Below are 95,175 nucleotides of genomic sequence, written 5' to 3'. Positions count from 1 at the left end.
CAGCAGCATCGCCGCGACGAAGAGGTTCATGTAGGCGAAGAACCGGCGGCGGTCGGCGTCGTGCTCCATGTAGGCGACGGAGTAGACGTGGATCAGCGTGCCGACGAACGTCACCAGCAGCACGAACGTCAGCGACAGCGGGTCGATCCGGAAGCTCGCGTCGAGGTGCAAAGCTCCGGCGTCGATCCAGCGGCCGAGCGACACCGTCGCCGCCCGGGAGTCGCCCGGCACCGAGAGCATGCGCACGAGGAGCACGACGCCGATCCCGAGCGAGGCCAGCGGGGCCAGCACGCCGAGCCAGTGGCCCCAGCGGTCGGAGTGGCGGCCGGCGAGCAGGAGGATCGCCGCCGACAGCAGCGGGATGCCGACGAGCCAGGGGGCGAGCGCCGCGCCGCTCCACGCCGCATCGGTGGGGATGGCGGTGATGAGCATCGGAGTCCCTCAGCTCTTCAGCAGGTTGACGTCGTCGACCGACGCCGAGTGCCTGGTCCGGAAGATCGAGATGATGATCGCGAGCCCGACGACCACCTCGGCAGCGGCCACCACCATGACGAAGAACGCCAGGACCTGGCCGGTGAGGTTGCCGTGCAGGCGGCTGAACGTCACCAGCATGAGGTTGGTGGCGTTGAGCATCAGCTCGACGCCCATGAAGGCCATGATCGCGCTGCGCCGCACCAGCGCCGTCGTCGCGCCGATCGAGAACAGGATCACTGCCAGCACGAGGTAGTTGGTCAGACTCACGACTTCTCCTTCACCCCGTCTCCACCTGGGCCGTCGCCGGGCACCGTCTCGCCGGGCGCTTCGATCGGCGGCTCTTGCAGCGCCGCAGGCTCCTCGGCTCCGGAGGCACGCCTCGTCGATCCGGAGCCGGACAAGACCCGGTCGATGCGCGCGGCGTACTCCCGGGCGTCGGCCTCCTGGCCGCGCACGCGCAGCACACGCGAGACCGACGCCTCGATCGGGCGGCCGTCCGGGCCGAGCGCCGGCACGTCCATCGCGTTGTGCCGGGCGTACACACCGGGTGCCGGCTTGCCGGCCGCGGTGCCGGCCTTCACCCGGGCCTCGGACCGCTCGCGCTGCGTCACGCGCGGCGTCAGCCGGCGGCGGTGCGTCAGCGCGAGCGCGCCGACCGCCGCCGTGATCAGCAGGGCGCCGACGATCTCGAGCGCGAACGCGTAGCTGCCGAACACCAGCCGCGCCAGGGCGACCGGGTTGGAGTCGGCGTTGGCGTCCGTCAGACCCTTCGGCGAGCCGAACTCGGCCCGGACCACGACACCGACAAGCACGATGAGCAGGCCCAGCCCGCCGAGGGCGGCCAGCCAGCGCTGGCCGCGCAACGTCTCGGTGAGCGAGTCCGACGCGTCGACACCGACCAGCATCAGGACGAACAGGAACAGCATCATGACGGCGCCGGTGTAGACGACCACCTGCACCACCCCGAGAAACGGGGCGTCCTGGGCGACGTAGAGGAACGCCAGCCCGATCATGACGACGACCATCGACAGCGCTCCATGGACCGCTTTGCGGGCGAACAACATCCCGAGCGCGGCAGCCACCATGACGATCGCGAGCACCCAGAAGAGGATCGCCTCGCCGGTCGTCGTCGTGCCCGTGCTGGTCAGGGTGCCCAGCAGCGCGAGGAGAAGACCGGTCGGCCGGCTCACAGCCGCTGCCCTTGCTTCGCTGCTCTCCATGGTTCCGAGACCGATTGCCGGCAGCTGGCCTCGTCGAAGCCGGCCGCGTACCTCTGGCTGGCGGTCCAGCCCATGGGCTGCGTCATCAGCGGTCCACGCCTCCCAGCACGGGGTCGATCGAGGCGACGGACGCGACGACGTCGGCGAGGTTCCCGCCCTCGCACATCACCGAGACCGCCTGCAGGTTGTTGAACGAGGGGTCGCGGAAGTGCGCCCGGTACGGGCGCGTGCCGCCGTCGGAGACGAGGTGCACGCCGAGCACGCCGCGCGGGTGCTCCACCTCCTGCCACGCCTGGCCGGCCGGCACCCGGAAGCCCTCGGTCACCAGCTTGAAGTGGTGGATCAGGGCCTCCATCGAGGTGCCCATGATCTCCTTGATGTGCTCCAGGCTGTTGCCCTGGCCGTCGGGGCCGACGGCGAGCTGCGCCGGCCACGCGATCTTCTTGTCGGCCACCATCACCGGGGCGTGCGGGCCGAGCTTCGTCAGCCGGTCGAGGCACTGCTCGACGAGGTGGACCGACTGCCACATCTCCTCGAACCGGATGACCATCCGGTCCCACGCGTCGGCGTTGCTGCCGGTGGGCACGTCGAAGTCGTACGTCTCGTAGCCGGAGTACGGGTTCGACTTGCGCACGTCGTACGGCAGGCCGGCCGAGCGCAGGATCGGGCCCGTCATCCCCAGCGCCATGCAGCCGGCGAGGTTGAGATTCCCGACGCCCTGGTAGCGCAGCTTGAGGATCGGGTTGGCCAGCATCAGCTTCTGCAGGTCACCCGCGAACTTCCGCACGCCGACGAGCGCCTCGCGCACCGCGTCGACACCCCCCGGCGGCAGGTCCTGCACCACCCCGCCCGGGCGGATGTACGCGTGGTTCATCCGCAGGCCGGTGACCAGCTCGAAGATCTGCAGGATGTGCTCGCGGCCCTGGAAGGCCAGCGTCATGATCGTGGTGGCGCCCAGCTCGTTGCCGCCGGTGCCGAGCGCGATGAAGTGGGACGCGATCCGGTTGAGCTCCATCATCAGCACCCGGATGACGGACGCCTTCTCCGGCATGTCGTCGGTGATGCCGAGCAGCTTCTCCACCGCCAGGCAGTAGCCCGCCTCCTGGAACAGCGGCGCGACGTAGTCCATCCGGGTGCAGAACGTCACGCCCTGGGTCCAGGTGCGGAACTCCATGTTCTTCTCGATGCCCGTGTGCAGGTAGCCGATGCCCGCACGGGCCTCGGTCACCGTCTCGCCCTCGATCTCCAGCATCAGCCGGAGCACGCCGTGCGTCGACGGGTGCTGCGGGCCCATGTTGACGACGATGCGCTCCTCGCCGAGGCGTGCCGCCTCCTCGGCGATCGACGACCAGTCGCCGCCGGACGCCTCGAAGCTGGGCACGCCCGCCGCCTCGTCGTCCGCCACCGGCCGGGTGGCGTGGGGAACCGTCATGGGCGCGACCCCCGCTGGTCCGAGGCTGGCGGGCTGCAGGCCCCTGTTTGGCTCGCAACTCGAGCGATCTGCGGATCGAAGGTCTGGCCATCGCTTTGACCGCGACGCCATGGCCGCCGTCGCAGGAGCGAACGACACGAGCAAGCATCACCGCCTGCCGTGCAGTGCCTGGAGGCTGGGCTCACCGCGTCTCCGATCTGCCGTGGGTTTCGGACGTCACCCTTGCGGGTCAGCCACCACGAGCGATCCAGTGTTGGTCCACAGACCTGCGCGGTCTGTGTCCTTCTCATCAAGATTCGATCAAGCGCGCCATTCGGGTGCGTCGATGCATCCGCAGAGCGTTCGAGCATGGCGACACTGAGCGTCATGATCGCTGGGACATTCGTTCGGCGCCGCACGTATGGCGACGCCGTGACCGAGCAGCGGCACGGGAACCACGGCGGATCGGGGATGGGTGGCGGCAGATGATCCGGCCCGCGCGCGCTGGCATCGCAGTCCGTCTCATGATCGCGATGGCACTGGTCCTCATAGCAGCGGCAGCAGCCGCAGGACTGGTCGCTGGGCCAATCGGACCTGCCCTGTTTGACCGGCACATGGCCGCCGACGTGCGGGCTGCCTCTGGAGCCATCGTCGAGCATGCCGAGATGGAATTCGCCGCCGTCAGTGCTCTGACCTTGGCAGTCGCTCTGACGGCCGCGACGTTGACGGCCCTGGCGGTTAGCCTGCTGCTCGCCCGCAGGATGGGCTCCTCGCTGGGCAATCTGTCCCGTGCGGCCAGCGAGGTGGCAGCTGGACGATTCGACCTACACCTGATTCAGCCTCACGTGGGGATCGAGTTCGACAACCTCGCCGAGGCGTTCAACACGATGGCCGAGCAGCTGGAGGAGGACCAGCGGGTACGGCGCCTGCTGACAGCGGACGTCGCCAATGAACTGCGAACACCGGTGGCGACGATCTCGACCTACCTTGACGCGCTCGAGGAAGGCCTGCGGGAGCTGACGCCGACCACACTTGAAGTGCTGCGCGCTCAGGCCTGCCGTCTGACCCGATTGGCCTCGGACCTGGCCGCCGTCACCCAAGCCGAGAGCGGCATCCTTCACCTCGACCAGATCGATCACGACCCAGCGGACCTGCTCGTCGCTGCCGTGCTGGGCGCCCAAGACCGCGCCGACGGGGCCGGCGTTGCCTTGGTACTCCGGATCGCGCCCGGGCTGCCTGACGTCAGAGTCGACCCTGAGCGCTTCGGGCAGGTCTTGGGCAACTTGCTGGACAACGCAATCCGCCACACTCCCGCCGGGGGCAAGGTCACCTTGTCGGCAGCATCGTGCAGCGATGGGGTGCGCATCGTCGTGGCCGACACCGGTGACGGGATCGCGCAGCAGTACCTGCCGCACGTGTTCGAGCGGTTCTACCGGGTGAACACCTCCGGCGATGGTCACGGCGGCGGCTCCGGCCTCGGGTTGGCGATCGCCAAGGCGCTGGTTAGGGCGCACGGTGGCTCGATCAGCGCGCACAGCCCCGGCGTCGGGCAAGGTGCCTGGTTCATCATCGACTTGCCGGTGGCCTGACGCCGATCTTGAGCAAGGCTTCATCGTGTCCGACCCGGAACTTGATCCACGGCCTTGAGGCTGGTGGGTGAGCGGTTGCTACCCACGCCGCTCACCCCGCGGCGAGGAGGGCTCGATGGGCCTGTGGTGCAGCCGGATGACCGTCGGTGGCTGGGTGTTCATGGTCGTCGTTCTGGCGCTCGTGATCGGTCTGGCCGTCTGGGCGGTGTGCCGACTGTTCCCGACACCAGCACAACGGATCCCCGACCCGCGTGCGGCCCTCGACGCTCGCCTCGCCGTGGGCGAGGTCGACCTGACCACCTACATCCAGCTGCGTCAGCAACTCGACGGCGGCCCAGCCGTCGACACGACGGCGCCGGTCCCCGTCAGCACGCCGCCCGGCCGGCAGAGCACACTCAAAGGAGGTGTGTGATGGCGACACCGGACACCATTTCGGTCACCACCCCAGCGGCGGCGAGCCACTGGCCCAAGACCGCGCTGCGGGTGACGTTCGGCCTGATCTGGCTCATCGACGCGATCTTGAAGTGGCTGCCCGGGTTCCGGGCCGCCTACATGGACACCATCATGGAGCAGGCCGAGGGCCAGCCCGGCTGGCTGCAGCCCTGGTTCCGGTTCTGGATCGACCTGCAGCACCCGGACAGCGCGTTCTTCGCCTACCTGGTCGCCGTCGTGGAGACGCTGATCGCCGCCGCGCTGATCGTTGGGTTCGCCCGCAAGATCGCCTACAGCGCCGCGATCGTGTTCAGCCTGCTGATCTGGTCCACCGCCGAGGGCTTCGGCGGCCCGTACACCTCCGGTGCCGCGGACATCGGCACCGCGATCTTGTACGCGCTGGTGTTCGCTGCGCTGCTGACGTTCAGCTACTACCAGGGCACCGCCCGCTACAGCGCCGACGCCTGGCTGGAACGCCGCATCGGCTGGTGGCACCGGGTCGCCGAAGTCGGGCACCACCACCCCGGCGCCGGCACTGGCCAGGCGGTCACCTCCCTGGTGCCCGTGGCGCCCAACCCGCCGCGACGCAAGACCGCCTGACGCCCGTTGTCCCCAACCATCCTTCTGCAGCGATCCCGGAGGTCCCGATGATCACCTTCCTGGCCAACAACTGGTACTGGCTCTTGCTTGTCGGCGCCATGGTCTTCATGCACGCCGGCCACGGCGGGCATGGGGGCCACGGCGGGCACGGCGGCGGGGCAGGCGGGCACGGCGGTGCGGCCGGTGGGCACTGCGGAGGTTCGGCCCACCAGGGCGCGCACCCGCAGGAGTCCACCAGCCACGAGGCGGCCCACCGGCCGTCGGCTGCGGGCGGCCCGCCGACCGGGTCGCCCCCACGATGACCACCCGCCGCCGCCACGTCGGCGCCCGCTCCGCCGGGGACGGGCCGGCCAGCACAACGCCCGGATCGGTCGGCCGTGGCCGGTACGACGGCATCGGGAGGCGAGCATGAGCCAGATCGAGACCTATGACGCAGTCGTGGTCGGTGCCAGCTTCGCCGGACTGGCGGCCGCCGGCCAGCTGTCCGGTGCCGGGCGCGTGCTGCTGGTAGACCGAGAGCCGATCGGGGCCGGCCAGACCTCCGCGTGCGGCACGCTGCTGGCCGTGCTCGAACGCCTCGACGCCGGCGACGCACTCGAGCAGGTCCACCCGAGAGTCGTGCTCAACGTGGCCGGCCGGCGCGTCGGCTTCGACACCACGCACCGCCCCTTCGCGACCTTCGACTACGCCACGCTGTGCCAGGTCCTGGCCAGCCAGCTCGGGGACGTGCAGGTCGCGGTAGCGCCGTTCGGCGGGATCGACCCCGACGGCACGCTGCGGCTGGGTGCCCGCCGGGTCCGCGCAGCAGTGCTGATCGACGCCTCGGGATGGCGGCGGGTCCTGGCCCGCGCCCTGGGGGCCCCGCCCCTGGACCGGGCGCACACCTCCACGGGCGTGGAGACCGGCACCGCTCATGCCGGCTGCGCCCTGGAGTTCTGGTTCCGCCCGCCAGGCCGCCCGGACGGCGTGCACTGGGCCTTCCCCGCCGGCGACCACGTCCGGGAGGGAACGGCCTCCTACCTGGCCCACCCCCACGGCCTCAAACGCGACCTGACTCGCTTCACGCACGTGGACGAGCTGCCCGCCAAGGCGATCCACGGCGGCGCGTTTCCCTCCCGGCTGGCCGAACCGGTCACCGACAAGGTCTTCCTCGTCGGTGACGCAGCCGGCCAGTGCCTGCCGCTGACCGGAGAGGGCATCCGCCCCGCCCTGGTGTTCGGACAAGAAGCCGGCCGACAGGCCCGCGCCGTGCTGCTCGGCCGCCAGGACCTGCCCACAGCACTGGCCCGCTACCGGACGGCCGTGACCAGGACTCGTCCGGCCTACCGGACGCTGGAGCACATGCAGTCCTGGGCCCTGCACCTGCCCCCGAGCGTCGTCGCTCACGCCGTGCGCACCTCGGCCAGCCCCAGGCTTTCGCCCCTGCTGCAGGCCGCCTACTGGCAGGTCGCCAACCCCGACACCCTGCGCGCGGCCCCTGACACCAAGGCGACCCGCACGCTGTCCCGCGTGCCGTGCACGAGCGGGCCCGCCGCTCACCGCGCGGAAGACGCCACGGACCTGGCCGCCTGCGCGGCCAGCTGCGACTGCCCACCAGGCACCCATGCGCCCCAGACGGCGGGCTGCTGCCTGGCGCCGTAGTACCCCCAGCCCTTCCCGGGCCAAGGTCCTGGCACACCACCTTGAGCAAAACGCGTACGGGCCGGGCGGTGCAGCGTCGTATCGTCCGGCCCGTACCCGTCCACCGCACCACCCGGATCAGCCCCGCCACGAACTGGGTGGCAACAGGCCGGCCCGGCCGAAGTCGCCGCGCGGAGCCGCGCGGGCCGGTCTTGACCGCCACCGAGGCGACGGACCGGCAGCACCCCCACCGATCGCGTGACGGCCTGGGCATCCCGACAGGGCCGGGAACGGGTTGACGAGAGTTTCGTCGTTCCCTGATCGACCCTCAGCCCAACAGCCGGCGAGGTGCCCGACGATGCCGATCAGAACATGGGGAGGGCGAAGCCATGAGCAGCAGAGCGTTCGCTGTCGCCGGCCTGGCCTGCGGGACATGCCTGGCGGAGCTGATGGACGCGGTCCGCGCTGTGCCGGGCGTCATCGGCGTCGGCGTGACCTTGGTCCACGGTGCGCCGTCAGCGCTCACGGTGACCGCACTCGGACCGGTGCCCACCGAACAGATCGCCGCCGCGGTCACCAAGGTCGGCTTCACCTTCGCGCCGCTGGACGCACCGGTCCCGGACACACCTGGGGTCGCTGCCACCCGAACCCTGCCGCCCAGCCACTGACCGGTGCCGCCGGCCGCCTGGAGCGACAGGTGCCGGGGGCGCCGACTCGACCTGGAGCACCGAGGTTTCTTTATCGAATCTCTATGGCGACGCAAGCGACGCGCAGCATTCCTCGCCCTACGCTGCAAATACCCCCGCGGGGTATCGGGAAGCGGTGGACCGAAGTGCGACAGGACTGCGGTGGAGCAGCGCGCACCCGGCCCGCGGGGGGCCAGTTGCCGCCGGCCGCCGGTCGGCGCAGGGAAGGAGTGCACGACCATGGATGTCGTCGTCATAGCGGTTGCCGTCGTGCTGACGGGGCTGTTGGGCTGGTACTTCTTCGGGCCGCGCAGTACGCACCGGGCGGCGGTCGAGCAGGGTGTGCAGGTCATGACGGTCGCGGTCAAGGGCGGCTACAGCCCCGATGTGATCGAGGTGGTTCAGGGCACGCCGGTGCGGCTGCTGTTCGACCGGCAGGAGGCCGGGGACTGCTCCTCGCGGGTGGTGTTCGCCGACTTCAAGGTGAACCAGACCTTGCCGGCCTACGCGACCACTTCGGTGGAGTTCACTCCGCAGCAGGTTGGCGAGTTCGGCTTTGCCTGCGGCATGAACATGCTGCATGGCACCCTGAAGGTCGTCTCCGCCGGTGGGCGGGCTGGTGGCGGGACGGCGACCGCGGTGCTGGAGCGCCCGACCACCTCCGGCCTGCCGGCCGGGCACGATCACGGTCACATGCCGGCTGTGCGCGACGAGCTGACCGCACCCGAGCAGCCTGTGGCCGGCGGCCAGTCCTCGCCGTCCGGCGATGCGTCGCCGGACGGCGAGGCGGCCGAGCGGGCCGCCGAGATCGCCGACCTGCGCCGTCGGGTGATCGCTGGCGCGATCTTGACCGCTCCGGTGCTGCTGGCTGTGATGTCCACGTCGCTGTTCGGGGCCACCTGGGTGCCCGACCTGCTGATGCGGACGTGGTTCCAGCTGCTGCTGATCGCCCCGGTGATGGTCTACACCGGTTGGCCGATTCACCGCACCGGCTGGCTGGCGCTAGCCCACCGGACCGCCGACATGAACTCCTTGATCACGTTGGGGTCGATCGCTGCGTTCGGGTTCAGCCTGGTCAGCACGTTTGCCCCGGGCGTTCTGCCTGCGGACTCGCGGGAGGTCTACTACGAGGCGGTCGGGGTCATCTTGACCCTGATCCTGCTGGGTCGGCTGCTGGAGACCAAGGCCAAGGCGGGTACCGGTGAGGCCATTCGGGCCCTGATCGGCCTGCAGCCGCGCATCGCCCGGGTGGTGCGGGGTGGGGAAGAGTTCGAGATCGGCGTCGAAGACGTGGTCGTGGGCGACACCGTCATCATTCGCCCGGGGGAGAAGCTGCCCGTCGACGGCTTGGTCACCGACGGTCGGTCGCCGGTGGACGAGTCGATGGTCACCGGCGAACCCGTTCCGGTGGTCAAGGCCGCCGGGGACAGCGTGATCGGGGCGACGATCAACCAGACCGGGTCGCTGCGGTACACCGCGACCAAGGTTGGCGCGGACACGATGCTGGCTCAGATCATCAAGCTGGTCCGCGAGGCGCAGGGCTCCAAGGCGCCGATCCAGCGGCTGGCGGACAAGGTGTCCGGCTACTTCGTGCCCGCAGTCATCACGATCGCGATCTGGTCGTTCGTCGTGTGGTGGCTGCTGGGACCGTCGCCGGCCGGTGTGTTCGCTCTGGTCGCTGCTGTGGCGGTGCTCATTATCGCCTGCCCGTGCGCGCTGGGCCTGGCTACCCCGCTGTCGATCACGGTCGGCACCGGCAAGGGCGCCACGCACGGCATCCTGATCCGCTCCGCCGAGGCGCTGGAGACCGCGCACAAGCTGACCACCGTCGTGCTGGACAAGACCGGCACCATCACCGCCGGTGCCCCGGCTCTGACCGACGTGCGACCTGCCCACGGGATGGACGGCGATGAGCTGCTGCGACTGGTCGCCGCCGCCGAACGCGACTCCGAGCACCCGCTGGCCGCCGCGATCGTCGCAGGGACGCGTGAGCGTGGACTGGTCGTGCCGACCGCGAGCTCGTTCGAGTCCGTTACCGGTCAGGGTGTGCGCGCTCGGGTCGACGGCGAACAGGTGCTCGTCGGTAACCAGCGGCTGCTGGCGGCCGCCGGGATCGACTCGAGGAGTCTGCTCGGCGACTTCGAGGAGCTCGCGGCCTTCGGCCACACTCCGATGCTGGTGGCCGTCGACGGCTTCCCCGCTGGCGTGATCGGCGTGGCCGATCCGATCAAGGAGAGCTCGGCGGCGGCGATCGCCGACCTGACCGCCCGCGGCATCGATGTCGTCATGATGACCGGCGACAACCGCGGCACCGCGGCGGCCGTCGCCCGGCAGGTCGGCATCGGCCGGGTGGTGGCTGAGGTGCTGCCTGAGCACAAGGCCCGCGAGGTCAAGCGGCTGCAGGCCGAGGGCCGGATCGTGGGGATGGTCGGCGACGGCATCAACGATGCCCCCGCCCTGGCTCAGGCGGACGTCGGCTCGGCGATCGGCACCGGCACCGACGTGGCCATCGAGTCCTCCGACATCACCCTGATCTCCGGCAACCTCGGCGGTCTAGTGACGGCCATCGACCTGTCCCGGGCCACCATGCGCAACATCCGCCAGAACCTCGGCTTCGCGTTCGGCTACAACGCGATCGGCATCCCCATCGCGGCCGGCGCGCTCTACCCCGCCTTCGGGCTGCTGCTCAGCCCGATCATCGCGGCCCTGGCGATGGCGGCCTCGTCGCTGTCGGTGGTCACCAACGCCAACCGGCTGCGCCGCTTCACCCCGCGGCCGTCCACCGCCCACCCGAAGACCTCGACCGTCACCCCGGTGGTCGAGCTGGCAAGCGAGCACGACGAACACGAGGAGGACCCCATGCACCACCACGGCCACACCCCCGACACCAGCGTCACCGAGGTCGTCGACCCGGTCTGCGGCATGAAGGTCGACCCGACGACCGCCACCACGCGCGAGCACGACGGGACCAGGTTCTACTTCTGCTCCCCGGGCTGCGCCGCCGCGTTCGACGCCGACCCGCACCGCTACGGCCACCCGCACGCCACGGCCTGACCGGACCCCAGACCCCACCACCGCGACCGACCAGGCACGAGGAGGGACACGCCATGGCCGCCAGCCAAACCGAACAGGACGCCCTCCTGCTGCGGCTGCACCGGATCGAAGGGCAGGTGCGCGGCATCGCCCGGATGGTCGACGAGCAGGCGTACTGCATCGACGTGCTCACCCAGGTCTCGGCCGCCTCCCGTGCCCTGCAGTCGGTCGCGCTCGTGCTGCTCGACGAGCACCTGCGCCACTGCCTGTCCGAGGCGGCCCAGGTCGGCGGCGAGCTGCACCAGGAGAAGGTGCACGAGGCGTCGGCGGCGATCGCCCGCCTCGTGCGCAGCTAAGCCGGACGCGGTCGGCGTCCTTGTGGACAGGCGCCGACCGCGTCCACCCCCCGGGGCGAACCTCACGCCGGTCACCCAAGCGCCCCGGCGGGCGCACCACCGCTCTTCGTCGCGCTGGACGGGGCGGACCAGGTTCACGTTCCGCACGCCGAGGACGACGCCAGCACCGCCGCGGCGGCTGCCAGCGGCTCGGCGCCTCGCGCACCGCGTGAGGCAGTCATCGGGAAGGTCGTCATGAGCCAGAGCAGGAAACGCCCCCGACCGGCCTCGGGCCAGCACGGGGGTGCCAGACGGCCCAACCAACCCAACCGCTTGCCGGACCAGTCACTCGCCGAGCTGCTCGGACTGGCCGCCGCCCGCACCACGTCACCAGCAACGACTGCCGCCCGCACGACACCCGCCCCCGCCGCCCCGCCGCGGCCACCTGCCCGGCCAGCCCCCGTCCCGGCGGCGCCAATCGCGGTACCCACCCTGGCCAAGATCGCCGGTTCACCGAACCCGGCCACCGGGCTGGAGTTCGTCACCACCCCGTTCCGCGCCCTGGCCGACCTGGAACCCCAGGCTGTCGCGGTCAGCTACTGGTTCACTCCACCGGCCGGCCCCAACCCCTACCAGGTCGCCATCCGCTTCACCGGCCACCGCCTGGACGTGGCCGGGCCCCGCACACCAGCCGACGACTTCGTGCTCACCAGCGAGGTGTCGGATGTGGCACCTGCCAGCGGCCCGATCGTGGTGACCCAGCGGACCGCGGGCACGGCAGCCGGACGCTGGTCGGTCACGGCCGAGGCGCAGGCCAACCCCCAGCGCGCGGCCGGGTCGACGCCGGTGCGCCTGCCGCCAGCCGCCGGCACAGGCCAGTCGGTGTACGCACCGATCGCCGCGATGCGGGCCCCCGGCGTGCTGATCGGCTCCTGGCCGGCCATGGTCGCCTTGGGATTCCTGCTCGGCCTGCTCGTGCAAGGTCTGCTCGCCAGGGTCCACACCCTGCCCACCGGCCCAGTGCTGACGCTGTCGCTGCTGGCCGGTGCGCTCGGGCTGGCCGGAGCCAAGACCTACTACCGGCTCACTCACCGACACGAGCCACGCACGACCTGGCTGGCTGGACTGAGCGTACAAGGCTTCGTCGTGGCCGCCACGGCAGTCTTCATCCTGGGCGGCTGGTGGTGGGGCGTGCCGATCGGGCACCTGCTGGACGCCTCCATCCCGGCCCTGCTGACCGGACAAGCGGTCGGACGCCTGGGCTGCCTGTTCGCCGGCTGCTGCAACGGGCTGCCAACACGCTCACGCTGGGCGATCTGGTCCTCCGACCGACGCGTCGGCACCCGCCGCATCCCGGTCCAGCTCCTGGAGTCCAGCTCCGCGGCGTTGCTGGCCCTCCTTACCGGACTGATCGCCTGGCGCACACCACCCCAGCAGGCCGGCTACCTGTTCCTCGGCGGGCTGGCGGCCTACGTCATCGTCCGCCAGGTCCTGTTCCCGCTGCGCGGGCTGGCCCGAGTGACACGCCACGGGCGGGCGGTGATGCTCGTCCTGGCCCCGCTCGCCCTGGCAGCCGCCGTCCTCGTGCCCGCACTCACCTAACCGCCAACATACCCCCATGGGGTATGTTGGCCTACGTCATCGCCCACCCGAGTTGCCCGACGAGAGCAGGGAGGACTGGATGCCTCACCACCACAACCGTCCCACCGACGACACCCGGGTGGTCGATCCGGTCTGTCGGATGAAGGTCGATCCGGCCACCGCCCCAGCCAGCCGCCGGCACGAGGCGACCATCTTCTACTTCTGCTCGACCGGGTGCGCGGCCGCCTTCGAGGTCGATCCCCGCCGGTACGTCCACCAACTGCCAGCCTGACCGACCGAAGCGCTGCCGCGGACCGGATTTCGGCCCGAGCGATCGCCTCGCCTAGTGACAAAGAAGGGGCCTACTGATGCCTGAACAGACCGTGGTGCTGGACGTCTCCGGCCTGCACTGGGCCACCTCGGGTGCCGTCGTTGCCCGCCAGCTGCGTCGGCGGCCCGGTGTGCTGGACGTCGAACCGAACGCCGTAGCCCAGACCGCAACCGTCAGCTACGACCCGACGGTCACAACGGTCGCCGACCTGACCGGCTGGGTGCGCCAGTGCGGTTACCACTGCACGGGCCAGTCGGTGCCGCAGCACGTGTGCGACCCAGCCGCCGAGCCGGCCGCCGCCAGCCGCATGCACAGCGGCCATGAGCAGCACACCGGCCATGAGCAGCACGACGATCACGGCGGCCACGGCGACGCGACGGTCGACATGGTCCACGAGAAGCCCGCGGCCGGCGCCGGCGAGATGGCGATGTCCGGCCATGAGGCGATGGGGCACGGCGGTCATCACGCTGGGGCGTCGATGGCGGCGATGGTCGCCGACATGCGCAACCGCTTCCTGGTGGCGTTGGCCGCGTCGGTGGTCGTCTTGCTGTGGTCGCCGATCGGCCGTGACGTGTTCGGGTTCAGCGCCCCGGCCCCGTTCGGGCTGCGCGACGACGTGTTCGCCTTGATCGTGTCGTTGCCGGTGGTCTTCTACTCGGCGTGGATCTTCTTCGACGGGGCGGTGCGTGCCCTGCGCGCCCGGACCCTGGACATGATGGTCCTGGTGGCCGTCGCGGTCGGCGCTGGCTGGCTGTACAGCCTGGTGGTGACCCTCACGGGCGGCGGGGAGGTGTTCTACGAGGCCGCCACGGTGCTGACCACGTTCGTGCTGCTCGGCCACTGGCTGGAGATGCGGGCCCGGGGCGGCGCGAACGACGCGGTGCGCACCCTGCTGCAGCTGGCACCACCCAAGGCGCTGGTGCTGCGCGGCGAGACCCCGGTCGAGGTGCCGACCGACCAGGTGCAGGTCGGCGACCTGCTGCTGATCCGCCCCGGAGCCAAGGTGCCGGTCGACGCGCTGGTCGAGTCGGGGGAGTCCGAGGTCGACGAGTCGATGGTCACCGGGGAGTCCCTGCCGGTGCCCAAGGCTCCCGGCGATGCGCTGATAGGGGCGTCGATCAACACGACCGGCACGCTGCGGGCGCGGGCCAGCAAGGTCGGCGCGGACACCACGCTGGCCCAGATCGTCAAGCTGGTCCAGCAGGCGCAGAACTCCAAGGCGCCGGGGCAGCGTCTGGCCGACCGGGCCGCGTTCTGGCTGGTGTTCGTCGCCCTCGTCGGCGGGGCGGCGACCCTGCTGGTGTGGCTAGCCGCGGGTGCGGGCTTGGCGCAGGCGATGCTGTTCGCCATCACGGTCGTGGTCGTGACCTGCCCCGACGCGCTCGGGCTGGCCACCCCGACGGCGATCATGGTCGGCACCGGGCTGGGCGCCCAGCGCGGTGTGCTGTTCAAGAACGCGACCGCCCTGGAGACCGCCGCCCGCATCGACACCGTCGTGATGGACAAGACCGGCACCTTGACCAAGGGCGAGCCGGAGGTCACCGACGTGCTGAGTGACGGGCGGGACAAGAACGAGATGCTCGCGCTGGCCGCCGCCGTCGAACGCGAGTCCGAGCACCCGCTGGCCCAGGCGGTTGCCGCTCATGCCACCGGCCGCGGGGTCCCCACCCTGCAGGCGACCGGGTTCCGCAACGTGCCTGGGCACGGCGCCATGGCCAGCGTCGACGGCCACCACGTGCTGGTCGGCAACCGTCGCCTGCTGGAGTCCGAAGGCGTCGAGCTCGGAGCCCTGGCGGCCCGCCGCGACGAGCTGGCGGCCGCCGGCCGCACCGCGGTCCTGGTCGCCGTCGACGGCCACGTGGCGGGCGTCATCGCCTTGGCCGACGCGCCCCGCCCGACCGCTGCTGCGGCGGTGGCTGCTTTGCACCAGACTGGCGCCCAGGTGGTCATGCTCACCGGGGACAACCAGGCCACCGCCGACCGGATCGCCGCCCAGCTGGGCATCGACACCGTCATCGCCGAGGTCCTGCCGCAGGACAAGGCCGCCCAGGTCGCCGCGCTGCAGAAGCAGGGGCGCCACGTAGCGATGGTCGGCGACGGCGTCAACGACGCCCCCGCGCTGGCCACTGCGGACCTGGGGATCGCGATCGGAGCCGGCACCGATGTGGCGATCGAGACCGCCGACCTGGTGCTGATGCGCTCCGACCCGCTGGGCGTGCCGACCGCGCTACGGATCGGACGTGGCACCGTGCGCAAGGAGCACCAGAACCTGGCCTGGGCGATCGGCTACAACGCCATCGCGCTGCCGATCGCCGCCGGAGTGTTCTTCACCGCCTTCGGGCTGTGGCTGCGACCGGAGATCGCCGCCCTGACGATGTCGGGCTCCACGCTCATCGTCACCGCCAACGCCCTGCTGCTACGCCGCCTGCACCTACCCCAGACCACGCTCGACGACCAGCCCCAGCCCAACCCGCAGTAGGGCGGCGACAACGACCACCGGACAGCACCCCAGATGAGCACCCTGCTGGCGGCCGGCCGCGTGGCTGCGACCCGAGCATCGGACGCGGCACCGACCGGCAGGTTGTCGCGGCCGGTGAGCCTGCTGCAGGCGGCCGTCGGCGGCCTGGCGACCCAGACCGCGTTCCCCGACCTGTCCTGGTGGCCAACGGCCGGCCTGGGCCTCGCCGTCTTGGTGGTGGCGCTGCACCGGGCGACGGTGCGCTGGGCTGGGCTGGTCGGTCTGATCTGGGGCCTGGGGCTCTTCATTCCGCACCTGTGGTGGGCCGACCAGGCCGCCGGAGCGCTGGCCTGGCTGGCGCTGGCGGTGGTCCAGGCCGCCCTGGTCGGGGTCGGCACCGCCACGTGGGCCATTGCGGCCCGGACGCCCTGGGTCCAGCGCACCTCGTGGGCGGCGGCGCTGACCTTCACCGTCACCTGGGTGGCCGACGAGCAGCTGCGCTCAACCTGGCCGTTCGGCGGGTTCCCCTGGGCCCGGTTGGCGTTCTCCCAGACCGACGGGCCACTGCTCGCGCTGGCGTGGCTTGGTGGCGCGCCCCTGGTGACCGCCGCGGTCGCCCTGGTCGGATTCGTCCTCGCCCGCGCCTGGCTGGCACCGGTGCACCGGCGGCTGTGGCCGGCGCTGGCGGCCGCCGCGACCACCAGCGCGATCATCGCGCTGGCCCTCTCGATCCCGCTGTCGACCGCGGCCCAGGCCGACACGTTGCGGCTGGCCGGCGTGCAAGGCAACGTGCCCGACAGGCGCGCCGTCGTCGCCGACCGATCCCGGGTGGTGCTCGACAACCATGCGGCCGCCACCCGCACCCTGCTGCACGACGCCGCGCCCGGCAGCCTGGACGTCGTCCTGTGGCCGGAGAACGCGACCGACATCGACCCTCGCACCGACGCCGCCGCTGGAGCGACAGTCGAGGGCGCGGCGCAGGCGGTGCGGGCGCCGATCCTGCTGGGAGCCGACCAGCGGCTGCCGGACGGCCGCTACGTGCAGATGCTGCTATGGCAGCCCGGTCGTGGCACGGTGTTCGCCTACTCCAAGCAGAAGGTGGTGCCGTTCGGGGAGTACATCCCCGCCCGCCCCCTGTTCCGCCTGTTCTCTTCCCAGGTCGACCGGGTCGGCACCGACGCCAAGCCCGGCGACCGACCGGCGCTCGTGCCCCTTGATGTGCCGCGGTTAGGCCGGGTCGTGCCGTTGGCGACCGTCATCTGCTTCGAGGTGGCGTTCGACGACGTGGTGCGCACTGCGGTGCGCGACGGCGCGCAGCTGATCGTCGTGGCGACTAACAACGCGTCGTTCGGGTGGACCGGCGAGTCGACCCAGCAGCTGGCGATGACCCGGCTGCGGGCTGTCGAGCACGGCCGGGCCGCGGTTCAGATCTCGACCGTCGGCGTCAGCGCGGTCATCGCCCCGGATGGAACCGTGCAGCAGCGCACTGGGCTGTTCACGCCGGCCACCTTCCGAGCCGAGCTCCCGCTGCGCACCAGCCTGACTCCGGCCGACCGCTTCGGTGCCGCACCCGTAACCGCCGCGGTCGCCCTTGCCCTGGCAGCAGCGCTGGCCGGTGCTGCCAGTCGTGAGGCGGAGTCGACCGACGCCTGGTCGGACGCCGCTCGGCCGGATCGGGTGCGAACCGGCTCGCGATCTGGGCGACGAGCCGGCCACCAGCCGAGCGTCCCGGCCGATCGAAGGGGCACCAGGTGACGCACGGACCGGTTGTGCGCTCCTCGGTGAGGCTGTCCTGGCAGTTGACTGACCGACACAGCCAGCTGACGTGGGCGGCCCTGGGCGGAGGTCTGGCGGCCGTGGCGCTGGCCTTTTGGGGGCTGCCGGCGATCGACCTGCACGGCCCGCTGCATCGTCTAGGGATCATGGATCTGCTGTGTGGAGGAACGCGGGCCGCCTACCTCACCATGACCGGTCGGTGGACGCTGGCGTGGTACTACAACCCGCTGGGGCCGCTGGCCGTGGTCGCCGCGGCCGTCCTGATGCTCCGCGCGGGGGTCGGCCTCCTGACGCGACACTGGCTCACCTTGCGGGTGCGGCTGTCCCGCCGGGTCAGGCGCGTCGCGGTTGTGGCCCTGGCCGTGGTCGTCGTGGTGCTGACGGCCCGTCAGCAGCTGCTGGTCGACGTCCTGAGGTGAGCGGGTCCCACCGTCGCCAGCAGCCCGTTGGGAAGGCGGGCTGGAGGCTTCGCGGGACCTTCATCCAACCTCGACCAGGTCGCAGCCAAAGGTCCGGACGATGGAGGCATGACCGACCAGCTGCAGGCCGTTACTGCGCCGAGCGCGCCGCGTGTGCGGCGTGGGCCGCTGCGCACGGTGTGGACCGCGATCAGCGGGGCGACCGGGGTGGTGGTTGGCCTGGCACCCCATGTGCTGCACCACATCGGCCCGCTGGTCGGCACCGCCCTGGTGGCCGGCGCGGGCGGCACAGTCTTGTTCGGTGTCCTGGGGCTGGCGGCCTCGGTGCCGATGCTCCTGAAGCTGCGCCGCCGGTTCGGCTCGTGGTGGGCCCCGGCCGCGGCTCTGGCCGTGTTCGCGGCGGCCTTTGTCGTGTCGACGACGGTCATCGGCCCGCTGATCCGCGGAGCCGACAACGTCCCGGCACCCTCCCCGAGCCAGGTCCAGATGCCTGTCGGGCATGACCAGCACCACTGACATCGCCGTCGAAAGGACTCACCATGACAACGCCACACGCTCCGGCACCGAAGATCAACATCACCCCGACCGAACGCGTCTCCCGGGTCGTCGTCGGCGTCGCCGGCATCGTCGGCGGTGTGCTGCTGCTGGCCGGCGCCCACACCACCCTCGCCGTCGTGCTCGAGGTGCTGTTGGTCCTGGCCGGGGTGGACCTGCTGGTCACCGGCGCTCGAGGGCACTGCCCGCTGTATGCCAAGCTCGGCTACGTACCGGCCTCCCTGGCCCACCCCCGAGCCGGACGGACTGCGCGATGAAGCAGCAGCAGAACCCGTCGGGCGGGCGAGCGGACCGGCCGCAGAGCCGGACATCGACCACCCCGCGGATGCCCGACCACCACCACGCGCCGGTCGACCAGCCGTCCACGGGCGGTTCGCATCATGGGCACCGGTGGATGATGCTGGCCTGCTGCGTGCCGATGCTCGTGATCGTCGCCGTGCTGCTGGCCACCGGCACGGCCGGCATCGGGGCCGTGATCTTCGCGGTGGCCTGCGTCGGCATCATGACCGTGATGATGCTGGCCATGCCCCGTGGCCACTAGCCAGCTGGCGTCGACCTCTGCCATCACCCCGGTGGTGACGGCGCGACGACCGCATACCGGCCGGATGATCGGGGTCGCCCTGGCGTGGGGGGCGTGCTTCGTCGCGATCAGCTGGGGCCTGCGCGACGCCCCCGTGCTGTGGTTCGCCGCCCTGCGGGCCCTGCTGGCCGGCGCCGCGCTGGTCGCCGTGGCTAGCGCCCAGCACCGCCGGCTGCCACGCGGGCCACGGACCTGGGCGCTGATCGGGCTGCTCGGGCTGGTCAACGCCACCCTTGCCCTGGCTGCGATGTTCGCCGCCGGAGCCGGCGCCGCCAAGGGCGTGGCTGCGGTCCTGGCGAACGCCCAGCCGCTGCTGATCCTGCTGCCGGCGTGGTGGCTGTACGGGCAGCGGCCCACCCGGTCCACCACCATCGCCCTGTTGCTCGGACTGGCCGGGCTGACCGTGGTGGCCTCGGCGTCCGGCGCCGGGGCCGGGGCTGGACTGTCGCTGGCCGCCGCGGCCGCCACCACCGCCGGCACCCTGCTGGCCCGCTGGCTGGCCGGTGTCGACGTGATCGTCGTGGCCGGCTGGCACCTGCTGTTCGGCGGCCTGGCGCTGGCCGTCTGGGCGAGCCTCAGCGAAGGGCAGCCCGACATCGCGTGGACCGGCCGGTTCATGGCCTCCCTGGCGTTCCTCGCGCTGGTCGGCACCGCCGCCACGACCGTCATCTGGTTCACCGAAGCCCAGCACGCCCGCCTGGACCAGCTGACCGGCTGGACCCTGCTCGTGCCGGTCATTGGCGTGCTGCTGGCCGCCCTCGTCCTGGGCGAACGCCCAACCGGCTGGACCCTGCTCGGACTGGGCGGCGTGCTGGCAGCCCTGTGGATCGCCCAACGACCCGACCACACCCCGCCCGCCGGCCATCACGGCCTGCCGCCGACCGCCCCAGCGCCCGCGCCGACCGGCGCACCAAGGACGTGACATGAAGATCCTGCAGCAGCTGGCCGCCGCTGTCGCCACCGTCTCCCTCCTGATCGCCGGCACCGCCGGCTCGGCGTTCGCCGACGACGACCTGTCGCACAAGCGCTCGAGCTTGGAGAACCAGCTGCAGGCCACCGCCAAGCAGCGCGACGACCTGGAGTCCGCGCTGGAGGACCTGTCCGGCGAGCTGGTCCAGACACAAGTCGACCTGCAAGCCGTCCAGGCGCAGATCCCTGCCGCACAGGCCGCGCTCACGCAGGCCACCACGGTGCTGGACGCGGCGATGCGCGACCAGCAGCAGATCGCCGCCCAGTTGGCCGACGCCCGCCAGCAGCAGGCCCAGATCACCGCGCAGGGCGCCCAGGCCGCCGCCGACCAGCAGCGGCTGCGCCAGGAGGTGGCCGCGATGGCCCGGGCGGCGTACCGCGACGGCGGTGGCCTGTCTACGTTGTCCGTGCTGCTGGACGCCAGCAGCAGTCAGGACTTCGTCGACAGCTACACCATGGCGGCCGCCGCCCAACGCGTGCAGGGGCAGGTCTTCGACCAGCTGCGCCAAGCCCAGGCCGACGCCCGCAACCAGGGTGCCCGTCTGGACGCGGTGCAGCAGACGATCAGCTCGCTCAAGCAGCAGGCCGACCAGAAGGTTGCCGAAGCCAACAAGGCGCGGCAGGAGGCCGCCGACGCCAAGGCTCGGCTCGACGACCTGGAACGAGAACAACAGGCCAAGCAGGCTACCGTGCGCAGCCAGATGGCCGAGGCGCAGCGCCAGGTCGACGCGGCCGACGCCTCCACCGCCGCGATGCAGGCCCAGCTGCAGCAGGTCATCGACGCCCAACGTCAGCAGGCCACGGCCAAGAAGTCCAGCACCACCCCCGGGGCGGCGATCGCGGGGGCGCTGTTCGCCAACCCGACCGCCACCAACCCGATGTACGTCACGAGCGAGTACGGGATGCGGCTGCAGCCGGTGTTGGGCATCTACCGGCTGCACGCCGGCATCGACCTGCGCGACCGCTGCAACCAGCCGGTCTACGCCGGCCGGGACGGCACCGTGGTGTGGGCCAAGTACCTGTCCGGGTACGGCAACCAGGTGATGGTCGACCACGGCTGGGTCCAGTCCAAGTCGCTGATGTCCAGCTACAGCCACCTGACCAGCTGGACGGTCGCCCCCGGTCAGCAGGTCAAGGCCGGTCAGGTCGTCGGCTACGCCGGGCAGACCGGTGGGGTGTCCACCGGCTGCCACCTGCACTTCGAGGTCTACGTCAACGGCGCCACCGTCAACCCGCGTGCCTCACTCGGCCTGCCGCCAGCGTAGGGGCACTCGTCGGGTCGGTGGTCACAGCGGGTGCAGCAGTCGGCGCACGAACTGGCGAGTGCGTTCATGTCGTGGGTCGCCGAGCACCTGGCTCGGTGGTCCCAGCTCGGCCACCCTGCCTTGGTCGACGAACGCGACCTGGTGGGCCACGTCCCGGGCGAACTGCAGCTCGTGGGTGACGACCACCATCGTCCAGCCTTCGACCGCCAGGTCGCGCATCAGCGTCAGCACGTCGCCGACCAGCTCGGGGTCGAGGGCGGAGGTCGGCTCGTCGAACAGCAGCAGCCGGGGGTGCAGCGCCAGGGCGCGCAGGATGCCGACGCGCTGCTGCTCGCCGCCGGACAGCTGGGACGGGTAGGCGTCGCGTCGTTCGGCCAGTCCGACCCGGCGCAGCAGCGCCAGCGCCTCCGCCTCGACCTGGGCGCGGGGTCGGCGCTGGACGACCAGCGGACCCTCCGTGATGTTCTGCAACACCGTTCGGTGAGGAAACAGGTTGTGGTGCTGGAACACCATCGCCGAGCGGTCCCGCAGCCGGCCCAGGGCGGTGCGGGACGGACGGCGGGCGAAGTCGACCGCCACCTCCGCGATCTGCACGGTGCCGGCATCGGGGATCTCCAGGCCGTTCAGGCATCGCAGCAGGGTCGTCTTGCCCGAGCCGGACGAGCCGACGACGGCTAGCACCTGGCCGCCGACCACGTCGAGGTCGACCGAGCCCAGCACCTGGCGTGGTCCGAAGCTCTTGGTCAGGCCGCGCACGGTCAGCAGGGGCGGCCCGCTCGTCGGGTCAGTGGGCGACATAACGGTCCAATCGCTTCTCCAGGCGTCCCTGGCCGGCCGACAGCACCAGACAGATCACCCAGTACACGAGGGCTGCCTCCAGGTACAGGAGCATGAACTGCTGGCTGAACGCGGCGACCTGCTGGGCGCGTCGGAACAGCTCGGTGACCAAGATCAGCGAGGCCAGTGAGGTGTCCTTGACCAGGGCGATGAACGTGTTGGACAGCGGCGGGACCGAGACCCGTGCGGCCTGCGGCAGCACGATGCGGGTCAGGGACTGCCGGTGCGACATGCCGATGACGTGGGCGGCCTCCCACTGGCCCTTGGGCACCGACAGGATCGCGGCGCGCACGATCTCGGCGCCGTAGCCGCCGACGTTCAGCGAGAACGCGATGATCGCCGACGGCCACGGGTCGATCACCAGGCCGAGGGACGGCAGGCCGTAGAACACCACGAACAGCTGGACCAGCAGCGGGGTGCCGCGGATCACCGACACGTACGCCCGCCCCGCCCCCGAAAGCACCCGGTGACGCGACAGGCGGGCCAGGGCGACGCCGACCGCCAGCAGCATGCCGCCGGCGAACGAGACGACCGCCAACGGCACGGTGCCGCGCACTGCGCCGAGCGCGATCGGTCCCAGCGATCGGAGCGCCAGGTCCCAGTCCACCGGGGGCATCGGCGCGCCCGCTAGTGGGAGACGTCCTCGCCGAAGAACTCCGTGGAGATCCGGGCGAGGGTGCCGTCAGCGGCTAGCGTGTCCAGCGCCTGGTCGACCGCATCCGTCAGGCTGGTGTCGGACTTGCGGAAGGCGAACGCGGACTGGGACTTCTCGTCGGTCTCGGCGGCGATCTTCAGCCCTGTCGCGCCGGTCTGCTTCTTGTAGTCCAGGAACGTCAGCTTGTCGTTGATGGTGGCGTCCACCCGCTTGGCCTGCAGCAGCGCGACCGCCTGCGCCCACCCTTCGACCCCCTGCACGTTCGCGCCGGAGTTCTGGGCCAGGGTGTACCAGTTGCTGGTCAGCGACTGGGCGGTCGTCTTGCCGGCCAGGGACGCAAACGAGGTGATCGAGTCCTCGTCGTCGCGCACCACGATCACCCCGGTGGATACGGTGTAGGGGGTGGAGAACGAGTAGGTCTGCTGCCGCTGCGGGGTGATGGACACCTGGTTGGCGATCATGTCGAACCGGCTCGCCTCCAGGCCGGCGAAGATCGCGTCCCACTGGGTCTCCTCGAACCGGACGTCGACGCCGAGCTGCTTGCCGACCGCACGCGCGACCTCCACGTCATAGCCGGTCAGGCCACCGGCCCCGTCGGCGTGGTAGGAGAACGGCCGGTACGTGCCCTCGGTGCCGACGACCAGAACGCCGGCAGCTCGGACCTTGGCCAACGACTGGTCGGCTCCGGTGGTGGCGGCGGCGGTCGGAGCCCCGCCCGCCGCCCCGCCGGCGCAGGCAGCCAGCACCAAGGCGGCACCTGCGGCAAGGGCAGCCGAGACGAGCAGACGTCGAGAACTCATGAACGTGCCTTTCAAGCAGAACAGAACGGAAGGGGAGAGGCAGGCGCAGTCGGCACACGCTTCGGCACTCAGGCTTAGGCGAGACGTGCAAAGTGAAGGTGTACGACCCGTCAGCTGCCACCGGAGCGCAACGCTGCGCCCACGGCGGGCCGGGCGGTCAACAGCAGCGCAGACGAAGGCGACGACAACACCGCGTCGCGCTCGCGGCGTTCGCGGGCATCGTCGGGGTGGAGGTCACGCGCACGACGTCCATGCAACCACAACGCTGAGGGGCCCCACGACGCCGCAGCCGTCCACGAGCGGAATCTTGATCCAGTCTTCATCACCACGGTTGCCGGCGGCTTCATCAAACCTTCGTCGCCACCGGCATCGGACCTTCACCCGAGGGCACCAGCATCGAGGGGTGGCCGCAGAACCACTGCAGCACTCGGGCGACGGAGACGACGATGATGGGCTGGCTGGGATGGGGTGTCCCCACGATGTGGATCGGCATGGGCCTGTTCTGGGTCCTGCTGATCGCTGCGATCGTGTGGCTGGTCGTCGAGGTCGACCGGCCCAAGCACTTCCACCAGGCGCCGAACTCGGCGAACGGCTTCGTGCCGGGCGGGCCGATCGGCGGATCGCCGCTGGAGGTCCTCGACCGTCGCCTCGCGACCGGTCAGGTGGACCTGGTCACCTATCAGCAGGTGCGCGCGGCCCTGCTGCAGTCACGCGCCACGCTGTGAGCCATCCGACCACACGGGCAGCCCACCCCGACCGTCGCGGACGCGGACTGCAGGTCGCTGGCCTCGTGACGGCGGTCGCCTTCCTGATGGGCGCCGTCGTCCTGACCATGTCCTGGCGTCCCGACACCCCGACGGGCGCACCCGGCCCGACGTTCGGTCTGGTCCGCGTGCTCGATGACGGCGACGACCAACCGGCCATCGTCCAGGCGCGGCTTCACGCCACCTTCATCGTTCTCCAGCCGGAACTTGACCAAACCCCGGCAGGGTGGACGGAGAAGCGATGGTCAGGCGACGCGGCGCAAGCCGCCCGGGTCCGTCGCCGGGAAGGCGAAGCGATGCACCACTACCCCCCCTCATCGGCACTCGTCGACGGCGCGGCACCCCTGCTGTGCGCCAGCGGGCAGATGGCCTGACCGGGCCCGCACCTTTCGCCGGCGCACATCGCTCGGCGAGAGGACCGCACTGCCTGCTGCTACCGCATGGGACGACACACCGCCACACCGCCGACGCCCGACCAGGGGTGCGCCCGCCATCGACGCGCCGCGCGCCCCGTCCGGCGTCGATTCCCGCTGATCGCGGTGGGCCGCCTCGGCCTGGGGGCCGTCATGCTCGTCACGCTGACGGCGTCGACCCTCAGCAACGGCCCGGCTGGTGCGCAGAGCGCCGCGAATGTGCCCACCCTCAGCACGGTCGAGGCCCTGACGTCGAGTCTCCCGGCGCCGTCCCCCCCTGCTGAGCTCGTCTCGCCGCCACACCATGACGCACAGGACGTCCTGCGGGCGAGCGCCACCTCCGACGAAGTGTCCCGGTCGATGCCGCGCGCCACCTTCCGCACCGACACCGGCGGCACCGTGCAGTGCTCAGGAGTCGTACCCGACATCGGCACCAACGGGCACGTGCCCGACGAGTCACTGTGCGACCTGTGGCAGAAGCCCTACCGCGACCGGGCGGACGCGGTCGTCACGCTCACCAAGCTCAACGACGCCCACACCGCCAAGTTCGGCGAACCCATGTGCCTGACCTCCGGCTACCGAACCTTGGAAGAACAAGCTGCGCTGCGGCGCAAGGAGCCCGGCCTGGCGGCCCCCGCCGGCCTGTCCAACCACGGCTGGGGGCTGGCCGTCGACTTCTGCAAGGAGACCTACACCGGTATTCATGGCACCTGGCTGAGGGCCAACGCTGCCACCTACGACTGGGATAACCCGGCGTGGGCCCGCCGCGGCGGATCCGGCCCGTACGAGCCGTGGCACTGGGAATACGAGACTGGCGTCAACGCGCTCGTCGCCGCCGGACTGGAGAAGTAGCCAGCGTCCCGCGGCTTCGACATGACCGCCAGGGAGGCCACTGCACCACGTGCTCGGATACTCGGCGTGCCTCGACACCCCGACGCGGCGCCGTCAACGCCGAGGCCGTGCGGCGCCCGCTGACCAACGAGGCGCGTCTGCGCGTCAGGTCACCCGGCTACTACGGGCGCCAACCAAGGGCGCTACCAGCACGCCGTCGGCACCGCTTCTAGCCACCCGACCGTCGCTTGGCGATGCGAGGCGACAGTGGATCTAGATTGCATCGTCACGGCGAACCGGCGGCCGCGGCGGCGGGCACAAGCCGGTTGGGGTCGGCAGTCGCCCACAGCGGCGTGGCGGCGGGTGGACCGGGGATCCGCTGGCGGCCGCGGAGCGCCAGCACCAGCAGCACCACGGGGTAGAGCAGGTAGCCGGCGCGGCTCGTCGGGAGCACCAGCATGGCCGCGGTGAGGGCCAGGGCGAGGAACGCGCCGGCCCGGGCCAGCGTCCGGGGCGGGCGGTAGGCGAGCGCCACGAGGAGCGCCAGGACGACGAGCAGCATGAGCGCGTAGCCGGCGAGCTTCGCGGTGGGGCCGCCGTGGGCGAGCAGGACGCCCGGCGTCGGGGAGTCGGCCGGCGACGCGAAGGTGCTGTTCGCCATCGGGAAGCCCGCGGCCTGGGCGAACATCGCGCGAGCGGTGGGCCCGACGAGCACGGGCAGCGAGACGCCGACGACGACCGCGGTGGCGTTGGCGGCGAACCGGCCGGCGTGCCGCCAGCCCCACCGGGCGATGACGAACGCGCCGATCACCGCGACCGCGGGCCATGCGGACGCCTTGAGCGCGCTGGCGACACCGAGGGCTAAGCCGGCCTGCGAGAGGCGGCCGCGGGCGGCGAGGGCCAGCGACAGGGCGAGCAGGCCGACGACCGGCAGGTCATGTCCGCCGACCGAGGCGTGCAGCGCCAGGAACGGGGTAGCCAGGACGGCCCACAGGGCACCTTCGGTGCGCCCGGCGCGGCGCGCCAGGCGGTCGGCGGCGACGAAGCACGCGCAGAAGACGAGCAGGAACCACCAGCGCGGGTCGCCGAGCCCGATGTGCGGGAACACGAGCCGCGGGATGCCGAACAGGGACATCAGCGGCAGGTACGGGTTGACGTCGTAGGTCGTCGTCGGCTGCGCCAGGTAGGGCGACCCGGTGTCGACCAGCAGCCGGGCCGAGCGCTCGACCACGCCGACCTCGGGCTGGGAGATGCCGGCCACGACGAGCACCAGCGTGGGCAGCAGCACCGAGCCGGCGACGGCGATCCGCACCCCGGCGATCGGCCGGCGCGTGCGCAGCGCGGCCACCCCCGCCACCAGGTACCCGGCCGCCGCCAGCAGGCCCCAGATGCGGTGCGCCTGCTGGTCGGTCACCACGGCCATGCCGAGCGCGATGACCGCGCACACGGCGAGCGCGCCCGCCACGCCCAGGTAGGCAGGTGTGCGGTCGAGCCAGGCGACGACCGCTCGTCGTGCCCGGTCAACCGACTGGCTGTACGGCACGGCGATGTCCCCTCCGTTCTGGCTGGTGCGACAAAGGCGACCGTACCGGCATCATCTGAGCGCCCGGGCACGTCCGTTCAAGGGGACGCTGCAGCGCTGGGGTGCCGCATGGCCGGATGTCGTGGCGCACCATCAGCACCGGCGCGCAGTTCGACGCTCGGATGCGGATTGGCGGAGTCCTCCAGGTCTGGATGGTGGGCACGTCGCGAGCGCGACCATGCGCCACGGGAGCACTGGTTCGGCGCGGTTCGCAGCAGGGCTGCGCGCGCCGGGACGGGATTCCACTCGATCCGGCCTGCGAGTTCATCGACCTTGGGTGCACGAGTCGATACCGGTTCGGGGCTGGCGCCGTCGGTGCCCCCCGGACTCTCGCGGGCCGCCGGCCGCTGTCGGAGCGCGGAACGGCAGCAAATCGGCGGATTGCTGCATGTCGCGCACCGGTTGTGCTGGAACGTAGTCCACGGCGCCTGCTGGGGACGTCGCCTATGGCAGCAGCGCCTCGACCGCAGTCGTCAGACCTAGGACGATGACCAGCCCGGTAAGGGCGTAGGTCGTGACCTGGCGGGCCCCTCGCATCCGATACTCGCCGGGAAGCGCCCGGCGTTCCAAGAGGAGCAGGAATCCCAACACGACCGGCAGCAGGATGGCGTTCATGACCTCGACGTCCAATGACAGCGCGACGAGGTTGGGGGCAAGAAGCGCGACGAGAGCACCGGCGAGGATTGCTGCCAATGCGAGGGCGTAGAAGCCCTTGGCCTGCCGTGGTGAGTCGTTCAGGCTGTGTCGCAGGTCCAGCACTTCGGCCATGCCCCACGCTCCGGCGAGGGAGACGACAAGTGCGGCCACGGTGGCAGCGCCGAGCATTCCGAGCCCAAACAGGACAGCCGCACTGCGTTGCCCGAGGAATGGTGTCAGCGCGGCGGCGATCTGACCGATGCTCTCCAGATTCGCACCGGGGCGTGTGGTGCCGATGGTGGCAGCGACGGCGACCAGGACCGCGATCATGACTGCCTGGGTGGCGACGGCGCCCAGCGCGGTGTTCCAGCGGGCCGACCGCAGGACCGTGCGTAGGTCCTTGTCGTGGTCGTCTTTGTCGATGATGGCCTCCTGCTGGTAGAAGACCATCCAGGGCATGATCACGGCGCCGACGTTGGCCGCGAGCAACATGAGGAACTGGCTGTTCGCTTGGACGGGATGGGTCAGACCGCCCCATAGCGCGCTGGGAGCCGGGCGAGCGAGCAAGGCCGCGGGGATGAACAGCAGCTCGAGCGCGCCGATTGCGATGCCGACCGTTTCGATGCGCCGGTATCGCCCGAGCAGGATCAGCGCCGCCAGGGCCATCGCCGGGACCGTGATCGACACCAGTCGTGGCACGCCGACCATGGCGCCGATGCCTGCCAGTCCTGCGAACTCGGTGACCAGGGCGCCCAGGCATGCCAGGAAGAGGGTGCCTGCCGAGAGCAGGGCCCACCGGGCGCCGAAGGTGCGACGGATCAGTGCGCCATGCCCTCGTCCGGTGAGAAGTCCCAGCCGGGCCGTGATCTCTTGCACCAGATAGAGCACGGGGATCAGCACGATCTGCGCCAGGATCAGCTGGTATCCGTAGCGCGCCCCGGACTGAGCCGCAGTGATGAGACTGCCGGCGTCGGTGTCGGCGAGCATGACCATCAGGCCCGGACCGAGCAGCACCCCCATCCAGCGACGACCTGGATGATGCGCGGCCCGCGCCGAGACCGGACGTGCTGCGGATGCGACGTCGAGCGAACGAAGACTCATAGACCGCGCCCGTCTCTTGGCTTAGCTGAGGCTTGCCTTACTGCCCAGCCAGGCCAGGCTGCCAGTCCAGCGCCCGCCCGTTGAGGACTTAGGGCCCGCCGGCCGTGTCGGCCAAGACGTCCGGTTCCGTGGCCTTTCGTGGACGTAGAACCTAGCGGCGGTGGATATCCGCTTGACCCAACTGCCGTGCCGACCAACGAACCGGTCGAGGGGATACCAGCCGGCCGTCCAGGTACGGGACGGGCAGATGATCGCCCTGACGCTAGATGAAGCGTTCGTCGTACCCCGACGGGGAGCCTGCGTCGATCGGGGGACGGGCAGTCGCGCAGTGACGTGCGGGGTGTCAAGTGATGGGTTGCCGCAGACCGCACCTGTTCGACGTGACGGTCTCGATCCGGGTGATGACGGCCGGGCAGGGAGTGCGCTACCTGTTCAGCTCGATAATCGCCGGCGACGGTGACCGTGATGCGACCACGGCTCTGACTCGCTACTACGTCGAGCAGGGCACGCCGCCAGGACGATGGATGGGTCGGGGACTGACGGGCCTGACGGTGACGAGCTCGAGCCCCGTGACCGAGGAGCAGCTTCGTCGCCTCCTCGGCCATGGCCAGGACCCGATGACGGGTGAGCCGTTGGGCCGCCCGTACCGCACGTTCGCTCCCGCGACCGACCGGGTAGCCCGTCGCCTGGCCGCCCTCCCGGGAGACCTGACGGGCGCCGACCATACCCGACAGGTGGCGTGGATCAACGCCGAGGAGGCAGCCAAGGCAATCAGGGTTCCGGTCGCAGGCTTCGACCTGACCTTCTCCGCCCCCAAGTCCCTGTCGAGCCTGTGGGCGGTCGCCGATGGGGGAACCCAGGCGTTGATCGCTCAGGCCCACCATGCCGCGATCGACGACGTGCTGGACCTGATGGAGCGCGAGGTGGCGATGACCCGCGTCGGTGCTGAGGGCATGCGGGGAGCGGTCGCCCAGGTGCAGGTGCGGGGCGTGGTTGCGGCCGCGTTCGACCACTACGACTCCCGGGCGGCGGACCCTCAGCTGCACACGCATGTGGTGGTGGCCAACAGGGTGCAGGCGGTGCGGGACGGCCGGTGGCGGACCCTGGACTCGCGGGCCTTGCACGGGGCGGTGGCGGGGTTGTCGGAGCACTACAACGCGGTGCTGTCCGATCATGTGGCGCGCCTGCTGGGGGTCGGCTGGCAGGCGCGCACCCGGGGGCCGGGGCGGATCACCCGCTGGGAGATCACTGGTGTGCCGCAGGAGCTGATGGACGAGTTCTCCGTCCGCACCCACGACCTGGAGCAGGCCAAGGACCGGCTGGTCAGCGACTACGTGGCCCGCCACGGTCGTGCGCCGTCGCGGGCGGTGCTGTGGCGGATCCGCCAGCAGGCGACCCTGGCGACCCGCCCGCCCAAGGAGACGCATTCGCTGGCCGAGCTGACCGACACCTGGCGCCGGCGGGCCACGACCCTCCTGGGCCGGGACGCGACAGGCTGGGCCAGCCAGGTGCTGGGCGCCGGCACGCAGGAGGCACTGCTGCGCGCCGACGACCTGCCGCTGGAACACTTGCACCAGATCGCGGCCACGGTGCTACAGGAAGTCGGTGACCGCCGCTCGACGTGGCGGCGGTGGAACCTTCATGCCGAAGCGGTGCGGCAGACGATGAGGCTGCGGTTCGGTTCGGCTGGCGACCGGGAGGCGGTGCTGCGGATCATCGTGGAGGCTGCCGAACACGCCTCGCTGCAGCTGACGCCACCCGAGCTGGCGGTCAGCCCGCAGCAGTTTCGCCGCGCGGACGGCTCGAGCGTGTTGCGGCCGAGGGCGTCGATCGTCTACTCCTCGGGCCAGATGCTGGCAGCCGAGGACCGGCTGCGAGCCGCCACCCTGCACCGCACCGCACCGACCGTCTCGGCCGACCTGGTCCAGGACGCCGCCCGACCGTGGGGTCGGCTAGGCGGCGGACTGGCCGGCGACCAGGTCGACGCGATCACCGCGATCGGGGTGTCCGCACGGGTGCTGGACCTGCTGGTCGGACCGGCCGGGACCGGCAAGACGAGGACAATGGCGGCGCTGCGGCGCGCCTGGGAGCAGCGCTACGGCCCGGGGTCGGTGCTCGGGTTGGCGCCGTCGGCCGCCGCCGCCGCCGTGTTGGGCGACGAGCTGGGCATCCCAACGGAGAACACCACCAAGTGGCTGTACGAGCACCGCCGCGGCAACTGGCGGCTGACACCGGGCCAGTTGGTGATCATCGACGAGGCCAGCCTGGCCGGCACCTTCGCACTGGACGCGATCACGACCCACGCCGCCACGGTGGGCGCCAAGGTGCTGCTGGTCGGGGACTGGGCCCAGCTGCAGGCAGTGGACGCCGGCGGAGCGTTCGGCATGCTGGTACGTGAGCGGCCGGACGCCCCACAGCTCGTTGATGTGCGCCGGTTCGGCCACGACTGGGAAAAGCACGCCTCCCTCGGGCTGCGGCTGGGAGACACCGCCGTCATCGACACCTACCTCACCCACAGCCGAGTCCTGGGCGCCGACTACGACACCGTCCTGGACAGCGCCTACCAGGCGTGGCGGGCTGACCAGCGGGCCGGGAAGGTGTCGGTGCTGATCGCCGAGGCGAACCAGACCGTGATCGAGCTCAACCAACGGGCCCGCGCCGACCGGGTCCTGGCCGGCCTGGTCGACGAGGCCGGGGTCCGGCTGCACGACGGCACCCAGGCCGCCCGCGGCGACCTGGTCGTCACCCGCAAGAACGACCGCCGCCTGGCGTTGGGCCGCGGCTGGGTGAAGAACAACGACCGCTGGCAGGTCGTCACCGCCCACACCGACGGGTCCCTGACGGTGCGGCGGGAAGCGTCCCGCTGGCACACCACGCTGCGGCTACCGGCCGACTACGTGGCCAACGACGTCGAGCTCGGCTACGCCATCACCGCCTACCGCGCGCAGGGCGTCACCGTGGACAGCGCCCACACCCTGGTCGCCTCCACCACCATGACCCGCGAGGCCTTCTACGTCGCGATGAGCCGGGGCCGGCAGTCCAACATCGCCTACGTCGCCACCGACGCCCACGACCTGGAGGACCACCAGCGCCGCGACGACCTGGCCATGACCGCCTCGTCGATCCTGTTCGGGATCCTGCAGCACTCCGGTGCCGAGCTGTCCGCCACCGAGACCCTCGTCGCTGAGCAGGACGCCTGGGGGTCGATCCGTCAGCTGGTCGGCGAGTACGACACCATCGCACAGGTCGCCCAGCACGAGCGCTGGCTCGCCCTGCTGCGTGCCGGCGGCCTGGACGAGCCCACCGTGGACGAGCTTGTCACCACCGACTCCTACCCGATCCTGGCCGCCGCGCTACGCCGGCTGGAGGCCGACGGCCACGACGTCGAGCGCCTGCTGCCCCAGGTCGTGCGCGCCGGCGGCCTGGCCGGCGCCCAGGACCTCGGCTCCCTGCTGCGCTACCGGCTCCAGCGGGCCACCAGCCGCTACACCCCGGCTCCACGCCGCCGTCGGCTCATCGCCGGACTGATCCCGCAGGCAACCGGTGTGGCGGACCCGCAACTGCGGGTCGCCCTCGCCCAGCGTGAGCAGCTGATCACCCAACGCGCCGACGCCCTGGCCGCCGCCGCGGCCGCCAACCCCCAGTCCTGGGCGACCCATCTGGGGCCCGTGCCCGCCGACCCGACGGCTGCCGCCCGGTGTCGCCGACAGCTGGCGACGGTGGCCGCCTACCGGGACCGCTGGACCATCACCACCAGCGACCCACTCGGCCCGATCCCCGGCACCGACGCCCAGCGCCTGGACTACGAACGCGCCCGCGCCGCTCTGCGCACCCTCCAGCCGCCCGCCCTCGACGAGGCAGCTGGCCCGTGGCCGGCACCAACCCGCACCACCGCCCGCCCCCCTCTCTAGCGTCAAACCCCGCCAGCCAAGGCCGGCGAGGGTAGTCTGACGGCTGCGGCGGGACGAACAACAGGGCCGAGCCGACCCACACCGGTCGGGCAGAGCAGACCCCCCGCGGGGACCTCACCAGCACAGGACCACGCCGCACCAGGTTCCGTGCCCTGCCATCGTGAGGAAGCCCCAAGATGCTGCTGCGCAGCCTGTGGACCTTGTCCACCCACACCCAGGCGCTCACCGCCCGCCTGCCCTCCAACCGCCTGCTGGCTTTGCTGCGGACCCGCCGCGGCCTGAAGTGGGGCGTGCCCGCCATGAGCGTGGGCCTGGCCTACCTGTACGCCGCCGCGATCTGCACCACGCTCATCGACCGGCACGGCGCACCCGGCTGGCTCTACCTGCCTGCGGCCGTGTTCATCTGGACCGCCTTGAAGTTCCTTCTATTCGGCCCGCTCAGCCTCCTCCTGCTGGCCACCGCCCGATACAGGCAGCACCGCCCCGTGCGCGCCCCCGGGCGCCCCACCAGCGCGGGCGGCCACAGCACGGTGCAGCCCAACCGCTGAGTGCGAAGGCCGCCCGACCGATAGGGCGGGCGTGATCGGCGACATCCCAGGCTGCGTGCCCGCCACCCCGACCTCGCAGGTCCGCTACGGCCACGTCCACGGTCGGCCGGTGCTGGGCCTGCTGGCGTCGGCGACGACGAGCCGACTGTCCGGCACACTGCCGGCGTCCACCGAAGGCATGGCCGGGGCGGCCGAGCAACTGGGACTCGACCCGCTCACCCCCGGCGCCTCGCGTACCCCCCCTGGCAAACACCGCTGTTCCTCACCGTGTCCACCAGGGACGCGCACGTGGAGCTGCACGGGCAGCGACCCTTCACCGTCACCGGACACCGAACCGAGATCGAGCAGATGCTGGCCCGAGGAGACGACACCTCCTGCTCGTCCTCGGCCCGGACCTGCCGCCAGACCGCTCGTTCGCCGGCAGGCCTCGCAAGGCCGCGGCCGCCCGCAGCCACTTCGCCGGCGCCGTCCAGGTCGTCGACCTGAGCGCCGCGGACCCCGACGACGAGCACGACCGGTTCTTCGCCTCCGGGGCGACCAGCAGTCAGACCCACCAACTCATCCCAGCCGCGATCGGCCAGCCGATCGCGGCGATCGTCGACCTGAACGTCCTCATCGCGCTGCGCAAGGCCATCGAAGGCAGCTCCGAGACAGCGCTCGAGACATCCCGTGACCTGGCCGCCACCCTGCGTGGACTCCACGTCATCCCGGGGTTCGCCCTCGCGGAGAGCTTCACCTCGATGACCTCTGAGCCGACCGAGGTTCACCACAAGCCCGTCGCAGCCCTTCACGCGTGGCTGCACGCCCCATCACCGACATGACGTACGCCACGCTGACAGCCCTGTACGAAAACCAACCTGGGCCAGCAGATGCGGGGTGGACCGACTCCCGACGTGCGCAGCGAACAGCTCACCAACCTGAACTCCGCGACGCTCCCTCACCTGGCGCTGACCTTGGAAGACCCGCGCCGCCGGCCGGTTCGACCCCCACCTCACGGCTCCAGGCCTACGCCCGCCACATCGCCCGCTTCAACGCTGCCGGCCGGGGCGTGTCCGCCGACTGCCTGGCGGTCGCCCGCGTCCTGCTCCTGGGCACCAACCAGGACCGCGGCCAGACGGAGAAGCTTCCGTGCCTGAAGAACGCGATGACCGCAGAAGTCCACCGGGCGGCACTGGGTGCCGCCGCATGGGACCTGTCGTACCCCGTCATCACCGACCTCGCCGCCGCCGGCCAGCTCGAAAGCGCCGCCGGCGAGAGCTGCTACCTGGTCACCGGGGACCGGCCACTGGCGCGCCTGGTATCGACCGGCGCACTGGTCGGCACGTTCGCGGTCGGCTACCTCGCCACCGGCATCGTGCGCCTGAAAGACAACTGCGACGCGCAACTGACCGCCACCCACCGAGTACAGATCCGAGGCCTAGAAGCCGACCTGCTCGACGCCGCGATGCTCTGCGGACTGACCCGAACGATCACCGACCCCGACCGCCTCACCTCGACGATCGCCGAGCTCGAGCGCGACCTCACGCAGGCGTTCTCGCTCCCGCGCGCCCGCACCCCTCTTCACCGCGGCGTTCATCGCACGTCGGCGCGGAGTGGCCCACACACGGTCAGCCACCCCGCGCCGATGCTCTGCGCTGCGGCTACTGCTCGGCCCGATCCCGGTCGTCCGTGGTGGGCGGGAGTTCCTCCTCACGCACGTATCCGGTGCGCTGGCGGTGCTGGGCCAGGCGGCGTCCGAACAGCAGGATCCCCCCGGTCGAGGCCGCCACCAGGGCGACCAGTGCGATCGGCAGCCAGTCCCCGGTCCCGGTCTCTGCCAGCCTCAGTGGCGTCGGGCCAAGCGGCGGCGTCGTCGGTGTGCTCGCGGGCACCGGTGGCGTGCTGGTTGGGGTTGGGGTCGGGGTCGTCTGTGCCGGGCTGGTCACATGTGTGGTCTCCCCGGGCTCGCCCAGGACACCCCTGGCCAGGACCTGCCCGTCGCCGGTGTAGAGGGTCTCGACCCAGAACACCTGGCCGGCGCTGGGCACCTGGGTCGGCCCGGAGTCGTAGCGGCCCGGTCCCGTGAGCCGGACCTGGTCGCTGACGTAGAACGGGTCGCCCTCGGTGCCGGCGGCTGGCGGCGTGTCGAACGGCCCATAGGCCTCGAAGACCAGGTAGGCGCCGTCCGGGATGTTGCTGCCGGTGACGACCGCAGTGTCGGAGAAGTCATGGCCGACCAGGGCCTCGTCGCGGGCCCGCGTGCTCACGTGCACGTCCACCCCGGGCGGCGGTGGAGCGGGCACGTAGAACCGCTCGAGCACGTCGGCGGGGCTGGAGGTGAACGGCTGGACCCGGTCGTCGCCGTCGAAGTGGCTGACCAGCACGTAGTAGCCGGGCTGGGTGGGGCGGATCTCGTCGCTGTCGGTGTAGCCGACATGCCAGACCCCATTGCGGGCCGGGGTGGTGATCGACGTCAGCACCGGGGCCGTGGCCAGGTCGAGGGTGTCGGTCAGGTCCGCCTCGGCCAACGGCCCGTACACGGTGTGGGTGATCTGGTCCAGATCGGGTCCCCAGTAGCCGTCCCCGGTGAAGTCGCCGTGGTCGTCGGGCAGCCCGCTGACGGTGATCTCGTCGAACGCCCGCCCGTCGAGATGCACGTTGTACTCGCGCAGCTCGGACGTGACCGACAAGGGGTGCCGGACGCTGGTCGTCTCGACCGGCACGCCGTAGTTGTCGACCCAGGAGTCGGCGAGGTAGTCCCGGTACTGCTCCGGCTGGGCGTTCTGGCAGACCTGCCACACCCAGGTGACGAACCCCGGTTCGGGCAGCACCACCGGGGGAGAGGTATAGGTGCCCGGACCGGTCGCGGTGACCTCCACGGTGCCGATCACGCTCGCCCCGTCCGGGGCGGTCGGGGTCAGGCTGGCGGTCCGGAGCACGGTCGGCATGGGCGTCGAACAGGTCGGGCTCAACGGCAGCTGAGTCGGCGGCAGGTTGTCGGGCACCTGGTAGGCGGTGCCGGTGAAGGCCACCGGGATTGGTGCCTCGTCCAGCTGCAGCCAGGCCCCGTTGCTCGAGGACACCGTGATCGTGTCGCTCACCGCGTCCCCGGGGGTTGCCAGCCGGGTGTCGGCGGTGGAGACGGCGACCGGCTGGAATGGGGTGACGTGGGTCTCGTCGGCTCGGGCGAACCAGTCGGTGAACGATCCGCGCAGGTACCGGGCGTTGCCTCCCTGGATGGTCTTGTCGATGCGCCACACCCACGTGTAGAAGCCCGACGTCGAGGCGGTCAGCGTCCCGGGGGTGGTGTAGCTGCCGACGTGGTCCACCGACAGGGTCTGGTGGCCGGCGACCGGCGCGCCGGCCGGCACGGTCTGCGACTGGGTGGGCGGGGCGTCGAACGGCCCGTACAAGGTGCCGGTCGCGGTCAGCCGCACTGGGGTGCCACCCACCCGGATCCAATCGCCCGTTCCGACCGTTCTGACGGTCAGTCGGTCGACGAAGGCCTCGCCGACAGGTACGTACCGGGGGGTCACCTGGGTGGCGATCGCCGGCTGGAAGTCCAGGTTGATCACCGGCGAGCTCGCGGTGTCGGTCAACGCGGTCTGCGTTCCGGCGGCCAACATCCGCTGCGCCCCGGGCGTGCTGTACAGGTTGACCCGTGGTCCGATCCCCGGCCCGGTGTACGAAGCCGAAGCGGTGACCTGGTACGAGGGCGCGCCCGAGGCGGGGGTGCCGACGATCGGGTACGTGCCGCTGCCGACCGTCTTGGAGGTGGCCCCGTCGGTGAAGCGGGCTCCCGTCAGCGTGACGCTGCCGGTCAGCGACGCCGGGGTCACCGTCAGCGACAGGGTGCCGTTGTACTGGTCGCTCATCGACACCGCGACGTCCACCACCGGGTTCGCGGCGGCGTTGGCGGCCGTCTGGGTGCGGATGGTCGCCAGGTTCGCCAGCACCGCGGCACGGGAATCTTCCGGGACACGGCGGATGTACCAGTCGTCGCCACTCATGCCGTGCGAGGCGTAGGTCACCGGGTCGGCAACCTGCCAGACGAACATCGCCACCGCTGAGGTCACCGTCGGGTCGGAGGAGTCGCCCCACCGGGACAGCGCGTAGTTCAGCTGCGCCAGGTCGTCGTCGCCAAGCTGCCCGCCGGTGTGGGTGGTCAGGCTGGTCGCGGTCGACGGGCCGGAGGTGTACTCCCCGAGCGGGGACGGCGCCCCGGAGTCGATGCAGTAGATCTGGTGACCGTCCGAGTCTGCGACGTAGGCACCGATCGGTCCGGGTCCGATGCTGAACCCCGGACCCAGCGAGGCCGCTGAAGCCGCCGACCCGGGCACCATCACCCCGAGCCCGGCCAGCAACACCGCCACGATCACGGCACCCGCCCGACGCCACATCGGCCGCGTCGACTCGCGACGGCTCGCGTCCGTTCGTGCCTCGCGATCCGGCGGTCCAAGAACACGCATCACTCGCCCCTCCCGTCGACGGGACACCCCAGGCGTCCCGGCCAGCTGACGGACAGCCCGTCACCGGGGCAGGTACGGACCGGGGGCCCGCAAGGATGGTGGAGAGGCACTGGGCGGCCGGGGTGTCCGATGCCAACTGGGCAGCGGTGGACGAAAGCTCAACGCAGCAGGCTGCCTCGATCTCTATGGAGTTCTGCCGAGGAGACACGGTGCGCGCGAGCTCGAGTGCCTCTCACTGCCTAGCACCTCGGACCAAGGCCGTGGGGACCTCCACGGTGTACGCGAAAGGCCGTAGACCACGGCGACGTGGACACGATCGCGACGGCTGAACCGGACTTCTTCTCGATCACGTACTACGCGTCCACCACCGTGACGCACGATGTGGAGTTGGCGGCGGTGCCAGGCGCGTCCCGCCACCTGATCATCGAGTCGAACCGCCTTGCGCCGACGTGGTCATCGCGGCGGTGGCGGTCGGTCGCGCCGGGTTCCGCGCAACACCGCGTCAATGTCGCGGTCCAGGTAGCCCGTCAGCGGAGATTCGCCGCTTCGGCGCGCAGCGCGCCTTCGACGAGCGCCGCAGGGGCCGGCAGCCAACTAGAGGCGGGCGGCGCGTGTGAGCGACGCGATTGGTTGTGGACACTGGCCGCGGGCAAGCGGTTTTCGCTCGTGTCGACCTACTTGGCGACTGGGCCTGTGGACTGCCGGATGACGAGGCGGGGGCTGACGACGGTGCGGTGGATTGCTCGGTTGGGGTGTGTGATGCGTTTGACGAGTAGGTCGACGGCGGCTCGGCCGACGTCGTCGCGGGGCGGGTGCACGGCGGTGAGGGCCGGGCTGAACAGGCCGGCGATCTCGTCGTCGTAGGCGATGATGGACAGGTCGCCGGGGATCGAGACCCCGGCCGCTTGGGCGTGTTGGACCAGTGCGACGGCTTCGGGGTCGGCGTGGACGAGCAGTGCGGTGATGCCGTTGGCGAGCGCGGCGTGCACGATCTCGCCGACGTTCTTGATCGCGCTGGGGTAGGTGTGGCTGAGGCGGTCGGGGATCACGCGTTCGAACCGTTCGTCGGGGGCGAGCTTCAGTTCGGCGCAGGCGGCGCGCCATCCGGCGGCGATGCGTCGGGAGGTGGGCGACTGCAGCAGGACGAGTCCGACTCGGCGGTGGCCGAGGTCGACCAGGTGCTTGACGGCGAGCAGGGCGCCGAGGGCGTGGTCGGAGACGACGGACTCCAGTGCCTCGCCGTGCAGGGACTGTGAGGCGTCGCGCTCGACGAGCACGTGGGGGATTCTCGATGCGCCCAGCCATTGGGCGACGGCCTGCGATCGGGGTCCGATCGGGCTGGGGGCGACGATCAGGCCGAGCAGGTTCTCGGTCTCGACCAGGCGTTCGAGGACGGGGCGCTCGTCGGTCGCCTCGTAGGAGGAGCCCCGCAGCACGATGCGCAGGCCGTGGCTGCGTGCCTCGTCCTCGATGCCGCGCACCACGCCGGGCCAGTAGTAGTCGAGCGAGGGCACGAGCACCCCGAAGGCGCCGTCGCCCAGGACCGGGTCGCGGACCTCGGCTGCGGGCAGCGCGACGGCCCCGCCGTACACCCGGTGCAGCCGTCCTTCTCGTTCGAGCACAACGATGTCGCGCCGCAGGGTCACTGGTGCGACGCCGAGCTCGGCGGAGACCTCTGAGATGCGTACGGCTCCGTCGCGTTCGAGCACCTTGAGCAGGTGGGCTCGTCGCGCGGCGACCAGCAGCGGGCTGTCGGCGCCTTCGGCCATGGTGAATCCGCTCCTTCCTGCCGATGCCTACGGACGTGTGCCCTCAAGACTAGTACGCAATGCAACAAAGTCGATCACTATACGACATGAGTACGTTGACAGTGAGCGAGTGTGACCGTTTCACTCGGCTCTCGTCAGTTCGGTGAGCGCACCGATCGGCCTCGGTGAGGAGGCCGGCGTTTCCGGGCTTCAACGGAGAAGGGCCTGATGGCACACGACGAGCGCACGATGCTGGTGGATGCTGATGGGCACGCGGAGGCGCCCACGTCGCCGCTGACCGGCTGGGATCGTGCGCGGTGGGCGGCGTTCGCGGACCGGCTGCTGCGCTCGGTGCGTCCGTACGCCTCGCCGGGTCACGGGCGCATCACCGTGCCGGGCCCCGAGGGCGGGTACGGCCGTGACATCGACGGCTTGGAGGGGTTTGCCCGCACGTTCCTGGCGGCGGGGTTCCGCTTGGCCGGCGAGCGTGGGCAGGACCCGGACAACCTCGCGGAGTGGTACGCGCAGGGCATCGCGACCGGCACCGACCCGTCGGTGCCGGACCGCTGGGTGCGGCTGTCGGAGCACCCGCAGGCCAAGGTGGAGGCCGCCTCGATCGCGCTGGTCTTGGACATGACCCGGCCGTGGATCTGGGACCGGCTGGACTCGCCGGTGCAGGACCGGGTGGTCGACTACCTGGCCGAGGCGGTCGGGGACCACACTTACCCGCGGATCAACTGGGTCTGGTTCCGGCTGGTCGTCGAGACGTTCCTGAAGTCGGTCGGCGGCCCCTACTCCAGCGACGACATGGCCGACGACCTGGCCACGCACGACTCGTTCTTCCAGGCCGACGGCTGGATCTCCGACGGGTTCGAGCGCGCGTTCGACCACTACGTCGGCTGGGCGCTGCATCTGTACCCCACGCTGTGGGCTCGGATGGACGGCGCGCAGGAGCTGGCCGCACCTCGCCGAGAGCGGGACCGTCAGCTGCTGGACCGCTACCTGCAGGACGCGATCACCCTGGTCGGGGCGGACGGCGGGCCGCTGGTGCAGGGCCGCAGCCTGATCTATCGGTTCGCGGCGGCGGCCCCGTTCTGGGTCGGCGCGATCGCGCAGGTGCCCAGCGTCGCGCCGGGTGTGTTGCGCCGCGCCGCCTCGGGGATCGTCAAGCACTTCGCCGAGCAAGGCGTGCCCGACGAGCGTGGCCTGCTGACGACCGGCTGGTTCGGCTCCTGGCAGGGGTTGGCCCAGGCGTACTCGGGCACCGGGTCGCCGTACTGGGCGAGCAAGGGCCTGCTCGGGCTGTCGCTGCCGGCCGACCACCCGGCGTGGACCGCCGTGGAGCAGCCGTTGCCCGTCGAGCGCGGCGACGTGCTGCGCTCGGTGCGCGGACCGGGCTGGCTGATCGCCGGCACCCTGGGGGACGGCATCGTGCGCATCGTCAACCACGGCACCGACCACGCGGTGGAGGGCGACCGCCGCGGCGACTCCGGGCTGTACGCGCGGATCGGCTACTCGACGGCCACCGCGCCGTGGCTGGACGAGGCGAGCTGGGCCTCACCGGTCGACCAGTCGGCGGTGCTGCTGGACGGCGACGGCAGGGCGACCCACCGCACGGGCCTGACCAGGCTCGCACTGCGCGTCGAGGAGTGCGCCGACGGCACCCGGGTGGGGGTGGGCGGCTCGCGGGCTGCCGCGCACTGGCTGACCCCCGACGTCGAGCAGTGGAACCACGGGTACGGCTGGACCGGCGAGGCCACCGACGCCGGCACGCTGACGGTCGTCTCGCTGGTGCGGGGACCGTGGGAGGTGCGCCTGGTCCGGGTCGACTCCCTGGCGGACGATGCCACGACCGTGCCCACCCGGCTGCGCGTCGGGGGGTGGGCGACGGTGGACGGCGACGGCCTGACCTCGAGCGTGCTGCCGCTGACCGAGGCACTGGCCACCGGCAGCGAGCACCGCACCGGCGCCAGCATCCTCGGCGAGGCGTCCACGACCCCGTGGGCCGACTTCCCGGTCCACGCCGGAGGCTGGTCGGCCGCGTTGGTGGTGCTGGAGGGAACACCGTCCTCGCGCACCGAGCGGCACGAGCCGTCGCTCGACATCGACGCGCGGCACCCGTCCGCGCGTGTGGTGTGGCCGGACGGGGTGACCACCACCACCGACCTGCCCTGAGCCCTGCCTGTGCCGGTCGCCGCCGTGGCGCCGGTTCAACTCAGGCCCGGGCGACCGGGCCCCCGACCTCGAAGGAGAGCGAGGAGATGAAGCGCACAATCCCGGCCGCGATCGCCATGGCCGCCGCGGCGACCCTGGTACTGACAGCGTGCGGTAGCGGAGGCGGTGGCACCGGCGAGACGAGCGGAACCGGCCCGAGCACGAGCGCCAGCGCGGAGCCGACGTTTGACACCCCCATCACGCTGACGATGGCGGCGTGGAGCCTGGCCAGCACGCCGGAGTTCCAGGCGCTGGCGGACGGCTTCCACACCAAGTACCCGAACCTGACGATCAAGCTCGTCGAGTACGACGCCGCGAACTACGACACCCAGCTGACCGCGGACCTGGCGGCCGGCACGGCGCCGGACATCTTCGTCCACAAGAGCCTGAAGACGTTCCCCACCTACCAGTCCGCCGGCATGGCGCTGGACGTCTCGGACGTCGCCGCCTCGCTCGACCCGGCGACCGCCAACGTCGACAAGTACACGGTCGACGGCAAGACGTGGGCGGTGCCGTACCGGCAGGACGCGTGGCTGCTGTTCTACAACAAGGACCTGTTCGACAAGGCGAAGGTCACCTACCCGGACGGCTCGTGGACGTGGGACGACTACGTCACCGCGGCCGAGTCGCTGCAGAAGGGCCTGAAGGCTGCCGGTTCGGACGCCTACGCCGCCTACCAGCACGTGTGGCCGACCAGCGACTGGGGGCTGGCGGCCGGGCAGACGCCCGGCGCCGACATCCTGTCCGGCGACTTCCAGTTCCTGAAGCCGTACTACGAGCGGTCGCTGAAGCTGCAGTCCGAGGGCGCGCAGATCGACTTCGGCACCGCCACGACGAACAGCCTGACCTACCAGGCGCAGTTCGGCACCCAGAAGGCGGCGATGATGAACATCGGGTCGTGGTACATCGCGGCCCTGGCCACCCAGCAGGCGAAGGGTGACGCGGACACGTTCAACTGGGGTGTCGCCCCGGTCCCGCAGTACGACACGTCGACCACGAAGCTGGACAAGGTCCCGGTGTCCTTCGCCGACCCGACCGGGCTGAGCATCAACGCGAAGGTCGACAAGGACAAGGTCGACGCGGCCAAGGCGTTCTTGACGTTCGCGGCCGGCGAGGACGGCGCCAAGGCCGTGGCCGGGATCGGCATCACGCCGGCGCTGATCAACGACGCGGTGAGCGACGTGTTCTTCTCCGCCAAGGGCGTGCCGACCGACGACCTGTCGAAGTTCGCCTGGTCGACCCGTGACGTGCACGTGGAGAACCCGGTGGACACCCGCACCGCCGCGATCGTCAACATCCTCAGCGACATGCACTCGGCGATCATGTCCGGGTCCTCGTCCGTGGACGACGCGATCAGCCAGGCGCAGGACCGGGCCAAGTCCGAGGCCAACGCCGGCTGACCGGCGGGCCCAGAAGGCACGGCCCCGTCCCGCAGCACAGGTTCCGGGGGCGTCCCCGCGAAGGACGCCCCCGGATCCGCCGGCCGCGCGGGTGTGGCCTGCACACCGAACACCGCCTCAGATCCTGGAGCCACCCATGGCCACCGCCGCAATCGCAAGCGCCGGGCGTGCAGCCTCGCCGTCATCGCCCCCGGCACGCCGCGGGCGATCGACCAAGCGCCGCCCCGGCAGCCGGCTCAAGGCGCGTAACACCCTGGTCGGCTGGACCTTCGTCCTGCCGAACTTCATCGGGTTCGCGGTCTTGACGCTCGTGCCGGTGCTCATCTTGTTCTACGTGTCGTTCACCACCTGGAACGTGTTCGGCACCGCGAAGTGGATCGGTATCGCCAACTACACCCGCATGCTGGCCGACCGCAGCTACCACGTCGCCCTGCTCAACACGGTCTACTACGCCGCGGTGCACATCCCGCTGACGCTGGCCTGCTCGCTGGCGCTGGCGCTGCTGCTGAACCGACGACTGCGCGGCATGGCGTTCTTCCGCACCGTCGCCTTCTTCCCCTACATCACCTCGATCGTCGCGATCGCCGTGGTCTGGAACATGCTGTTCAGCCCGCAGTACGGGCCGATCAACCAGTTCCTGCACGCCATCGGCGTCCAGAACGCTCCCGGCTGGACGACGTCGGCCACCTGGTCGATGCCCGCCGTCATCATCGTGGGCACGTGGCGGGAGATGGGCTACTACATGCTCCTGTTCCTGGCCGGCCTGCAGACCGTTCCCGCCGAACTGCACGAAGCGGCCCGGATGGACGGGGCGAACGCGTGGCAGCGGTTCCGCAACGTCACGATGCCGTGCCTGCGGCCCACCACGTTCTTCGTCACCGTGATGCTGACCATCGGCAGCTTCAAGGTGTTCGACCTGATCCTCGTGATGACCAACGGCGGTCCGGGACAGTCGACCCTCGTGCTCAGCCAGTACATCTACCAGAAGGGCTTCGGGGAGAACCAGTTCGGCTACGCCTCGGCGGTCGCCGTCTCGCTGTTCTTGATCTGCATTCTCGTCACGATCTACCAGTTCCTTGTGAACAAGAGGAGGGACCGCTGATGGCCGTCGTCACGGCTGGCGCCCGCGTCACCCGCCGCCGCCCGTGGGGTGTGGCCGGTCGCGTCCTGGGCTACTGCGCCCTGATCGTGGCCGCCGCGGCAGTGCTGCTTCCCTTCGTCTGGATGGTGATCTCCTCCCTGAAGAGCAACAACCAGGTCTTCACCATCCCGCTGCAGTGGATTCCCAACCCAGTGCGGTGGAGCAACTTCATCGACATCTGGACGAAGGCCGACATGGGCACCTGGCTGAAGAACACGCTGGTCTTGTCGGTGGCGGTGACGTTCCTGCAGGTGCTCACCGGAAGCTTCGCCGCATACGGCTTTTCCCGCACCCGCTTTCCGGGTCGGGACGTGCTGTTCCTGGCCTATGTCGGGACCATCGCGGTGCCGTGGCAGTCGTACATGATCCCGCAGTTCATCTTGTTCTCCAAGCTGCACCTGTCGAACACCTTGTGGTCGATCGTCGCGCTGCAGGCGTTCGCCGCCTTCGGTGTGTTCTTGATGAAGCAGTATTTCGAGTCGATCCCCGAGGAGCTGTCCGAGGCAGCCCGCATCGACGGCCTGTCCGAGTACGGCATCTACTGGCGCATCATGCTGCCGCTGTCCGTGCCGGCGATCGCCAGCCTGACGCTGCTGACGTTCACCAACACCTGGAACGACTACCTCGGCCCGCTGATCTACCTGCGCAGCCCGGAGATCTGGACCATCCAGCTCGGCCTGCGCAGCTTCATCTCGCAGTACAACGCCGAGTACGCGCTGATCATGGCCGGCTCGGTGCTGTCGGTGCTGCCGATCGCACTGATCTTCATGCTCGGCCAACGCCACTTCGTCCAGGGCATCGCCACCACGGGGCTGAAGGGCTGATGACGATGGCCACGACCGATACGCGCGCCGGGGTCCGACGCCCGCCGCTGCTCAACCCCGACGCCTATCAGACGGTGCTGAGCACGATCTACCTCGGGCTGGCGACCAACGCCCTGCTCGTCATGGCATGCCTGCCCCTGCTCGCGGTCCTGGTCGCCACCGACGGGGCGAAGACCTGGCCGGCGGCGGTGCTGCTGGCGCCGCTGGGCGGGCCGGCGCTGGTCGCGGCGTTCGCCACCTTCGCCGCCCACGCCGCCGACTCCACGGCGCCGGTGGTGCGCACCTACGCGCGGGCCTACCGGCACGGCTTTCGACGGGCCATCGCTGTGGGCGGTGCGGCGACCGGGCTGATCGCCGTGATGGCCGTGGACGTGCGCGCGGTGTGGGGGCTGCGCGTGGGAGCCCTGGCCATCCCGGTGCTGACCGTCCTCATGGTGCTGACGGCGGCCACCGCCGTGGTGGCGCTGATCGTGGCGTCCCAGGCCCCGACCGCCCGGCTGCGGGACCTGGTGCAGGTCGGCTTCGTCCTGGCGGTGCGCCGCTGGTACCTGACCCTCGTCGCGCTCGGGGTGCTGTGGCTGCTGGCGGGCGTGGTCGTCGCCAGCCCGGCCCTCGGGCTGGGCCTGACCGCCGCACCGCTGCTGTACGCGGTGTGGGGCGCCGGCCGGCAGATGCTGCGCGCCCTGGACCCCGGCTCGAGCCTCGCTCGGTGAGTGCCTGCCCGAACGCTGACCAGACCGACACAAGAGATGGAACAACCATGACGACATCGCCTGCCCACGTCGCACCGGACGCGGGCGCCTCGACGCTTGCCAGAGAGCTGACTCCCGCGGTGGGCGCCGCGGCCCAGATCGTGCGCCGCAACATCGCCCGCTTCGCCGACGAGTACCCCGACGACACCACCCACCACAACCGCTACCCGCTGCGGCCGGCAAGCGGGCCCTTCCCCGAGGGCGCCAACCGGGACTGGACCACCGGGTTCGTCCCCGGACAGCAGTGGCTGGCCTGGCAGCTGACCGGCGACGAGCAGTTCCGGGCCGCCGCCGCCCGGCACGCCCTGGACTTCGAGCGTCGTCAGCGCGCCGGGGAGGACCTGGACACCCACGACCTCGGCTTCCTGTACACGCTGGCCTGCGTGGCGCCGTGGCGGCTGACCGGCGACCAGGACGCGCGTGCCGCGGCGCTGGCCGCCGCCGACCACCTGATGGGCCGGTTCCTCGAGCCGGCCGGGATCATCCAGGCCTGGGGCGACCTGGACGACCCCGAGCAGCGGGGCCGCACGATCATCGACTCGCTGATGAACATGCCGCTGCTGAGCTGGGCGTTCGAGCAGACCGGTGAGCAGCGGTACGCCGACGCGGTGCGCCGGCACACCGCACAGCTGGCGGAGCACATCGTGCGCGCCGACGACTCGACGTTCCACACGTTCCACTGGGACCCGGTGACCGGACAGCCGCTGCGCGGCACGACCGCCCAGGGCGCCGGCGACGACTCCTGCTGGGCTCGCGGGCAGGCGTGGGGCATCTACGGCTTCGCCCTGAACTTCCAGGCGACCGGCAGCCAGGAGCTGCTCGTCGCCGCCGAGCGGTGCGCCGACTACTTCCTGGCCCACCTGCCCGCCGACCACGTCGCCTTCTGGGACCTCGACTTCACCGACGGCGACGGCCAGCCGCGCGACAGCTCGGCCGCCGCCATCGCCGCCTGCGGCCTGCACGAGCTGGCGCGAGTCGAACCCGACGGCGCCCGGGCCGACGCCTACGCCGGCGCCGGCGTGCAGATCCTGCGAGCCCTGGTCGCCGGCTACACCCCGGCCGCCGAAGGTGTGGACTCCGACGCCCTGCTGCTGCACGCCGTCTACAGCCTGCCGGCCGGCTGGGGCATCGACGAGGGCTGCCTGTGGGGCGACTACTTCTACCTGGAGGCGCTCGCCCGCCACACGCTGGCGGACTGGAAGAGGTACTGGTGAGCCGCCGGCGACCCGAGACGAGGGCCCGCTCGTGCGTCTGGTGACCTACGTCGCCGCCGGCCACGAACGGCCCGGGGTCCTCGTGCCCGACCGCGACGGGGCACGGGTGCTGGACCTGGGCACCACGCCAGGCCTGCCGGGCACGGTCGACGCGATCGTGGCCGACGACGCCGCGCTGGCCGCGATGCGCGACCTGGCGGCGAGCACGTCACCGGCGTGCCTGCCGGCGCTGGGACAGGTGCGGCTGGCGCCCCCGGTACGGCCCGGCGCGATCTGGTGCCTGGGCTACAACTATCGCGGCCACGTGCCGGACGGCGCCGACCCCACGGCCGGCGACCCGCCCTACCCGGACATCTTCGTCAAGACCCCGAACACCCTGATCGGACCCGGCGAGCCGGTGCCGCTGCCGGCGGCGGCCGAGCACGTCGACTACGAGGGCGAGATCGCGGTCGTCATCGGCCGACGCGCCCACGACGTCCCCCTGGACAGCGCCATGGACCACGTGGCCGGCTACACCCTGTTCAACGACGTCAGCTCCCGCGACTGGCAGACCCGCTCCTCGCAGTGGCAGCTCGGCAAGTGCTTCGACGGCTTCGGGCCGCTGGGGCCCTGGCTGGTGACCGCCGACGAGGTGCCCGACTTCCACGACCTGCTCGTGCAGGTCGAGCGCGACGGCGTCCTGACCGTGTCCCAGGGCACCTCGAGCATGGTCTTCGCCCTGCCGTTCCTCGTGCACTACCTCAGCCAGGTGGTGACCCTGCAGCCCGGCGACGTCATCTCCACCGGCACCCCGCAGAAGCTGCCCGACGCCCTGGCCGCCCACCGCCCGCTCGCCCCCGGCGACACCGTCACCGTGCGCGTGGCCGGGCTCGGCAGCCTGACCACCACCTTCGTCGACCCGAGCGCCGACGCCCGAATCGCACCGCACCAAGGAGGACGTCCATGATTCTCGACTCGTTCCGCCTCGACGGGAAGGTCGCCATCGTCACCGGCGCCGGCCGCGGCCTGGGCCAGGGCGCCGCGCTCGCGCTGGCCGAGGCCGGCGCGGACATCGCCCTGGTCGACGTGCTCGACGGCAACCAGACCGCCGAGCGGATCGAGACGCTGGGCCGCACGGCCTACCGGTTCACCGCCGACCTGATCGCCGCCACCGCCGACGACATCGAGCTGCTCGTCGCGAGCATCGTCGCGGCGAGCGGGCACATCGACATCCTGGTCAACAACGCCGGCATCATCCGCCGCGCCCCGCTGCTTCAGCACTCCGCGAAGGACTGGGACGACGTGCTGGCCATCAACCTGGACGCGGTGTTCCACCTGTCGCAGTCCGCCGGGCGGCGGTTCGCCGCCCAAGGGTCGGACAAGATCATCAACATCGCCTCGATGCTGTCCTTCCAGGGCGGCATCCTCGTGCCCGGCTACACCGCCGCCAAGCACGCGGTGGCCGGCATCACCAAGGCGTTCGCCAACGAGCTGGCCTCCCGGGGCGTCAACGCCAACGCGATCGCCCCCGGCTACATGGCCACCGACAACACCGCCCCGATCCGCGCCGACTCCGAGCGGGAGAAGTCGATCGCCGAGCGCATCCCCGCCGGCCGGTGGGGCACCCCGGGCGACCTGCAGGGCGCCTTCGTGTTCCTGGCCTCAGCCGCCTCGGACTACCTCAACGGCGCGGTCATCCCGGTCGACGGCGGCTGGCTCGTGCGCTGACCGCGCAGCACAGACCCGTCGGTCCTGACAAGGAGACAACAGCAGTGGAACAGCGTTACGCCACCAGCCCCGAGCACATCGTCGCCATGGACACCGATGAGCTGCGCCGGCGCTACCTGGTCGAGACCGTGTTCGTCCCCGGGCAGGTGCGCCTCGTCTACACCCACCACGACCGCGTCGTGCTGGGCGGCGCCCAGCCCACCGGTCAGCCCCTGGTCCTGGCGACGTACCAGGAGATCCGCTCGGAGTACTTCGTGGAGCACCGGGAGGTCGGCATCGTCAACGTCGGCGGCACCGGCACGGTCACCGCCGACGGGCAGGTCTACCTGCTGCCCACGGGCGCCTGCCTGTACCTGGGGCGCGGCACCCGCGACGTGGTGTTCGCCGACACCCCGGCCGAGCCGAACGAGCCCGGCGCCCAGTTCTACCTGTTCTCCGCCCCGGCCCACACCACGTATCCGGCCGCCCTCGTGCTGCCCGGCCAGGGCACCGTCCGTGAGCTCGGCGACCCGCTGACCTCCAACCGGCGCACCCTCAACCAGTACATCCACGAAGGCGGCATCCGCTCCTGCCAAATCGTCATGGGCGTCACCCAGCTGCACCCCGGCTCGATGTGGAACACCATGCCCGCCCACACCCACGACCGGCGCACCGAGTGCTACCTGTACTTCGACCTGCCCGCCGATGCCCGGGTGCTGCACCTGCTCGGCGAGCCCGGCCAGACCCGGCACATGGTCGTGGCCGACCGGCAGGCCACCATCGCCCCCTCCTGGTCCGTGCACGCCGGGGTGGGCACCGCCGCCTACTCCTTCGTGTGGGCCATGGCCGGGGAGAACCAGGCCTTCGACGACATGGACGGCTTCCCCGTGACCGCCATGCGGTGAGTTCGACCCGGTGGCCGGGACGGGCCGACCCGACCCAGAGACGAGGTGATCGACAACACCCTGAAGGCAGACCGACAGCTCCAAGAGTCGTCCCCAGGCCGCCGGCACCGCTCGCGGTGACGGGCGCGCCGTTGATCGGTTGTTCAAAGGAGAGCGATGTCTGGACAATGGAGGAGGTGGGCGGTCGGCATGACGACGACCGCCCTGATCGGGGGGCTGGCGATGACCACGCCGGCCGCCGCTGCCGCTGCCGAGGGGGACGGCGGCTACCAGTACGAGCACTACTTCGCCACCCAGACCGGCGTCGTCGCCGACGTCAGCCAGGCGAAGTACCCACGGGCGCTGCTGCTGCAGCACCAGGCCGACCCGGCCGACGACGGGGTCATGCTCGGGTCGCTGCAGGTCTACTACGGCAACACCGACGCCGACGACGCCAAGCGCCACATCCCGGTCTTCCGCAGCGACGACCTCGGCAAGACCTGGGACTACTCGTACTCCGGCGTGTACAACCAGGTCGACCGGGGCCCGGGGTACGAGCTGACGTCCCAGGGGCAGCTGTACGAGCTGCCGGTCGCGGTCGGCGACATGCCCGCCGGGACCATCCTGCTGTCGGCGCTGGCCCGCAAGTGGGTCCAGCACGACAACGACCCCGGCGGCTACAGCTCCTACATCGACGTCTACAAGAGCTCCGACGTCGGCAAGACGTGGCAGTACGTGTCCACCGTCGCCCAGGGCGGCACGGCGGTCGAAGGCAAGGACCCCATCTGGGAGCCGTTCCTGTACGCCTATGACCGGGGTGACGGCGGGCCCAACCGCCTGGTCGTCTACTACTCCGACGAGCGCCCGTCCTACGTCGGTCAGATGCTCGTCCATCAGGTCTCCACCGACGGGCTCAGCTGGGGCCCGGTCGTCTGGGACGTGTTCGACGCGGCCGAGGGCAGGACCCCGTCCGCCAGCTACGCGACGCCTGGCCGGCCCGGCATGTTCTCGATGGCCGAGATGAACGACGGCCGGTACATCGCCACCTACGAGTACTGCGGCACCGCGGTCTCGCAGACCGCCGTCGGCGGATGCGCCGTCAACTACCGCATCAGCGACGACCCGGAGAACTGGCAGCAGGACGCCAACCGCAACTACCAGGTGCAGATCCCCGACACCGGGTACCGGCCGGTGGGCACCCCGTACGTGACGAACCTGCCGAACGTCGGCCCCCACGGCGCGGTCGTCGTCAGCGGCAACGGATCACGCAACGGCGTCTTCGTCAGCTACGACTACGGCGCCCCGGGCAGCTGGGTCTACTACTACTCGTCGGTCTTCACCTCCTACAGCCGCAGCCTGGTCACGATGCCCGACGGCAGGTCGATGTTCGCGGTCTCCAGCCCGGCGGCCCCCGCCGTCGAGTGGGCCCGCGGCACCCAGTACCTGGCCGACGCCTCACCGGTGGTCGCCGACGGCACCTGGCGGCTGGAGAGCGCCGCCACGGCCGGCGCCTACCTGAAGGTCGCAGACGACGACACCCGTACCGGCGTCTCCGACAACGGCAAGCCGACCCAGGGCTGGGTGACGCAGGGCGCCGACAGCGTCTCGACGGCCTGGCGGTTGGTGCCCGCCACTGGCGCAGCCGGCTGGTACCGGGTCCAGAACGTCAACAGCGGGCTGTACCTGGACATCGAGGCCGGCTCCACGGCCAACGCGGCCAACGTCTTCCAGCAGGGGCTGGACCCCTCGTCGGGCTCCCAGCTGTGGCGGCTGCGGGACATGGGCAACGGTCACGTCCTGCTGATGAACCGCAAGTCGGGCAAGACGATCAACCCGACCTCAACCCAGGTCCCGCAGGGCAAGCTGGTGCAGTACCCCGAAGGTGCCCCGACCGGCTCCGGCCTGTCGATCGCCAGCTACGAGGCCGGCGGATCGTTCAGCCAGCAGTGGGTGCTGACCCGGGTGAACCCGGTGCGCGACCCGTCGGTGACGACGCAGGCCAGCGTCGCCCCCGTGCTGCCGACCAGCGTCGAGGTGAGCACGGGTGGCGTCGTGTACGGCGACGCGGCCAGCACCGAGCAGGCGCCGGTCGCCTGGGATGCGCTCGACCCGGCCAGCTACGCGGCCCCCGGCACTGTCCAGGTCCCCGGCACCGCGACGTTCGCCGGTCTGACCTATCCGGTGACCGCCACGGTGCAGGTCGTCGCACCCGACCCTCCGGCTGTGTCGTTCACGACGCCGGCGACCGGGGCCAGCGTGTCCGGGACGGTGACGGTGACGGTGGCGCTGTCGGTGCTCGGCCTGCAGGCGTACAACCTGCGCGTCGACTCGGCCGGCCTGCAGTACCGCTGGCAGCCGGCCGACGGGGAGCAGGCGTTCAGCCTGGACACCACCACCCTGACCAACGGCAGCCACACGTTGCTGGCCACGGCCAGCAACGCCTGGGGCGCCAAGATCACCGTCACCGAGCAGATCACGGTCGCCAACCCGACACCCTGGTCGCCGTCGTCGGTCTACACCGGCGGGGACCAGGTCGCCTATGCCGGATCGGTGTGGCGGGCGATGTGGTGGACGCAGAACCAGACCCCCGGTGATGTGAACGGCCCCTGGGAGCAGCTGGCCAGCGCACCGGACGGCACCGCGCTGTGGACGCCGACCCGGGTGTTCACCGCGGGCCAGACGGTCACCTACCAGGGCAGCGTCTACCGGGCCAAGTGGTGGACACGCAACCAGGCCCCCGGTGACCCGTACGGCCCTTGGACACCGATCGGGTGAGCGACGAGCCGCCGGGGTGATGACGCCCAGCGCCTCACCCCGGCGGCCGACGCCGCCGTCGACCCGTCCCACGACAGACGAGGAGATCCCATGCGAGCGGTCAACGCCGTTCTCGACCCTGCCTTCACCACCGGACCGGTGCGCCGGCAGACGTTCGGCACGTTCGTCGAACGCCTGGGCCGATGCGTCTACACCGGCATCTACGAGCCGGACCACCCGGCGGCTGACGAGGACGGCTTCCGCAAGGACGTGCTTGCCCTGGTCGGCGAGCTCCGCATCTCCACCGTGCGCTACCCCGGCGGCAACTTCGTCTCCGGCTGCCGCTGGGAAGACGGCGTCGGCCTGCGCGAGGGCCGGCCGAGGCGACCGAACCTGGCCTGGCACTCCACCGAGCCCAACACCTTCGGCACCGACGAGTTCATGCGCTGGTGCGCCAAGGCTGGCGTCGAGCCGATGATGGCGGTCAACCTCGGCACCCGCGGCATCCAGGACGCGGTCGACCTGCTGGAGTACTGCAACCTGGCCGGCGGCACCGCCCTGTCCGACCAGCGGCTCGCCAACCCCGTACGGGGTGCGGATGTGGTGCCTGGGCAACGAGACGGACGGCACCTGGCAGACCGGGTACAAGACCGCCACCGAGGACGGGCGGCTGGCCGCCGAGACCGCACGCGCCATGCGCATGGTCGACTCCACCCTCGTGCTGGTCGCCTGCGGCTCCTCCTCCAGCCAGCCCAGCCTTCGGCGCCTGGGAATAGACGGTGCTGGCCGAGGCGCACGACGAGGTCGACCTCGTCTCCGCCCACGCCTACTACAAGACCACCAAGCGAATCCACCTGTCCTTCGACGAGTGGAACGTCGGCACCAGCACCGGGCGCAGTCCAGGACGCCGACCGGCGACAACCGGCCGGCGGCACCCGTGCTGCTCGAGGACCACTACAACGTCGCGGACGCGGTCGTCGTCGGCAACCTGCTCATCAGCCTGCTGCGCAGCAGCGACCGGGTGCACTCGGCCTCCCTGGCGCAGCTCAGCTGGTCAACGCAGTCGCCCCGATCATGACCGAACCCGGCGGCCGGGCCTGGCGCCGGTCGTCGACCTGTGCCCGTTCGGTGCCCCTCCTCGGCTCACCGACGCGCTCACCCTGGCCGACCCCGACCCCCAGCTGGCAGGCCAGGGCCGACGACGACACCACCGTCGCGCCACGGCACAACGCCACCGCCGCCGTCGAGGAGAACGCCCTGTCGGTCGAGCTGCCGGCGGTGTTCTGGTCGCTCATCCGACTGGCCGTCTGAGCGCGCCGTGGATCACCGGCACAGGCACCCGAGACGAGACGGAGGCACACGATGACCACACTGACGCAGCTGACCCAGCACCGACTGGTGCCGGTCGTGGTGCTCCAGGACGCCGCGGACGCGAGCCTGCTGGCCGACGCCCTGGTCGCCGGTGGCCTGCCGGTGGCTGAGATCACCCTGCGCACCGCGGCCGCCGCCGAGGCGATCAGGATCGTCGCCGATCGGGGCGACGTGCTCGTCGGCGCCGGCACGGTGCTGACCGCCGCCCAGGTGGACCAGGCAGTGGCAGCCGGCGCCCGATACGTCGTCTCGCCCGGGACCCGCCGGGCGGTCGTCGAGCGGTGCGCCGAGCACGGCGTGCCCGCCCTGCCGGGCGCCGTCACCGCGACCGAAGTGCAGGCCGCCCTCGAGCTCGGGCTCGACACCGTGAAGTTCTTCCCCGCCGGCACCTCAGGGGGTGCCGCGGCGATCAAGGCCCTGGCCGCACCATTCGGCGACATGAGGTTCGTGCCGACCGGCGGCATCGGTCCAGCGAACCTCGCGGACTACCTCGCCGTGCCAACCGTCGCCGCCGTCGGCGGGTCCTGGATGGTGCCACCCGACCGCGTCGCCGCGCACGACAGGGCCGGCCTGGTCGACCTCATCAGCAACGCGGTCGCCGCCGCCCACCCGGCGCGGCCCTGACCTTATCGCCCCGGCCTCGTCGTCTCTGCCGTCCGTTCGTCGTCCTTGGAGCCCCGCATGTCCGTGCTGTCGATCCGTCCCGTCGAGTCCTGCCGTTACGACGCCGTCAACCTGGGTGAGGTGATGCTGCGGCTGGATCCCGGTGAGGGCCGGATCCGCACCGCCCGGTCGTTCGCCGCCTGGGAGGGTGGTGGGGAGTACAACGTCGCCCGCGGCCTGCGCCGCGCCTTCGGGCTGCGGACCGCGATCCTGACCGCCCTGGCCGACAACGAGGTCGGCCGTCTGATCGAGGACTTCATCCTCACCGGCGGCCTAGACACCTCCTTCATCACCTGGCTGGGCTACGACGGCGTCGGACGCACCGTGCGCAACGGCCTGAACTTCACCGAACGCGGCTTCGGCGTGCGCGGCGCCCTCGGGGTCTCCGACCGCGGCCACACCGCCGCCAGCCAGCTGCGCGCCGACCAGATCGACTTCGACCACCTGTTCGGCACCCTCGGGGTGCGCTGGCTGCACACCGGCGGCATCTACGCCGCCCTGTCCGAGACCTCCGCACAGACCACCCTGGCCGCCGTCCAGGCCGCCCACACCCACGGCGTGGTCGTCTCCTACGACCTGAACTACCGCCCCAGCCTGTGGCAGGCCATCGGCGGACAGGCCCGCGCCCAGCAGGTCAACCAGGCGATCGCCGGCTACGTCGACGTCATGATCGGCAACGAGGAGGACTTCACCGCCGCCCTCGGCTTCCAGGTGGAAGGCGTCGACGCCGACCTGTCCGAGCTGGACACCACCGCCTTCGCCGCGATGATCGCCCAGGTCGCCGCCGCCTACCCCAACCTCGCCGTCATCGCCACCACCCTGCGCACCGTGCGCTCGGCCACCGTCAACGACTGGGGCGCCCTCGCCTGGTCCCCGGCCACCGGCCTGGTCCACGCCACCCACCGCCCCGGCCTGCAGATCCTCGACCGCGTCGGCGGCGGCGACTCCTTCGCCTCCGGCCTGATCGCCGCCCTCCTCGACGACCAGAACCTCCAGACCGCCGTGCAATGGGGCGCCGCCCACGGCGCGCTGGCCATGACCACCCCCGGCGACACCTCCACCGCCACCAAGACCGAGATCCTCAAGCTCGCCGCCGGCGGCAACGCCCGCGTCAACCGCTGACGACAGTTGCCGGGGACGCGAAGGGACAGCGGCAGGAAGACGTCCACGACGACCGCCACTGACCGAGGCTTATCCGCAGTGGTCGGAGCCGCGCAGATCATCGTGTGGGCCTGGCAAGGAGTGCGCGGGCGGTGGGGACGGGCGTCTGCTCCGCCGGTCGAGGGTGCCATCTGGGGACATGCCGTGCTTTGCTGCCGTCGACGCTCGTGTGGGTGCCGAGCTGCTCGCACAGCATGGCCATCTGCGGGGTGAGGTGCGCGAACTGCAGGTCGGCATGACCTGGCGAGCGCCCTCTTCGGCTCGGCCGGAAGTTACTGGTGGAGGATCGCCGCCATCTGTCGCCCCCACATGAAGTGGTCGGAGCAGATAAACCGTTCGCTGGCGGCGGCCGGCGTTGTCGGGGCAATTGGGTGCAATTCCGCGATGTCGCGGACGTCGACAACGTCCCATCCGCTGTTCGCGATGGCGGGCAGTCCGCCTGTGAGGAGGCGGCGAACGATCTCGACCGACCCCTCTCGGACCGGTGTTCTCAGTGGGGGCCTTGCATGAAGTCGGCGGCACCGTGGTCAGCTCGAGGTCCGTATCGGCGGTTAGTGTCCAGGCGTCGCACTCGGACCAGATCTTCGAGTCGTTGTACGCCTTGACCGGCGATCTGGTGGGTTCGGCCCCACACGTTCTCGCGCACCGGCACGCTCGGATCGGGTGAGGCAGCCGCCGCACCCGACGACCTCAGCGCCGCTCGCCGCAGGCCACTCGTGCCGCCGCTCTCACAGCACCCGCTGGACGCCTCCGCGCCGTGCGGACGAGGTCCTCGCCCGGGTCGAAGCCGAGTGGTGAAGCCGTGTGAGCGACATAGTCGATCCCGCTCATTGCTTCGTCCCAGCCGCTGTCGGCGAGCAGGTCGGCGACCCGTGAATTCGATGGAGGCTCCGGCCTGCGCCCCAGCCGACCTGGAATCGCGGCACGCACGCTGTCCGCCCGGCCGACGTTCCGCACCGTGATGCGGAACGTCGGCCGTGATCGAGCAGACGGGCGATCACCCAGCCTGCGAGGTATCCGGCCTCGCCCCGTTCTGGACCCGTGAACATGTTCGTGACCGGAACGTGACAACTGGACGAACGGTCGGGTACGGTCGATCCGCTGCTCGGAACCCTCCTCCGGACAGCCCTCGGGCGGATTGCCGAATCCTGCCACCGCACGGGGTCCGCACGACTCGCCGGCAGGAGCGGGGGACCCAATCGTGGGCGCCGGAGACGACGTCCTTGGGGTGAAGTCGGACGGTCCTCGGACCGGACGGCCGGGTGATCTCCCACCCGAACCCGACAGCTGACCTCGTAGGCGCACGGAGAGGCACGCTTTGTCCGTACGCACGTCACACGGCCGGCATCGCGCGGCGACGCGCCCGTCGACCCCTCTCACGCACCTGACGTCCACCGCAACAGCCCAGCTCCAGGTCGTCGGCCGCCGCACTGCCGTGGTGGCTGCGTCGTCCGGGCTGATCGTCTCCGCCATCGGCGCGGCTCCCGCCCAGGCGGCCAGCGACAGCGCCGTCGGGCTGCCCCCGGTCGACACTGCGGCACTCGCCGCCCAGGCCCAGGCCCAGCTCGAGCTGGCGCCGGTGGTCACGGCACCCGCCACCGCGGAGTGGAAGCTCGACGTCCCCGACGTCACGCCGGTCAAGCCGGCGCCGCCCGCGCCGGTCAAGGCGAAGAAGGCGACGACGAGCACGACGAGGACGAGCCGCTCGGCCGAGCGCGCCGTCGCCAACACCCCGGCCCCGCCGTCGGTGTCCGGCAACGCCGTCCTCGAGATCGCGGCCCGCTACGTCGGCACCCCGTACAGGTACGGTGGCAACACCCCGGACGGCTTCGACTGCTCCGGGTTTCTGCAGTACGTCTACGCGCAGCTCGGCATCAGCCTGCCGCGCTCGTCGTCGGCCTACGCGAGCATCGGCACCCGGGTCTCCGCGGCGGACGCCCTGCCCGGCGACATCATCTACACCCCCGGCCACGTGGGGATCTACGCCGGCGACGGCATGCAGATCGACTCCCCGCGGCCCGGCAAGACGATCCAGTTCCGCGCGATCTGGCAGTCGAACCCGATCTACATCCGGGTCAGCTGAACCAGCACCGAGTTCTGGCGGGGCCTGCGGCATGGTTCGACGTGGCTCTCGTCGTCGAGCCAGTGATGCTCGACGACGAAGAGAACAGCGGATGGCCCGGGCGATGATCGCTCTGGCGCGGCAGATCGGTGTCGACCTGGTCGGCCCGGACGGTTTGCTGACGGGGTTGACCAAGCAGGTCCTGGAGCTCGCACTGGAGGAGAAGCTCACCGATCCGGCGAGAGCGAGGCCACCACGGGCACGAACGAGCGCAACGGGTCGCGGTCCGAGACGGTGATCACCGAGATCGGGCCGGTGCAGATCGACGTGCCAGGGGACCGGGAGGGAATGTTCGAGTCCCCGATCGTTCGTAAGCGGCAGCGGCGTTTGAAGGCCGTCGACGAGTTCGTGCTGTCGTTGACCGCGCGGGGTTGAGACCGGGGAGATCGCCGCGCACTTCGCTGAGGTCTGCGGCACCCAGGTGTCCAAGGTCACGATCAGCCGGATTACCGAGAAGGAGCCGATCTCCGCGTCTGCATCGCAGCTGCGCTCAGCAGAAGGTCGGCGGCTTGCTCCAAGCTCGCTCAGTTTGACCGACTACGTTCTGTTTGGCGGGTGTGGGCGCGCCCCGCACTGAGCAGGCGCGACCAGGCCTGATCATCGGCGCCAGCCCGGTGACGTCGGCCAGCGAGCAGCTGGCGAGCCGCCTGCGAAGGAGCACGGTCTGAGCGAGGGCGAACGAACGGAAGCGCTTCGCCCCGTCGGCTCCACACCCAGGGGGATCAACTGCCTGTCTCGATCAGCGTGTGTACCAGGGGTGCCCGACCTGGAACCGGCCGGGATACGGCTCGTCGAAGCATGCCTGGCGCCGCAACGCAGCCCTGACCACTGCCGGGCCCCGCGGACGGACGCCCACCTCCCCGAGCAGCGCGCTGAGCTCGACCGCGCTCTGGTCAGACCGCGGGCTGCGTGCCAGCTGGTACAGGCATGCCCGGGTGAGGCCCGCCGCGGCACCCAGTTCGTTGCGGATCTGGTTCCAGGACGGCTGGTCCGGCAGCAGAGCCTCGAACCGGGTCTCGGCCTCAGCGCGCAGTCGTGCCATCTCCGCTACCAGTCCGACGGCCGACAGCAGCCCGTCGCCCAGCACCGAGCCGACCTTGCGCTGCGTCGCAGATGGGACGAACACGTGTACTGCGGCCCCCGCGGCGACACCACCGAGCAGCAGCCACGGCCAGGGCACTCGTCCCGCCAGCTCGCGTAGCCCGACGAACACGCCGCGGCCGAGCACACTCCCCAGCAGCTCGACGCTCTGCAAGAAGCTCCCCGTCGCCCCGACGTCGCCCCCGTCGTAGAGCCGAGGAAGCCACCTGCCGAGAGCAACATGGTCGATGTCCGCCCCGTACACGGCGATGAGCGGCTTGTGGTCTCGACTCAGCAGCGGCGCCCCCAGTAGCAGCGCCAGCGTCGCCGTCGGCACATCGTCCGGGTCACCTAGTTTGCTGCCGCGAACGTCGAGCGCGTCCAGCCGACGCTGCTCGCCGGCCACCGCCAGGCCGGTGGGCACCTCCACGCAGCGCAGCAGAGGCGCCAGGGTGTCGAGCCACACCGCGTGGACCAGGGGCACGCTCACACCCTTCTGGGTTGCCCACTCCGCTTGATGCTCCTCGACTTCCTCCATGACGTGGCGGGCGCAGAACAACCGCAGCACTCCACTGTTCGCCGCGGTCACCAAGACCGTGCGCTGCCCGGTGCGAGCGATGCGCAGCAGCTGATCGCGCAGCGCCATCGCATCCAGCACGACAGGGAACACGTACGGCAAGAATGCGTACCCGAAGCCGCCGCGCTCGTCGGGCACGGCGATGGGTGCGACGTGATCGCGATCGTGCGCCGTTTCGATCAGAGCGTGCGCTGTCTCACAAATGCGCTCCATGTCCGCTACCACAGAAGCAATCTTGGCCATCGGGCGCGGACCAGATCCGACCAGTGGGGTCGGCGCGCCATCCGGACGGCTGCATAGTGCCCTGCCTGCAGCACTTGCGGGCCGCCGGCTGCAGCTAAGATTCCGCGGCCTTGGGTGTCGCGGATGATCACACCTGCTTTCAGCAGTCGCGCCCGAGTCATCTCGGTGCTCCAGGCGAAGCGTGCACTCAGCACGGTCAAAGACGACCCCGCCACATACCCGCGGACGAACCCACCCACTACCTCAGGCGAGGTGGACCGCCTGCGCGTCGTCACCGCGTCGGCACGCAGCGCCGCGTCGAGCGCTCTTGCCGATCTCCCGAAGCGTGCCTCCAGCTTCGTATCGCCTGGCGGCCTCGCGCCGACGAGGCGCATCAAGCCTCCGGGTCGCGCGCGCTGACGCGGCCGCCAACCTGCCCCTCGAGTCCGGGCTCACTCGCACCCCCACCCTCTGCGGTCGCCGCCCACGGATCGTCGGGAGCCTGCCGACCAAGGGACTTCATCGCCGCGAGCGGGAGCGGGCCCCCCATCGGATCCCGTGCCCTGTTCGCGTTCTTCTGCGACGACCTCGAGCAGGCGGCCCCACGGGCCGAGCTGGATTGACCGCCTGTCTCCGGCGCAGGCGTGCGCAGACCCAGCCCTCCGGTCATTAGCGCTGTTGACGACCACGGGCCGGTTGACCGGACGCGGCGCGCGGTCTATTCGGCGTTTTCGCTGACCTCGTACCACCGGGTCTCGAGTTCATCGCGCTCGGCCTCCAGCGTGCCGATGCGCCTCATAGCGTCAGCCAGCCCGAGGTAGTCGGCGTGGTCGTGGTCCGCGAGGGCCGTGTGAGCGGCGTCGAGCTGCTCCTGCAGCCTGGTCAGCCGACGCTCGAGGGACGCCAACTCCTTCTGCGCCGCGCGCAGAAGGGCTCCGGTCGGGCCGGTGGACCTCGAGCTCGAGGCGGCTCCCGCGCTCGATGCCCGGCGGGAGGATTGCGGCTGGTCCTGCTCGTGCCGCAGGCGCAGGTACTCCTCGACCCCGCCGGGTAGGTGCCGCAGCCGCCCGTCGAGGATCGCGTACTGCTGATCAGTCACCCGCTCCAGGAAGTAGCGGTCGTGGGAGACGACGAGCAGCGTGCCCGGCCAGGAGTCCAGAAGGTCTTCCATCGCCGCGAGCATGTCTGTGTCCATGTCGTTCGTCGGCTCGTCTAGCACCAGGAGATTGGGCTGGTCGAGCAGGACGAGCAGCAACTGGAGCCGGCGCTGCTGGCCGCCCGATAGGTCCTTGACGGTCGTCCACAGTTGCCCGGGCTCGAACCCGAGGCGCTCCAGCAACTGTGCCGGTGTCAGCTCCTGCGCACGAGGCCCCGCCCCGACCGTGTAGCTGGCGCGTAGCGCGGCCAACATCACCCGCACGGGCTCGCCCATGTGCTCGGTGAGCCCGTCCAAGCGCTGGGTAAGCGTCGTGACCCGGACGGTGGAGCCGCGCGTGACCCGGCCCGTCGTCGGAGCCGTGGTGCCGGCGACGAGGCCGAGAAGAGTCGACTTGCCGGCTCCGTTGACGCCCAGGATCCCTGTGCGTTCTCCGGGGGCGATCAGCCACTTGACATGCCGCAGCACCTCTGTGCTGTCGAACGCCACGGAGACGTCGAGCAGGTCGACGACGTCCTTGCCGATTCGCGACACGGCAAGTGACTGCAGAGCGACCTTGTCGCGGATCTCCGGCACGTCGGCGATCAGTGCGTTTACGGCGTCGATGCGGAACCTCGGCTTCGAGGTTCGCGCCGGGGCTCCCCGACGGAGCCATGCCAGCTCCTTGCGGGCCAGGTTCTGCCGGCGGGCCTCGACGGCGCCGGCCTGCCGGTCACGCTCGACGCGCTGGAGGACGTAGGCGGCATAGCCGCCCTCAAATGGCTCGACGATCCGGTCGTGCACCTCCCACGTCGTGGTGCAGACCGCGTCGAGGAACCAGCGGTCGTGCGTGACAACCAGGAGCCCACCAGAGCTGGCGGACCATCGCCGTTTCAGATGCCCAGCAAGCCAGGTGATCGCCTCGACATCGAGATGATTCGTAGGCTCGTCCAGAGCGACGACGTCGTGGTCACCCACCAGCAGCTGCGCCAGAGCGACGCGACGGCGCTGGCCCCCGGAGAGCGTGTCGAGCCGACTGTCCCACGGCAGGTCGGCGAGCAAGTAGGAGATCACCTCCCGGGTCCGGGCGTTCCCGGCCCATTCATGTTCCGCTGTGTTTCCAACCACCGCGTGGCCGACCGTGTCGGCGTCGTCGAGGGTGTCGCCTTGGTCGAGCAGTCCCATGCGGACGCCGTTGCGCACCGTGACCCGTCCCGCGCTCGGGCGCAACCGGCCGGCGAGAAGTGCCAGCAGGCTCGACTTCCCGTCTCCGTTGCGGCCGACGATGCCGATCCGGTCACCCTCGTTGACCCCGAGAGATACAGAATCGAGGACAACCTTGGTTGGGTACTCAAGATGCAGGGCCTCGGCCCCCAGCAGGTGCGCCATGTCCCCGCAAGGCTAGGCGACCGCCAGAGCGCCCTTCATCCAGCAGAGAGGTCGACTCGACAGGACTCGGTCGCCCGCGCGACACCGAATTCACCGTGTACGACGTTCGGCCAGGCCGCTGATCGATCACCCATCGAACTCCGCAGGCGCGGCCCTCACCAGCGCAATTGCCGACATTGGGGTCCGCGCGGCGGTACTGTCCGATGCTGTGCCGGACAGACCTGCGATGGTCCGCTTCCAGGGAATCCTCGCCACCCATGAACGTGAGTTGGCGGCTGCGTACGAGAGGTCCGCGGCTGCTGCTACGCACTCGACAACTCGCGGCGGCCAGCGCGAAGAGGCGCTCCGTGACTTCCTGCGCGAGCACTTGCCGAAGCGATACGCGGTGGCTCAGGGACACGCGATCGATTCCGCCGGAACGGAATCTCCCCAGCTCGACATCGTGATCTACGACAGCATGTCTGCGGCCCCGCTGAGCCAGGACGCGGGCATCGTCACGCTCGCGGCGGAGGCGCTTCTTGCAGTCGTCGAGGTCAAGTCGACACTCGATGGTGCAGAACTAGAGAAGATCGCCCGCTCGCTACGCACGCTCTACCGCCTCAGGCCGTTCGGAGCGGGGTGGGGGTCGCCGATCCTGGGCGGCAGACCCTCTGGCGGATTGCCACAGCTCTACTACTCGGTCTTCGCCTACGAGACCGCATTCGGGAAGGCCAACTGGCCTGGCGGTGAATCGCAGGCGTGGATCGCCGCGTGTCGTGAGGCGAAGTCGCCCGCCTACGAGCTTGACTCGCTACTCGTGCTCTCGCGGGGCCTCTACGTCCCGCTTTCGGGTAAGGCGCTGCCGACGAGGACGAGCGACGGGCGCCACCTTGCTCAGTGGTACTTCGGACTACTCAACTTCCTCGTGCGGGAGTCCCAGCGGCGACTCCCGACTCCGTGGAAGGACTACCAGCTGCAGCACGACGGTCAGTGGGAGAGGGACCTCACTTGGCGGGTGTCGTCACCGCAACGCGACCAGCGTGCCCCATTGAGTCGCACCCAGCGTGGCCGGCAGAGGCGACTGAACAACATGAGGGCGAACGGCTGAGACTCCCCCGGGGGGAGGCTCTTGTCTGCGCCGTTGTGTAGTGTCTGCCTCAACTTCTAGTACCCCCCGAATCTGCACTCGACGAGCCGACGAACCACCTCGACGTCGAGGGCGTCGCGTGGCTGGCGGCGCACCTGGCGGAGCGGTTCGGGCGTGGCGGCGGGCTCGTGGTCGTCACGCACGACCGGTGGTTCCTCGACGCGGTCACCACCCGCACGTGGGAGGTCCACGACGGGGTCGTCGACCCGTACGACGGCGGCTACGCGGCGTACGTGCTGGCCCGCGCCGAGCGCGCCCAGCAGGCGGCGACGGCGGAGTCCAAGCGGCTCAACCTGCTGCGCAAGGAGCTCGCCTGGCTGCGCCGCGGCGCGCCCGCCCGCACGTCCAAGCCCAAGTTCCGCCTCGACGCCGCCGCGGCTCTCATCGCCGACGAGCCGCCGCCGCGCGACCGCCTGGAGCTGGCGCGGACCGCGACCTCCCGGCTGGGCAAGGACGTCCTCGACCTCGAGGACGTCACGCTGGCGTTCGACGACCGGGTGCTCCTCGACCACGTGACCTGGCGGCTGGGCCCGGGCGACCGGTGGGGCGTCGTCGGCGTCAACGGCGCGGGCAAGACCACCCTGCTGGGCCTGCTGTCCGGGCGCATCCGCCCGACGAGCGGCCGCGTGAAGCGCGGCACGACCGTCCGCGCCGCCGAGCTGCGGCAGGAGGTCGAGGACCTCTCGGCGCTCGCGGACCTGCGCGTGATCCAGGTGGTGGAGCGGGAGCGCAACGCGCTCGTCGTCGGCGGCAAGGAGGTCACCGCCGCCCAGCTCGTCGAGCGGCTCGGCTTCGCGCGCGAGCGCCAGCAGACGATGGTGCGCGACCTGTCCGGCGGCGAGCGGCGGCGCCTGGCGCTGCTGCGGCTGCTCGTCGGCGAGCCCAACGTGCTGCTGCTCGACGAGCCGACGAACGACCTCGACACCGACACGCTGGCCGCCCTCGAGGACCTGCTGGACGGCTGGCCGGGCACGCTGGTGGTCGTGTCGCACGACCGCTACCTGCTGGAACGCGTCGCCGATCGGCAGGTGGCCCTCCTCGGGGACGGGACGATCCGCGACCTGCCGGGCGGCGTGGACGAGTACCTGGCGCTGCGGGCGGCGGGCTCTGGTACGCCCGGAGGGACGCAGGCGGGCGCCCGCTCGTCGTCCGCCAACCCGTCGCCGACTCGGTACCTTGGCGCCGATTCGGCACAGGGATCTGCCGAGTCGGAGCGGAACCACCGAGCCGGTGAGCCGGGAGCCGGCCGGTCTTCCGCCGCGCCGAGCCCGGCCGAGGTCCGTGCCGCACGCAAGGAGGTCGCCCGGCTCGAGCGCCGCCTCGCCAAGCTGGCCGACGAGGAGTCCGCGCTGCACGACGAGATGGCGGAGCACGCCACCGAGCACGAGAAGGTGCTCGCGCTGGACGCCCGCCTGCGGGCCCTGGCCGCCGAGCGCGACGAGCTCGAGGGTGCCTGGCTGGAAGCCGCCGAGACCGCCGGCTGACCGCCCGCGGTGGACGTGGTCGGTCCGTGAGCGAATCGCGGCCGGATCGACGCCCGAGCGCCCTGACCAGGTGATATCCCTGCGCGTGGCAGTGCCGTCGCGTCACGGGGGGACGTCATGCGCACCAAGGTCAGGATCCGGGTCGCGGTGGCCGTGACGCTGGCCGTCCTGCTCGTCGGTGGCTTCCAGGCGTTTGCGCTCGGGCTCGTGGGTGTCGGGAGCGCGACATCGCTGTCGTCGATCCCCGCGGCCTGTCCGTTGGTGCGCGAGGAGCCCCGGCCGCAGCCGTTCTTCTCGAACGCGCGGCGCCACCCGGTGCCGTTCACGGCGACGGCCGCGGTGCTCTGCCTCTACAAGCAGGAGCCATCGAACACGGACCCGACCGGGTATGCCGAGACGTTCTCGCGGCAGCTCGTCATCTCCGACCCGGCGAAGGCGGATGCCCTGGCCACCGAGCTCAATACCGGCGCCCGCCGGGGGCCGTCCTCACCGGGCACGGCTGCGGCGGCCAGACGGGCGAGCGCGTCGCGGCGTACTTCCAGGGCGGCGCGACCCAGGCCGTCGACGTGGTCATCAGCGCCGGCGGCTGTGCGACCGCCGCGAACGGCGGGAACGTCTCGTCCATCGCGAACAGCGAGGTCGTCCCCGACGTCCTCGCGCTGTTCGGCTGCCGGTTCCCTCGTCCGGACGCCGCCCCGCCGAACTTCTTCTGCGGGCTGTGACCTGCCTGTGAGCCATGTTTCGGCTACTGACGCCCTGTCGTAAACATCGCGTTTCGATCGTTGCGTCGTCCCGTGGGCGGACGCACCCTGGGGCCGTGGCAGCCGATCGAGACCCCCTGCGGGCCGCATCGCAGTACCGGATGGACCGCCTCGCCGCGGACGACGGCGGGGCGCTCGGGGCCGGCCCGTCGCTCGGCGAGGTGGAGGCGCGCCGGCACGCCGGGCGCACGGAGCACCTCGAGAGCTGGGCCGACGAGGTGATCCGCCAGGCGATCGCGCGCGGCGAGTTCGACCACCTGTCGCTGGCGGGCAAGCCGATCCCCGGCCTGACCCGTCACGACCCCGACTGGTGGCTCAAGGCCTACATCGAGCGCGAGCACATCACCGGGGTCGGTCCCGAGGCGTTCCTGCTGCGTCAGGCCGACGCGGGGCTCGACGACCGGCTCGACCGCGAGTACCGCGAGGCCGAGGTCAGGGACATCCTCGACGAGTTCAACCACCGGGTGATCGAGGCCCGTCGCCAGCTCTTCGGCGGTCCGCCCGTGGTGACGTCGACGCGCGACGTCGAGACGGAGGTCGCGCGCTGGCGCGAGCGGCGGGCCGCCGCGGCGGCCGCCCGTGCCGCGTCCGCCACCGCGTCGCATCCGCGCCGGACCGCGTCGTGGTACCGCGGGCAGTTCCTCAGCCGGCGGCGAGCGTCGTCGCCAGCGGAGTCGTCGGACGGCCGATCAGGCGCGCCAGATCTCCCGTGACGTCGGCGAGCGCGCCGTGCGCGATCGCCGTGTCCAGCTCGACGACGAAGGCCGCGACGTCCTCCGGCAGGCCGGCGGCGACGAGCACCGCGTGCCGCTCCTCGGGCGAGACGTCGCGACGGGTCACCGTGTGGCCGACGATCTGCGACAGCGTCTCGACGAGCTCGTCGTAGTCCCACGCGCTGTCGCCGCCGAGCTCGTAGGCCTTCTTCTCGTGGCCTTCCTCGGTGAGCACGGCGGCCGCCCCCTCGGCGTAGTCGACGCGCGCCGCGCTCGCGATCCGCCCGGTGCCGGTCGCCGAGACGATCTCGCCGCCCGCCCGCGCCGTCGCCAGGTCGGGCAGGTAGTTCTCGTTGTACCAGTTGTTGCGGAGCATGGTCGCCGGGATGCCGGCCTCGGCGATGTACTCCTCGGTCGCCTTGTGCTCCACGTTGACCGGCAGCGCGGAGATGTCCGCGCGCGGGCCCGAGGTGTACACGAGGTGGCTCACGCCCGCACGGACCGCGGCGTCCACGACGTTGCGGTGCTGCTGCATCCGCCGGCCGACCTCGCTGCCGGAGACGAACAGGAGCTTGCGCGCGCCTGCGAACGCGGCGTCCAGGCTCGCCGGGTCGTCGTAGTCGGCGACCCGCACCGCGACGCCTCGTGCCGCGAGGTCGTCGAGCCGGTCGACCTGCCGGCCGGTGGCGACGATGTCGCCCGGCGCGACGCCCCTCGTCAGCAGGGCCTCGATGGTCAGGCGGCCGAAGTGTCCGGTCGCTCCGGTGACGACGGTGGTCATGGGGATCCTCTCGACGGTGGCGTGACGTCCGAACAACCGTGCCGCCGCCTGGACGCTTCCCGCCAGCCGAGGCCGAGTGGAGCCGACACGCCGCGACACGCCGGGTGGACCCGCCCGTCGGCTCCACTCCACGCGGTTGTCCAGCGGCTCCGCGTGGGGGGCCGCCCGGCGTCAGTCTCGGACGGGGACTGGGGTCGCGGCTGCCACGGCCGCGCGGTGGCGCACCAGGGCGCCGATGGCGACCGTGTGGGCGGCCACCATGAGGGTCAGCGCCACGGCGACGACGAGCAGCGGCACGCGCCACCCGGCGCTCGCGGTGTGGATCGCGCCGAGCGCGGACGGCGCCACGCCGGCCAGCACGTACCCGGCGGTCTGGATCACCGCCGACATCCGGCCGGCCGCGGCCGGCGAGCCGGCGACGGTCGAGACGACCGTGAAGATCACCACGTAGTTCGCGGCCTGCGCGACTCCGCCGAGCGACGCCCAGGCGGACCACGCGGTCGGGGCCAGCAGCAGGCCGACCGGCAGGGCGAGCCACACCAGGCCGACGAGCACCGTCATCGCGCGTGGCCGCAGCCGCGCCATGGCCAGCGGCGCCAGCACGCCGCCGAGGATGCCGAACCCCTGGAACAGCGCCGCCGCCGCACCTGCGCCGGTGCGGGAGAGCCCGGCCTCGTCGTGCAGCAGCGTGGGCAGCCACGCCGACACGGCGTAGTAGGACGCCGACTGGAACGCGAAGGTCACGACGAGCAGCCAGGTGAGCGGGCGGCGCATCACGCGCGGCCGTTCGGCGGGCTCGTCGGGCGTCGTGCGGGGCTCGTCGTCCGTCCGGCGGTGGATCCCGTACGCGCGCCACCACGCGGCGAGCCCGACGAGCACGACGACCGACCACGAGACGAGCGCCCACCGCCAGCCGATGACGGCCGCCAACGGTGCCATGCCGATGGTGGTGATGACCGCGCCGCCGTTCATCGCGGCGGTCGTCGCGCCCATGACACCGCCGACGCCGGAGGCGAAGTCGCGAGCGACGACGACCGGCACGGCGACGTTGCCGATCGTGATGGCCGCCCCGATGACGACCGTGCCGACGAGGGCCGTCGCGAACCCACCGGTGGAGCGCAGCACCGTCCCGACGAGGATGCCGAGCAGGGTGGCCGTGCCGGCCAGCGCCGTGCCCGCCCGGTTGACGAGCGTCGCGGCCAGCGGCGTGACGAGCGCGTAGCAGAGCACGGGCAGCCCGGTGAGGAGGCCGGCGGACGCCGCGGTGAGGTGCAGGTCGGTGCTGACCGACCCGATGACCGGGGCCATGGCCGTGATCGGGCCGCGCAGGTTCAGCGCGTACAGCAGCAGGGCGCTCAGGAGGAGGCCGCGGCGCACGTCGCGCGACGAGGCGGCCGTCACGACGCTTCGTCGAAGGGCGCCACGAGCACGCGCAGCAGGTCGGCGAGGGTTCGGCGGTCCGCGTCGGGCAGGTCGCGGAGCAGCCGTCGCTCGGACTCGAGGAGGTCCGCCAGCGCAGCGTCGACCTGCGCCAGGCCGGCGGGCGTCAGCTCCACCAGCACGCCGCGGCGATCCTCGGGCGACGGGCCGCGCCGCACCAGGCCGTGCTCGACGAGCCGGTCGATGCGGTTGGTCATCGTGCCCGAGGTGACGAGGGTCTGGGTGAGCAGCGCGCCCGGTGACAGCCGGTACGGCGCCCCCGCGCGGCGCAGCGCCGACAGCACGTCGAACGCCCATGTCTCCAGCCCGTGCCGGGCGAACGCGCCGCGGCGGGCGAGGTCCAGGTGGCGGGCGAGCCGCGTCACGCGGGAGAGCACCTCGAGCGGCGCCGTGTCGAGGTCGGGGCGCTCACGGCCCCAGGCAGCGACGATGCGGTCGACCTCGTCGCGCGCCACGTCGTCTGCCACGCGAGCAGGTTACTCGACGTCGAGAGACCGCTTGGCAGGCGCGTCCCCATGCTCCTTGGTGAGCGCCGGACGTCGCTCGAGGCCCTTCAGGCCGTTCCACGCGAGGTTGACCAGGTGCGCGGCGACCTCCTGCTTCTTGGGGCTCTTCGCGTCCAGCCACCACTGGCCGGTCAGCGCCACCATCCCGACGAGCATCTGCGCGTACATCGGCGCGGTGCGCGGGTCGAGACCGGTCCGCTTGAACTGGTCGGCCAGCAGGTGCTCCACCTGGGTGGCGATGTCGCCGATCAGGCTGGAGAACGTGCCGGTCGCCTGGGCCACCGGCGAGTCGCGGACGAGGATCCGGAACCCGTCCTCCGACCGCTCCACGTAGTCGAGCAGCGCCAGGGCCGTGCGCTCGACGAGCGCCTTCGGGTGCCCACCGCCCTCGAGCGCACCGGTCAGCGCGTTGAGGAGGGCCTGCATCTCGCGGTCGACGACGACGGCGTAGATGCCCTCCTTGCCGCCGAAGTGCTCGTAGACCACCGGCTTGGAGACCTCGGCGCGGGCCGCGATCTCCTCGATGCTCGTGTTGTCGAAGCCCTTCTCGGCGAACAGCGTGCGCGACACGTCGAGGAGCTGTGCGCGGCGTTGCGTGCCCGTCATCCGGCGGGCGGTCCGCCCGGGAGTGGTGGCCACCTGGGCATTCTGCCGGACCGAGCGCTGCCTGTGGGGGACCCGCGGGCTGGCAGACTTGTCGCCGGCCCGGCCGTCCCGGCGTCGGTGGCCGGTCCGCCCTGGTGTAACGGCAGCACGCAGGCCTTTGGAGCCTTGCGGTCCAGGTTCGAATCCTGGGGGCGGAGCGCTGTGACCTGCGGAAACGTGATTTCGTGTCACATACGTGTCACAAGGACTTGCCGAGGGTGTCGTTCGTCACCTTCGGATCGACGTCCCCATGGGCCGTAGGACGTGGTCGACGTCGTCCCGTCGGAGGCGGATGGAGCGCCGTCCAAGGCGCATCGCGGGGAGGCTGCCGTCCGCGATGAGCATGCGGATGAACCGGGTCGTGACGCGCAGCCGGTCGGCGGCCTCGGCGACCGTCAGCAGCTCGTGCTCGATGCTGATCGTCATGTCTCCTCCTCCATCGGAGCTGCGGAGCACGTGAGCTCGTGGGGTCATGGATGGCCACGAGGCGCCGGTCGGTCGCGCCGGCGGGCTGGTGATCGCAGCGGGTATTCACCGTCCTCGGCGCCCAGGGACATCGCGGTGACGTGCACGGCGAGCGTGCCCGAGCCGGTGTCTGTCACTGCGGTGGCCGCCGTAAGTAGAGCCCTCGGCCAAGACCGCGATTCGGGCGCACATACACCGACCGCGATGACTTGGCGGTGACACTCGTCCACCGCGCGCGCCACCGAGTGGGGCCAAGAGCCGCGGGCTTTGCCGCCACCTCAGGCGCGCCATCGAACGTGTGCGGGCCGCACATGCGGAACTAGGATCACGCCATGGCTTCGTACATACGTGTTGGGTATCTGCTTGAGTCCAGTGTCCCTGGTCAGGGGTTTGGCTGGTCGGTGCCGCCGATGAGGGTGGTCAGTGGGTGCGGGTCGGTGGTGACGGCTTGTTGCAGGAGCCGGTAGAACAGCAGGCCGCGTGAGCGTGCGGTGCGCCGGTTGAACCGGAAGGTGAACTCGTCGAGGTAGTAGTCGAGCTGGCGGCGGGAGATGCCGTGGTGCAAGGTGCCGGCGACCCAGCGTTTGAGCAGGGACGCGACCAGGTGCACGCCGGGCAGGTACTCGTGGGCCGGGTCGGGCGAGGTGAGCATGACCTTGTACTCGTGGGCGTAGCCCTGCTCGGCGAGTTGACGCAGGTTGCGGGCGCCGTCGGTGCGGATCAGCGTGCCGGGGGCGATGACCTGGTGGGCGAAGTCGATGATCTGACCGGAGTTGCGGGCGTCGGCGCGGGCCAGGCGGATGCGTCCGAGCTGGTGCCCGGGCGGGGTCTCGACGGCGACCATGACCGGGACCTTGGTGATCACGACACTGGAGGCGGGCTTCGCCCGGCCACCGACGAGGGTCTCGTCCAGCTCGACGACGCCGCTGAGCAGGTCACGTTCGGGGCGGACCATGACCCGGCGCAGCTTGTGCAGCCATGCCCAGGCGGTCTCGTAGGAGCCGAAGCCCAGGACCTGCTGCAGCGTGGTGGCCGAGACCCCGTTCTTCGAGGCGCACACGAACCAGATCGCCGCGAACCACGTCGTCAACGGGGTGTGCGAGCGATGGAAGATCGTGCCCGCCGTGACCGACGTCTGCCGGCCACAGGCCGCGCACATCCACAACGCGCGCCGCGCGGTTCGCCACGCGACGTCCCCTCCGCACGCGGGACAGCGAAACCCGTCCGGCCAGCGCAACCTGGCCAGGTACTCCAGACACGCGTCCTCATCGGCGAACCACCCCAGCAGCTGCTGATGCGTCCGTGGGTAGTCCACGCCCGCTACTGGCATCCGCTCGACCACCACCTGAGGCTACTGGACTCAAGCAGATACCCAACACATACGTTCGAGTCATGCTGCAACCCGACCATCGGCGGTGACCCGCGCTACGAGGGCTCAAGCGTGGGCGGCCGCGCGTGGTCGCGACGTGCACGCGATGCTGCGGGTGGCCCGGTCCCCGTCAGCGGACGGCGAGGCGCTGATGGTGTTGTGCCCGCCTGTGGGTGAACTCGATCGGCTTCCCGTCGGCGTTGCGCTTGCGATCGTTGAGCACTCGCAGTGTCCCGGTGGGCTCGCGGACCGCCTGTCGAGGCACCCGTCCGCTGCAGTCCGCCTTGCTGTGATCCGTCGCGGCCGATGTGGAGCCATGGCCGAAGCGATCTTGCTGGCCGACCCCGACGGTTCGGTGCGAGCCGCCGCGCAACGCGCCTTCGGGACGTGACCGACACGGCATGGGCGCCGACCGCCTCAAGGCTGCGTCGTGCCGCCCAAGCCAGGCCTCGGCGCGAATGACGCCGCGGCGCCCGGTAGGTCTCCGGGCTGTCGGTGTGTCGAATCACCCGCTCCTGGACTTCCGTCCAGGTCGCCGCGGTGCCTACGGTCTGCGAGCGGAGGCAGCGTCAGCTGGTGATGCGAACGGTCACGGGTTCCCGGCTCTCAGGGGGAGAGCCGGGAACCCACCGCTCCCTCCTCGCCCGGCTTCTTCCCGGGCCGAGGTGGTCCCCCCGCTCCCATGGGCCGCGGACTAGCGATCGGCCGCGCCTTCGCCCAGCGACTCCCCGATCCGCCAGTGCTCGAGGACATCTCGGTGACATTCGCGGACGGCCTGTGATGTCACCGCGTTGTACAGCGCCCCTGCGGACCCTCGCTCGTGTCCACGTGACACGAGGAGGCGACCATGACCACCGACCACCGACCCGACCGGCTGGAGTCGTGCCCGAGGATCGTTCGCACGCGGGAGTGCCTGCTGCAGGCGCTCGACGTCATCGACGATGAGGGCTGGGACGGGCCGACAGGCACGAGGCTGCTGAGCTTCATCCGAGCCGATCTGGCGCGGCCGCTGGCCATGGAGTGGGGCTTGAGCGGCTTCATGGCGGCGCAGGCTGAGGCGTCTGCGTGGCAGGCGGCCTGGCGGGTGCTGACGATGCCGCAGCTCCGCATCGCGGATTCGCCGTGGGGTGTGGTCTGGCAGGCAGCCAGGCGGGCCGTGCACGGCGAGGTCGCTGCCGCATCGTTCGGCACGTCTGAGCGGCAGGCGTGGCATCTGCTCGCAGGCGACGAGCGCCTGCCGGTCGCCCGCCTCGAGAGCCTCGACAAGTGGACCGACATGGGCCTTGACGCGGTCAGCGATGAGTACATGGCCCTGGGTGTCGACTTCGCGATCGCGCGGCGACGGGCGCAGGCGGCGTTGGCGGCGGTGGGTTGGGGCCGCGACGAGGCGGAGGGCATCGTTGCCACCGCTGTGGGGGTTCAGGTCCTGCCGAGGGACCCCCGGTGCACGCTGGTCGGGTGGCGCACCATGGCTGACGAGCTCGGGCTGCCGCCCTGGCAAGCCCGGCGGCTGTGCATCGTCCTGCTTGGCACCCCGGACTGGTCTGGGCTCATTCCCCGGTTGCTTGCCGACGGCTCGGCCGCGTTGCGGGAGCCGGGCATGCACGCCGCACTGCGATCGACGCGGGTTCGCCGACACAGGTCGCCGGTCCTTGCGGCGCGTCGGGGCGCCAGTGCTGTGGCCACCGGTCGTCCACAGGCTGCGGCGAGCTAGGCGATGTCCACAGATCGCGGCTGGAGGCCACCGGCGAGGCCCAGTTCGGCGCACACCGAGACCATGAGCACCGGTCGAGTCAAGAAGTGCGTGACGGCCAGGGGGTTGTCCTGTGACGGCACGGGGCGTCCAATGGGACAAACCGACACCGTCGTCAAGCCGGGCCGCCGCGCTTGGGAGCCGGACGGGAGCAGGTGTGCGCCGATGGGCAGTCGACACAGCACCGCAGGGGCTGCGGCCGTGGTGATGGCCGTGGCGCTCGCGCTCGCCGCTTGTTCGTCCGCTCCGAAGCCACCGGCTCCGCCGTCCACGACTTCTGGCCCTGCCTCTGCGACCGAAACGCCGGCCAGCTCTGTCGCAGCAGCGCCGACCGACGAACCGAGTACCGCCGCGGCGAAGGCGGCAGTCCTGACCGCCTACAACGGGTACTGGCGGGCCAAGGTGGCGATGCTGGCGGACCCGACTGCCAACCTCGACACCTCGACTCCTGGCTGGAACGACTTGCGACAGTTCGCCACCGACACCGCGGTGGCTGACGTCTTCGCAACGGTTCACACGTTCTCGTCGAACGGGATCGTGGTTACCGGGACGCCGACCCTCGACCCGAAGGTCTCGGGGGTCACGAGTGGCAGTGCATCGATCGTGGACTGCGTCGACTCGACGAACTGGCAGCCGGTGTACTCCGCCTCGCAGAAGTCCGCGGCGGCGCCTGGGCAGAGCCCGCGACTCATCACGAACTCGGAGCTGGCCTACTACGACAACCGCTGGGTCGTGACCGAGTCTGCGGTTGATCGGGAGAAGCCGTGTTGAGCGGTCTCGCGCCGATCGTCGCGCTTCTCACGTGGCTACCCAATGCCCTTGCGGGATCCACAGTGCCGGCGGGAGTCGCTTGTCCACCCGAGATGCAGTTCTGCGTGGTGGAGGTCGCGACTCCGGGCACCCAGCCGTCGCATGTGCCCGTCGGTACGACGGCGGGGGCGCCTCAACCCTGCATCTCCCCGAACGGCGAACAGGTCCCCTGCTTCGACTCGTCGTTCGGCTGGTTCAACTCGTCCGACGGCTGCTACTGGAACATCGTGGCACCCCAACCGCCGGGCGACGCCATCGTTTGGGAAGGGCACTACCCGTCGGGTCAGATCTGGAACTTCGTCTGCCTCGTGATCGTCCCCGGCTCTCACGCCGGTTGGACATGGCGGGCATCCCCGCCGCCCGGTTACGGGGGCAGTGCTGATCCCGCCCAGCTGGCCCAGGAGGCGATCAGCCAAATGGCTCTGGCGGGCCCGGAGATCCGGCTGTCGATCCCGGCGGACAAGTTCGCCACGGTCGGCGTGCCGGTGTGGTTGTGGACGGACGTGACGCCGACGACGTGGGGCCCGACCTCGGCAACGGCGTCGGTGCCCGGTCTGTCGGTGACGGCCACGGCGCAGGCGCGTCAGATCGTCTGGGACACAGGCGACGGCCTGTCGGAGACCTGCAAGAACCCGGGCACGGCGTATTACACGGGCGGTGTCGTCTCTCCGACCTGTCAGCACGTGTACCAGCGGTCGTCGGCGGATCAGCCGGGGCTGGCGTACCCGATCAGGGCGACGACGACGTGGGACGTGACGTGGACGGGCGGGGGCTCGTCGGGGTCCTTGACGGTGACGCGGGTCTCGACGTCGCAGGTGCGGGTCGGCGAGATGCAGGTGCTCGTGACCACGAGCTGAGCGCAGTGGCCGTGCGCGGCCACCAGGAGAGGGGGGACCGATGACGACGACGAGCGAACGCCGCGGGCAGAACGGCCTGTCGGCCGCTGTCGGCCCGCGGCCTGCGGGCCTGGTGACACCTCGCGGGCGGCGCCGGCCTGGACTGCTGATCGCCGGCATCGCGATGGCCATCTTGGGCGGGTTGGCGGTGATCTGGCTGGTGTCCGCGTCAGGTCATCGGGTTCCGGTGGTGATGGTCGCGCACGACGTCGCCTATGGCTCGGTCCTGACCCGTGAGGACGTCACGACGACGTCGGTCGCGGTGGACCCGTCGGTGTCCGTGATGGCGGCGGGTCAACTGAGCGCGGTGGTCGGTCAGCGGGCGACCGTGAACCTGCACCGCGGCGCCCTGCTGGGTCGCGCGGACGTGACGTCGTCCAGCGTGGTGGGTGCCGATCAGGTGCTGGTGCCGCTGCCGCTGCCGGCGGGTCGGGTTCCTGCCAGCGGTCTGTCGGCCGGCGATCGTCTGCAAGTGGTGGATGCACCCGCGGCGGGTGCTGACCCGGCGCCAGGGGTGCCGCGCTCGTTCTCGGCGCAGGTGGTGCGGGTCGGGTCGGCGGATGTGAACGGGACCGTGGTGGTCGACGTGGTGGCGTCGGCCGGGGACGGGCCTGCGTTGGCGACGCGGGCAGCCACGGGCCGGTTCGTGATCGTGGTGCTGCCGGTGGTGACCCCGTGAGCGTCCTTGCCTTGTGCTCGGCTCACGGCGCTCCCGGCGTGACGACGACGGCGTTCGCGTTGGCGTCGGTCTGGCCGGTGGCCCGTCCGGGTCGCGGGGTTCTGCTGGTCGATGCGGACCCTGCCGGATCGGGTCTGCTGGTTGGGCCGTTGCGCGGGGGAGTGCCGGCGTCAGCGGGGGTCTCGGTGCTCGCGGCGGCTCGTGCGCCGTTGTCCGTCGAGCAGGTCCTGGCCGCGTGTGTCGCGATGGACGAGCAGGCGCAGCGGGTCGTGCTGCCCGGCGTCGCGGACCCGCGTCAGGCGCGGCCCCTGTCCGGTACGTGGAGCGCGCTGGTCGAGGTGGCCCGGGACTTGTCGGCCGGCGGGGTCGACGTCGTGGTGGACGTGGGGCGTCTGGGTCATCGGTCGGAGCCGAGCGTGTGGCTGCAAGCGGCCGACCTGCTCGCGGCCGTGGTGCGCGGGGAGTTGTCCACGGTGCTGCCGGCGGCCGCGGCCGTCCGCGCGTTGGGCGCGGCACATGCCGCCCGCTCGGGTGTCGTGGGGGTGGTCGTGGACCCCGGCCCGTACAGCCCTGCGGAGATCGCCTCGGCTCTGGGCGTGACGGACGTGCTGACTCTGCCGGGTGACGCCCGAGTTGCTCGGGCGCTGATGGATGGCGCCCGTGGCGGGTGGCTGGACCGCTCGCCGCTGATGCGGTCGGCACGGTCGGTCGTGCAGCGGTTGACGGAACTGGCTCCCGACGTGGCGCCGGCGGTGGCACGGTGACCGGCGTCGACGACCGGCCCAGGTCGGAGTTCGCGCCGGCGGGGCCCTCCTTCGCGACGGCGATACCGCGGCCGGCCCGCGGTGAACCCGTGCTGCCGGCAGCGGACCCGGTCACGGTGCGTCAGGTACGTGCGGTGGTGGCCGAGCAGCTGGCAGAGCGGTTGCAGGCCCGGTCTGTGCAGTCACCGGATGCCCGCCGGGAGCTGGCTCGTTCGCTCGTGGCTGCCGAGCTGTCCGAGCGTGGACGCGAACGGGTCCGCCATGGCGACGAGCCGTGGCCGGTCGAGGTGGAGCTGGCGACGGCTCGCGCGGTGATGGCGGCGCTGTTCGGGCTGGGCCGGTTGCAGCCGCTGATCGACGACCCGGATGTGGAGAACATCGAGGTCGACGGCCACGACCAGGTCTGGGTGTCCTACGCCGACGGGCGCGACGTGCGCCACCCACCGGTCGCCGACTCCGACGCCGAGCTGATCGAGATGCTGCAGCTGCTCGCCGCCCGCACCGGCGGCGCCGAGCGGACGTTCACCTCCGCGCACCCCGCGCTGCATCTGCGGCTGGACGACGGGTCCCGGTTGGCGGCCGTGGCGTGGACGACGCCCAAACCGCACGTGGTGATCCGCCGGCATCGGGTGCGGGACATCGACCTGGACGATCTGATCGCGCTGGGCACGCTGGACTCCGTGCTGGCCGCGTTCCTGCGGGCGGCGGTTAGGGCCGGCAAGAACATCGTCGTGACCGGTCTGCAGAACGCCGGCAAGACCACGCTGATCCGGGCCTTGGCCAACGAGTTCGACCCGATGGAGCGGTTCGCCACCATCGAGAAGGAGTACGAGCTGCACCTGCACGACCTGCCCGACCGGCACCCCCGCGTCGTCGCCCTGGAAGCCCGCGAAGGCTCCGCCGAACATGACGGCGCCGGCAGGCGGGCAGGGGAGGTGAGCCTGTCCGACCTGGTGGTGGACGCGCTGCGGTTGAACCTGCGCCGGATCATCGTCGGGGAGGTCCGCGGCCCCGAGGTCCTTCCGATGCTTGAGGCCATGTCGACCGGCGACGGCTCGCTGTGCACGCTGCACTCGCGCACCGCGGCCCATGCCATCGACCGGATCGTCACCTTGTGCCTGTCGGCCGGGGTGCACATGACCGACACGTTCGCCTACCGGCTGCTGGCCGGCTCGGTTGACCTGATCGTGCACATCGAGCTGCTCACCGAGCACGGCCAGCGCCGCCGGTACGTCTCCCAGGTGCTCGAGATCAACGGGCTGGGGGAGACCAACCGCCCGGCAACGACCGCGGTCTTCGGGCCGGGCGTAGACGGGCGCGCGGTCCCGCTGCACCGACCGGGGTTCCTCGCCGAGCTGGTCCGCGCCGGCTTCGACGAGCGTCTGCTCGACCACCGGCACGGGACGTGGACGACGGCACTGGACGGTGAGCGATGAGCACCGTGATCGCCGCCGTGGCCGGTGCACTGGTCGCCGCGGGCGTGCTGATGGCCCTCGTCGGCCTGCGGCGCTCGGAACCGTCGCCGCCCAAGCAGCGGCGACGCCGGCCGCGGCCACGCTCGGCGGCGGACTGGTGGGGCCGGTGGCGGTGGGTCACCGCCGGCGGGCTCGGGCTGGTGGTGTGGGCCGTGAGCGGGTGGCCCGTGGCCGGGATGATCGTCGCCGCGGTGCTCGTCGGGCTGCCGTACCTGCTCGGCTCGGCGAAGGTCGCCGCCCGCCAGATCGACCGGGTCGAGGCGATCGAGGAGTGGACCCGCCGCCTGGCCGACGTCCTGGCGACGGGCGTCGGCCTGGAGCAGGCGCTGACCGCGTCGGCCACGACATGCCCTCCGGCGCTGCGCAGCGAGGTCAGCGCCCTGGTGGCACGGCTGACGGCCCGCTGGCCGGCCGAACAGGCCCTGCGGGCGTTCGCGGACGACCTGGACGACGCCGCCGGCGATTTCGTCGTCGCCTCCCTGCTGCTGGCCGCCCGACGCCACGGCCCGGGGCTGTCCGGCGTTCTGACCGCGGTCGCGGGATCTGTGGCCGACGAGGTCGCCGCCCGCCGCAAGGTCGAGGCCGAACGTGCCAAGCCCCGCTCGACCGCCCGCCTCGTGACCCTCATCACCCTCGCTGTCGCCGGAGTGCTCGCGCTCAACGGCACCTATCTGGCCCCCTACGGCGACGGGCTCGGCCAGCTGGTCCTGGCCGCCATCGCCGCCGCGTTCACCGGCTGCCTGCTGTGGATGCGCGCCCTGACCTTGACCCCGCCGGCCCCACGGTTCCTGACGACCGGTGCGGACGGGGGTACGCGATGACCCCGCTGTGGCTGACGCTGCTCGCCGGAGGGCTCGTCGGCGGAGGCCTCATCGTGGCCCTCGCGGGACTGTCACCGGCCCACCCAGACCTCGCCGACGCCGTGCGCCGGCTCTTGCCCACGGACGAGGACCTGCGGCTGCCCGCGACGCCGGTCGCGACGGGACGGGCCGCGCGCCTCAGAGCCCGCGCACTGCCGCAGCTGGCACACGGGCTCGGCCTCGACCGGTTCGCTACGGACCTGCGCACGCTGCACCTGACACCGGAGGATCTGGCAGCCAAGAAGGTCGGCTACACCCTTGTCGGCCTCGGCTTCCCACCCCTCATGTCGACGGTTCTGCTGCTCGCAGGTGTCCGCCTGCCATTCACGGTGCCGACCGCGGCCGGGCTCGTGCTTGGTGGGGTGTTCTTCTTCCTGCCCGACCTGTCCCTGCGGCAGGACGCCGCCAAGGCCCGCGCGGCGCTGCGCTCGGCGACCTGCGTCTTCCTCGAGCTGGTCGCGATGGAACGCCTCGCCGACGCCGGCCCCACCGAAGCCCTCGACCGAGCCGCCGCGATCGGCGGATCGCCGCAGTTCACCCGCATCGGCGACGCCCTCCTACGCGCCGAGCTGGCCGGGCAACCGTCCTGGACCGGCCTGACCGACCTGGCCGCCGAGACCGGGGTGAGCGAGCTGGCCGACACCGCCGACATCATGCGGCTGGCCGGCCGCGACGGAGCCGCCGTCTACGCCACCCTGCGCGCCCGTGCCGCATCCCTGCGAACCCAGCTGCTGGCCTCCTCGACCGCCCAGGCGAACGCCGCCTCCGAACACATGGTCGTGCCCGTGTCCCTGCTCGGCCTGTGCTTCATGGCCCTGCTGGGCTACCCCGCCCTGATGCGCATCCTGCTGTCCTGAACGGAGAAGACCATGCCCGTCCTACTCACGCTCAGCTACCTGCACGCGATGGTCACCACCACCCGCGCCGACATCCGCAGGCGCGTCACCAACGACGTCGGAGCGACCACGCTCGAGCTGGTGATCATCGTCCTGGGCCTGATCCTGGTCGCCGGGCTGCTCGTCGCAGCGATCACCGCCGCCGTCCAGCGACGTGTCAACCAGATCAACTGATGCCCGCCCGACGACGCCGTCGCCCGACCGCCCGCGACCACGGGTCGGTCAGCGTCGAGCTGGCCATCGTCTTCCCCGCACTGCTGGTCATCGTCACCGCGCTGATCCAGTACGCGCTGTGGTTCCACGCACGCTCGCTCGCCTTGGCCGCGGCCCAGCAAGGGGTGAGCGTCGCCCGCGCCTACCAGTCCGCGTCGGCAGCCGGACGCGACAGCGCCCTCAGCTTCATCACCGAGCACGGTTCCGACACCCTCCTCAACCCCACGGCCACCGTGTCCAGCCCCGCAACCGGACAGGTCCAGGTCGTCGTCACCGGCCGGTCCGTGTCCGTGCTGCCGGGGTTGGCAGGCATCACGGTCTCCCAGTCAGCGGCCGGACCGGTCGAGCGATTCACGGTGGCGGACCCCCGATGAGACACGCGCCGATCGACGGCGAGCGGGGATCGGTCAGCCTGGAGCTGGCCATCCTCGCGCCGGCACTCCTCCTGCTCCTGGGCGCCCTGGTCCTGGTCGGACGGGTCGAGACGTCTTCGGCCGCCGTCGAGCAGGCCGCCCGCGCGGCCGCCCGCGACGCCTCGATCGCCCGCACCCCCGACGCCGCCCGAGCCACCGCCATGGAAGCCGCGCAACGCGAGCTCGCCGGATCGAGCTGCGCATCTCCCGACATCACCGTCGACATGGCCGGGTTCGACGCCCCTGTCGGGATGGACGCGGCGATCCGCGTCCAGGTGACCTGCACCGTCTCCCTGGCAGACCTGGCCGTCCCCGGACTGCCCGGCACCCACACCATCACCGGGGAAGCGACCTCACCCCTCGACCGGTACCGATCCCGATGACCCACCGACCCGCACCCTGGCGCACCGACCCCGACCGCGGATCGGTGACGGTCTTCTTCGCCATCACCGCGGTCGGACTGCTCCTGCTCCTCGGACTCGTCGCCGACGGCGCGGCCAAGCTCCGCGCCACCCAGCAGGCCACCGCCGTCGCCGCCGAAGCCGCACGCGCAGGCGGACAAGCCCTCGACACCGCCGCCGCCACGGCCGGAGCCACCGGCCACGTCGACCGCACCCAAGCGCTCCAAGCCGCCCAGCACTACCTGACCGCAGCCGGCGCCACCGGCACCGTCGCCGTCTCCGCCGACCGCACCCGACTCACGGTCACCGTCACCCGCACCGCCCCCACAGCCTTCCTGTCCCTGATCGGCATCGACCAGCTGACCGTCACCGGCCACGCCCAAGCCGTTCTCGTCGGCTCCATCACCGGAGGTGGCACATGACCACAACCCACAACCGCCACAACGGCGCCGACCTGGCGCGCGGCCTCGGCGCGGCACTCGCCCTGCTCGGCTTCGTCGCCGGCGTCCCGGCCGCCCTCGTCGCCCTCGCGCCCGTCTACCTGCCCAACCAGGTGCCCACCTGGGGGCAGCTGTGGGACCGGGTCATGTCACCCGACGACGGGTCCCTCCTCCTGGCCGTCCTCGGCGCCATCGCCTGGATCGCCTGGGCCGCGTTCACCGGCTCGGTCCTCGTCGAGCTCGCCGCCTCCGCGCGACGCGTGCACGCGCCGCGGATCCCGCTGCTCGGTGGCCTCCAGCGCACCGCCGCGCGCCTGGTCGCCACCGCAAGCCTCCTGGTCGCCACAGCGAGCGCCATCACCACAGCAGCCAGCCCCGCCGTCGCCAGCTCGCTGGTCGCCACCGTCACCCCGGATGCGGCAGCAGATAACGCGCCGGTCGCCGCATCGGCCGCACCGACGACGACGCCCACTCCCGCCGCCGCGTCAGCGTCCGCAACGCTGCCGTCGATCACGGTCCAGCGCGGCGACACACTGTGGGACCTCGCTGAGCGCCACCTCGGCGACCCGCTGCGGTACACCGAGATCCGCGACCTGAACACCGGCCGGACCCAACCCGACGGTGCGCAGCTCCGCGACGCGGACTTCATCAAGCCGGGGTGGACTCTCCTGCTCCCCGCTGACGCCACGGCCCTCCCGCCGGTGGTCCGTACCGTCGCCTCCGGCTCCGCTGCCGAGGGTTCGTCCGTCACAGTGGAGCCGGGAGACACCCTCTGGAGCATCGCGGCAGAGCACCTGGGCGACGGCCGCCGCTACCCCGAGATCGCCACCCTCAACGCCGGGATCACCCAGGCCGACGGAAGCCACCTCGTCGACCCAGATGTCGTGCGACCGGGCTGGGTCCTACGTCTGCCGACCACTGCACCGGTGCCCGAACTCCCTCAGCAGCCGAAGGCAGAGTCAGCAGCAGGATCGGACCTTTCCCCATCACCTACGCTGTCGCCCGCACCGACGGCCAAGCCCGCCCCGACACTCACCACGACGCCCGCACCAGCCGCCACCACTGCCGAGGTCCGGTCGCCGGAGGCTGCAACCGGCACGTCGATCGCTCCCGCGCACGAGGACGAGCGCCAAGCCGCGAGCGCCTGGTTCCTCGGCCTGGCAGCCCTCGGCGCCGCCGGCGTCGTCGGCGAGATCGCCCGGCGCCGACACCTGCAACAACGAGCCCGACGCCTGGGGGAGACCATTCCCATGCCCGAACCCACCTCGCCCGCAGCCGCCGCCGAACGCACCCTGCGGACCGCCGCCATCGCCGTCAGCATCGACGCGATCCGCACCACCCTGCACAACCTCGCGTGCCGCTGCTTCGACGTGGGCCGCGAGCTGCCCCGGGTCGCGGCACTCCTCCTCGACGAGCACAACCTGACTCTGTTGCTCCTTCAGGACATGCCCGACGCAGTAGCGCCATTCACGGCGACGAACCCGCGCACCTGGGTCGCAACGACGGCCGCCGTCGCCACCGTGGAAGCCATCGACGACCCCGCACAGGGCACCCCGTACCCGCTGCTCGTCACCCTTGGTCACACCGAGGACGCGACTCTCATCCTCAACCTCGAGGCAGCCGGAACGCTGACGTTCACCGGCGACGACGCCGCCGCTGACGAGGCGCTGCGTGCACTGGTCATGGAGGCAGCCACCTCCGATCTGGCCAGCCAGCTCGCCATTCACACCGACGAGAGGTTCGCCGACCTGACCGACGCCTTCGAGGACTTCCGCCTGCGCGCCACCGACGAACGCGACGACCGCACCGGATGGGCCAAGTCGGTATCTGAGCTGCTTGCCAAGCGGAGCCTCGCCGACGTCCTGCAGGCACGCGGACGCCGGGAGCTGGATGACGTCTGGCTGCCGATCGTCTTCATCGAGACCAGGCTGACCGCACCCCTAAGCCCACCCTGGAGCGGCGTGGTCACGCTGAGCCGGCAAGACGAAGAAGGTGCCTGGACCATCCGAGTCGACGCCGCGGGAGTCGCCAGACTCGAGCCGCTCGACATCACCTTCCAAGCCCAGCGCCTGAGCTCGGAACAGACCGGGCACCTTCGCGACCTGCTCATCATCTCCCTGCCGCCCGCGCCGCACCTGGCCGACGCAGCTCCGACAACCACCCCGCAGGAGGACACCGCGGCGTTGCGTGCAGCCCACCCCGTCATCAACGAACCGAACGTCGCGGCTGCGGGCATCAGGCTCAACCTCTTGGGTCCGATCCAGGTGGAGGGCATCGGCGGGCGGCCGCTCAGCCCGCGGACCGTCGAACTGCTGGTGTACCTCGCTCTACACGGCCCTGCCACCGGGCCCGACCTCGACGAGATGATCTGGAAGGGCGAACGAGGGAACTCCAACACCCGAAACGTCTTCATCCGACGCGCGCGTGAACGCCTCGGCGACGAGGTCCTGCCTCCGGTCGGCATCGACGGACTCTTCCGTCTTGGTGACGGCATCACGACCGACTGGGCGAGTTTCCAGCACCACCTCGCGCAGGCTGTCGCGCTCGAGGGGCAACCGCGGGTAAGTGAACTCGCCGCCGCCGTCGCCCTCGTACGGGATCGTCCGTTCAGAGGTATCTCGCCCGCTGCATACGTCTGGGCCGACTACGACATCCAGAAGATGGTCGGCGCCATCGTCGACGGGGCCGGACTGCTCGCCCGGATCCACCAGCAGGCAGGCAGAAACCGCGACGCGATCGCAGTGGCGACCCTCGGCTTGCTGGTCGAACCTTGCTCCGAAGAGCTACAGACGATCGCGATCAACGCCACGTTCTCTCAATCGGGGCCAGAGGAAGCCAAGAACCTTCGCCGCCGGTACTCCGAACTCATGGGCAGACTCGATCCCGAACTGGCTTAGTTGGGCAGTGCCGCCCACCTGAGGCAACCCCGGCCAGGAGGTCAAGGGTTCGAATCCCCTCAGCTCCACCGAACGGACAGGCGATTGGACACGTGTCACCGCGTCTGACCTGGGCTTTCGCCGGTGTGCGGACAGTCATCGCGCGGCTTAACCCGGTCCTTGTGGGTAGTGGCTGGAGCATCCGACGCGCTGACCTGGTCACTTTTGGCCCGGTGTTTTGCGTTTCCCATCAGGTGCCTTGTGCGCCGACAGAAGACCGCTGAGTCGGCACGCGCTGATTCCACGCCGGGCAGGGTCGCCGTGTGGACGGTTCGTCCCACACGGGTTTGGCGCACCGCGGGTGAGGTTGATTTGTCGCGCCCGACGGTTCGCTGATGCGACAGCCGAGAGCCCGGCCTCGCTCCGTACCGCATCAGCCTCCGCGGATGCGGAGCGGGACACCTTCCGGGTCAAAGTCGCGACAGGTCGCTCGACACGCTCGACACGTTCGACCATCCACCGAGCCTGCGCACCGACCGGCCCGATGACTTGCTCAGTCTGTGTCGCTGCTGGAAGCGATGCACAGCGCCGCCCTGTGCGCCGGCCAGCTCCGGTGTCGCGGCTCGCATCCGGTTCGACGGTAAGGCCGCCCCGCCGCAGGCTGGCCGTGCCTGTGACCGCGGCTGCTTGACAGCATGCCTCGACACTCCGTATCTTCTGCGGCGAGCGAGTTAATCGTTTACGTAAACGTTTGATCTCAAGGGAGAGCATCGATGCCCAGCACTGGACCCGCGTCAACCCTGGGCGGCCTAGCCCGTCTGCGTGATGGCCGCTCGGGGCGTGCCTCGAGCTGGGACCAGAGCGGTCGCAACAAGGACTACTGGCTCATCGCTCCGGGTTCGACCGCGGTGCTCGCTGATCTGGAGGGGCCGGGGGCGGTCACCCACATCTGGATGACGAGCTTCTGCCGGCGCGTCATCGGCCCCAGCATTCAGGTACCCGAGCTGCACGCCGACGTCGCACCGGTCACCGAGATGGAGAACGCGATCGGCGTCAACTGGGAGATCAACGACCCCGACTACTACCGCAAAGTGCTCCTGCGGATCACGTGGGAAGACTCCGGCAAGCCTGCCGTCCTCGTCCCGCTCGGCGACTTCTTCGGGCTCGGACACGGGATGCCCGGCTCGTACAACTCAGTGCCGTTCAGCGTCTCGTCTCGTCCGCAGGAGGAGGGAACGTTCGGCGGCACTGCCTCGATGAACTGCTACTTCGCGATGCCGTTCAACCGCGCCGCGAAGATCGAGATCGTCAACGAGAACGATCTGCACGTGGGCCTGTTCTTCCACATCGACTACGACCTGTACCCGCGCCCAGTCGAGGACATCGCGTACTTCCACTCCTCGTGGACGTACGCCAACAACCAGGGCTGGGGCGACGACATCGCGGTGAACACGCCTGAAGTGAACTCAGTTCCCAACGATGACTCGCAGAACTACGTGATCGCTGACATCCGCGGCCGCGGCCACTTCGTGGGATGCAACCTTTCCGTGGCGCACTACCAGGGCAGCTGGTGGGGCGAGGGCGACGACGTGATCTACGTCGACGACTTCGACAAGCCGGCCATCCTGGGCACGGGCAGCGAGGACTACTTCAACCACGCCTGGGGGATGCAGCGCAACGCGTCGCTCTACAGCGGCACGATCCTGCACGAGGGCGACACCGGCGGCTACCAGGTCTCCTACCGGTTCCACATCGCCGACCCGGTTGTGTTCAACACCGGCATCAAGGTGACCATGGAGCACGGCCACGGCAACCACCTGTCCGACAGCTGGGCCTCGACCGCCTACTGGTACCAGGAACTGCCCGGATCCGACCTCACGGTGCCGCCGGCCGATGAGCGGCCTGCGCCGAAGAAGACGTGGGACCGACCGCGAACTGAGCGACCGGCACTCGATGAGTATCAGCGCGCGGCCGCCGAGTCCTACCGAGAACGCTGGCGGATCCAGCAGCAGCAGCACGCCGCACTCCTGCGGAGGAATGCCGACCGGACCGCGCCCGCCGAGCGCGGGAACTTCGAGCAGGCTCGCGCCGCCCGCGCCAGCTACGACCGGACGAGGAACCAGTAGTCCGGCCTTCCAGCAATCCACATCACACAACATCAATGGAGATCACAGTGAAATCAGCGAAGCGGACATCGCGGCGGGCCGCCGTGATCGCGGTCGTGGCTGTCCTCGGGGCGGTGACTGCGTGCTCGAGCTCAGGGGGAGCCGGCCCGACCGGAGGCACTTCTAGCGGCGCCTCCAACGGACCTGTCACCCTGGAGTTCTGGAGCTTCTACACCGGCTCCGAGGCGGACTACGTCAACAAGTGGGTCAACGACTACAACGCCGCGCACAAGGACGTCCAGATCCACCACAAGGTTGTGAGCCAGACCGACTACACGACGACCCTCATCCCGACCGCCCTCGCAAACGGCACGGCACCCGACATCCTCTACGTCGAGCCGGCGACTTTCACGAAGTACGCGGACGCGGGCGCGCTCGCCGATCTCACCCCTTACTACACGGACGATCTGAAGAAGGACATCCTGCCGGCCGTCCTGAAGTCGGTGACCTACAACGACAAGCTGCTCGCACTGCCGATCGAGCTGGAAACCCTTGGCCTGTTCTACGACAAGACGGCACTGGCCGCCGAGGGTGTGACACCGCCGAAGACGTGGGATGAGATGAAGGCGGACGCGAAGAAGCTGACGAACGACAAGCGGTTTGGCGTGGCCCTGCCCGTGGAGGACACCGGGTACACGCTGTTCAACTTCTGGCCCTACCTGTGGATGGCCGGCGGCGACATCAAGAAGGGCTCCGACGGCAAGTACAGCATCGACACACCCCAGATGGCGCAGGCCCTCGACTTCTACGGCTCCTTCTTCCAGGCGGGTTCAAGCCCGAAGTCTCTGCAGATCGGTCCGTGGGATGTTGGCAACGTCGCGACAGGGGTTGCCGCGATGCAGGAGTCGGGCTCGTATGCGATCAAGGCGACTGAGACCGACTACAAGGCGGCGTCGATCGGCGTCGTGCCGCTCCCGTCGCCCGACGGCGGTAAGGGGATCACGGTCGCCGGCGGTCAGAAGCTAGCGGTGAATGCGGCCTCGAAGCACATCAAGGAAGCCGCGGACTTCATCTTCTCCGGCTTCGGCAGCACGGACCTCAGCGTCGCCAGCGGCTGGGTGACGCAGGCGAAGTTCGCCTACCCCGCGCGCCAGTCGGTCATCGACGCCAATAAGGACATCTTCAACCAGGGTCTGCGCGCGGACTTCACCAACTTCTACGACACCGCACGCCCGGAGCCCAGCTACCCGGCGGCCGTGACGCAGGCCCTGCAGACCGCACTCCAGGATGTGATGTTCGGCGGGAGCACCGGCGCTGATGCGGCCAAGAAGGCCCAGGCGACGGCCAACGCCGGATAGCGAGTGGGCTGCCGGCCGGGGCGCTCACGTCCCGGCCGGCGCCCCAGCCCGCAAGAATCATCGCGCCGCGACCCGGAGCGGCAGAACCAGGAGAACGTTGCATGGGAACGAGTCAGGGGAACGCCCGCCGGCGACGCGAGTCGTGGGCGGCGGCGCTCTTCATCGGTCCAGACTTGATCGGCTTGGTCGTCTTCGTGCTGCTGCCGATCCTGTTTGCGGTCTACGTGAGCTTCTTCGGCTGGAACCTCATCAGTCCGATGAAGTTCATCGGACTGGCGAACTATCGGCGGCTGGCCACGGACTCGGACTGGTGGCTCTCGATGGGGCGGACGCTGCAGTTCGCGTTTATCTACGTTCCAGTCCTCTTCGCCATCTCGCTGGGCCTCGCCGTGGCATTTACGAAGCTAACGGGCCGCACCTCGGCCGGCTTGAGGTCCGCCTACCTGCTCCCGTTCGCCGTCACCTCCGTGATCGCCTCGACCCTCTGGATGTTCCTCTACCAGGAGAAGACCGGCTACCTCAACGCCTTCCTCAACCTCCTAGGAATCCCCGATCAGCCCTTCATCGGCTCGCCGGCGCAGGCGATGGTGTCTGTCGTGGTCGTTGTCCTTTGGATCAACCTTGGCTATACGTCGATGCTGTTCTTCTCGGCGATCAGGCAAATACCCGCCAGCCTTCTGGAGGCCGCGCGACTCGATGGCGCCAACGGCTGGAAGACCTTCTGGGGCATTACATTCCCGCTCATTCGGCCGACCTCGGTCTTCGTTGTCGTGACGTCCACAATCGCGTCCTTTCAGATCCTCGACATCATCTTGGTCATGACCCGCGGCGGTCCGGCCAACGCGACGCAGGTCGGAGTTCTCTACATTTACAAGCGCTCGTTCGATCAGCTTCAGATGGGCTACGGATCGGCGCTCTCGGTCGTGATGTTCGTGATCCTGCTGGTGATATCCCTGATCCAGTTGCGGTTCACGCGACGCAACAACCTCGAAGGGTGACCGTGAACAAGGTCAGGTCCTGGATCATCGGGATACTTCTGGCACTGGGGGCGATCGCCGTCATCGTGCCGATCGGCGTCCTGTTCCTCAGCAGCTTCAAGACCAAGGCCAGCGTCTTCGTCATTTCGCTGGCTCCGGACACGTTCACAATCCACAGCATCGTCCAGGCGCTCACGCCCGGCCTGCTTCATGCTCTGCTCAACTCACTTATTGTGTCCACGGCGGTCACCGTGGTCGCGATGTTCCTGCATGCGATGGCTGGGTACGCCCTGGCCCGATTCGACTTTCCCTTCAAGCGAGCGACCTTCGTCGTCATTCTGGGAAGCCTCATGATCCCAATGACTTCGATTCTGGTTCCGCTGTACATGGTGGTGCGCTTGATGAACATGACGAACACGATGGCCGGGCTGATTGTGCCACTGCTGTTCAACGCATATGGCATCTTCCTTTTTCGGCAGTTCTATTTCGACTTCCCCAAGGAGCTCGAAGAGGCGGCGGAACTCGATGGGTCCGGCAGGTTTGGCACCTTCCTTCGCATCGTGCTCCCACTCTCGCGGCCTGTGATCGTCCCGCTCACGGTGGCGTTCTTCTTGGGCACGTGGAACAACTATTTGTGGCCCCTGGTCGTCAACCAGGACAAGCGGTTTGAGACGGTGCAGGTCTATCTGGCGAACCAGATCTCCGGGTACAATACGCCTTGGAACGTCGTCATCGCTTCAGCGGCTATTTCGGTGATCCCTGTATTCGTGCTGTTCTTCTTCCTGCAGCGCCAGCTCCGCGAAGGCATTTCGACGACGGGGATCAAATGATGACTCCCGGTGCGATGACTTTCGGGCGGACGTCACCGACGAGCCTGCGCGTGTGGGAGCGGCGTCTCGAGCCGGCGGCCGACGGCTCCTTGACCGTGCCGTTGCGGTTCCGCGTCGTGCCCGGCTCGTGGCCTGACATCGAGCTGGCAGGTCCGGACGGCACTCGCGCCGACGTTGCCGCGGTGATGTATGAACTTCGGGTCCTGTGCGACCCTGGCGCACGGGGCACTCTCGACATCCGGGTGGGCCGGTTCGACATCGGCCTGGTCGGTCGCACTCTCACCACCGACCTTGGTGTCGTGGAAGTTCCCGGATCCGGCCCGATCGAGATCGGCGTGTTCTTCGACGGCGATGCGGCGGCCGTCGTCGTAGACGGTGGGGAGCCGCTTGGGTTGCTGGCGCTGGAGGACTCCTCGACGACAGCTGTCGCACCCGTCACCCCTAACATCGCCGGCTTCCGGACGGCGACCCGCCCGCCAGCGAATGGGCGGGTTGCGATCGGCGGCGCGACGGAGGTCCTCGAGGCGAAGATCTACGGCTTGCGAGAGGCTGAGACCTCGCTGTACCGCAACGCGGCACGGGCGAGCGGTGCGCCGGGACGCCCCTTCTGGTCAGAGGCGGGCTACATCGTGTCCGATGCGTCCGTCGCAGTCGTAGGGGGTGGGCCGCCGGCGCTAGTGCCGGACTGTCGGACGATCGTTTCGCCGGTCAGGGTCATTGAGGAGTTCGTGTGGCGGGACACTGCCTACGGCGACATGACCCGGGTGGTCGATCGGTCGGAGATGTGGCGGTCGGTCGTGGAGCCCGGGCGCTTCCCCACGTTCACGTCGTCATTCCGCAGCATCGATGCAGCCTTCGAGCTCGCGCTAGAGACCTTTCAGCGCAACTCCAGCGACGAGTTCTCCTTGCCCGGTGAGACGGGCCTATGGTCCGCTGGCTACTTCCAGGGCCCCGGACTCGGCTTCGGATCCTGGAAGCGCGATACCTCTCACATCGCCCTTCGCGCAGGGAATCTGATCGACCCGCAAGTGGCGCGGGCGTCACTCGCGCACGTGGGCCACGCCGGATTCGACAACGGATCCGACGGCGCTTCGCTGCCCGCCGTGGCGATCTGGGATCACTTCCTGGCCACGGGCGACGAGTCGCTGATCCACGACACATGGCGATGGCTCGCCGCGTCCGCGTCGCTGCTCGATGAGCGGTTCGATGAGGGACGCGGGCTGGTGCTCGCCGCGCAATCGACTTCGAACGATCTCTTCGACGAGCCCGAGGCCGGCGGATACGCCCTGAGCACCGAGATCTACTCGATGGAGACGTACAGGGTCCTGGCCGCGATGGGTTCGCTTCCGGCGATCGGTGATCCGAGGGCCCAACGGTGGAGTGAGCGCGCAACGACGATGCGCCGAGCGATCCTCGCGCAGTACTGGAACTCCGAGCGGGGGTACTTCACGTCCGGCCCGATCGGCAGCGAGTCGCACAAGCGCGGTCTATGGGAGACCTCCGGGTCCGAGGCCGCCGTGTGGGGCTTCCTGGGAGCGGAGGCTGAGTCTTGTACTGAGTCGGTGCTCGCCGGCATGCGGCACGTAGCCATGTCTCAATATGGAGTCGTCCTCTTCCCGTACAAGGACGCTGACAACCACTTCTGTCACTCGGTGTGGTACTGCTGGCAAGCTGGCTTCGCGCGAGCCGCGGCCCGGGTCGGCGATGCGTCTTTGGTACATCAGCTCATAGGACAACAGGCTCGGACAGCCGTGCTGTACAAGACGTTCTACGAGGTCACAGACGCACGCACCGGCGAATCCTGGCGGTGGCCGGGGCAGTTGTGGCATGCCGCCGGCTTCGTCTCGCTTGTGCTCTTCGGACTGTTCGGCATCCGATACGACCAAGATGGGATGACATTTTCTCCGGCGGTTTCTCCGGAGTTCGATGGTGCACGCATCTATGGACTGCGCTATCGCGCAGCAGTACTCGATATCGAGATCCGAGGCCACGGGAGCCGATGCGAGACGACTTTCGACGGTGACCGAGTCGAACAGGTCAGCACCGATTGCACCGGCCGACACTCTGTAGTCCTGACGATGACGATGTGAAGTGGGTTCAACAAATGTCCTCCAGTATCAAGGAAGTCGCTCAACGTGCCGGAGTGTCGGTCGCGACCGTGTCGCATGTCATCAATGACACACGCTTCGTTTCGGACACTACGCGGCAGAAGGTGCTCGCCGCGGTCGAGGAACTTCAGTACTCGCCGAACATCCTGGCGCGGAAGTTCAAGACCGGATCGCGTGACACCGTCGGATTCATCGTTCCCGACATCGCGAACGGGTACTTCGCTACAGCCATCGAGGAGGTCGAAGACGTCCTTCAGACCCGCGGGTTCCGGCTAATTGTCTCGAACACCCGCGAGAACCCCACTCGGGAACTCGATAGTCTGCGCATGCTCAGTTCGGGAGTCGTCGATGGCCTCGTGCTGGTATCAACGCTCAACGACTACGCCGAAGTCGAGACCGTCCTGCCACCGGGATTCCCTGTGGTGCTCTTCGACCGCTCGCTCGCCCATGCGTCAGTTGACACCATCACGACGGACAACACCAAAGCAATCCGGGAGGGCATTGCGGCACTTGTCGGACGAGGTCACCGCGCGATCGGCTTCATGGCCAGTGTCCGGCATCTGAGCACCACGGCCGACCGAGTCGGCGCCTACCGCGATGCACTTCGGGAACACGGCCTCGAACCGGATGAGCGCCTGATTCGGTACCTGGAGTCGATGTCCGATCCGATCCGGCCATCCGCCGAGGCGCTGCTCGACCAGGGCTGCACAGCGATCGTCGCGAGCAACAACGTCCTAACCGGCAAGCTCCTGGCCGCGCTGCACGCCGGCTCCTGGGCATGGCGTGATCTGGAGATCCTCGGGTACCGAGACCCGACCCACATCGCCTATCCGCCCGATGACACTCAGTGGCTCGAAGAACCGATTGCGGAGATGGGCCGGCTGGCGGGCGAGGCGATCGTTCGGCGCCTCGTTGACCAAAGCTCTGCGCCCCAAGCCATCGTGCTCAATGCAACCTTCTCCTCTGCAGGAACCGACCGAGGTCGAGCGGGATGAACGAGCTAATGCCGATCGCCGTATTCGGTGAGTCACTGGTGGATATCGTGCACTCGAAGTCGGGCGCGAGCGTTCGGCCGGGCGGAAGCCCACTCAATGTTGCCGTCGGCCTGGCGCGCCTGGGCGCCGATGTGGAGTTCGCCACGTCCGTCGGCGAAGACACCTACGGCAATCTGGTGCTCGAACACTTGACAGCGGCTGGCGTCCATGTCACACCGGGTTCGGTCGGTGACGCGCCGACGTCAGCGGCAGAAGCAATCATTGGCGCCGACGGAAGTGCCAGCTACCGATTCGACCTCCAATGGGCGCCGAGCGCCAAGCCACAGAGGGCGGCGATCGCTGGGCATCTCGGTTCGGTCAGCGCGGTGCTGCAGCCCGGTGCGACGTGCGTGGTCGAGTGGGCGGCAGACCTCTCGGCTGAGTCTCTAGTCTCATTCGATCCCAACATCCGCCCATCGATTACCGGTACCGGCCAGACCCTTCGCGACGCTGTCGAGCGGGCCGTGGCCGTGTCCGACGTCGTCAAGCTCAGCAGCGAAGATCTCGTCCTGCTTGGCGAGCCCAACCTGCCGGAGCGCTGGGTGGATGGCGGCACCACCCTCGTCGTCGTCACCGACGGCAGGCGCGGCGCACGGGTCGTCACTAGGGCAGGCCACCTCGACGTTCCCGCGCGAGCGGTCGCAGTCGTCGACACGATCGGCGCCGGGGACTCGTTCATGGCCGGCCTGCTGTGGAGTCTCGGCTGCGACGGCCTCCTTGACCAGGCCGCCCTTCGGCAAGCACCGCTCGAACGACTCGCACAACATGCTCGGTTCGCAACCGACTGTGCCGCGGTCACGGTGGGACGAGTAGGGGCCGACCCCCCGACGTCCGCCGATGTCGCGGACCTGCCCAAGCGTGACCAGAGCGTTCCGGTAGCGAGCTAGCACGAGGCCAAACCGAATGGTCAGTTCCCGCGGCCTCCGATCCGGGAAGGGCGGCGTATCGGCGCAGGCCCGAATCGGCCCCGCGAGGTTCCCAGGAAACACAGATGGAGGAGAACTCGTGACAATGGAGTCCAGAACCGTCCTCGCGGGGACGGTAACGGCGCCCGCGTCCGGCTCGACGACCTTGCTGGACATCGCCGGACCCAAGTCGATCTCGTCGATCCGCATGCACGTGCCCGGCGTCGACACGACGACGATCCAGGTCACCGACGACGGTCGCGCCTTCGGATCGGGCGGGTACTCGCAGTTCGTCGTCGCCACCAACCCAGCCAACACCGGGGTGAGGGTCTGCTGCACGAGTAGGTGACAGTCGGTCTCAGGCGGCGAGTGCTGCCTGAGGTGTCATGATGGTCTCGAATTCGATGGGTGTCAGTCGTCCGAGTCGGGCTTGGCGGCGGCGGCGGTGGTAGGTGCGTTCGATCCAGGTGACGATCGCGATCCGTAGGTCGTCGCGGGTGGCCCAGCGACGTCGGTTCAGGACGTTCTTCTGCAGCAGGGAGAAGGAGCTCTCCATGGCGGCGTTGTCCCCGGCGGAGGCGACCTGGCCCATGGAGCCGACCAGGTCGTGACGGGCCAGCTCGGCCAGGACCTTCCGGGAACGAAATTGCGAGCCCCGGTCCGAATGCACCACGGAGCCGGCGACCTCACCACGCCGTTGCACGGCGCTGGCTAGGGCGTTCACCGCGATGCGGGACTTCATCCGGTCGCTGGTCGAGTACCCCACGATCCGGTTGGAGTACACGTCTTTGATCGCGCACAGGTAGAGCTTGCCTTCACCGGTGGGGTGCTCGGTGACGTCGGTGCGCCACAGCCGGTTCGGTGCCTGCGCGACGAACCGCCCCTTGACCAGGTCCTCGTGCGGGGCAGGCGCCGGGTGGCGGCGACCGCGCTTGCGCCGGTGGGCGATCCCGCTGATCCTCGCCGAGCGCATCAGCCGGGCGACCCGCTTGCGGCCGCACGCCACGCCCATCCCCAGGCGCAGCTCGGCGTGCACGCGGCCCCGTAGGAGCGTCGCGACATCTCGTGGATCGCCACGATCGTGCCGGTCAGCTGCTCGTCAGCCACCGCACGAGCCGACGGCGGACGCGTCGACCAGGCGTGATACCCCGAACGAGACACCTTCAGCACCCGGCAGGCCACCGCGACGGGCACACCGTCACCGGCAAGCTCTCGGACCAACCGGATCGTCGTCTTGAGGGCACGTTCTCCCGGGCGAAGTAGGCCGAAGCCCGCTTGAGGATCTCGTTCTCCATCTCCAGCACCCGGATCCGGCGACGGGCCTCCACCAGCTCCTTGCGCTCGTCGCTGGTCAGTCCCTCCCGGCGGCCGGCATCCACGTCGTCGCGCGCCATCCACCGGCGCAGGCACGACTCGCTGATCCCCAGGTCCTTGGCGATCTGAGCGACCGGATGCTGACCCCCACGGGCCAGCTCGACGGCTCAACGCCGGAACTCCGGCGGTGTCGACGACGTGCTGAGACTGACCCTCTGACGACGGGGTGGTTTCCAGTCGTGGTCGCAACACGTGCTTGAGAATCGGGGTTCGTGTTGGCGTCGTCTCGTCGTGTTGCGAAGGGTCCTGGTCGTCGTCGCCAGTCGGCGAGGCAGGTGCAGTTCTTTCGTCTGCTGGCTCGGGGGTGGACGGCGGCCGCCGCGCGGCGCGAGGTGGGCGTCTCCCGGTCCACCAGCCGCAACTGGCGCAACGGGTTCAAGGTCTATCGCGACGGTGAGGTCGTCGGGTTCGTCCCTCCCGTGGACCGGCTGACGGCCTCGCCGATCAGTGCCCGGTTCTTGTCGCAGCACGAGCGGATCGAGATCGCCGATCTGCACCGCGCCGGCAAGAGCGTGCGCGCG

Annotated in this window: 79 protein-coding genes, 1 tRNA gene, 5 pseudogenes and 1 riboswitch; of the genes and pseudogenes, 65 read left to right on the top strand and 20 right to left on the bottom strand. The window is 70.5% G+C overall.

Features of this window, described 5'->3' with window-relative positions; genetic code table 11:
* From BGO37_RS14515 to BGO37_RS14500, 4 genes and pseudogenes are all read right to left on the bottom strand, one after another.
* Nucleotides 1–432, bottom strand: a pseudogene (locus tag BGO37_RS14515) (NADH-quinone oxidoreductase subunit L); the annotation flags it as partial.
* A 9-nt stretch (nt 433–441) separates the two neighbouring features.
* Nucleotides 442–741: an NADH-quinone oxidoreductase subunit NuoK gene (nuoK, locus tag BGO37_RS14510; protein WP_291755980.1), complete on the bottom strand. Its 300-nt coding sequence runs from the start codon at nt 739–741 to the stop codon at nt 442–444.
* Nucleotides 738–1,622, bottom strand: a complete 885-nt coding sequence (locus tag BGO37_RS14505; RefSeq protein ID WP_291755990.1) for an NADH-quinone oxidoreductase subunit J — start codon at nt 1,620–1,622, stop codon at nt 738–740. The genes nuoK and BGO37_RS14505 overlap by 4 nt, the downstream gene beginning before the upstream one ends.
* Before the next feature lie 157 nt (nt 1,623–1,779).
* Nucleotides 1,780–3,126 (bottom strand): NADH-quinone oxidoreductase subunit D, encoded by a 1,347-nt coding sequence (locus tag BGO37_RS14500; RefSeq protein WP_291755978.1) that lies wholly within the window; start codon nt 3,124–3,126, stop codon nt 1,780–1,782.
* 512 nt (nt 3,127–3,638) lie between these two features.
* On the opposite strand from BGO37_RS14500, the gene BGO37_RS14495 reads away from it, so the two are divergent.
* From BGO37_RS14495 to BGO37_RS14410, 18 genes are all read left to right on the top strand, one after another.
* Nucleotides 3,639–4,694, top strand: a complete 1,056-nt coding sequence (locus BGO37_RS14495; protein ID WP_291755977.1) for a HAMP domain-containing sensor histidine kinase — start codon at nt 3,639–3,641, stop codon at nt 4,692–4,694.
* Nucleotides 4,695–4,809: 115 nt separating this feature from the next.
* Nucleotides 4,810–5,106, top strand: a complete 297-nt coding sequence (locus BGO37_RS14490; protein ID WP_291755975.1) for a hypothetical protein — start codon at nt 4,810–4,812, stop codon at nt 5,104–5,106.
* Nucleotides 5,106–5,726, top strand: coding sequence for a DoxX family membrane protein (locus tag BGO37_RS14485; protein ID WP_291755973.1), 621 nt, complete (start codon nt 5,106–5,108; stop codon nt 5,724–5,726). The genes BGO37_RS14490 and BGO37_RS14485 overlap by 1 nt, the downstream gene beginning before the upstream one ends.
* A 47-nt stretch (nt 5,727–5,773) precedes the next feature.
* Nucleotides 5,774–6,028: a hypothetical protein gene (locus tag BGO37_RS14480; RefSeq protein WP_291755971.1), complete on the top strand. Its 255-nt coding sequence runs from the start codon at nt 5,774–5,776 to the stop codon at nt 6,026–6,028.
* A 106-nt stretch (nt 6,029–6,134) separates the two neighbouring features.
* Nucleotides 6,135–7,367, top strand: coding sequence for an NAD(P)/FAD-dependent oxidoreductase (locus tag BGO37_RS14475; RefSeq protein WP_291755970.1), 1,233 nt, complete (start codon nt 6,135–6,137; stop codon nt 7,365–7,367).
* Between the two features lie 368 nt (nt 7,368–7,735).
* Complete coding sequence (locus BGO37_RS14470) at nt 7,736–8,014, top strand: heavy metal transporter (RefSeq protein WP_291755968.1); 279 nt, start codon at nt 7,736–7,738, stop codon at nt 8,012–8,014.
* Between the two features lie 3 nt (nt 8,015–8,017).
* The gene (locus BGO37_RS14465; protein ID WP_291755966.1) at nt 8,018–11,086 is read left to right on the top strand and encodes a heavy metal translocating P-type ATPase; all 3,069 of its coding nucleotides are present in this window, start codon (nt 8,018–8,020) and stop codon (nt 11,084–11,086) included.
* Between the two features lie 53 nt (nt 11,087–11,139).
* The gene (locus tag BGO37_RS14460) at nt 11,140–11,421 is read left to right on the top strand and encodes a metal-sensitive transcriptional regulator (RefSeq protein WP_291755964.1); all 282 of its coding nucleotides are present in this window, start codon (nt 11,140–11,142) and stop codon (nt 11,419–11,421) included.
* 312 nt (nt 11,422–11,733) lie between these two features.
* Entirely contained in the window at nt 11,734–13,002 is a 1,269-nt protein-coding gene (locus tag BGO37_RS14455) for a prolipoprotein diacylglyceryl transferase family protein (RefSeq protein ID WP_291755962.1), read from the top strand.
* Between the two features lie 16 nt (nt 13,003–13,018).
* On the top strand, nt 13,019–13,273 hold the full coding sequence (locus tag BGO37_RS14450; protein WP_367188118.1) for a YHS domain-containing protein: 255 nt from the start codon (nt 13,019–13,021) through the stop codon (nt 13,271–13,273).
* A gap of 76 nt (nt 13,274–13,349) precedes the next feature.
* Nucleotides 13,350–15,791 (top strand): heavy metal translocating P-type ATPase, encoded by a 2,442-nt coding sequence (locus BGO37_RS14445; RefSeq protein ID WP_291755958.1) that lies wholly within the window; start codon nt 13,350–13,352, stop codon nt 15,789–15,791.
* Between the two features lie 33 nt (nt 15,792–15,824).
* Nucleotides 15,825–17,525 carry an apolipoprotein N-acyltransferase gene (gene lnt / locus BGO37_RS14440; RefSeq protein ID WP_291755955.1) on the top strand — a complete coding sequence of 567 codons (1,701 nt, stop codon included), beginning with the start codon at nt 15,825–15,827 and terminating at the stop codon, nt 17,523–17,525.
* A 44-nt stretch (nt 17,526–17,569) separates the two neighbouring features.
* Nucleotides 17,570–17,965, top strand: coding sequence for a DUF2752 domain-containing protein (locus BGO37_RS14435; protein ID WP_291755953.1), 396 nt, complete (start codon nt 17,570–17,572; stop codon nt 17,963–17,965).
* A gap of 108 nt (nt 17,966–18,073) precedes the next feature.
* A complete protein-coding gene (locus tag BGO37_RS14430) occupies nt 18,074–18,481 on the top strand; it encodes a hypothetical protein (RefSeq protein ID WP_291755951.1) in 408 nt (135 codons plus the stop codon).
* 23 nt (nt 18,482–18,504) lie between these two features.
* Nucleotides 18,505–18,777, top strand: coding sequence for a YgaP-like transmembrane domain (locus BGO37_RS14425; RefSeq protein WP_291755950.1), 273 nt, complete (start codon nt 18,505–18,507; stop codon nt 18,775–18,777).
* A complete protein-coding gene (locus tag BGO37_RS14420; RefSeq protein WP_291755949.1) occupies nt 18,774–19,061 on the top strand; it encodes a hypothetical protein in 288 nt (95 codons plus the stop codon). The genes BGO37_RS14425 and BGO37_RS14420 overlap by 4 nt, the downstream gene beginning before the upstream one ends.
* Nucleotides 19,062–19,125: 64 nt before the next feature.
* The gene (locus BGO37_RS14415; protein WP_291755947.1) at nt 19,126–20,022 is read left to right on the top strand and encodes a DMT family transporter; all 897 of its coding nucleotides are present in this window, start codon (nt 19,126–19,128) and stop codon (nt 20,020–20,022) included.
* Between the two features lies 1 nt (nt 20,023).
* Entirely contained in the window at nt 20,024–21,334 is a 1,311-nt protein-coding gene (locus BGO37_RS14410) for a peptidoglycan DD-metalloendopeptidase family protein (RefSeq protein ID WP_291755945.1), read from the top strand.
* Between the two features lie 21 nt (nt 21,335–21,355).
* Here BGO37_RS14410 and BGO37_RS14405 read toward each other — a convergent pair whose 3' ends face one another.
* The 3 genes from BGO37_RS14405 to BGO37_RS14395 are packed head-to-tail and all read right to left on the bottom strand — an operon-like array spanning nt 21,356 to nt 23,626.
* Complete coding sequence (locus tag BGO37_RS14405; RefSeq protein WP_291755943.1) at nt 21,356–22,132, bottom strand: amino acid ABC transporter ATP-binding protein; 777 nt, start codon at nt 22,130–22,132, stop codon at nt 21,356–21,358.
* Nucleotides 22,119–22,778 (bottom strand): amino acid ABC transporter permease, encoded by a 660-nt coding sequence (locus BGO37_RS14400; protein ID WP_291755987.1) that lies wholly within the window; start codon nt 22,776–22,778, stop codon nt 22,119–22,121. Before BGO37_RS14400 ends, BGO37_RS14405 begins: the two co-directional genes overlap by 14 nt.
* Before the next feature lie 20 nt (nt 22,779–22,798).
* Nucleotides 22,799–23,626, bottom strand: coding sequence for an amino acid ABC transporter substrate-binding protein (locus tag BGO37_RS14395; RefSeq protein WP_291755941.1), 828 nt, complete (start codon nt 23,624–23,626; stop codon nt 22,799–22,801).
* Between the two features lie 446 nt (nt 23,627–24,072).
* Between BGO37_RS14395 and BGO37_RS14390 the strand changes: the two genes are divergently transcribed.
* From BGO37_RS14390 to BGO37_RS14380, 3 genes are all read left to right on the top strand, one after another.
* Nucleotides 24,073–24,351, top strand: a complete 279-nt coding sequence (locus BGO37_RS14390; protein ID WP_291755938.1) for a hypothetical protein — start codon at nt 24,073–24,075, stop codon at nt 24,349–24,351.
* Between the two features lie 65 nt (nt 24,352–24,416).
* Nucleotides 24,417–24,764 (top strand): hypothetical protein, encoded by a 348-nt coding sequence (locus BGO37_RS14385; RefSeq protein ID WP_291755935.1) that lies wholly within the window; start codon nt 24,417–24,419, stop codon nt 24,762–24,764.
* 192 nt (nt 24,765–24,956) lie between these two features.
* Complete coding sequence (locus BGO37_RS14380) at nt 24,957–25,655, top strand: M15 family metallopeptidase (RefSeq protein ID WP_291755932.1); 699 nt, start codon at nt 24,957–24,959, stop codon at nt 25,653–25,655.
* 265 nt (nt 25,656–25,920) lie between these two features.
* On the opposite strand, the gene BGO37_RS14375 is transcribed toward BGO37_RS14380, so the two are convergent.
* Both BGO37_RS14375 and BGO37_RS14370 read right to left on the bottom strand, forming a co-directional pair.
* Nucleotides 25,921–27,177, bottom strand: coding sequence for a glycosyltransferase 87 family protein (locus BGO37_RS14375; protein ID WP_291755930.1), 1,257 nt, complete (start codon nt 27,175–27,177; stop codon nt 25,921–25,923).
* Nucleotides 27,178–27,660: 483 nt separating this feature from the next.
* The gene (locus BGO37_RS14370; RefSeq protein ID WP_291755928.1) at nt 27,661–28,872 is read right to left on the bottom strand and encodes an NRAMP family divalent metal transporter; all 1,212 of its coding nucleotides are present in this window, start codon (nt 28,870–28,872) and stop codon (nt 27,661–27,663) included.
* Nucleotides 28,873–29,333: 461 nt separating this feature from the next.
* On the opposite strand from BGO37_RS14370, the gene mobF reads away from it, so the two are divergent.
* The gene (gene mobF, locus BGO37_RS14365) at nt 29,334–32,864 is read left to right on the top strand and encodes a MobF family relaxase (protein ID WP_291755927.1); all 3,531 of its coding nucleotides are present in this window, start codon (nt 29,334–29,336) and stop codon (nt 32,862–32,864) included.
* 176 nt (nt 32,865–33,040) lie between these two features.
* The gene (locus tag BGO37_RS14360; RefSeq protein ID WP_291755925.1) at nt 33,041–33,412 is read left to right on the top strand and encodes a sulfate permease; all 372 of its coding nucleotides are present in this window, start codon (nt 33,041–33,043) and stop codon (nt 33,410–33,412) included.
* 1,640 nt (nt 33,413–35,052) lie between these two features.
* Here BGO37_RS14360 and BGO37_RS14355 read toward each other — a convergent pair.
* Together BGO37_RS14355 and BGO37_RS14350 are read right to left on the bottom strand one after the other, a co-directional pair.
* Complete coding sequence (locus BGO37_RS14355) at nt 35,053–37,764, bottom strand: hypothetical protein (protein ID WP_291755924.1); 2,712 nt, start codon at nt 37,762–37,764, stop codon at nt 35,053–35,055.
* Nucleotides 37,765–38,534: 770 nt separating this feature from the next.
* The gene (locus BGO37_RS14350; RefSeq protein WP_291755922.1) at nt 38,535–39,629 is read right to left on the bottom strand and encodes a substrate-binding domain-containing protein; all 1,095 of its coding nucleotides are present in this window, start codon (nt 39,627–39,629) and stop codon (nt 38,535–38,537) included.
* Between the two features lie 207 nt (nt 39,630–39,836).
* Between BGO37_RS14350 and BGO37_RS14345 the strand changes: the two genes are divergently transcribed.
* The 15 genes and pseudogenes from BGO37_RS14345 to BGO37_RS14275 form a co-directional block, all read left to right on the top strand.
* On the top strand, nt 39,837–41,783 hold the full coding sequence (locus BGO37_RS14345) for a DUF2264 domain-containing protein (protein ID WP_291755920.1): 1,947 nt from the start codon (nt 39,837–39,839) through the stop codon (nt 41,781–41,783).
* 86 nt (nt 41,784–41,869) lie between these two features.
* On the top strand, nt 41,870–43,222 hold the full coding sequence (locus tag BGO37_RS14340; RefSeq protein ID WP_291755918.1) for an extracellular solute-binding protein: 1,353 nt from the start codon (nt 41,870–41,872) through the stop codon (nt 43,220–43,222).
* A 136-nt stretch (nt 43,223–43,358) separates the two neighbouring features.
* On the top strand, nt 43,359–44,324 hold the full coding sequence (locus BGO37_RS14335; protein ID WP_291755917.1) for a carbohydrate ABC transporter permease: 966 nt from the start codon (nt 43,359–43,361) through the stop codon (nt 44,322–44,324).
* On the top strand, nt 44,324–45,187 hold the full coding sequence (locus BGO37_RS14330) for a carbohydrate ABC transporter permease (RefSeq protein ID WP_291755916.1): 864 nt from the start codon (nt 44,324–44,326) through the stop codon (nt 45,185–45,187). The genes BGO37_RS14335 and BGO37_RS14330 overlap by 1 nt, the downstream gene beginning before the upstream one ends.
* A gap of 5 nt (nt 45,188–45,192) precedes the next feature.
* Nucleotides 45,193–45,900: a DUF624 domain-containing protein gene (locus BGO37_RS14325; protein ID WP_291755914.1), complete on the top strand. Its 708-nt coding sequence runs from the start codon at nt 45,193–45,195 to the stop codon at nt 45,898–45,900.
* Between the two features lie 47 nt (nt 45,901–45,947).
* The gene (locus tag BGO37_RS14320; RefSeq protein WP_291755912.1) at nt 45,948–47,153 is read left to right on the top strand and encodes a glycoside hydrolase family 88 protein; all 1,206 of its coding nucleotides are present in this window, start codon (nt 45,948–45,950) and stop codon (nt 47,151–47,153) included.
* Between the two features lie 31 nt (nt 47,154–47,184).
* Nucleotides 47,185–48,099 carry a fumarylacetoacetate hydrolase family protein gene (locus BGO37_RS14315; protein WP_291755911.1) on the top strand — a complete coding sequence of 305 codons (915 nt, stop codon included), beginning with the start codon at nt 47,185–47,187 and terminating at the stop codon, nt 48,097–48,099.
* Entirely contained in the window at nt 48,096–48,860 is a 765-nt protein-coding gene (kduD, locus tag BGO37_RS14310; RefSeq protein WP_291755910.1) for a 2-dehydro-3-deoxy-D-gluconate 5-dehydrogenase KduD, read from the top strand. The genes BGO37_RS14315 and kduD overlap by 4 nt, the downstream gene beginning before the upstream one ends.
* A gap of 44 nt (nt 48,861–48,904) precedes the next feature.
* On the top strand, nt 48,905–49,744 hold the full coding sequence (kduI, locus tag BGO37_RS14305) for a 5-dehydro-4-deoxy-D-glucuronate isomerase (RefSeq protein ID WP_291755909.1): 840 nt from the start codon (nt 48,905–48,907) through the stop codon (nt 49,742–49,744).
* Between the two features lie 189 nt (nt 49,745–49,933).
* Nucleotides 49,934–52,498, top strand: coding sequence for an RICIN domain-containing protein (locus BGO37_RS14300; protein WP_291755907.1), 2,565 nt, complete (start codon nt 49,934–49,936; stop codon nt 52,496–52,498).
* Between the two features lie 90 nt (nt 52,499–52,588).
* Nucleotides 52,589–53,788 (top strand): annotated as a pseudogene (locus BGO37_RS14295) (alpha-N-arabinofuranosidase).
* A 51-nt stretch (nt 53,789–53,839) separates the two neighbouring features.
* Complete coding sequence (gene eda, locus BGO37_RS14290) at nt 53,840–54,472, top strand: bifunctional 4-hydroxy-2-oxoglutarate aldolase/2-dehydro-3-deoxy-phosphogluconate aldolase (RefSeq protein ID WP_291755903.1); 633 nt, start codon at nt 53,840–53,842, stop codon at nt 54,470–54,472.
* A 57-nt stretch (nt 54,473–54,529) separates the two neighbouring features.
* Nucleotides 54,530–55,633: a sugar kinase gene (locus BGO37_RS14285; RefSeq protein WP_291755901.1), complete on the top strand. Its 1,104-nt coding sequence runs from the start codon at nt 54,530–54,532 to the stop codon at nt 55,631–55,633.
* Between the two features lie 1,168 nt (nt 55,634–56,801).
* Nucleotides 56,802–56,988: riboswitch (cyclic di-AMP (ydaO/yuaA leader) on the top strand.
* Nucleotides 56,989–57,110: 122 nt separating this feature from the next.
* A complete protein-coding gene (locus BGO37_RS14280) occupies nt 57,111–57,755 on the top strand; it encodes a C40 family peptidase (RefSeq protein WP_291755900.1) in 645 nt (214 codons plus the stop codon).
* A 240-nt stretch (nt 57,756–57,995) separates the two neighbouring features.
* Nucleotides 57,996–58,169: pseudogene (locus BGO37_RS14275) on the top strand (transposase); the annotation flags it as partial.
* A 364-nt stretch (nt 58,170–58,533) separates the two neighbouring features.
* Here BGO37_RS14275 and BGO37_RS14270 read toward each other — a convergent pair.
* Complete coding sequence (locus BGO37_RS14270; protein WP_291755898.1) at nt 58,534–59,694, bottom strand: hypothetical protein; 1,161 nt, start codon at nt 59,692–59,694, stop codon at nt 58,534–58,536.
* Between the two features lie 697 nt (nt 59,695–60,391).
* The gene (locus tag BGO37_RS14265) at nt 60,392–62,197 is read right to left on the bottom strand and encodes an ABC-F family ATP-binding cassette domain-containing protein (RefSeq protein WP_291755896.1); all 1,806 of its coding nucleotides are present in this window, start codon (nt 62,195–62,197) and stop codon (nt 60,392–60,394) included.
* Nucleotides 62,198–62,423: 226 nt separating this feature from the next.
* Here BGO37_RS14265 and BGO37_RS14260 point away from each other — a divergent pair, with 226 nt between their 5' ends.
* The 4 genes and pseudogenes from BGO37_RS14260 to BGO37_RS14245 all read left to right on the top strand — a co-directional run bounded on the left by BGO37_RS14260 (nt 62,424) and on the right by BGO37_RS14245 (nt 66,281).
* Nucleotides 62,424–63,284, top strand: a complete 861-nt coding sequence (locus BGO37_RS14260) for a DUF6602 domain-containing protein (protein WP_291755895.1) — start codon at nt 62,424–62,426, stop codon at nt 63,282–63,284.
* Nucleotides 63,285–63,361: 77 nt separating this feature from the next.
* Nucleotides 63,362–64,807 (top strand): annotated as a pseudogene (locus tag BGO37_RS14255) (ABC-F family ATP-binding cassette domain-containing protein); the annotation flags it as partial.
* 566 nt (nt 64,808–65,373) lie between these two features.
* Complete coding sequence (locus tag BGO37_RS14250) at nt 65,374–65,529, top strand: hypothetical protein (protein ID WP_291755894.1); 156 nt, start codon at nt 65,374–65,376, stop codon at nt 65,527–65,529.
* Between the two features lie 95 nt (nt 65,530–65,624).
* A complete protein-coding gene (locus tag BGO37_RS14245; protein WP_291755893.1) occupies nt 65,625–66,281 on the top strand; it encodes a DUF1992 domain-containing protein in 657 nt (218 codons plus the stop codon).
* Here the strand turns inward: BGO37_RS14245 and BGO37_RS14240 are convergent.
* The 4 genes from BGO37_RS14240 to BGO37_RS14225 form a co-directional block, all read right to left on the bottom strand.
* A complete protein-coding gene (locus BGO37_RS14240; RefSeq protein WP_291755892.1) occupies nt 66,211–67,062 on the bottom strand; it encodes an SDR family oxidoreductase in 852 nt (283 codons plus the stop codon). The genes BGO37_RS14245 and BGO37_RS14240 overlap by 71 nt on opposite strands.
* A 171-nt stretch (nt 67,063–67,233) precedes the next feature.
* The gene (locus BGO37_RS14235) at nt 67,234–68,463 is read right to left on the bottom strand and encodes a CynX/NimT family MFS transporter (RefSeq protein WP_291755891.1); all 1,230 of its coding nucleotides are present in this window, start codon (nt 68,461–68,463) and stop codon (nt 67,234–67,236) included.
* Nucleotides 68,460–68,969, bottom strand: coding sequence for a MarR family transcriptional regulator (locus BGO37_RS14230; protein ID WP_291755890.1), 510 nt, complete (start codon nt 68,967–68,969; stop codon nt 68,460–68,462). The genes BGO37_RS14235 and BGO37_RS14230 overlap by 4 nt, the downstream gene beginning before the upstream one ends.
* 9 nt (nt 68,970–68,978) lie before the next feature.
* The gene (locus BGO37_RS14225; RefSeq protein ID WP_291755985.1) at nt 68,979–69,614 is read right to left on the bottom strand and encodes a TetR/AcrR family transcriptional regulator; all 636 of its coding nucleotides are present in this window, start codon (nt 69,612–69,614) and stop codon (nt 68,979–68,981) included.
* Nucleotides 69,615–69,739: 125 nt separating this feature from the next.
* On the opposite strand from BGO37_RS14225, the gene BGO37_RS14220 reads away from it, so the two are divergent.
* Nucleotides 69,740–69,811: transfer RNA gene (locus tag BGO37_RS14220), tRNA-Gln, on the top strand.
* Between the two features lie 70 nt (nt 69,812–69,881).
* On the opposite strand, the gene BGO37_RS14215 is transcribed toward BGO37_RS14220, so the two are convergent.
* Together BGO37_RS14215 and BGO37_RS14210 are read right to left on the bottom strand one after the other, a co-directional pair.
* Nucleotides 69,882–70,079 carry an excisionase family DNA-binding protein gene (locus tag BGO37_RS14215; RefSeq protein ID WP_291755889.1) on the bottom strand — a complete coding sequence of 66 codons (198 nt, stop codon included), beginning with the start codon at nt 70,077–70,079 and terminating at the stop codon, nt 69,882–69,884.
* 421 nt (nt 70,080–70,500) lie between these two features.
* Nucleotides 70,501–71,448, bottom strand: a complete 948-nt coding sequence (locus BGO37_RS14210; RefSeq protein WP_291755983.1) for an IS1595 family transposase — start codon at nt 71,446–71,448, stop codon at nt 70,501–70,503.
* Between the two features lie 886 nt (nt 71,449–72,334).
* Between BGO37_RS14210 and BGO37_RS14205 the strand changes: the two genes are divergently transcribed.
* From BGO37_RS14205 to BGO37_RS14105, 21 genes are all read left to right on the top strand, one after another.
* Nucleotides 72,335–73,201: a hypothetical protein gene (locus tag BGO37_RS14205; protein WP_291755888.1), complete on the top strand. Its 867-nt coding sequence runs from the start codon at nt 72,335–72,337 to the stop codon at nt 73,199–73,201.
* Nucleotides 73,202–73,453: 252 nt separating this feature from the next.
* Nucleotides 73,454–74,011: a hypothetical protein gene (locus tag BGO37_RS14200; RefSeq protein ID WP_291755887.1), complete on the top strand. Its 558-nt coding sequence runs from the start codon at nt 73,454–73,456 to the stop codon at nt 74,009–74,011.
* Nucleotides 74,008–74,907, top strand: coding sequence for a hypothetical protein (locus tag BGO37_RS14195; RefSeq protein ID WP_291755886.1), 900 nt, complete (start codon nt 74,008–74,010; stop codon nt 74,905–74,907). Before BGO37_RS14200 ends, BGO37_RS14195 begins: the two co-directional genes overlap by 4 nt.
* Nucleotides 74,908–74,947: 40 nt before the next feature.
* A complete protein-coding gene (locus tag BGO37_RS14190) occupies nt 74,948–75,625 on the top strand; it encodes an SAF domain-containing protein (RefSeq protein ID WP_291755885.1) in 678 nt (225 codons plus the stop codon).
* A gap of 209 nt (nt 75,626–75,834) precedes the next feature.
* A complete protein-coding gene (locus BGO37_RS14185) occupies nt 75,835–76,389 on the top strand; it encodes a hypothetical protein (protein ID WP_291755884.1) in 555 nt (184 codons plus the stop codon).
* Between the two features lie 89 nt (nt 76,390–76,478).
* On the top strand, nt 76,479–77,825 hold the full coding sequence (locus tag BGO37_RS14180) for a CpaF family protein (RefSeq protein ID WP_291755883.1): 1,347 nt from the start codon (nt 76,479–76,481) through the stop codon (nt 77,823–77,825).
* The gene (locus BGO37_RS14175) at nt 77,822–78,685 is read left to right on the top strand and encodes a type II secretion system F family protein (RefSeq protein WP_291755882.1); all 864 of its coding nucleotides are present in this window, start codon (nt 77,822–77,824) and stop codon (nt 78,683–78,685) included. The genes BGO37_RS14180 and BGO37_RS14175 overlap by 4 nt, the downstream gene beginning before the upstream one ends.
* Complete coding sequence (locus BGO37_RS14170; protein ID WP_291755880.1) at nt 78,682–79,581, top strand: type II secretion system F family protein; 900 nt, start codon at nt 78,682–78,684, stop codon at nt 79,579–79,581. Before BGO37_RS14175 ends, BGO37_RS14170 begins: the two co-directional genes overlap by 4 nt.
* Nucleotides 79,582–79,593: 12 nt before the next feature.
* Nucleotides 79,594–79,794, top strand: coding sequence for a hypothetical protein (locus tag BGO37_RS14165; RefSeq protein WP_291755879.1), 201 nt, complete (start codon nt 79,594–79,596; stop codon nt 79,792–79,794).
* A complete protein-coding gene (locus BGO37_RS14160) occupies nt 79,794–80,207 on the top strand; it encodes a TadE family protein (protein ID WP_291755877.1) in 414 nt (137 codons plus the stop codon). The genes BGO37_RS14165 and BGO37_RS14160 overlap by 1 nt, the downstream gene beginning before the upstream one ends.
* Complete coding sequence (locus tag BGO37_RS14155) at nt 80,204–80,629, top strand: TadE/TadG family type IV pilus assembly protein (protein ID WP_291755875.1); 426 nt, start codon at nt 80,204–80,206, stop codon at nt 80,627–80,629. Before BGO37_RS14160 ends, BGO37_RS14155 begins: the two co-directional genes overlap by 4 nt.
* Nucleotides 80,626–81,069, top strand: a complete 444-nt coding sequence (locus BGO37_RS14150; protein WP_291755873.1) for a pilus assembly protein TadG-related protein — start codon at nt 80,626–80,628, stop codon at nt 81,067–81,069. The genes BGO37_RS14155 and BGO37_RS14150 overlap by 4 nt, the downstream gene beginning before the upstream one ends.
* Complete coding sequence (locus BGO37_RS14145; RefSeq protein WP_291755871.1) at nt 81,066–83,984, top strand: LysM peptidoglycan-binding domain-containing protein; 2,919 nt, start codon at nt 81,066–81,068, stop codon at nt 83,982–83,984. The genes BGO37_RS14150 and BGO37_RS14145 overlap by 4 nt, the downstream gene beginning before the upstream one ends.
* 752 nt (nt 83,985–84,736) lie before the next feature.
* Nucleotides 84,737–86,089 (top strand): glycoside hydrolase family 172 protein, encoded by a 1,353-nt coding sequence (locus tag BGO37_RS14140; protein ID WP_291755869.1) that lies wholly within the window; start codon nt 84,737–84,739, stop codon nt 86,087–86,089.
* A gap of 35 nt (nt 86,090–86,124) precedes the next feature.
* Nucleotides 86,125–87,426, top strand: coding sequence for a sugar ABC transporter substrate-binding protein (locus BGO37_RS14135; protein WP_291755867.1), 1,302 nt, complete (start codon nt 86,125–86,127; stop codon nt 87,424–87,426).
* Nucleotides 87,427–87,527: 101 nt separating this feature from the next.
* A complete protein-coding gene (locus BGO37_RS14130; RefSeq protein ID WP_291755866.1) occupies nt 87,528–88,424 on the top strand; it encodes a carbohydrate ABC transporter permease in 897 nt (298 codons plus the stop codon).
* Nucleotides 88,421–89,233: a carbohydrate ABC transporter permease gene (locus tag BGO37_RS14125; protein WP_291755863.1), complete on the top strand. Its 813-nt coding sequence runs from the start codon at nt 88,421–88,423 to the stop codon at nt 89,231–89,233. Before BGO37_RS14130 ends, BGO37_RS14125 begins: the two co-directional genes overlap by 4 nt.
* Complete coding sequence (locus BGO37_RS14120; RefSeq protein WP_291755862.1) at nt 89,233–91,323, top strand: hypothetical protein; 2,091 nt, start codon at nt 89,233–89,235, stop codon at nt 91,321–91,323. Before BGO37_RS14125 ends, BGO37_RS14120 begins: the two co-directional genes overlap by 1 nt.
* 14 nt (nt 91,324–91,337) lie before the next feature.
* Nucleotides 91,338–92,336: a LacI family DNA-binding transcriptional regulator gene (locus BGO37_RS14115; RefSeq protein WP_291755859.1), complete on the top strand. Its 999-nt coding sequence runs from the start codon at nt 91,338–91,340 to the stop codon at nt 92,334–92,336.
* Nucleotides 92,333–93,262 (top strand): carbohydrate kinase, encoded by a 930-nt coding sequence (locus tag BGO37_RS14110; protein ID WP_291755857.1) that lies wholly within the window; start codon nt 92,333–92,335, stop codon nt 93,260–93,262. Before BGO37_RS14115 ends, BGO37_RS14110 begins: the two co-directional genes overlap by 4 nt.
* Before the next feature lie 124 nt (nt 93,263–93,386).
* Entirely contained in the window at nt 93,387–93,629 is a 243-nt protein-coding gene (locus BGO37_RS14105) for a hypothetical protein (RefSeq protein ID WP_291755855.1), read from the top strand.
* Between the two features lie 9 nt (nt 93,630–93,638).
* Here BGO37_RS14105 and BGO37_RS14100 read toward each other — a convergent pair.
* Nucleotides 93,639–94,752 (bottom strand): annotated as a pseudogene (locus BGO37_RS14100) (IS3 family transposase).
* 177 nt (nt 94,753–94,929) lie between these two features.
* Between BGO37_RS14100 and BGO37_RS14095 the strand changes: the two are divergent.
* Nucleotides 94,930–95,175, top strand: a 246-nt coding sequence (locus BGO37_RS14095; RefSeq protein WP_367188117.1) for a helix-turn-helix domain-containing protein, incomplete at its 3' end; no start/stop codon positions are given.

This window comes from Cellulomonas sp. 73-92 (assembly GCF_001898175.1).
In the GTDB taxonomy this organism is placed as follows: Bacteria; Actinomycetota; Actinomycetes; order Actinomycetales; family Cellulomonadaceae; genus Cellulomonas.
The sequence above is the reverse complement of the archived record's forward strand: the minus strand, read 5'-3'. Positions and strand labels throughout refer to the sequence as shown.

Coding starts and splice junctions, on each gene's coding strand:
- BGO37_RS14430 (WP_291755951.1), top strand. CDS start 18,074: ATGACCGACCAGCTGCAGGCCGTTACTGCGCCGAGCGCGCCGCGTGTG.
- BGO37_RS14415 (WP_291755947.1), top strand. CDS start 19,126: ATGATCGGGGTCGCCCTGGCGTGGGGGGCGTGCTTCGTCGCGATCAGC.
- BGO37_RS14390 (WP_291755938.1), top strand. CDS start 24,073: ATGATGGGCTGGCTGGGATGGGGTGTCCCCACGATGTGGATCGGCATG.
- BGO37_RS14145 (WP_291755871.1), top strand. CDS start 81,066: ATGACCACAACCCACAACCGCCACAACGGCGCCGACCTGGCGCGCGGC.
- BGO37_RS14115 (WP_291755859.1), top strand. CDS start 91,338: ATGTCCTCCAGTATCAAGGAAGTCGCTCAACGTGCCGGAGTGTCGGTC.
- BGO37_RS14360 (WP_291755925.1), top strand. CDS start 33,041: ATGCTGCTGCGCAGCCTGTGGACCTTGTCCACCCACACCCAGGCGCTC.
- BGO37_RS14450 (WP_367188118.1), top strand. CDS start 13,019: ATGGGGTATGTTGGCCTACGTCATCGCCCACCCGAGTTGCCCGACGAG.
- BGO37_RS14380 (WP_291755932.1), top strand. CDS start 24,957: ATGCTCGTCACGCTGACGGCGTCGACCCTCAGCAACGGCCCGGCTGGT.
- BGO37_RS14495 (WP_291755977.1), top strand. CDS start 3,639: ATGGCACTGGTCCTCATAGCAGCGGCAGCAGCCGCAGGACTGGTCGCT.
- BGO37_RS14110 (WP_291755857.1), top strand. CDS start 92,333: ATGAACGAGCTAATGCCGATCGCCGTATTCGGTGAGTCACTGGTGGAT.
- BGO37_RS14225 (WP_291755985.1), bottom strand. CDS start 69,614: ATGACGGGCACGCAACGCCGCGCACAGCTCCTCGACGTGTCGCGCACG.
- BGO37_RS14190 (WP_291755885.1), top strand. CDS start 74,948: ATGACGACGACGAGCGAACGCCGCGGGCAGAACGGCCTGTCGGCCGCT.
- BGO37_RS14410 (WP_291755945.1), top strand. CDS start 20,024: ATGAAGATCCTGCAGCAGCTGGCCGCCGCTGTCGCCACCGTCTCCCTC.
- BGO37_RS14325 (WP_291755914.1), top strand. CDS start 45,193: ATGGCCACGACCGATACGCGCGCCGGGGTCCGACGCCCGCCGCTGCTC.
- BGO37_RS14270 (WP_291755898.1), bottom strand. CDS start 59,694: ATGGCCAAGATTGCTTCTGTGGTAGCGGACATGGAGCGCATTTGTGAG.
- BGO37_RS14335 (WP_291755917.1), top strand. CDS start 43,359: ATGGCCACCGCCGCAATCGCAAGCGCCGGGCGTGCAGCCTCGCCGTCA.
- BGO37_RS14320 (WP_291755912.1), top strand. CDS start 45,948: ATGACGACATCGCCTGCCCACGTCGCACCGGACGCGGGCGCCTCGACG.
- BGO37_RS14165 (WP_291755879.1), top strand. CDS start 79,594: ATGCCCGTCCTACTCACGCTCAGCTACCTGCACGCGATGGTCACCACC.
- BGO37_RS14405 (WP_291755943.1), bottom strand. CDS start 22,132: ATGTCGCCCACTGACCCGACGAGCGGGCCGCCCCTGCTGACCGTGCGC.
- BGO37_RS14475 (WP_291755970.1), top strand. CDS start 6,135: ATGAGCCAGATCGAGACCTATGACGCAGTCGTGGTCGGTGCCAGCTTC.
- kduD (WP_291755910.1), top strand. CDS start 48,096: ATGATTCTCGACTCGTTCCGCCTCGACGGGAAGGTCGCCATCGTCACC.
- BGO37_RS14150 (WP_291755873.1), top strand. CDS start 80,626: ATGACCCACCGACCCGCACCCTGGCGCACCGACCCCGACCGCGGATCG.
- BGO37_RS14500 (WP_291755978.1), bottom strand. CDS start 3,126: ATGACGGTTCCCCACGCCACCCGGCCGGTGGCGGACGACGAGGCGGCG.
- BGO37_RS14105 (WP_291755855.1), top strand. CDS start 93,387: ATGGAGTCCAGAACCGTCCTCGCGGGGACGGTAACGGCGCCCGCGTCC.
- BGO37_RS14485 (WP_291755973.1), top strand. CDS start 5,106: ATGGCGACACCGGACACCATTTCGGTCACCACCCCAGCGGCGGCGAGC.
- BGO37_RS14445 (WP_291755958.1), top strand. CDS start 13,350: ATGCCTGAACAGACCGTGGTGCTGGACGTCTCCGGCCTGCACTGGGCC.
- BGO37_RS14350 (WP_291755922.1), bottom strand. CDS start 39,629: ATGGCCGAAGGCGCCGACAGCCCGCTGCTGGTCGCCGCGCGACGAGCC.
- BGO37_RS14300 (WP_291755907.1), top strand. CDS start 49,934: ATGACGACGACCGCCCTGATCGGGGGGCTGGCGATGACCACGCCGGCC.
- BGO37_RS14260 (WP_291755895.1), top strand. CDS start 62,424: ATGGTCCGCTTCCAGGGAATCCTCGCCACCCATGAACGTGAGTTGGCG.
- BGO37_RS14205 (WP_291755888.1), top strand. CDS start 72,335: ATGACCACCGACCACCGACCCGACCGGCTGGAGTCGTGCCCGAGGATC.
- BGO37_RS14345 (WP_291755920.1), top strand. CDS start 39,837: ATGGCACACGACGAGCGCACGATGCTGGTGGATGCTGATGGGCACGCG.
- BGO37_RS14160 (WP_291755877.1), top strand. CDS start 79,794: ATGCCCGCCCGACGACGCCGTCGCCCGACCGCCCGCGACCACGGGTCG.
- BGO37_RS14480 (WP_291755971.1), top strand. CDS start 5,774: ATGATCACCTTCCTGGCCAACAACTGGTACTGGCTCTTGCTTGTCGGC.
- BGO37_RS14130 (WP_291755866.1), top strand. CDS start 87,528: ATGGGAACGAGTCAGGGGAACGCCCGCCGGCGACGCGAGTCGTGGGCG.
- BGO37_RS14425 (WP_291755950.1), top strand. CDS start 18,505: ATGACAACGCCACACGCTCCGGCACCGAAGATCAACATCACCCCGACC.
- BGO37_RS14155 (WP_291755875.1), top strand. CDS start 80,204: ATGAGACACGCGCCGATCGACGGCGAGCGGGGATCGGTCAGCCTGGAG.
- BGO37_RS14490 (WP_291755975.1), top strand. CDS start 4,810: ATGGGCCTGTGGTGCAGCCGGATGACCGTCGGTGGCTGGGTGTTCATG.
- BGO37_RS14285 (WP_291755901.1), top strand. CDS start 54,530: ATGTCCGTGCTGTCGATCCGTCCCGTCGAGTCCTGCCGTTACGACGCC.
- BGO37_RS14120 (WP_291755862.1), top strand. CDS start 89,233: ATGACTCCCGGTGCGATGACTTTCGGGCGGACGTCACCGACGAGCCTG.
- BGO37_RS14470 (WP_291755968.1), top strand. CDS start 7,736: ATGAGCAGCAGAGCGTTCGCTGTCGCCGGCCTGGCCTGCGGGACATGC.
- BGO37_RS14340 (WP_291755918.1), top strand. CDS start 41,870: ATGAAGCGCACAATCCCGGCCGCGATCGCCATGGCCGCCGCGGCGACC.
- BGO37_RS14460 (WP_291755964.1), top strand. CDS start 11,140: ATGGCCGCCAGCCAAACCGAACAGGACGCCCTCCTGCTGCGGCTGCAC.
- lnt (WP_291755955.1), top strand. CDS start 15,825: ATGAGCACCCTGCTGGCGGCCGGCCGCGTGGCTGCGACCCGAGCATCG.
- BGO37_RS14420 (WP_291755949.1), top strand. CDS start 18,774: ATGAAGCAGCAGCAGAACCCGTCGGGCGGGCGAGCGGACCGGCCGCAG.
- BGO37_RS14395 (WP_291755941.1), bottom strand. CDS start 23,626: ATGAGTTCTCGACGTCTGCTCGTCTCGGCTGCCCTTGCCGCAGGTGCC.
- BGO37_RS14210 (WP_291755983.1), bottom strand. CDS start 71,448: ATGCCAGTAGCGGGCGTGGACTACCCACGGACGCATCAGCAGCTGCTG.
- BGO37_RS14135 (WP_291755867.1), top strand. CDS start 86,125: ATGGAGATCACAGTGAAATCAGCGAAGCGGACATCGCGGCGGGCCGCC.
- BGO37_RS14140 (WP_291755869.1), top strand. CDS start 84,737: ATGCCCAGCACTGGACCCGCGTCAACCCTGGGCGGCCTAGCCCGTCTG.
- BGO37_RS14370 (WP_291755928.1), bottom strand. CDS start 28,872: ATGGGGGTGCTGCTCGGTCCGGGCCTGATGGTCATGCTCGCCGACACC.
- BGO37_RS14330 (WP_291755916.1), top strand. CDS start 44,324: ATGGCCGTCGTCACGGCTGGCGCCCGCGTCACCCGCCGCCGCCCGTGG.
- eda (WP_291755903.1), top strand. CDS start 53,840: ATGACCACACTGACGCAGCTGACCCAGCACCGACTGGTGCCGGTCGTG.
- BGO37_RS14215 (WP_291755889.1), bottom strand. CDS start 70,079: ATGACGATCAGCATCGAGCACGAGCTGCTGACGGTCGCCGAGGCCGCC.
- BGO37_RS14175 (WP_291755882.1), top strand. CDS start 77,822: ATGAGCACCGTGATCGCCGCCGTGGCCGGTGCACTGGTCGCCGCGGGC.
- BGO37_RS14170 (WP_291755880.1), top strand. CDS start 78,682: ATGACCCCGCTGTGGCTGACGCTGCTCGCCGGAGGGCTCGTCGGCGGA.
- BGO37_RS14265 (WP_291755896.1), bottom strand. CDS start 62,197: ATGGCGCACCTGCTGGGGGCCGAGGCCCTGCATCTTGAGTACCCAACC.
- BGO37_RS14240 (WP_291755892.1), bottom strand. CDS start 67,062: ATGACCACCGTCGTCACCGGAGCGACCGGACACTTCGGCCGCCTGACC.